This window comes from Streptomyces sp. NPDC047028 (genome assembly GCF_040644095.1).
GTDB lineage: Bacteria > Actinomycetota > Actinomycetes > Streptomycetales > Streptomycetaceae > Streptomyces.
The window spans coordinates 1-115,343 of record NZ_JBEYVS010000029.1 but is presented as its reverse complement, the minus strand read 5'-3'; the positions used below and the strand labels follow the sequence as shown (position 1 = coordinate 115,343).

87 protein-coding genes and 3 pseudogenes (1 of these 90 running past the window's edge) are annotated in these 115,343 nt (G+C 71.5%); 52 read left to right on the top strand and 38 right to left on the bottom strand.

Annotation, left to right across the window (positions count from 1 at the left end; genetic code table 11):
* From scpA to ABZ854_RS24925, 3 genes are all read right to left on the bottom strand, one after another.
* On the bottom strand, positions 1-986 hold the start of the coding sequence (gene scpA, locus ABZ854_RS24935; RefSeq protein WP_361214567.1) for a methylmalonyl-CoA mutase. The gene continues 1,189 nt to the left of window position 1, outside the view; 986 of the gene's 2,175 nt are visible here — the first part of the coding sequence; it begins with the start codon at positions 984-986; its stop codon lies off the left edge, out of view.
* Positions 986-2,803, bottom strand: coding sequence for a methylmalonyl-CoA mutase family protein (locus ABZ854_RS24930; protein ID WP_361214565.1), 1,818 nt, complete (start codon positions 2,801-2,803; stop codon positions 986-988). The genes scpA and ABZ854_RS24930 overlap by 1 nt, the downstream gene beginning before the upstream one ends.
* Positions 2,804-2,930: 127 nt before the next feature.
* The gene (locus ABZ854_RS24925) at positions 2,931-4,679 is read right to left on the bottom strand and encodes a hypothetical protein (protein WP_361214563.1); all 1,749 of its coding nucleotides are present in this window, start codon (positions 4,677-4,679) and stop codon (positions 2,931-2,933) included.
* A gap of 182 nt (positions 4,680-4,861) precedes the next feature.
* On the opposite strand from ABZ854_RS24925, the gene ABZ854_RS24920 reads away from it, so the two are divergent.
* From ABZ854_RS24920 to ABZ854_RS24900, 5 genes and pseudogenes are all read left to right on the top strand, one after another.
* The gene (locus ABZ854_RS24920; RefSeq protein WP_361214561.1) at positions 4,862-5,281 is read left to right on the top strand and encodes a cell division protein SepF; all 420 of its coding nucleotides are present in this window, start codon (positions 4,862-4,864) and stop codon (positions 5,279-5,281) included.
* 120 nt (positions 5,282-5,401) lie between these two features.
* Positions 5,402-6,589, top strand: a complete 1,188-nt coding sequence (locus ABZ854_RS24915; protein ID WP_361214559.1) for an ATP-binding protein — start codon at positions 5,402-5,404, stop codon at positions 6,587-6,589.
* Positions 6,586-6,918 (top strand): nucleotide pyrophosphohydrolase, encoded by a 333-nt coding sequence (locus ABZ854_RS24910; protein ID WP_361214557.1) that lies wholly within the window; start codon positions 6,586-6,588, stop codon positions 6,916-6,918. The genes ABZ854_RS24915 and ABZ854_RS24910 overlap by 4 nt, the downstream gene beginning before the upstream one ends.
* A gap of 166 nt (positions 6,919-7,084) precedes the next feature.
* Positions 7,085-7,561 carry a DUF6099 family protein gene (locus ABZ854_RS24905; protein ID WP_361214555.1) on the top strand — a complete coding sequence of 159 codons (477 nt, stop codon included), beginning with the start codon at positions 7,085-7,087 and terminating at the stop codon, positions 7,559-7,561.
* 77 nt (positions 7,562-7,638) lie between these two features.
* Positions 7,639-7,821 (top strand): annotated as a pseudogene (locus ABZ854_RS24900) (HEAT repeat domain-containing protein); the annotation flags it as partial.
* Between the two features lie 142 nt (positions 7,822-7,963).
* Here the strand turns inward: ABZ854_RS24900 and ABZ854_RS24895 are convergent.
* Positions 7,964-8,125 carry a hypothetical protein gene (locus tag ABZ854_RS24895; protein WP_361214553.1) on the bottom strand — a complete coding sequence of 54 codons (162 nt, stop codon included), beginning with the start codon at positions 8,123-8,125 and terminating at the stop codon, positions 7,964-7,966.
* 238 nt (positions 8,126-8,363) lie between these two features.
* On the opposite strand from ABZ854_RS24895, the gene ABZ854_RS24890 reads away from it, so the two are divergent.
* From ABZ854_RS24890 to ABZ854_RS24865, 6 genes are all read left to right on the top strand, one after another.
* Positions 8,364-9,287 (top strand): LLM class F420-dependent oxidoreductase, encoded by a 924-nt coding sequence (locus ABZ854_RS24890; RefSeq protein WP_361214551.1) that lies wholly within the window; start codon positions 8,364-8,366, stop codon positions 9,285-9,287.
* A 144-nt stretch (positions 9,288-9,431) separates the two neighbouring features.
* On the top strand, positions 9,432-10,373 hold the full coding sequence (locus ABZ854_RS24885; RefSeq protein WP_361214549.1) for a hypothetical protein: 942 nt from the start codon (positions 9,432-9,434) through the stop codon (positions 10,371-10,373).
* Positions 10,374-10,447: 74 nt separating this feature from the next.
* Positions 10,448-11,926 (top strand): 3' terminal RNA ribose 2'-O-methyltransferase Hen1, encoded by a 1,479-nt coding sequence (locus tag ABZ854_RS24880; RefSeq protein ID WP_361214547.1) that lies wholly within the window; start codon positions 10,448-10,450, stop codon positions 11,924-11,926.
* Positions 11,923-14,502, top strand: a complete 2,580-nt coding sequence (locus ABZ854_RS24875) for a polynucleotide kinase-phosphatase (RefSeq protein WP_361214545.1) — start codon at positions 11,923-11,925, stop codon at positions 14,500-14,502. Before ABZ854_RS24880 ends, ABZ854_RS24875 begins: the two co-directional genes overlap by 4 nt.
* A gap of 202 nt (positions 14,503-14,704) precedes the next feature.
* Positions 14,705-16,561, top strand: coding sequence for a RiPP maturation radical SAM C-methyltransferase (locus ABZ854_RS24870; RefSeq protein ID WP_361214543.1), 1,857 nt, complete (start codon positions 14,705-14,707; stop codon positions 16,559-16,561).
* Positions 16,558-17,097: a DUF5825 family protein gene (locus ABZ854_RS24865; RefSeq protein ID WP_361214541.1), complete on the top strand. Its 540-nt coding sequence runs from the start codon at positions 16,558-16,560 to the stop codon at positions 17,095-17,097. Before ABZ854_RS24870 ends, ABZ854_RS24865 begins: the two co-directional genes overlap by 4 nt.
* 89 nt (positions 17,098-17,186) lie before the next feature.
* Here the strand turns inward: ABZ854_RS24865 and ABZ854_RS24860 are convergent, their stop codons facing one another.
* Together ABZ854_RS24860 and ABZ854_RS24855 are read right to left on the bottom strand one after the other, a co-directional pair.
* On the bottom strand, positions 17,187-18,080 hold the full coding sequence (locus ABZ854_RS24860; protein WP_361214539.1) for a hypothetical protein: 894 nt from the start codon (positions 18,078-18,080) through the stop codon (positions 17,187-17,189).
* A complete protein-coding gene (locus ABZ854_RS24855; RefSeq protein ID WP_361214538.1) occupies positions 18,077-19,192 on the bottom strand; it encodes an SPFH domain-containing protein in 1,116 nt (371 codons plus the stop codon). The genes ABZ854_RS24860 and ABZ854_RS24855 overlap by 4 nt, the downstream gene beginning before the upstream one ends.
* Before the next feature lie 129 nt (positions 19,193-19,321).
* Here ABZ854_RS24855 and ABZ854_RS24850 point away from each other — a divergent pair, with 129 nt between their 5' ends.
* The 3 genes from ABZ854_RS24850 to ABZ854_RS24840 all read left to right on the top strand — a co-directional run bounded on the left by ABZ854_RS24850 (position 19,322) and on the right by ABZ854_RS24840 (position 23,240).
* Positions 19,322-20,545: an arginine deiminase gene (locus ABZ854_RS24850; protein WP_361214536.1), complete on the top strand. Its 1,224-nt coding sequence runs from the start codon at positions 19,322-19,324 to the stop codon at positions 20,543-20,545.
* A gap of 99 nt (positions 20,546-20,644) precedes the next feature.
* Positions 20,645-21,661 carry an ornithine carbamoyltransferase gene (gene argF, locus ABZ854_RS24845; RefSeq protein ID WP_361214534.1) on the top strand — a complete coding sequence of 339 codons (1,017 nt, stop codon included), beginning with the start codon at positions 20,645-20,647 and terminating at the stop codon, positions 21,659-21,661.
* 130 nt (positions 21,662-21,791) lie between these two features.
* A complete protein-coding gene (locus tag ABZ854_RS24840; RefSeq protein ID WP_361214532.1) occupies positions 21,792-23,240 on the top strand; it encodes an amino acid permease in 1,449 nt (482 codons plus the stop codon).
* Here the strand turns inward: ABZ854_RS24840 and ABZ854_RS24835 are convergent.
* Positions 23,200-23,652 (bottom strand): ATP-binding protein, encoded by a 453-nt coding sequence (locus ABZ854_RS24835; RefSeq protein WP_361214530.1) that lies wholly within the window; start codon positions 23,650-23,652, stop codon positions 23,200-23,202. The two genes, ABZ854_RS24840 and ABZ854_RS24835, sit on opposite strands and share 41 nt — an antisense overlap.
* Positions 23,653-23,984: 332 nt before the next feature.
* Between ABZ854_RS24835 and ABZ854_RS24830 the strand changes: the two genes are divergently transcribed.
* A complete protein-coding gene (locus ABZ854_RS24830) occupies positions 23,985-24,812 on the top strand; it encodes an enoyl-CoA hydratase family protein (protein WP_361214529.1) in 828 nt (275 codons plus the stop codon).
* Positions 24,813-24,870: 58 nt separating this feature from the next.
* A complete protein-coding gene (locus ABZ854_RS24825) occupies positions 24,871-27,207 on the top strand; it encodes a bifunctional salicylyl-CoA 5-hydroxylase/oxidoreductase (protein ID WP_361214527.1) in 2,337 nt (778 codons plus the stop codon).
* On the opposite strand, the gene ABZ854_RS24820 is transcribed toward ABZ854_RS24825, so the two are convergent.
* Complete coding sequence (locus ABZ854_RS24820; RefSeq protein WP_361214525.1) at positions 27,193-28,026, bottom strand: PaaX family transcriptional regulator C-terminal domain-containing protein; 834 nt, start codon at positions 28,024-28,026, stop codon at positions 27,193-27,195. The genes ABZ854_RS24825 and ABZ854_RS24820 overlap by 15 nt on opposite strands.
* Positions 28,027-28,041: 15 nt before the next feature.
* Positions 28,042-29,634, bottom strand: coding sequence for an AMP-binding protein (locus ABZ854_RS24815; RefSeq protein ID WP_361214523.1), 1,593 nt, complete (start codon positions 29,632-29,634; stop codon positions 28,042-28,044).
* A 163-nt stretch (positions 29,635-29,797) separates the two neighbouring features.
* On the opposite strand from ABZ854_RS24815, the gene ABZ854_RS24810 reads away from it, so the two are divergent.
* From ABZ854_RS24810 to ABZ854_RS24800, 3 genes are all read left to right on the top strand, one after another.
* Entirely contained in the window at positions 29,798-30,934 is a 1,137-nt protein-coding gene (locus ABZ854_RS24810; RefSeq protein WP_361214522.1) for an acyl-CoA dehydrogenase family protein, read from the top strand.
* Positions 30,931-31,329 (top strand): RidA family protein, encoded by a 399-nt coding sequence (locus tag ABZ854_RS24805; protein WP_361214520.1) that lies wholly within the window; start codon positions 30,931-30,933, stop codon positions 31,327-31,329. The genes ABZ854_RS24810 and ABZ854_RS24805 overlap by 4 nt, the downstream gene beginning before the upstream one ends.
* A gap of 134 nt (positions 31,330-31,463) precedes the next feature.
* Positions 31,464-31,904, top strand: coding sequence for a DUF6299 family protein (locus tag ABZ854_RS24800; protein WP_361214517.1), 441 nt, complete (start codon positions 31,464-31,466; stop codon positions 31,902-31,904).
* Positions 31,905-31,965: 61 nt separating this feature from the next.
* Here ABZ854_RS24800 and ABZ854_RS24795 read toward each other — a convergent pair whose 3' ends face one another.
* From ABZ854_RS24795 to ABZ854_RS24780, 4 genes and pseudogenes are all read right to left on the bottom strand, one after another.
* Complete coding sequence (locus tag ABZ854_RS24795; protein WP_361214515.1) at positions 31,966-32,151, bottom strand: acyl-CoA carboxylase epsilon subunit; 186 nt, start codon at positions 32,149-32,151, stop codon at positions 31,966-31,968.
* Positions 32,152-32,171: 20 nt separating this feature from the next.
* Positions 32,172-33,716, bottom strand: coding sequence for an acyl-CoA carboxylase subunit beta (locus tag ABZ854_RS24790; RefSeq protein WP_361214513.1), 1,545 nt, complete (start codon positions 33,714-33,716; stop codon positions 32,172-32,174).
* A 127-nt stretch (positions 33,717-33,843) separates the two neighbouring features.
* Positions 33,844-34,641, bottom strand: coding sequence for a BTAD domain-containing putative transcriptional regulator (locus tag ABZ854_RS24785; protein WP_361214511.1), 798 nt, complete (start codon positions 34,639-34,641; stop codon positions 33,844-33,846).
* 229 nt (positions 34,642-34,870) lie between these two features.
* Positions 34,871-34,965 (bottom strand): annotated as a pseudogene (locus ABZ854_RS24780).
* A 188-nt stretch (positions 34,966-35,153) separates the two neighbouring features.
* Between ABZ854_RS24780 and ABZ854_RS24775 the strand changes: the two are divergent.
* The 6 genes from ABZ854_RS24775 (at position 35,154) to fabI (ending at position 40,341) form a co-directional block, all read left to right on the top strand.
* Positions 35,154-36,161 carry a DUF2156 domain-containing protein gene (locus ABZ854_RS24775; protein WP_361214509.1) on the top strand — a complete coding sequence of 336 codons (1,008 nt, stop codon included), beginning with the start codon at positions 35,154-35,156 and terminating at the stop codon, positions 36,159-36,161.
* 40 nt (positions 36,162-36,201) lie between these two features.
* The gene (locus tag ABZ854_RS24770) at positions 36,202-36,351 is read left to right on the top strand and encodes a hypothetical protein (protein WP_361214507.1); all 150 of its coding nucleotides are present in this window, start codon (positions 36,202-36,204) and stop codon (positions 36,349-36,351) included.
* Between the two features lie 289 nt (positions 36,352-36,640).
* On the top strand, positions 36,641-37,744 hold the full coding sequence (locus tag ABZ854_RS24765) for an acyl-CoA desaturase (protein ID WP_361214505.1): 1,104 nt from the start codon (positions 36,641-36,643) through the stop codon (positions 37,742-37,744).
* Positions 37,745-37,857: 113 nt separating this feature from the next.
* Positions 37,858-39,219, top strand: coding sequence for an MFS transporter (locus ABZ854_RS24760; protein ID WP_361214503.1), 1,362 nt, complete (start codon positions 37,858-37,860; stop codon positions 39,217-39,219).
* A 28-nt stretch (positions 39,220-39,247) separates the two neighbouring features.
* On the top strand, positions 39,248-39,577 hold the full coding sequence (fdxA, locus tag ABZ854_RS24755; RefSeq protein ID WP_361214501.1) for a ferredoxin: 330 nt from the start codon (positions 39,248-39,250) through the stop codon (positions 39,575-39,577).
* A complete protein-coding gene (gene fabI, locus ABZ854_RS24750; RefSeq protein ID WP_361214499.1) occupies positions 39,574-40,341 on the top strand; it encodes an enoyl-ACP reductase FabI in 768 nt (255 codons plus the stop codon). The genes fdxA and fabI overlap by 4 nt, the downstream gene beginning before the upstream one ends.
* A gap of 55 nt (positions 40,342-40,396) precedes the next feature.
* Here fabI and serS read toward each other — a convergent pair whose 3' ends face one another.
* From serS to ABZ854_RS24690, 12 genes are all read right to left on the bottom strand, one after another.
* Positions 40,397-41,674 carry a serine--tRNA ligase gene (gene serS / locus ABZ854_RS24745; protein WP_361214497.1) on the bottom strand — a complete coding sequence of 426 codons (1,278 nt, stop codon included), beginning with the start codon at positions 41,672-41,674 and terminating at the stop codon, positions 40,397-40,399.
* Entirely contained in the window at positions 41,667-43,148 is a 1,482-nt protein-coding gene (locus tag ABZ854_RS24740; protein ID WP_361214495.1) for an APC family permease, read from the bottom strand. Before ABZ854_RS24740 ends, serS begins: the two co-directional genes overlap by 8 nt.
* A gap of 166 nt (positions 43,149-43,314) precedes the next feature.
* Positions 43,315-44,535: a beta-ketoacyl-[acyl-carrier-protein] synthase family protein gene (locus ABZ854_RS24735; RefSeq protein ID WP_361214493.1), complete on the bottom strand. Its 1,221-nt coding sequence runs from the start codon at positions 44,533-44,535 to the stop codon at positions 43,315-43,317.
* Positions 44,535-44,765: a phosphopantetheine-binding protein gene (locus ABZ854_RS24730; RefSeq protein ID WP_361214491.1), complete on the bottom strand. Its 231-nt coding sequence runs from the start codon at positions 44,763-44,765 to the stop codon at positions 44,535-44,537. Before ABZ854_RS24730 ends, ABZ854_RS24735 begins: the two co-directional genes overlap by 1 nt.
* Before the next feature lie 77 nt (positions 44,766-44,842).
* The gene (locus ABZ854_RS24725) at positions 44,843-45,850 is read right to left on the bottom strand and encodes a beta-ketoacyl-ACP synthase III (protein ID WP_361214490.1); all 1,008 of its coding nucleotides are present in this window, start codon (positions 45,848-45,850) and stop codon (positions 44,843-44,845) included.
* Complete coding sequence (locus ABZ854_RS24720; protein WP_361214488.1) at positions 45,847-46,827, bottom strand: VlmB-like protein; 981 nt, start codon at positions 46,825-46,827, stop codon at positions 45,847-45,849. The genes ABZ854_RS24725 and ABZ854_RS24720 overlap by 4 nt, the downstream gene beginning before the upstream one ends.
* Entirely contained in the window at positions 46,824-47,369 is a 546-nt protein-coding gene (locus ABZ854_RS24715) for a flavin reductase family protein (RefSeq protein WP_361214486.1), read from the bottom strand. The genes ABZ854_RS24720 and ABZ854_RS24715 overlap by 4 nt, the downstream gene beginning before the upstream one ends.
* Complete coding sequence (locus ABZ854_RS24710; protein ID WP_361214484.1) at positions 47,366-47,911, bottom strand: hypothetical protein; 546 nt, start codon at positions 47,909-47,911, stop codon at positions 47,366-47,368. Before ABZ854_RS24710 ends, ABZ854_RS24715 begins: the two co-directional genes overlap by 4 nt.
* A gap of 22 nt (positions 47,912-47,933) precedes the next feature.
* Positions 47,934-48,416, bottom strand: coding sequence for an SRPBCC family protein (locus tag ABZ854_RS24705; RefSeq protein WP_361214482.1), 483 nt, complete (start codon positions 48,414-48,416; stop codon positions 47,934-47,936).
* A 2-nt stretch (positions 48,417-48,418) separates the two neighbouring features.
* The gene (locus ABZ854_RS24700; protein ID WP_361214480.1) at positions 48,419-49,714 is read right to left on the bottom strand and encodes an aminotransferase class III-fold pyridoxal phosphate-dependent enzyme; all 1,296 of its coding nucleotides are present in this window, start codon (positions 49,712-49,714) and stop codon (positions 48,419-48,421) included.
* A 156-nt stretch (positions 49,715-49,870) separates the two neighbouring features.
* On the bottom strand, positions 49,871-51,013 hold the full coding sequence (locus tag ABZ854_RS24695) for an acyl-CoA dehydrogenase family protein (protein WP_361214478.1): 1,143 nt from the start codon (positions 51,011-51,013) through the stop codon (positions 49,871-49,873).
* Between the two features lie 32 nt (positions 51,014-51,045).
* Complete coding sequence (locus ABZ854_RS24690; RefSeq protein ID WP_361214476.1) at positions 51,046-52,677, bottom strand: aldehyde dehydrogenase; 1,632 nt, start codon at positions 52,675-52,677, stop codon at positions 51,046-51,048.
* Between the two features lie 152 nt (positions 52,678-52,829).
* Here ABZ854_RS24690 and ABZ854_RS24685 point away from each other — a divergent pair, with 152 nt between their 5' ends.
* From ABZ854_RS24685 to ABZ854_RS24640, 10 genes are all read left to right on the top strand, one after another.
* On the top strand, positions 52,830-53,141 hold the full coding sequence (locus tag ABZ854_RS24685) for an acyl carrier protein (protein WP_361214475.1): 312 nt from the start codon (positions 52,830-52,832) through the stop codon (positions 53,139-53,141).
* 13 nt (positions 53,142-53,154) lie between these two features.
* The gene (locus ABZ854_RS24680; protein ID WP_361214473.1) at positions 53,155-58,866 is read left to right on the top strand and encodes an SDR family NAD(P)-dependent oxidoreductase; all 5,712 of its coding nucleotides are present in this window, start codon (positions 53,155-53,157) and stop codon (positions 58,864-58,866) included.
* A gap of 26 nt (positions 58,867-58,892) precedes the next feature.
* The gene (locus tag ABZ854_RS24675) at positions 58,893-60,473 is read left to right on the top strand and encodes a fatty acid--CoA ligase (protein ID WP_361214471.1); all 1,581 of its coding nucleotides are present in this window, start codon (positions 58,893-58,895) and stop codon (positions 60,471-60,473) included.
* A gap of 17 nt (positions 60,474-60,490) precedes the next feature.
* Positions 60,491-61,609, top strand: coding sequence for an LLM class flavin-dependent oxidoreductase (locus ABZ854_RS24670; protein WP_361214469.1), 1,119 nt, complete (start codon positions 60,491-60,493; stop codon positions 61,607-61,609).
* A gap of 29 nt (positions 61,610-61,638) precedes the next feature.
* On the top strand, positions 61,639-62,406 hold the full coding sequence (locus tag ABZ854_RS24665; RefSeq protein WP_361214573.1) for a thioesterase domain-containing protein: 768 nt from the start codon (positions 61,639-61,641) through the stop codon (positions 62,404-62,406).
* A gap of 193 nt (positions 62,407-62,599) precedes the next feature.
* A complete protein-coding gene (locus ABZ854_RS24660; RefSeq protein ID WP_361214467.1) occupies positions 62,600-64,075 on the top strand; it encodes an MFS transporter in 1,476 nt (491 codons plus the stop codon).
* 165 nt (positions 64,076-64,240) lie between these two features.
* On the top strand, positions 64,241-65,431 hold the full coding sequence (locus ABZ854_RS24655) for a cytochrome P450 (RefSeq protein WP_361214465.1): 1,191 nt from the start codon (positions 64,241-64,243) through the stop codon (positions 65,429-65,431).
* A gap of 240 nt (positions 65,432-65,671) precedes the next feature.
* Positions 65,672-66,622, top strand: a complete 951-nt coding sequence (locus tag ABZ854_RS24650; protein ID WP_361214464.1) for a diacylglycerol kinase family protein — start codon at positions 65,672-65,674, stop codon at positions 66,620-66,622.
* 73 nt (positions 66,623-66,695) lie between these two features.
* The gene (locus tag ABZ854_RS24645) at positions 66,696-67,064 is read left to right on the top strand and encodes a nuclear transport factor 2 family protein (protein ID WP_361214462.1); all 369 of its coding nucleotides are present in this window, start codon (positions 66,696-66,698) and stop codon (positions 67,062-67,064) included.
* A gap of 97 nt (positions 67,065-67,161) precedes the next feature.
* On the top strand, positions 67,162-68,730 hold the full coding sequence (locus ABZ854_RS24640) for an MmgE/PrpD family protein (RefSeq protein WP_361214460.1): 1,569 nt from the start codon (positions 67,162-67,164) through the stop codon (positions 68,728-68,730).
* A gap of 23 nt (positions 68,731-68,753) precedes the next feature.
* Here ABZ854_RS24640 and ABZ854_RS24635 read toward each other — a convergent pair whose 3' ends face one another.
* Positions 68,754-69,197, bottom strand: a complete 444-nt coding sequence (locus ABZ854_RS24635) for a hypothetical protein (protein ID WP_361214458.1) — start codon at positions 69,195-69,197, stop codon at positions 68,754-68,756.
* Between the two features lie 239 nt (positions 69,198-69,436).
* Here ABZ854_RS24635 and ABZ854_RS24630 point away from each other — a divergent pair, with 239 nt between their 5' ends.
* The 3 genes from ABZ854_RS24630 to ABZ854_RS24620 all read left to right on the top strand — a co-directional run bounded on the left by ABZ854_RS24630 (position 69,437) and on the right by ABZ854_RS24620 (position 74,854).
* Positions 69,437-71,329, top strand: coding sequence for a galactose oxidase early set domain-containing protein (locus tag ABZ854_RS24630; RefSeq protein ID WP_361214456.1), 1,893 nt, complete (start codon positions 69,437-69,439; stop codon positions 71,327-71,329).
* Between the two features lie 110 nt (positions 71,330-71,439).
* Complete coding sequence (locus tag ABZ854_RS24625; RefSeq protein WP_361214454.1) at positions 71,440-73,722, top strand: Dyp-type peroxidase; 2,283 nt, start codon at positions 71,440-71,442, stop codon at positions 73,720-73,722.
* Between the two features lie 175 nt (positions 73,723-73,897).
* The gene (locus ABZ854_RS24620; protein ID WP_361214452.1) at positions 73,898-74,854 is read left to right on the top strand and encodes a hypothetical protein; all 957 of its coding nucleotides are present in this window, start codon (positions 73,898-73,900) and stop codon (positions 74,852-74,854) included.
* A gap of 239 nt (positions 74,855-75,093) precedes the next feature.
* Here the strand turns inward: ABZ854_RS24620 and ABZ854_RS24615 are convergent, their stop codons facing one another.
* From ABZ854_RS24615 to ABZ854_RS24595, 5 genes are all read right to left on the bottom strand, one after another.
* Positions 75,094-75,597 carry a nucleoside deaminase gene (locus ABZ854_RS24615; RefSeq protein ID WP_361214450.1) on the bottom strand — a complete coding sequence of 168 codons (504 nt, stop codon included), beginning with the start codon at positions 75,595-75,597 and terminating at the stop codon, positions 75,094-75,096.
* Positions 75,598-75,841: 244 nt separating this feature from the next.
* Positions 75,842-76,654, bottom strand: coding sequence for a xanthine dehydrogenase accessory protein XdhC (gene xdhC / locus ABZ854_RS24610; RefSeq protein WP_361214571.1), 813 nt, complete (start codon positions 76,652-76,654; stop codon positions 75,842-75,844).
* Between the two features lies 1 nt (position 76,655).
* On the bottom strand, positions 76,656-79,040 hold the full coding sequence (gene xdhB / locus ABZ854_RS24605; protein WP_361214448.1) for a xanthine dehydrogenase molybdopterin binding subunit: 2,385 nt from the start codon (positions 79,038-79,040) through the stop codon (positions 76,656-76,658).
* Complete coding sequence (locus ABZ854_RS24600; RefSeq protein ID WP_361214446.1) at positions 79,037-80,512, bottom strand: FAD binding domain-containing protein; 1,476 nt, start codon at positions 80,510-80,512, stop codon at positions 79,037-79,039. Before ABZ854_RS24600 ends, xdhB begins: the two co-directional genes overlap by 4 nt.
* Before the next feature lie 558 nt (positions 80,513-81,070).
* Complete coding sequence (locus ABZ854_RS24595; RefSeq protein WP_361214444.1) at positions 81,071-81,685, bottom strand: TetR/AcrR family transcriptional regulator; 615 nt, start codon at positions 81,683-81,685, stop codon at positions 81,071-81,073.
* Positions 81,686-81,736: 51 nt separating this feature from the next.
* Between ABZ854_RS24595 and ABZ854_RS24590 the strand changes: the two genes are divergently transcribed.
* Together ABZ854_RS24590 and ABZ854_RS24585 are read left to right on the top strand one after the other, a co-directional pair.
* Positions 81,737-82,729: a DUF2867 domain-containing protein gene (locus tag ABZ854_RS24590; RefSeq protein ID WP_361214442.1), complete on the top strand. Its 993-nt coding sequence runs from the start codon at positions 81,737-81,739 to the stop codon at positions 82,727-82,729.
* Positions 82,711-83,541, top strand: coding sequence for an SDR family oxidoreductase (locus ABZ854_RS24585; protein ID WP_361214440.1), 831 nt, complete (start codon positions 82,711-82,713; stop codon positions 83,539-83,541). Before ABZ854_RS24590 ends, ABZ854_RS24585 begins: the two co-directional genes overlap by 19 nt.
* A gap of 96 nt (positions 83,542-83,637) precedes the next feature.
* Here ABZ854_RS24585 and ABZ854_RS24580 read toward each other — a convergent pair whose 3' ends face one another.
* Positions 83,638-85,167 carry a UDP-N-acetylglucosamine 1-carboxyvinyltransferase gene (locus tag ABZ854_RS24580; protein ID WP_361214438.1) on the bottom strand — a complete coding sequence of 510 codons (1,530 nt, stop codon included), beginning with the start codon at positions 85,165-85,167 and terminating at the stop codon, positions 83,638-83,640.
* 429 nt (positions 85,168-85,596) lie between these two features.
* On the opposite strand from ABZ854_RS24580, the gene acnA reads away from it, so the two are divergent.
* Both acnA and ABZ854_RS24570 read left to right on the top strand, forming a co-directional pair.
* Entirely contained in the window at positions 85,597-88,314 is a 2,718-nt protein-coding gene (gene acnA, locus ABZ854_RS24575; RefSeq protein ID WP_361214436.1) for an aconitate hydratase AcnA, read from the top strand.
* 434 nt (positions 88,315-88,748) lie between these two features.
* Positions 88,749-92,018, top strand: a complete 3,270-nt coding sequence (locus tag ABZ854_RS24570; protein WP_361214434.1) for a GH92 family glycosyl hydrolase — start codon at positions 88,749-88,751, stop codon at positions 92,016-92,018.
* A 76-nt stretch (positions 92,019-92,094) separates the two neighbouring features.
* On the opposite strand, the gene ABZ854_RS24565 is transcribed toward ABZ854_RS24570, so the two are convergent.
* Positions 92,095-95,898: a GH92 family glycosyl hydrolase gene (locus ABZ854_RS24565; protein WP_361214432.1), complete on the bottom strand. Its 3,804-nt coding sequence runs from the start codon at positions 95,896-95,898 to the stop codon at positions 92,095-92,097.
* 382 nt (positions 95,899-96,280) lie between these two features.
* Here ABZ854_RS24565 and ngcE point away from each other — a divergent pair, with 382 nt between their 5' ends.
* The 9 genes from ngcE (at position 96,281) to ABZ854_RS24520 (ending at position 108,699) form a co-directional block, all read left to right on the top strand.
* Complete coding sequence (ngcE, locus tag ABZ854_RS24560; RefSeq protein WP_361214430.1) at positions 96,281-97,726, top strand: N-acetylglucosamine/diacetylchitobiose ABC transporter substrate-binding protein; 1,446 nt, start codon at positions 96,281-96,283, stop codon at positions 97,724-97,726.
* A gap of 60 nt (positions 97,727-97,786) precedes the next feature.
* Positions 97,787-98,713, top strand: coding sequence for a sugar ABC transporter permease (locus ABZ854_RS24555; RefSeq protein ID WP_361214428.1), 927 nt, complete (start codon positions 97,787-97,789; stop codon positions 98,711-98,713).
* 4 nt (positions 98,714-98,717) lie between these two features.
* Positions 98,718-99,641: a carbohydrate ABC transporter permease gene (locus tag ABZ854_RS24550; RefSeq protein ID WP_361214427.1), complete on the top strand. Its 924-nt coding sequence runs from the start codon at positions 98,718-98,720 to the stop codon at positions 99,639-99,641.
* 431 nt (positions 99,642-100,072) lie between these two features.
* Positions 100,073-101,284 (top strand): ROK family transcriptional regulator, encoded by a 1,212-nt coding sequence (locus ABZ854_RS24545; RefSeq protein ID WP_361214425.1) that lies wholly within the window; start codon positions 100,073-100,075, stop codon positions 101,282-101,284.
* A gap of 134 nt (positions 101,285-101,418) precedes the next feature.
* Positions 101,419-102,513 carry a sugar ABC transporter substrate-binding protein gene (locus ABZ854_RS24540; protein WP_361214569.1) on the top strand — a complete coding sequence of 365 codons (1,095 nt, stop codon included), beginning with the start codon at positions 101,419-101,421 and terminating at the stop codon, positions 102,511-102,513.
* Between the two features lie 258 nt (positions 102,514-102,771).
* On the top strand, positions 102,772-103,563 hold the full coding sequence (locus tag ABZ854_RS24535; RefSeq protein WP_361214423.1) for an ATP-binding cassette domain-containing protein: 792 nt from the start codon (positions 102,772-102,774) through the stop codon (positions 103,561-103,563).
* Positions 103,560-104,852 (top strand): sugar ABC transporter permease, encoded by a 1,293-nt coding sequence (locus ABZ854_RS24530; protein WP_361214421.1) that lies wholly within the window; start codon positions 103,560-103,562, stop codon positions 104,850-104,852. Before ABZ854_RS24535 ends, ABZ854_RS24530 begins: the two co-directional genes overlap by 4 nt.
* A gap of 217 nt (positions 104,853-105,069) precedes the next feature.
* Entirely contained in the window at positions 105,070-107,025 is a 1,956-nt protein-coding gene (gene dxs / locus ABZ854_RS24525) for a 1-deoxy-D-xylulose-5-phosphate synthase (RefSeq protein ID WP_361214419.1), read from the top strand.
* Positions 107,026-107,175: 150 nt separating this feature from the next.
* Positions 107,176-108,699, top strand: a complete 1,524-nt coding sequence (locus ABZ854_RS24520; RefSeq protein ID WP_361214417.1) for an amino acid permease — start codon at positions 107,176-107,178, stop codon at positions 108,697-108,699.
* Between the two features lie 42 nt (positions 108,700-108,741).
* Here ABZ854_RS24520 and ABZ854_RS24515 read toward each other — a convergent pair whose 3' ends face one another.
* On the bottom strand, positions 108,742-109,140 hold the full coding sequence (locus ABZ854_RS24515; protein WP_361214415.1) for an NTP pyrophosphohydrolase: 399 nt from the start codon (positions 109,138-109,140) through the stop codon (positions 108,742-108,744).
* Positions 109,141-109,192: 52 nt separating this feature from the next.
* Positions 109,193-109,396 (bottom strand): annotated as a pseudogene (locus ABZ854_RS24510) (LytR family transcriptional regulator); the annotation flags it as partial.
* A 12-nt stretch (positions 109,397-109,408) separates the two neighbouring features.
* Here ABZ854_RS24510 and ABZ854_RS24505 point away from each other — a divergent pair.
* Entirely contained in the window at positions 109,409-109,957 is a 549-nt protein-coding gene (locus tag ABZ854_RS24505) for an Ig-like domain-containing protein (protein ID WP_361214413.1), read from the top strand.
* A 70-nt stretch (positions 109,958-110,027) separates the two neighbouring features.
* Here the strand turns inward: ABZ854_RS24505 and ABZ854_RS24500 are convergent, their stop codons facing one another.
* From ABZ854_RS24500 to ABZ854_RS24490, 3 genes are all read right to left on the bottom strand, one after another.
* Positions 110,028-112,154, bottom strand: a complete 2,127-nt coding sequence (locus ABZ854_RS24500; protein WP_361214411.1) for a 3-hydroxyacyl-CoA dehydrogenase NAD-binding domain-containing protein — start codon at positions 112,152-112,154, stop codon at positions 110,028-110,030.
* The gene (locus tag ABZ854_RS24495) at positions 112,151-113,371 is read right to left on the bottom strand and encodes an acetyl-CoA C-acyltransferase (protein WP_361214409.1); all 1,221 of its coding nucleotides are present in this window, start codon (positions 113,369-113,371) and stop codon (positions 112,151-112,153) included. The genes ABZ854_RS24500 and ABZ854_RS24495 overlap by 4 nt, the downstream gene beginning before the upstream one ends.
* 531 nt (positions 113,372-113,902) lie before the next feature.
* Positions 113,903-115,189, bottom strand: a complete 1,287-nt coding sequence (locus ABZ854_RS24490) for a ribonuclease D (RefSeq protein WP_361214408.1) — start codon at positions 115,187-115,189, stop codon at positions 113,903-113,905.
* Positions 115,190-115,343 lie beyond the last annotated feature (154 nt).

Genomic DNA, 115,343 nt, shown 5'->3' with positions numbered 1-115,343 from the left:
GAATGGGTGCGCAGCGACAGCGACTTGGTGTTCTTCGGCTCGAACTGCGCGACCAGCTTGGCCCACAGCAGCCGCGCCGCGCGGAGCTTGGCGACCTCCATGAAGAAGTTCATGCCGATCGCCCAGAAGAACGACAGCCGGGGCGCGAACGCGTCCACGTCCAGGCCCGCTTCACGGCCCGCGCGGATGTACTCGACGCCGTCCGCGAGGGTGTACGCCAGCTCCAGGTCGGCCGTCGCCCCGGCCTCCTGGATGTGGTAGCCGGAGATGGAGATGGAGTTGTAGCGGGGCATCCGCCGCGAGGTGTACGCGAAGATGTCGGAGATGATCCGCATCGACGGCTTCGGCGGATAGATGTAGGTGTTGCGGACCATGAACTCCTTCAGAATGTCGTTCTGAATGGTCCCGGCCAGCTTCTCGGGCGGTACGCCCTGCTCCTCCGCCGCCACGATGTACAGGGCGAGGATCGGCAGCACGGCGCCGTTCATCGTCATCGACACGGTCATCCGGTCCAGCGGAATCCCGTCGAACAGCTGCCGCATGTCGAGGATCGAGTCGATGGCCACGCCCGCCATGCCGACGTCACCGGTCACCCGCGGGTGGTCGCTGTCGTAGCCCCGGTGGGTGGGCAGGTCGAAGGCGACCGACAGGCCCTTCTGGCCGGCCGCGAGGTTGCGCCGGTAGAACGCGTTGGACTCCTCGGCGGTGGAGAAGCCCGCGTACTGGCGGATCGTCCAGGGCTGGTTGACGTACATCGTCGGGTACGGGCCGCGCAGGTACGGCGCCATGCCCGGGTACGTGCCGAGGAAGTCCAGGCCCTCCAGGTCACGGCCGGTGTAGAGCGGCTTGACCCCGATGCCCTCCGGGGTCTCCCACAGCGGCTCCTCGCTCCCGGTCGCCTTCGTCACGGCCGTACGCCACTCGTCGGCGCCGCCGTCCGCGACGGGGGTCCCCAGCTCGATGCCGGAGAAGTCGGGGATTCCCATCAGGACACTCCCATGCGGTCGAGGGTCGCGGACAGCACGGCCACGGCGTCGCAGCCCGCGAAGACGTAACTGTCGACACCCGGGTGGTCGGCGGGGCGGCCGGCGAGGACCACGTGCCGGGCGCCGGCCGCGCGCAGGGACTCGGCGGCCTTCCCGGCCTGTTCGGCGTAGACCGCGTCGCTGGAGCACAGCACGGCCTCGGTGGCCCCGCTGTCCTCGAACCGGCCCTCGGTGACCGGCTCGACGCCGCCCGCCTGGAACAGGTTCGCCGCGAACGTGGCACGCGCGGTGTGGTCGGCGGCCGTACCGAGCGCGGCCAGGAAGATCCGGGGCCGGGCGCCGGTCGCCGCGAGGTGGGCGTCGGAGCGGGCGCGCAGCTCCTCGAACGCCTCGTCGCGGCGCACCCGGGGCAGCCCGCCCGACGGCGGCTCGGGCGCCGCCGCACGCTCCACCGGCTTCTCCGCCAGCAGCGGGAACTCGCTGACCCCGGTGATGGGTTCGCGGCGCTTGGCGAGCCGCTTGGAGCGCTCCGCCCACGTCGTCGCGAGATCCGTGCGCAGCCGGCCGGAACGCAGGACCGCGGCCTGCCCGCCGTCCCGCTCGATCGTCCGGAAGAACCGCCAGGCGGCCTCGGCGAGTTCGTCGGTCAGCTTCTCCACGTACCAGGAGCCGCCCGCCGGGTCGATCACCCGGGCCAGGTGGGACTCCTCGACGAGGATCGTGGACGTGTTGCGGGCGATCCGCCGCGCGAACGCGTCCGGCAGGCCGAGCGCGTGGTCGAACGGCAGCACGGTCACCGCGTCGGCGCCGCCGACCCCGGCGGCCAGCGTCGCCACCGTCGTGCGCAGCATGTTCACCCACGGGTCGCGGCGGCTCATCATCACCGGCGAGGTCACCGCGTGCTGCACCTGGGCGCCGGCCTCGGGCGAACCGCACACCTCGGCGACCCGCGCCCACAGCCGGCGTGCGGCGCGCAGCTTGGCGACGGTCAGGAACTGGTCGGCGGTGGCCGCGTACCGGAACTCCAGCTGCGCGCAGGCCGCCTCGACGCTCAGGCCCGCCTCGGTCAGCTCCCGCAGGTAGGCCACACCGGTGGCGAGGGAGGCGCCCAGCTCCTGCGCGGCCGAGCCACCCGCCTCGTGGTACGGCAGCGCGTCCACCGTCAGCGCCCGCAGGCCCGGCCACGCCCCGGTGCAGCGGGCGGCCAGTGCGGCGTACGGTGCGAAGTCCAGGGCGGTGCCGGTGCGGGCCTCGTACCCGAGCGGGTCGCCACCCAGGTTGCCGCGGGCCGCCTCGGCGCCGACGCCCCGCTCCTCGTACAGCCCGAGCAGCGCCTCGGCGGCGGCCGCGGTGTCACGGCCGGCGTCCAGGACGACGGGCGCCAGGTCGAGGTAGACGCCGTCCAGGGCCGGGCCCAGCGAGGACACCGGGAGGACGCCCTCGCCGAGGACCAGCCAGAGCGAGGTGACGCCGTTCTCCAGGTCGGCCAGCACCCCGCCGGCCGCGTCGTCGGTGAGCGCCGCGTGCCGCTGCCGTACGTCCCAGCCGCCCGCGGTGTTGCCCTCGGGGCGGGAGCCGCGGACGAACGGCGCGAAGCCGGGCAGACCGGGGTCGGGCGCGTCGTCGCGCGCGGTGTAGAGGGGGCTGGTGCGCAGCCCGTCCTCCAGCGTCGTGGACAGGGCGTCCTCAGCTGCCGTCCCCGAGACTTCCTTGCCCGACTTGCGCAGCACACCCTCGACCAGGCGGTGCCACTGCTCGTGTGTCGCGTCAGGGAACTCGGCGGCCAGTGAGAGCCCGTCGTCAGGCAGGACCGTCATGGCTCGGATGCTAGGCCAGCGGGCTTTAGTGACAGCAGGACGAGGGCTGTGACGTTTCCCTCTTTACGGCTGTGAGCTGCGCCTCCCGCGCTTCCGAGGCACCTTGCGCAAGCCCCGCGAATGCCCCTCAGCCGGTCAGTTCGGACCGCTCCACGTCCTCGGTGGACAGGGTCTGCGGGGACGCCGTGAACGCGCGCAGGCGCAGCCGGGTCCGGTGCCCGGGCAGGACGAACCGTCCTGCGGGCGCCCGGAGTTCGACGGTGGCCGTGCTGTGCGCGGGCAGGGTGGCCGGGCCGCGCACCCGCGTCCAGTACCGGCGGGTGCCCTGGCCTGTGGTGAGCATGTAGTGCGGGGTGAGCGGGGCGCCGCCCGTGTTGGTCACCTTCAGGGTCAGCGCGGACAGGGCGTTCGCCGAGGGCCGCCGTACCGCCGTGACCGCCATCCGCAGCGGCGGTCCGCCGGTCACCGCCAGGACCGCGCTCAGCAGCGCCGGGGCCACCAGCAGGCCCGCCGCGGCGCACAGCGCGTGCCGCCGGCGCGGGCCCCGCAGGAACCGGGGGCGCGGCTGCCAGGCCCGCGCGAACTCCGGCAGCGGCGCGGTCACGGCCGACGCCAGCCACAGCGGCGTCATCATGAGGTAGTAGCCGTCCTGGGAGCGGGTCGCCACGTAGAAGGCGCACCACGGGAGCACGGTCGCCGCCGGGCCCAGCCGCCGGACGAACAGCGTGAACAGGGCCAGCAGCCCCGCCGCGAGGAGCATGCTCGCGTGGCCGTACCAGTCCAGCCGGTCGCTGCCGTGGGTGAAGTACAGGGAGACGTCGACCAGGCCCTGGCCGTGCAGCACCGCGCCCTGCGTCAGGGGCAGCACGATCCCGCCGAGCCAGGCCCGGGTCTCGTGCACGATGAAGTAGGTGTTCAGCAGCAGCCACGCGGTGACGGCGACGCCGAGGACGCGCAGTACCACCAGGCCGGCCCGCCGAGCGCCCAGTTCGCCCCGCCGTACCGCGTATACGCCCGCCAGCAGGAACGGCGTCACGAACCACGGCAGTTGCTGTGCCGCACAGGCGGCGCCCAGACAGGCGGCGCGGGCGATGCCCGGGGTGCCGAGCCGGCCGCCGGCGCCCAGCCGCGGCCAGCGCACCACCACCGGGATCATCAGGGCGAGGCCGAGGATCGCCGGATAGCCCTGGCGGCCGTACATGGGCAGGAAACCGAAGCCGAGGCAGAGCATGGTCGCCGCCGACCGCCAGGGCACGGGCAGCATCCGCCACAGCACGACAGTGCCGGCGAGCAGCGCGAGGGTCGCCGCCGCCGTCGCCGGGATGCCGCCGGACCCCACCCACAGCAGAGGGGCCGTCAGCAGCGGGGCGAGCGGGGGGTAGCCGTACGTGAAGTCGTAGCCGCCGCCGGCCAGCGGGGTGAGGGCGACGTGTTCGTGGTGGAACAGCCAGGGCCAGGCCTGTCCGTACACCGGGTGTCCGGCGACCAGCTCCCGCGCGGCCTGCGCGGTGAGGGCCGCCTCGTCGTTGCCCGCGTGGTTCATCGCCCAGGTGCACGCGGTCAGCACGATCGCGGTCACCAGCACGAGCAGGTCCACCCGGGCCAGGGACCGCGCCCGGCGGACCGTCAGGGCGAGGATCGCGCCGCCGAGGACGGAGAGGTAGCAGAGTGAGATGACACCGGCGAGGACCGGCCGGTGCGACGCCGCCTGGGTCCACACCGAGCGGGTGCCGATGAAGAGGCTGACATCGGCGAGGAGGGTCAGGACGCGGTGGCACTGCGCGGGCCCCGCCGGTGCCTCCGTGGTCGGCCTGGGTGCGGCGGACACCGCCGACCGCGTCCGCCGACCGGGTGCCACCAGCTGTTTCTCTGCCATGTGCACAAGCACAGGACCCTAGTGGGGGCCGGTGAACGGCACGCTGACCGCCATGAAAAGTTGGGTGTGAGACAGGTAAGAAGCAGGCCAATGCACACAAGTGACCCCGGCGGGGCCGTCGCGCTGCGTGTCGCAGTTCGGCCGAACGGGTGACTTGGCGTAAGAATTGGCCGGATGCAGGCATGGAACGCGAGTCAGGTCGGGGGGAGCCGGTGAGCCGTTACGACGTCACCGATGAACAGTGGGAGGGGCTCGCCCAGGTGGTGCCGCTGCGGGGCCGGGACGCGTGGCCGTCCGCGGTCGGGCACCGCTCGCTGCCGGACGCCGAGACCGAGACGCGCCGCCGGTTCGTGGTCCTGCGGGTCAACGTCTTCGCCGACGCCCGCGAGGTCGCCGAGACCCTCATGGCGGGCGCGCCCGTCCTGCTCGACCTCACCGGAGCGGAGACCGAGACCGCCAAGCGCGTCCTCGACTTCAGCACGGGGGTGGTCTTCGGTCTGGCCAGCGGGATGCACCGGGTCGACCGGAACGTGTTCCTCCTCACCCCGCCGGGCACGGAGGTCGGTGGACTCATGGAGGGGGCGGGGGTCTCGGAGGGCTGAGGGACGTCCCGGTGAGGGAGTTCGCGTTCGGACCGCGTCACTCCGGTTCGTCCCTCGATCGTAGGAAGGTGCCGGAGCCAAAACGGTTCGCCGAGTGTGCCGAGTCCTACGGTCCGGGACATGGCCGTCCCCTCCGCGCTCCCGTCCCCCTCCGACTCCACCGCGCCCCCGGGGCCGTTGCCCCCTACCCCCGTCGATGTACGGCCCCGGCTCACCGAGCTGCGGTTGTCCGCCTTCGCCGGGCACCGGCGGACCGGACTGCCGCTGGGGCCCGTGACGTTGATCGCCGGGCGGAGCGGGTCGGGCAAGTCGAGCGCGCTCGCGGCGTACGAGGCGCTGGCCCGGCTCGGCGGCGGGACCCCGCTCGGCGAGGTGTTCCCGGACCCGCTCGCGTGCGTGCCGGAGCGGGCCCGGCCCGACCGCGAGGGGCGGCGCGGATTCCGGATCGGCTGTACGGCCGACGGCGCCGAGGGGCCGGTCCGTCTCGACGTCGCCGTACAGGCCGAACCCCATCTGCGGATCGTGGGCGAGCGGTTGACGGCCGACGGCGTCGTCCTGCTGGAGACCGCCCTGCGCGACCCCGGACGCCGGACCGTGCAGGCCGCCTGGCACACCGCCGGCTCCGCGCCGGTGACCCGCGCCCCGCTGCCCGACGACCGCCTCGGCACCGCCCTGCTGCCGCTGCGCGTCGCCGGCAAGACCGACGGACAGCGGCGTGTCCTCGCCGCCGCCGAGCAGATGGTCGTCGCGCTGCGCTCGGTCTTCCCCTGCGACCCGCGCCCCGAGTGCATGCGCCGCCCCGTCCCCACCGGCTCCGGGCGCCTGCTGACGGGCTGCGACAACCTCGCCGACGTCCTGTGGCGCACCCGCGCCGAATGCGGACGGCGCCACGCCCTGCTGGTGGAGGCGGTGCGGGCGGGTTGCGCGGGGCGGGTGACCGACCTGGTCGCCGAGCCGCTGCCCGACGGCACGGTCCGCGCGCTGCTCGACCGGGGCGACGGCTTCCGTACCGGGATCGGGCTGCTGGGCGACGGTGAACTCCGGTACCTGGCCCTGGCGTTGGTGCTGCTGACCGGACCCGGTGTGCTGGCCGTGGACACCCCCGGCGAGGTGCCCGACGCGCTGCGCTCCCTCACCCTCCTCACCGACAACTTCGATCGCGCCCTCGATCCCGGCCAGCGCCGCGCGCTGCTGCAGGTCGCGGTCCGGATGGCCGCGCGGGGGCACATCCGCTGCGTGGGCGCGGTGAGCGACGCGACCTGGGCGGCGGGGGAGGAGGGAGTCACAGTGGTACACCTGGGTCCGTGACCGCACATCCCGATCTGCCCGAACTCCAGCGTCGGCTCGCCCGGTTCGCCGCCGCGCGGAACTGGCAGCCGTACCACACCCCCAAGAACCTGGTCGCCGCGCTCAGCGTGGAGGCCTCCGAACTGGTCGAGATCTTCCAGTGGCTGACGCCCGAGGAATCCGCCCGGGTGATGGACGACCCGGACACGGCGCACCGGGTCCGGGACGAGGTCGCCGACGTGCTCGCCTACCTCCTCCAGTTCTGCGAGGTGCTCGACGTCGATCCGCTGGCCGCGCTGAGCGCCAAGATCGACCGCAACGAGCGGCGGTTCCCCACCGCGGAATCCTGACCTCCGTTATTACTCTCCGGAGTTGACTTCCTTCCCGAATCCGAATTGTTGTCCACAGATTTCCCCCTACCTCTGGCTTTTCGCCCCATCGACCTTCACTCTGGGTAGTGGAACAGTGGAGTTCAGTGACCGCGCGGGGAAGCGCGGCGGGCGGACGGGGGCGCGCATGGACGCGGTACGGCTCATCGCGGCGAGCAGGAGAGCCCTGGCCCAGGGCGCCGACGGCGCGGAGATCATGACGGAGGTCTGGCAGGCCCAGGCCCTGGCCCAGGCGATCGGCAGCCGCCTCGCCGTGTCCGGCCCGCCGGAACTGCGCGGCGAGGCACTGGGCCTGACCGAACTGGCGGGCCGGGGCTGCGGAGTCCTCGACCCCCCGCGCCTCGACCCCGGCGACCTGCGCGCCGCCCGGCTGACCGAACTGGCCGACCCCCGCCACACCCTCCTCGCCCTCGGCAGCCTGCTCGGCGAGGTCGGCATAGCCCTGGTCGGCCTCGCCAGCGCAGCGGCGGACGAGGCGACGTACTGGCAGTGCATGGAGGCCATCGACGCGGCCGACGAATCCCGCGACCGCGTCCTGGAGATGCTGCGCAAACTGGAGGCCAGAGAGGAACGCTTACCGGAACCGGAACCTGAGGCGGGCTGACCAGGACCGAGATCGGGACGGGACCGGCGGCTGCTGTCCGGCCGGAGCACCAGGGGGAACCGGCGGGGCTGACCCCGGTGGCCAGGGAGAGCCTGCTCCTCCTCCGGGACCCGGACGCCGACATCCGGCGGCACGCCGCCGCGTCCCTCTCCGGGTCCCGCGACCGGACGGCTGCTGTCATGGACGCCCTCATCTCCCTGTCGGACGAGGAGGACCGGCATCTGCGGCTGGAGGCCGCCTATGCGCTCGCCGTCCGCGACGACCCGCGCAGCGAGGCGGCCTACGAACGCGTCGGTCCGCTCGGTCCCGCCTTCGAGCTCGGCCACCGCGTGACCGCTCACTGGCACTACGAGGTCCGCAACCTGCCGCGGAATCGCCTCTCCGCGACGGCAGCCCGGATTCCTAGTCGCCGGCCGAGCCGCTCAGGCGCCCCCGGGACTCCGCTTCCTGATGGAGGTCGGAGAGGTCCGCGTTCAGCGCCGCCATCAGTTCCTCCATCTGTTCCAGCAGCCCCTTCGGGCGGCTGGAGGGGGCGTCCGATCGGGGGACTGGCTCTTCGGACATGACGGCCTCCTCGGCCCTGGGCCCGGGAGGGCCGGCACGGTGGCGCGCGGCGGTGTCGACCGTCCGGCGCGGGTGCCGGACGGTCCGGCTCCGACGGGCCAAACGATCACCGCCGGGGCGGGTCACTGGCCCGCACGGCACCCCGCGCCCGGAGCGGGCGAAGTTCACCCGACCGTGAACGGCCGCGGCGGGCCGGACCGACGCGGTTGACGGGGGCGACGCCGTGCAGGATGGATGTATGGACCTTCGAATCTTCACCGAGCCCCAGCAGGGGGCCACCTACGACACCTTGCTCACCGTGGCGAAGGCCACCGAGGACCTGGGCTTCGACGCGTTCTTCCGCTCCGACCACTATCTGCGCATGGGCGGCTCGGACGGCCTGCCCGGCCCCACGGACGCCTGGATCACCCTGGCCGGCCTGGCCCGCGAGACCAAGCGGATCCGCCTCGGCACGCTGATGACGGCCGGCACTTTCCGGCTGCCCGGCGTGCTCGCCATCCAGGTCGCGCAGGTCGACCAGATGTCCGGCGGCCGGGTCGAACTGGGCCTGGGCGCGGGCTGGTTCGAGGAGGAGCACACGGCGTACGGCATCCCGTTCCCCAAGGAGAAGTTCGCCCGGCTGGAGGAGCAGCTGGCGATCGTCACCGGGCTGTGGAGCACCCCGCTCGGCAAGACGTTCGACTTCCACGGCACGTACTACGACCTCACCGACTCGCCCGCGCTGCCCAAGCCGGCCCAGCGGAAGGTCCCCGTGCTCGTCGGCGGCCACGGCGCGACCCGCACCCCGCGTCTCGCGGCCAGCTACGCCGACGAGTTCAACATCCCCTTCGCCGGCGTCGAGGACTCGGCACGGCAGTTCGGCCGGGTCCGGGCCGCCGCCGAGGAGGCCGGCCGCCCGGCGGACGAGCTGACCTACTCCAACGCCCTGGTGGCCTGCGTCGGCAGGGACGACCGCGAGGTCGCCCGGCGGGCTGCCGCCATCGGCCGCGAGGTGGACGAACTGAAGGCCAACGGCCTGGCGGGCTCCCCGGCCGAGGTGGTCGAAAAGCTCGGCCGCTACGCCGCGATCGGCTCCCGCCGCGTCTACCTCCAGATGCTCGACCTCTCCGACCTCGACCACCTGGACCTGATTGCCTCCCAGGTCCAGTCGCAGCTGTCGTAGCGCGGTCCGGGGCGGGGACCGCCGCACCCCGCCCCGGGCGAGAGTGCCGCCCGGGCCGGGAATGTGATCTAACTGTGAACCCGCTGTGCCGGAATTGTGGGTTCCGTCACAGCGCGCGTGATCCACGACTGGTCGGATGGCCGGGTGCGCAAAATCCTGCCCCTCACCCTCACCGGCCTGCTGGCCCTGTCCGCATGCCAGTTCACCTCGGACGGTGACGACGCCGGCACCGGTGTCCACGCCCTCAACGACATGAAGGCGCTGCCGCTGCACGCCTACCTGCCCGACCCCGCGTCGACCGGCGGCCAGGACGTCGGCACGGCGCAGTGGATCCTCGCCAGGCAGTGCATGATCCGGCTCGGCTTCACCGGCTTCCGGGCGTTCGACGTCAAGTCCGTCGAGTCGACCTACCCCGTCCGCCAGGGCAGCCTCGTCAACGAGGACGGGCTCGGTGACGACAGCCCCTACGGCGTCGACGATCCCGCCGTGGCCGCCGAGCACGGCTACCACAACGGCGGCGTGGACACCGGCGCCGAACCCCGGGAGTGGCCCGCCGACCAGTACACCGCCCTCACCGGCAGCTTCGAGTCCGGCGAGAGCCACCGTACGCACGGCAGGCCCATACCCGAGGGCGGCTGCCTGGGTGCCGCCACCCGGAAGATCTACGGCTCCGAGCCCCGGCCGATGAACGTGGGCGGGCTGAAGCTCTCCGGCTACTACTCGCTCGCCACGGAGCTCTGGATCCAGGCGCGCAAGGAGGCCGGGAAGGACCCCGCCTGGAAGAAGGCCGACCGCGCCTGGTCGCGCTGCATGAAGGACAAGGGCTTCCACTACCCCGACCCGGACAAGGCGTCCGTCGACTACCACTGGTTCACCACGCACCAGGCCTCCGGCAAGGAGAAGAAGACCGCCGTCGCCGACGCCCGCTGCAAGCTCGGCACCGACTACATCCAGACCGCCCACCGCATCGAGGTCCGCACGCAGAACGCGGCCATCGCCCGGCACAAGAAAGCGCTGGAGGACGGCCGCGCGGCGGACCAGCAGGCGATCGGCAACGCCCGCAGGATCATCGCCGAGCAGTCCTGAGCCCGGCCGCCCCGGCCCGGCGCAGCGGAAAACAGGGTGGTCGGCGGGGCGTCCGCCAGGGAAGAATCGGCCGCATGTTCGTGACGATCTCCACCACAGGCACGGCGGTGAACCCGGCCGCCGACCTGGGGTACCTGCTGCACAAGCACCCCGACAAGGTGCAGACCTTCTCCACCTCGCACGGTCCCGCGCACGTCTTCTACCCCGAGGCGGGTCCCGAGCGGTGCACGGCCGCGCTGCTGCTGGAGGTCGATACGGTGGCACTGGTCCGGCGGGGCAAGGGCAAGGGCCGCGGCGGGGCACCCGACGCGGCACTCGCCCAGTACGTCAACGACCGGCCCTACGCCGCCTCCTCGCTGCTGGCCGTCGCGGTGAGCAACGTCTTCTCCAGCGCGATGCGGGGCGTCTGCAAGGCCCGCCCGGAGCTGGCGGCGGCCCCGCTGCCGCTGCGCGTCGAGGTGCCCGTGCTGCCCGCGCGCGGCGGCGCCGCCCTCGTACGCAGGCTGTTCGAGCCGCTCGGCTGGACGGTGGACGTCACACCCGTCCCGCTGGACACCGCGTTCCCGGAGTGGGGCGACTCGCGCTACGTCCGGCTGGTCCTGGAAGCCGGCACGCTGACCCTCGCCGAGGCACTGCGCCACCTGTACGTGCTGCTGCCCGTCCTCGACGACGCCAAGCACTACTGGGTCTCCGCCGACGAGGTCGACAAGCTGCTCCGCGCGGGCGAGGGCTGGCTGCCCGGCCACCCGGAGCAGAAGCTGATCACCAGCCGGTACCTGTCCCGCCGCTGGTCGCTGACCCGGCAGGCCATGGAGCGCCTCGAACTGGTGCGGCTCGCCGAGGCCGACGACAGCGAGGTCGAGTCCATCGACAACGCCGTCGAGGAGGACACCGAGGCCGAGGAGAAGCCCACCCCGCTCGCCGTACAGCGCAGGGAGGCCATTCTCGACGCCCTCCGCGAGTCCGGCGCCGCCCGCGTCCTGGACCTCGGCTGCGGCCAGGGCCAGCTGGTGCAGGCGCTGCTGAAGGACGTGCGGTACACCGAGATCGTCGGCGTGGACGTCTCCGTGCGCGCCCTCACCATCGCCTCCCGCCGGCTGAAGCTGGACCGCATGGGGGAGCGGCAGGCCTCCCGCGTCACCCTCTTCCAGGGCTCGCTCGCCTACACCGACAAGCGCCTGAAGAGCTACGACGCCGCCGTGCTCAGCGAGGTGATCGAGCACCTCGACCTGCCCCGGCTGCCCGCCCTGGAGTACGCCGTCTTCGGCGCGGCGCGTCCGCGCACGGTCGTCGTGACCACACCGAACGTCGAGTACAACGTCCGCTGGGAGACCCTCCCCGCCGGGCACGTCCGGCACGGCGACCACCGCTTCGAGTGGACCCGCGAGGAGTTCCGCACCTGGGCGGCGACCGTGGCCGAACGGCACGGCTACGGAGTCGCGTTCCGGCCCGTGGGCCCCGACGACCCCGAGGTCGGACCGCCCACCCAGATGGCCGTGTTCACCCTGGAGACCGCACACGACGAGAAGGAGAAGGAGGCGAAGGCGGCATGACCGAGGCAAGCGAGACCGACGAAACCACCCAGCGCACGGAGACGGCGGCCGGCCGGGTGCTGCCCGTCACCGACCTCTCCCTCGTCGTCCTCGTCGGCGCCTCCGGCTCCGGCAAGTCCACCTTCGCCCGACGGCACTTCAAGCCGACCGAGGTGATCTCCTCCGACTTCTGCCGCGGCCTCGTCTCCGACGACGAGAACGACCAGAGCGCCACCCGGGACGCCTTCGACGTCCTGCACTACATCGCCGGCAAGCGGCTTGCCGCCGGCCGCCGCACCGTCGTAGACGCCACCGGCGTGCAGCAGGACAGCCGGCGCCAGCTGATCGAGCTGGCACGCGAGCACGACGTGCTGCCCATCGCCATCGTGCTCGACGTGCCCGAGGAGGTGTGCGCCGAACGCAACGCGGCCCGCACCGACCGCGCCGACATGCCCCGCCGGGTCATCCAGCGGCACACGCGTGAACTCCGCCGCTCGCTAAGGCACCTGGAGCGCGAGGGCTTCCGCAAGGTGCACGTCCTGCGCGGCGTCGAGGAGGTCGAGGGGGCCACCCTCGTCACCGAGAAGCGGTTCAACGACCTGACCCACCTCACCGGCCCCTTCGACATCATCGGCGACATCCACGGCTGCGCCGCCGAACTGGAGGCCCTGCTCGCCAAGCTGGGCTACGTGGGCGGCGTTCACCCCGAGGGCCGTACCGCCGTGTTCGTCGGCGACCTCGTCGACCGCGGCCCGGACACCCCCGGCGTGCTGCGCCGGGTGATGGCCATGGTGAAGGCCGGTGCGGCGCTGTGCGTGCCAGGCAACCACGAGAACAAGTACGGCCGTTACCTCAAGGGCCGAAACGTCCAGCACACCCACGGGCTCGCCGAGACCATCGCCCAGATGGAGGGCGAGACCGAGGAGTTCAAGACGGAGGTCCGCCGCTTCCTGGAGGGCCTGGTCAGCCACTACGTGCTCGACGGCGGCAGACTGGTCGTCTGCCACGCCGGCCTGCCCGAGAAGTACCACGGCCGCACCTCGGGCCGCGTCCGCAGCCACGCCCTGTACGGCGAGACCACCGGCGAGACCGACGAGTTCGGCCTGCCGGTGCGCTACCCGTGGGCCGAGGACTACCGGGGCCGCGCGGCCGTCGTCTACGGCCACACCCCGGTGCCGGAGGCCACCTGGCTGAACAACACCATCTGCCTGGACACCGGTGCCGTCTTCGGCGGCAAGCTGACCGCGCTGCGCTGGCCGGAGCGCGAACTGGTCGACGTACCGGCCGAGAAGGTCTGGTACGAGCCGGCCAGGCCGCTGCGTACCGAGGCGCCCGGCGGCCACGACGGACGGCCGCTGGACCTGGCCGACGTGTACGGCCGCCGGGCCGTGGAGACCCGGCACGCCGGCCGCGTCGCGGTCCGCGAGGAGAACGCGGCGGCGGCCCTGGAGGTCATGAGCCGCTTCGCCACGGACCCCCGCCTGCTGCCGTACCTGCCGCCGACCATGGCGCCCACGGCCACCTCGCATGTGAACGGCTATCTGGAGCACCCGGTGGAGGCGTTCGCGCAGTACTCCGAGGACGGTGTCGAGCGGGTCGTGTGCGAGGAGAAGCACATGGGCTCGCGGGCGGTGGCGCTGGTGTGCCGGGACGCGGAGGCCGCGAGCAGGCGTTTCGGCGTCGACGCGGGCCCCACCGGCTCCCTCTACACCCGTACCGGGCGACCGTTCTTCGACGACGCTCAGGTCACCGAGGAGATCCTCGGCCGGCTGCGCGCGGCGATCGGCGAGGCCGGACTGTGGGACGAACTGGACACGGACTGGCTGCTGCTGGACGCCGAGCTGATGCCGTGGTCGCTGAAGGCGTCCGGTCTGCTCCGCAGCCAGTACGCGGCCGTGGGCGCCGCCTCCGGCGCGGTGTTCCCGGACGTGCTCACCGCCCTGGAGGGCGCCACCGCACGGGGTGTCGACGTGGCCGCGCTGCTGACCCGGCAGCGGGAACGCGCCGCCGACGCCGCCGCGTTCACCGACGCCTACCGCCGCTACTGCTGGACCACCGACGGCCTCGACGGCGTCCGGCTGGCCCCCTTCCAGATCCTGGCCGCCCAGGGCCGCAGCCTCGCCGGTCTCCCGCACGACGAGCAACTGGCCCTGATCGACCGGCTGGTGGAACACGACGGCACCGGCCTGCTGCAGACCACCCGCCGCCTGTACGTCGACACCGGCGACCCGGAGTCCGTCCGGGCGGGCGTCGACTGGTGGCTGGAGATGACCGGCCGCGGCGGCGAGGGCATGGTCGTCAAGCCGGTCGGCGCGCTGGTCCGCAGCCCGCAGGGGCGGATCGTGCAGCCCGGCATCAAGTGCCGGGGCCGCGAGTACCTCCGCATCATCTACGGCCCCGAGTACACGCGTCCGGACAACCTTGCCCGGCTGCGCCAGCGGTTCCTGAACCACAAGCGGTCGCTGGCGATCCGTGAGTACGCGCTCGGCCTGGAGGCCCTGGACCGGCTGGCCGACGGCGAGCCGCTGTGGCGGGTGCACGAGGCCGTCTTCGGGGTGCTCGCCCTGGAGTCTGAGCCCGTGGACCCGCGTCTTTAGGTCAGGCCCCCGGCCGGCAGGTCGGCACAGAACGCCCTTGTGCCGCACACCGTCCGTCCATATGGTGGACGGCCGTGCGGCACAAGGGTGTTCACGTGGTGAGGGGAGCAGGGGACGTGGAGATCAAGAAGGTCGTGGTCCGGGAGGACCGCAGCACCAGCCGCCGGCCGGCGATCCTGGAGAAGCGGCCGACCCGCTGAACATGCGCATTCACCTGGTCACGATGCCCTGGCATCCCCTCGACCTCCCCTCCCTCCAACTCGGCCTGCTGCACCGCGTCGTGTGCGACGCCCGCCCCGCGGACGAGGTCACCGAGTTCCACGGCTCCCTGCGCTGGGCGGAGTTCCTGCTGGAGCGCTCGGCCGGCCGGCTGCGGCCCGGCGACTGCGTGGCCGTCGGCAGCGACGCGATCTTCCACGGCCTCGGGGACTGGGTCTTCTCCGGAGCTCTGTACGACGACCCCCGCTGGGGCCTCGCCCGGCTCCGCGCGTACGCGGCCGACCGCGGCGTCCCCGTCGACACCGCCGTCGCCATGCGCCCCTACGCCGAGGACTTCGTCGCGGAGTGCGCCACCGAGGTGCTGGCCGCCGAACCGGACGTCGTCGGATTCACCACCACGTTCATGCAGAACGTCCCCTCCCTGGCCCTCGCCCGCGAACTCAAGCGAAGACGGCCGGAGTTGACGGTCGTGTTCGGCGGCGCCAACTGCGACGGCCCCATGGGCCACGCCCTGCACCGCAACCATCCCTTCGTGGACCACGTGGTGCGCGGCGAGGGCGAGTACGCCTTACCCGCGCTGCTGCACCACCTCGACGCCGGCACCGCGCCCGCGGACGTGCCCGGCCTGTGCTGGTGGGACGGCCCCGTGTCCCGAGCCAACCCCGAGACGCGCCGGACCGTGGCGCCCGCCGACATCCCCGCACCCGACTACGACCAGTGGCAGACGGCCCTGGACACCTCCCCGGTCCGGGAGTACGTCCATCCCAAACTGGTCGTCGAGGGCGCCCGCGGCTGCTGGTGGGGAGAGAAGCACCACTGCACGTTCTGCGGGCTCAACGGCTCCGCCATGGCGTTCCGCGCCAAGCCCGGCGAGCGGCTCTGGCAGGAGATCGACCGCCTCGTCCGCCGCCACCACATCCTCGACATCGTCACCGTCGACAACATCATCGACATGGCCTACTTCCGCGACTTCCTGCCCCGCGTCGTCGACAGCGGCTGGGACCTGCGGCTGCACTACGAGGTCAAGTCCAACCTCACCCCCGACCAGCTCCGCCTCCTCTCCGACTCGGGCACCGTGCACATCCAGCCCGGCATCGAGAGCCTGGGCAGCAGGGTCCTGGACCTCATGGACAAGGGCGTCACCGGCGCCCGCAACGTCCGCACCCTGCGCGAGTGCGAGAACCACGCGCTGACCTGCTCCTGGAACCTCCTCTACGGCTTCCCCGGCGAACGGGCCGAGGACTACACACCGGTCATCGACCAGCTCCCCGCACTGGTCCACCTCCAGCCGCCGAGCGGTGCCCACCGCATCCAACTGGAGCGGTTCAGCCCCCACTTCACCGACCCCGGCCTGGGCTTCGGCAAACGCCGGCCCGCCGAGATGTACCAGCACGTCTACGACCTCCCCGAGAACGAACTCGGAGACCTGGTCTACCTGTTCGACACCGAGGACGCGGGGATCTCCGGCGAGGTCGAGCAACGGCTCACCGAGGCCGTGGCCGACTGGCGGGCCGGTCACGCGCACTCCCGGCTGCTGTACGAGGACGCCGGCACCGACCTGCTGGTCCACGACACCCGGCACGGCCGCACCCCCGCTACCCACCGCTTCACCGGCTGGCACGCCGACGCCTTCCGCCACCTGGACGCCGGCCGCACCACCCCCGCCCTGCACCGACTGCTCACCACCGACGGCCACCAGGTCCCGTTCGACACCCTCGACGCCTGGCTCCACCACGCCCTGACCCTCGGCCTGCTTTTCCGGGACGGACACACCTATGTCTCCCTCCCCACATGGGGCGAACCGGTGAGGCTGCTTGAGAGCACGGAGGCGCTCGCATGACCGAGCTCCCCACGACCGTCGCCCACCGCCTCACCGGCCGCCGCGTCGAGATCACCGACCCACTGGACCTGACGGGCGCGGGCCGCGAGACCTGCGAGGCCGTCCGCTTCCTGCGCGAGTGCCAGGGCCGAGCGCTGAAGGTGAACTGGCGGGCGGCGGGCCACCCCTCGTACGACACGACGCTGCTGCACCACCTCCAGCCGCCGGGCGAACTCCCGGGCTGCCAGTTCGAGTTGACATCATGGCAGTCGGCGTACTCCTACGGCCTCCTCTACTACCGACGCGGCCCGGAGTTCTGCACGCTCATGGACCGTCGCGCTTCCGGCACGGCGGCCCGCCTCACCCTGGACCACCCGGTCCTCCTCGCGACGTTCCGCCGCCTCCAGAAGCCGTTGTCTCTCGACGAGTTGAACACGGATGAGCGCCAGGCGGCGGACCTGCTGACCGCAGAGCGACTGGTTCTGGTGAGCGGTGAGTGGGTCGTGGCCCTGCCCCCGAGAGCTCGGCGCTGGCCGGTCCCGTGCACAGAAATCTGACGGCGCATCTGAACGTCCGATGCGTGGACGCGCCCCAAAGGGGCGCGGGGAACTGCGCGACCAGCCCCCACCGGCCCGCAGTGTCCCCACTACCCGACCAGCCTCAGACACTCGGAAGAAACTCCCACTCGAACCGTCTGCCCCCAGCGGAGCTGAATCGCATCACTCTCGACCCCATCGCCGAAGGCAACGAGCCGATCCGACTCCACCGTCACCGTCAGCCCGGTGCCGGCGGACAGCTCACCGGAGACCAGGGAGGTGCCCGTCGCCGGCGACGGCCACGCCTCCCGGACGAACCACACCAACCTCTCCTCCGTGGGCGACGGCAGCGCGAGCGCTCCGCCCCGCTCCTGCCACACCGACCGCAGCCACCCGGTCGCACCCGTGCCCGTGCCCACCAGCACCCCGGAGGAGGCCTGGGCCTCGACGGCACCCCCGGACTCGTCGAGGCCCAGGCGGTAGCGGGCGGTCTGGTGGCCGGGCATGCCCAGGTAGATTTCGTTGAGGGCGACCAGCCGCTGGGTGTCGTCGGCGACGGCCTCGACCATGGTGAGTTCGTCCACGGCGGTGCCGGGCAGCGCCGCCAGCAGGGCAGCCGCGTCGCGCGGGCGGTGCCGTACCAGCACGCCGGGGTTGCGGCCGGGATCGGTGTCGATGCCGATCACCGGCTGGCCGGTGAGGTACTTGGCGGTGTTGGCGACCAGCCCGTCCTGGCCGACGACCACGACGACGTCCTCCGGGGCGAACAGGAAGCGGTCCAGGTCGGCCCGTTCCACCCGGGCCTGCCGCCAGGCGGGCGGCACCGCGGAGGTCACCTCGGCCAGGGCCCGGCGGGTCCGGCGGTGGCGGTCGGCGACCTCCTCGATGTCGCGGCCCCGGGAGGCGAGGAAGAAGGCGGCCTGCCCGTGCGTGCCGTGCCGGGCCACCAGTTCCTCGTACTCCGTGGTGCGCCGGACCAGCACGGCGCGCGGCGCGAGGGTCATTGCGCTGCTCCGGTGGCACCGAGCCGGGTGAGCAGCCCCGTCAGCACGTCCGGTGAGACGGTCACGCTGTCGATGCGTGGGAGGTTCTCCGCCAGCCGTGTGGCGGTGGACGCGTGCAGCGTCGCGGCGCCGTCGATCCCGGCGTCGGCGTGCACCCGCAACCAGGCGGCCTGCGCCTCGGCCCGCGCCGCTCCCACTTCACGCGCCCCCTCGGCCTCGGCCCGCGAGACCCGCACGGCGCGCTCGGCCTCCGCCTCGGCCAGCTTCCGGGACCGCGCGGCCTCCGCCTCGGCGAGCTTCACGGACCGTGCCGCCTCCGCCTCGGCGAGTGTCACCGACCGGGCCGCCTCCGCCTCCGCGCGTACCGCGTCGGCCGCCGCCTGTTCCTCGGCCTCGCGGCGGGCGTTGGTGCCCCGCTGCTCGACCAGGTGTTCCTCGCGGCGGGCGAGTTCGATGCGGCTGGCCAGTTCGTTCTCGGCGATGGTCCGCTCCCGCTCGACGGCCACCGCGCGCCGCTCGTAGGTCGCCCGGTCGGCCTCCTGCTGGATCTGCTCGCGGGCCGGGGTGCGCAGCGCCCGCTCCACCTCGGGTTCCGGCCGCAGCGCCATGACCCGGACGGCGACGACCTCAATGCCGGTGGCGGGCAGCCGCGGTTCCGTGCCCAGCCCCGCGGCGACCCGTTCGCGGACCACGGTGACGCCGTCGGCCAGGGCCGCCGACAGGGGCGTACGGGCCAGGACGTCCAGCGCGTGCTGCTGGGCCGTCTCGGTGAGCAGGGTGCCGAGCTGCTCCAGCGGGGTGCCGCGCCAGCCGCCCGTGTCCGGGTCGACGGAGAAGTCCAGGCGGGCGGCGGCGACGGCCGGATCGGCGATCCGGTAGGTGACCGTGGCCTGCACCGACACGTCCTGGAAGTCGGCGGTGCGGGCGTGGAAGGTCATCGCCAGTTCCCGGTCGTCGACCGGCACCTCGGAGAGGGCGGCGGTCAGCGGGCGGAACCAGAAGCTGAGCCCGGGGCCGTCGTGGACCAGCGTGCCGGAGCGGTGGTGGCGGATGTGTGCCGTGGGCGCGCCCCGCAGGTGGCGCCAGCCCAGGCGCCGGGTGATGTCGGCCATGGGAACCTCGCTTTTCGTCACTGAGACGATAAGTGCTCGCGCCACTTCTCGTCAACAGGACGAAAACAGGTGACGGCGGAAACGCGCGAGGAGAGAGTGAACGCGCGTCCGGGCGGCCAGGATGGAGGCATGGCATACCACGTCGACTCCGAGGCCGGGCGGTTGCGCCGGGTGATACTCCACCGGCCCGACCTGGAGCTCAAAAGGCTCACCCCCAGCAACAAGGACGCGCTGCTGTTCGACGACGTGCTCTGGGTGCGCCGGGCGCGCGCCGAGCACGACGGGTTCGCCGACGTCCTGCGGGACCGGGGCGTCGCCGTCCATCTCTTCGGCGACCTGCTCCACGAGACCCTGGCGATCCCGGAGGCCCGCGCGCTCGTCCTGGACCGGGTCTTCGACGAGAAGGAGTACGGCCCGCTCGCCACCGACCACCTGCGCGCCGCCTTCGACGGGTTCGACCCGCGCGAGCTGGCCGAGGCCCTGGTCGGCGGCATGACCAAGCGGGAGTTCCTGGACGCGCACGCCGAACCGGCCTCCGTCCGGTTCCACGTCATGGACCTGGACGACTTCCTGCTGCGCCCGCTGCCCAACCACCTCTTCACCCGCGACACCTCGGCGTGGATCTACGACGGCGTCTCGATCAACGCGATGCGCATGCCGGCCCGGCAGCGCGAGACCGTGCACTTCGAGGCCATCTACCGGCACCACCCGCTGTTCCGTGAGGAGACGTTCCATGTCTGGTCCCGGGGGCAGGCCGACTACCCGTCGACCATCGAGGGCGGCGACGTCCTGGTGATCGGTAACGGCGCCGTCCTCATCGGCATGAGCGAGCGCACCACCCCGCAGGCCGTGGAGATGCTGGCGTACAAGCTGTTCGCGTCCGGCTCGGCGCGGACGATCGTGGCGCTCGACATGCCCAAGCGGCGGGCGTTCATGCACCTGGACACCGTGATGACCATGGTGGACGGCGACACCTTCACCCAGTACGCCGGCCTCGGCATGCTCCGCTCGTACACGATCGAGCCGGGGGTCGGCGACCGGGAGCTGAAGGTCACCGACCATCCCCCGGAGCACATGCACCGCGCGATCGCCGCCGCCCTGGGCCTCGGCGAGATCCGCGTCCTGACCGCCACGCAGGACGTGCACGCGGCCGAGCGGGAGCAGTGGGACGACGGCTGCAACGTCCTCGCGGTAGAGCCGGGTGTCGTGGTCGCCTACGAACGCAACTCCACCACCAACACGCACCTGCGCAAGCAGGGCATCGAGGTGATCGAGATCCCGGGCAGCGAACTGGGCCGGGGGAGGGGTGGCCCGCGCTGCATGAGCTGCCCCGTCGAGCGTGAGGCGGTGTGAGACGGCCGACTCCGCGGACACCACGACAGGCTGTATATAAATGCTGAACATCGTATAGAATTCCAGAGTCCGTGCTACCCGTACCTCTGGAGCGCCCCCATGGCGACAGTCCCGACCGCCCTCGCCGGCCGCCACTTCCTCAAGGAGCTGGACTTCACCGAGGAGGAGTTCCGCGGCCTGGTCGAGCTGGCCGCGGAGCTGAAGGCCGCCAAGAAGACGGGGAGCGAGACCCAGTACCTGCGCGGCCGGAACATCGCCCTGATCTTCGAGAAGACCTCGACGCGCACCCGCTGTGCGTTCGAGGTCGCCGCCGCCGACCAGGGTGCCTCCACGACCTGCCTGGACCCCTCAGGGTCGCAGATCGGGCACAAGGAGTCCGTGAAGGACACCGGTCGCGTCCTCGGCCGGATGTTCGACGCCATCGAGTACCGGGGCGACAGCCAGGCCGGTGTCGAGGAACTGGCCGCGCACGCGGGCGTGCCCGTCTACAACGGGCTCACCGACGACTGGCACCCCACCCAGATGCTCGCCGACGTGCTCACCATGACCGAGCACAGCGCCAAGCCGCTGACGGACATCGCCTTCGCCTACCTCGGTGACGCCCGCTTCAACATGGGCAACTCCTACCTGGTCACCGGCGCCCTGCTCGGCATGGACGTACGGATCGTCGCGCCCAAGGAGTACTGGCCCGCCGAGGAGATCGTGACCCGCGCCCGCGAGCTGGCCGAGGGCAGCGGCGCCACGATCACGCTCACCGAGGACGTCACCGACGGCGTCCGCGGCGCCGACTTCGTCGCCACCGACGTCTGGGTCTCCATGGGCGAGCCCAAGGAGGTCTGGGACGAGCGCATCGCCGCCCTCGCGCCGTACGCCGTGACCATGGACGTCCTGCGGGCCACCGGCAACCCGGACGTGAAGTTCCTGCACTGCCTGCCGGCCTTCCACGACCTCGGCACCAAGGTCGGCCGCGAGATCCACGCCCGTCACGGGCTGGACTCCCTGGAGGTCACCGACGAGGTCTTCGAGTCGGCGCACTCCGTCGTCTTCGACGAGGCCGAGAACCGGCTGCACACCATCAAGGCGGTCCTGGTCGCCACCCTGGCCCGCCCCGCGTAGCCCCCACCGGCGAGACGTTCGCAGCCCCCATCGGCACGTATCCTGACCGGCGGCCCGGTACCACCCCTTCCGGCCGCCGCCCGCGACCCCACCACGGTCGCCCGCACCACCAGAAACGAGCACCACCCGCATGCCCGCTCCCCGCATCAAGTCCCCCGGCGCGCTCATCGCCGAGTCCGGCGCCGACCGCGAGGGCCACGGCCTGAAGCGCACGATGGGCCTCTTCCAGCTCATCTGCTTCGGCGTCGGCGCCATCGTCGGCACCGGCATCTTCGTCGGCCTCTCCGACTCCGTCGCCCAGGCCGGCCCCGCCGTGGTCGTCTCCTTCGTGCTCGCCGCGATCACCTGCGTGTTCACCGCCTTCTCCTTCGCCGAGCTGGGCGGCGCGATCCCGGTCTCCGGGTCCTCGTACTCCTTCGCCTACGCCGGTCTCGGCGAGTCCACCGCCTTCCTGGTCGGCTGGTGCCTGCTGCTGGAGTACGGCGTCTCCATCTCGGCCGTCGCGGTCGGCTGGAGCCAGTACGTCAACGAACTCCTGCACAGCCTGACCGGATGGCAGCTCCCGGCGGCCCTGTCCGCCGGCCCCGGCGACGGCGGGATCCTCAACCTGCCCGCCGTGATCGTCATCGCCATGGGCGCTCTCCTGCTGGTGCGCGGCGTGCGCGAGAGCGCCCGGGCGACCGCCGCCATGGCCGCGGTCAAGCTCGTCATCCTGCTGGTCTTCTGCGCCATCGGCTACAGCGCCTTCAAGGACGGCAACCTCACCCCGTTCTCCCCGGCCGGCCTCGGCGGCATCGGCGCGGGCACCACGGCCGCGTTCTTCTCCTACATCGGCTTCGACGCCATCACCACCGCCGGTGAGGAGGCGAAGAACCCCCGCCGGGACATCCCGGTCGCGATCATGGTCTGCATGGGCATCGTGACCCTGCTGTACTGCGCGGTCGCACTCGCCGCGATCGGCGCCGTCGGCGGCGATCAGGTCGCGGGCCGCCCCGCCGCCCTGTCCTACGTCGTGAACGAGGTCACCGGCTCCGCGGTCGGCGGCGGTGTCATCGCCTTCGGCGCGGTCGTCGCCATCGCCTCCGTCGTCCTCGCCGTGATGTACGGCCAGACGCGCATCCTGATGTCGATGTCCCGCGACGGACTGATCCCGCGCGTCTTCGAGAAGGTGAACCCGAGGACCTCCACCCCGGTGGCCGGCACGCTGATCGTCGCGGTCGTCTTCGCGCTCCCGGCGGCCTTCGCCTCCCTGGACGCCGTGATGAACCTGTGCACCATCGGCACGCTCGCCATCATGGCCGTGGTCAACATCGCGGTGCTCGCGCTGCGCCGACGGGAGCCGGGCCTCGCCCGCAGCTTCCGGGTACCGCTGTACCCGGTCGTGCCGCTGCTCGGCGTCGGCTTCTGCCTGTACCTGATGTACGAGACCGGCTGGCGGACCTGGCTCCAGTTCGCGGGCTTCCTCGCGGCCGGCCTGCTCGTCTACGCCGCCTACGGGCGCCGGCACTCCACGCTGGCCCGGACGCCGGACCCCGAGGTCACAGCGGACGCCGCTGAGCGGGAACCGCAGGCAGTGTGAACCACACCGCCTTGCCCCGCGGGGTGGGGCGGTGTCCGCACGAGGAGCTGAGGGCGCGGATCAGCAGCAGACCGCGCCCGCCCTCCGCCCACACGTCCGGCTCCTCGATCACCGGGCGTGTGAGATGGCCGGGCGGCGCCGGGTCCGGGTCGTGCACCTCGACCTGGCAGCCGCTCGACCGCAGCTCCACCACCAGCTCTATCGGGCCGCGCCCGGCGGTGTGCTCCACCGCGTTGGCCACCAGTTCCGCCGTCAGCAGCTCCGCCGTGTCGCTGTCGGCCGCGTGCTCACCCTCCGAGAGGGCCGTCCGCACCAGGGCACGCGCCGTCGGCACGGCCGCGGTGGTGTGCGGCAGCGCGATGCGCCAGGAGGCCGGTTCGGCGGGGCGTTCGTGCAAGGCGAGTCCGTTCATGGAGCAGGCTGTCCTGCTTTCGACTGTGGAAATGGTACGGGCCCGCCCGCACAGTCCGTCGCCCGGGCACCGTACCGAGGCCCTCCGGCCCCGGTACCGGGCGGCTTACCCGCGTGAACGCCCCGCCTCGCCCGCCCGGCCCCACTGTTACGGCGCTGTCGACGATCAGTGACGCCCGTGACCGGAACCGGCCGCACCGGACACTCCACGCGAGGCTTGCTTGTCGCGCTATCCTGACGACAGTCACGAACAAGTGATAACTTCATGGGTAGAGCACCGTGAGGCACCACCCCCCTGCACGTGACGCACCGCCGCCCGGGAGGCCGCACGTCATGAGTCCCTTCACCGGCTCCGCCGCCCGCACCCCCGAGTGGGAGCACCTGCGGGTCAAGCTCGACGACGGCGTCGCCACCGTCACCCTCGCCCGCCCCGACAAGCTCAACGCCCTCACCTTCGGCGCCTACGCCGACCTGCGCGATCTTCTCGCCGAACTGTCCCGCGAGCGGTCCGTGCGCGCCCTGGTGCTGGCCGGCGAGGGCCGCGGCTTCTGCTCGGGCGGCGACGTCGACGAGATCATCGGCGCCACCCTGTCCATGGACACCGCGCAGCTGCTCGACTTCAACCGGATGACCGGCCAGGTCGTCCGGGCGGTCCGCGAGTGTCCTTTCCCGGTGATCGCCGCTCTCCATGGCGTCGCGGCCGGCGCCGGTGCCGTCCTCGCCCTCGCTTCCGACTTCCGCGTCGCCGACCCGAGCACCCGCTTCGCCTTCCTCTTCACCCGCGTCGGCCTCTCCGGCGGCGACATGGGGGCCGCCTACCTGCTGCCCCGCGTCGTCGGCCTGGGCCACGCCACCCGCCTCCTCATGCTCGGCGACCAGGTCCGCGCCCCCGAGGCCGAGCGCATCGGCCTGATCAGCGAACTGACCGAGGAGGGCCGTGCCGACGAGGCCGCCTCGACCCTGGCCCGCCGCCTCGCCGACGGCCCCGCCCTGGCCCACGCCCAGACCAAGGCCCTCCTCACCTCCGAACTCGACATGCCCCTGGCCGCCTCCATCGAACTGGACGCCTCCACCCAGGCCCTCCTGATGACAGGCGAGGACTACAAGGAGTTCCACGCCTCCTTCACAGAAAAGCGCCCGCCAAAGTGGCAGGGGAGGTGACCTGATCTTGATCCCGACCTCGGACCAACCCACCCCAGGGGCGCGGGGCAGTGTCGATATGCGGCTCCGCCGCGGGGCGCGACAAGCCACAACGAACCCGCACCCGCAAACGACGCCCAACCACCCCCCACGCATAGCGATCCTCGGCGGAGGCCCCGGCGGCCTCTACACCGCCGCGCTGCTGAAACGCCTCAACCCGGCCAGAGACATCACCGTGTGGGAACGCAACCCCCCGGACAGAACCTTCGGCTTCGGAGTCGTCCTCTCCGACGAAACCCTGGGCGGCATCGAACACGCCGACCCGCAGGTGTACACGGCCCTACAACAGCACTTCACCCGCTGGGACGACATCGACATGATCCACCGGGACACCCGCCAAACCTCCGGAGGACACGGCTTCGCCGCCCTCGGCAGACGCCGTCTCCTCCAGATCCTGCACGCCCGCTGCCAAGCACTCGGCGTCCACCTGAACTTCTCCACCGAAGCGCCGCCGCCAGGCGACCTCGCGGCCACCCACGACCTCGTCGTCGCGGCCGACGGCGTCCGCAGCGCCACCCGCGAGACCTACGCCGACGTCTTCCGCCCCCACGTCACCGAACACCGCTGCCGCTACATCTGGCTGGCCACCGACTTCGCCTTCGACGCCTTCCGCTTCGAGATCGCCGAGACCGAGCACGGCGTGATGCAGCTCCACGCCTACCCCTATGCGCCCGACGCCTCCACCGTGATCGTCGAGATGCGCGAAGAAGTCTGGCGGGCGGCGGGATTCGACGAGCTGAGCGCCCAGCAGTCCATCGACCACTGCGCCAAGATCTTCGCCGAGGCGCTCCGCGGCCGCCCCCTGCGTTCCAACAACTCCGCCTGGACCACGTTCCGTACGGTGGTCAACGAGCACTGGTCGCACGGCAACGTCGTCCTCCTCGGCGACGCCGCGCACACCGCGCACTTCTCCATCGGCTCCGGTACCAAACTCGCCGTCGAGGACGCCCTCGCGCTCGCCGCCTGCCTGGAGGAACAACCGAGCACAGCGGACGCACTCAAGGCCTACGAAGCGGAGCGCAAACCCGTCGTCGCCTCCACCCAGCGGGCCGCCCGCGCGAGCCTGGAGTGGTTCGAGAACCTCAGCCTGTATCTCGACCAGCCGGCCCGCCAGTTCGCGTTCAACCTGCTCACCCGCAGCCGCCGGGTCACCCACGACAACCTCCGCCTGCGTGACGCCCGCTTCACCGGGGCCGTGGAGCGCGAGTTCGGCTGTCCGCCGGGCACGCCCCCGATGTTCACCCCGTTCCGGCTGCGCGGCCTGACCCTGCGCAACCGGGTCGTCGTCTCCCCGATGGACATGTACTCCGCGACCGACGGCATGCCCGGCGACTTCCACCTCGTCCACCTCGGCGCCCGCGCCCTGGGCGGCGCCGCTCTGGTGATGACCGAGATGGTGTGCGTGAGCGAGGAGGGCCGGATCACCCCCGGCTGCACCGGCCTCTACACCGGCCGGCAGGGCGAGGCCTGGCGGCGGATCACCGACTTCGTGCACACGCAGGCGCCGGGCACGGCGATCGGGGTGCAGCTCGGGCACTCCGGCCGCAAGGGATCGACGAGGCTCATGTGGGAGGGCATGGATGAACCGCTGCCCGAGGGCAACTGGCCGCTGGTGGCCGCCTCCCCGCTGCCGTACAAGGCGGGCAGTCAGACCCCGCGCGAACTGACCCGCGCCCAACTGACGGACCTTCGCGAGCAGTTCGCGTCGGCCGCCGGGCGCGCCGCGCGGGCCGGCTTCGACCTGCTCGAACTGCACTGCGCGCACGGCTACCTGCTCTCCGGCTTCCTCTCCCCGCTGACCAACCGGCGTACCGACGCCTACGGCGGCTCCCTGGAGAAGCGGCTGCGGTTCCCGCTCGAAGTCTTCGACGCCGTACGCGAGGTGTGGCCCGCCGAACGGCCCATGACGGTACGGATCTCCGCCACCGACTGGGCCGAGGGCGGTACCGGCGCCGAGGACGCCGTGGAGATCGCCCGCGCCTTCGCCGCGCACGGCGCCGACGCGATCGACGTGTCCACCGGGCAGGTGGTGGCGGAGGAGCGCCCGGAGTTCGGGCGGTCGTACCAGACGCCGTTCGCCGACCGGATCCGGCAGGAGGCGGGCGTCCCGGTGATCGCCGTCGGCGCGATCTCCTCCTGGGACGACGTCAACTCCCTGATCCTGGCCGGGCGGACCGACCTGTGCGCGCTGGCCAGGCCGCACCTGTACGACCCGAACTGGACCCTGCACGCCGCCGCCGAACAGGGCTACGACGGCCCCGGGGTCGTCTGGCCGGTGCCCTACCGGGCGGGCAGCCGCCGTCCGCAGACGGGCCGCACCGACGCCCCCAAGCCCCGCCTCTCACTGGACCTGTGAGGCTCCCGGCGGCCCGACGAACTCCGCCCCGGCCGCCCGCAGCCGCTCGTGCAGTTCGTGGAACACCGCTGCCGAGCGGGTGCCCGGCCAGTCTGCCGGGAGGAGGCCGGCCGGGAGCCCGGGGTCGGCGTAGGGCAGGTGGCGCCAGGAGTCGAGGGCCAGGAGATAGTCCCGGTAGGCCTCCTCGGGCGGGGTGTCCGGGCGCTGCCGCCAGGTGTGCAGGACCGGCGCGTGCGCGTCCAGGAAGCGTTCGTGCTCCTTGGCGATCGCGGCCAGGTCCCACCAGCGGGTGACCGCCTCGGGGGTGGGCGCGAAGCCCAGGTGGTCGCCGCGGAAGAAGTCGACGTACGGGTCCAGGCCCAGCCGGCGCAACGTGTGTCGGGTCTCCTCGTACAGGCGGGCCGGGGCGATCCACACCCCGGGGGCCGCCGTGCCGAAGCCCAGGCCGGACAGCCGGGAGCGCAGCACGTGCCGCTTCTGCCGCTCCGACTCGGGGACGGAGAACACCGCGAGCACCCAGCCCTCGTCCGCCACGGGCGCGGTGGCGTAGATGCGGCGGTCGCCGTCCTGGAGCAACTGGCGGGCCTCGGCGGGGAGTTCGTAACCCGCCGCGCCCCCGGCGGTGCGGGCGGGCCGCAGCAGGCCGCGCCGTTTGAGCCGGGACACCGAGGAGCGCACGGAGGGCGCGTCCACGCCGACCGCGGCCAGCAGCCGGATCAGCTCGGCGACGGGTACCGGGCCGGGCATGAAGCGGCCGTACGCGCCGTAGAGCGTGACGATGAGGGACCTGGGGGCGTGCTGGTCGGTCACGCTGATCATTTTAGGTCGTCGGGGTCACTGCTGATCACCCGCGGTCCGCAGCCGGAACCGCTGCAGCTTGCCGGTCGCCGTGCGGGGGAGGGCGTCAAGGAAGACGAACTCGCGCGGGCACTTGTACGGGGCCAGCTCGGCCTTGAGGAAGGCACGCAACGCCTCGGTGTCCCGCGGCGCGCCGTCCCGGAGGACCGTGTAGGCGACGACGATCTGGCCGCGGGCCTCGTCGGGGCGGCCGACGACGGCCGTCTCGACCACGTCCGGGTGGCGCATGAGCGCGTCCTCGACCTCCGGTCCGGCGATGTTGTACCCGGAAGAGATGATCATGTCGTCGGCGCGGGCCACGTAGTGGAAGTAGCCGTCTCCGTCACGCACGTAGGTGTCGCCGGTGATGTTCCAGCCGTCGCGAACGTACGCCCGCTGGCGGGGGTCGGCGAGGTAGCGGCAGCCGACCGGGCCGCGGACGGCCAGCAGGCCCGGCTCGCCGTCGGGCACGGGTGCGCCGTGCGCGTCCTGGACGCGGGCCTGCCAGCCCGGCACGGGCACGCCGGTCGCTCCGGGTCTGATGTCGTCGTCGGCGGCGGAGACGAAGATGTGCAGCAGTTCGGTGGCGCCGATGCCGTTGATGACGCGCAGTCCGGTGCGCTCCCGCCAGGCGTGCCAGGTGGCGGCGGGCAGGTTCTCGCCGGCCGAGACGCAGCGCCGCAGGGACGAGGTGTCGTACCCGTCCAGCTCGTCGAGCATCGCGCGGTAGGCGGTCGGCGCGGTGAACAGCACCGACACCCGGTGCTCGGCGACGGCGGGCAGCAGTTGCCTGGGGCCGGACTGCTCCAGCAGCAGGGCGCTCGCGCCGGCCCGCATCGGGAAGACGACCAGTCCGCCGAGGCCGAAGGTGAAGCCGAGCGGGGGGCTGCCGGCGAAGACGTCGTCCGCGCGCGGGCGCAGGACGTGCCGGGAGAAGGTGTCGGCGATCGCGAGGACGTCCCGGTGGAAGTGCATGCACCCCTTCGGGCGGCCCGTCGTGCCGGAGGTGAACGCGATCAGGGCCACGTCGTCGGCGGCGGTGGCGACGGCCGGGAACGGGGTGCCGGGTGCGGGGCGGCGCAGCAGGTCGTCCGGCGCGTCACCGCCGTACGTCGTCAGGACGAGACCCGGCACCTCGGCCTTCACCAGGTCGTCGACGGCCCGGATGTCGCACAGCGCGTGCCGGACCCGGGCGATCTCGCACATCGTGGCCAGCTCGTGCGGGCGCTGCCGGTCCAGCACGGTGACCGCGACCGCGCCCGCCTTCAGCACCGCCAGCCAGCAGGCGGCGAGCCACGGGCTGGTGGGGCCGCGCAGCAGGACCCGGTTGCCCGGGACCACGCCGAGATCGCCGGTCAGGACGTGGGCGATACGGTCCACCCGGGCGCGCAGTTCGCCGTACGTCCAGGCCGGCCCGGACGCGGTGCGGAACACCGGGCGGTCCGGATCGCCGCCGTCGAGGAGTTCGGCGGCGCAGTTCAGCCGCTCGGGGTAGTGCAGCTCCGGCAGCTCGAAGAGCAGCCGGGGCCATTCCTCCGGCGGGGGCAGATGGTCGCGCGCGAAGGTGTCGACGTGGGCCGAGACGTGCATGGCGGTTCGCCCCCTTGCCGTTACGGCGTAGAAACGGGCGTCCTGACGACGGGCTCTGGCGGGCTCGCGCATCGAGCGTATCGTGTTCGTGACGGCAGTCAACGGTGCGCGATAAGGTTGCGGTGAGGGGACCGCCGGGTCCGCCTCGGAGGGAGGACCGGCCGTGCCCGCATTCTCACTCGAACCGGAGCAGGCCGCCTGGTGTGCCGAGCTGCGCGCCCTGGCCGCCGACCGGCTGGCCCCGCTCGCCGACAAGGGGGAACCGGGCCGCGTCAACCGGCCGCTCCTCGCCGAACTCGGCCGGCTCGGCCTGCTCGCCCGCCTGTTCAGCTCCGGCGCGCTGGAGCTGTGCCTGATGCGGGAGTCCCTCGCCCAGGCCTGCACCGAGGCCGAGACCGCCCTCGCCCTCCAGGGCCTGGGCGCCCATCCGGTGCACGCCCAGGGCAGCCCCGCCCAGCGCGAGCACTGGCTGCCCCGGGTGGCCGACGGCAGCGCGGTGGCCGCGTTCGCGCTGAGCGAGCCGGACGCCGGATCGGACGCGGCGGCCCTGGCCCTCGCCGCGGAGCCCGACGGCACCGGCGGCTGGCGGCTCACCGGCGCCAAACGGTGGATCTCCAACGCCCCCGAGGCCGACTTCTACACCGTCTTCGCCCGCACCACCCCGGACGCCGGGGCCCGGGGCGTGACCGCCTTCCTCGTCCCCGCCGACCGGCCCGGCCTCACCGGCAGCGCGCTGGAGATGATCTCCCCGCACCCGATCGGCGCCCTCGACTTCGACGGCGTCCCCGTCACACGGGACGACCTGCTCGGCGAGGCCGACCGGGGCTTCGCCGTCGCCATGGGCACCCTCAACCTCTTCCGGCCCAGCGTCGGCGCCTTCGCGGTCGGCATGGCCCAGGCCGCCCTCGACGCGACCCTCGCCCACACCCGCGCCCGCGAGGCCTTCGGCGGCCCCCTCAGCCGGCTCCAGACGGTCTCCCACCAGGTCGCCGAGATGGCCCTGCGCACCGAGGCCGCCCGCCTCATGGTCTACGCGGCCGCCACCGCCCACGACGAGGGCGCGGCCGACGTCCCCAAGCGTGCCGCGATGGCGAAGCTGCTCGCCACCGAGACCGCGCAGTACGTCGTCGACGCCGCCGTCCAACTGCACGGCGCCCGCGCCCTCCAGCACGGCCACCTCCTCGAACACCTCTACCGCGAGGTGCGCGCCCCGCGGATCTACGAGGGCGCGAGCGAGGTCCAACGCGGCATCATCGCCAAGGAGTTGTACGCCACCACCCGTGAAGGAGCAGCCCGGTGACGACCGAGCGCGTCAACCCGCCCGACCTGTCCCCGCCCACCGGCTTCTCGCACGCCGTCGTCGCGGCCGGCACCCGTGTGGTGTTCCTCGCCGGGCAGACCGCCCTCGACACCGACGGCAAGATCACCGGCGGGACGCTCCCCGAGCAGTTCGAGAAGGCGCTCACCAACCTCCTCACCGCCCTCAGAGCGGCCGGCGGCACCCCCGGCGACCTCGCCCGCGTCACCGTCTACGCCACCGACATCGCCGACTACCGCGCGCACGCGCCCGAACTCGGCCGCCTGTGGCGCACGTTGGCGGGCCGTGACTATCCGGCGATGGCCGTCGTGCAGGTCGTACGCCTGTGGGACGACACGGCGCTGGTGGAACTCGACGGCTTCGCCGTCCTGCCGTAGCGCGCGCGGCCAGGATCGGGCGGGGGCCGCCGGCCGCGCGTGACGCGCCACCGATGGGGTGACGGTCACGCCCGTCTGCCCGCCCACCCGGTACCAGTGGAGGCCCCCACTGTCAGGATTCCGGGAGGCACCCCATGCCCGTACGCCCCGCCCTCGTCACGGCCCTCGGCGCCGCGCTGCTCTGCGGCGCGGCCACCGCACCGGCGATCGCAGGCCCGAAGGCCCCGAAGGAGAAGGAGAGCGTGACCGTCGACCACACCGGCCGGATCGGCGCCGACGGCACCGTCATCCTGTCCGGCACCTACCGGTGCACCGACAGCAGCGGGCCGGTGTACATCAGCTCCGCGGTCAGCCAGAGCGACCCCCGCATCAGGTACGGCATCGGCGGCACCAGCGCCACCTGCGACGGCGCCAAGCACAAGTGGCAGAACTCCAGCGTGGTCTCCGCCGACGACCTCAAGGCGGGCGCCGCCCACGTGGAGGCCACCATCCTGGAGATGCGCCCGGCGGGACTCGTGCCGCTGCCGGTGTTCCACGCGGTCGAGGAGCAGGACGTCACCCTCGCCGGCAAGTGAACCCGCGCGGCCCGGCACACCCTCCGGGTGCCGGGCCGCTCCGCGTCCTGCGCCGCGTCGGTCAGGCCCGCTGCCAGCTGTGCGGGGCGTGGAAGCCGCGCGGACGCCAGGACGTGGTGCCCGGGGTGGACGGCTCGGGTCCGGCCATCGCGGTGCGGCTGAGGAGCAGCACCGCCAGGGCGGCCAGCTCCTCCTCGGTGGCCTCGCCCTTCTCGACACGGATCGGGGCGGTGAGGGACAGGGACATGGGGACCTCCGTCACATGGGTCACTGCGGGGGATTGCCGTGCTTGCGGGCCGGGCGCTCGGCGTGCTTCGTGCGCAGCATCGCCAGCGCGTCGATGAGGACGGCACGGGTCTCGGCCGGGTCGATCACGTCGTCGACCAGACCGCGCTCGGCCGCGTAGTACGGGTGCATCAGCTCGGCCTTGTACTCCTTGACCAGCTCGGCCCGCCTGGCCTCGGGATCGTCGGCCTCCGCGATCTGCCGGCGGAAGATGACGTTCGCCGCGCCCTCGGCGCCCATCACGGCGATCTCGTTGGTCGGCCACGCGTAGGTCAGGTCGGCGCCGATCGACTGGGAGTCCATGACGATGTACGCGCCGCCGTACGCCTTGCGCAGGATCAGCGAGATGCGGGGCACGGTCGCGTCGCAGTAGGCGTACAGCAGCTTCGCGCCGTGCCGGATGATGCCGCCGTGCTCCTGGCCGACGCCCGGCAGGAACCCGGGCACGTCGAGCAGCGTGACCAGCGGGATGCTGAACGCGTCGCACATCTGCACGAACCGCGCGGCCTTCTCGCTGGCCTCGATGTCCAGCACCCCGGCCAGCGTCTGCGGCTGGTTGGCGACGATCCCGACGACCTGTCCGTCGAGCCGGGCCAGCGCGCAGATGACGTTCCGCGCCCAGCGCTGGTGCACCTCCAGGTACTCGCCGTCGTCGACGATCTCCTCGATGACCTTGACCATGTCGTACGGCCGGTTGCCGTCCGCCGGCACCAGATCGGCCAGCGCCTCGCAGCGCCGGTCGGCCGGGTCGTCACAGGGCACCGGGGGCGGGTTCTCCCGGTTGTTGCGGGGGAGCAGCGAGAGCAGGTACCGCACCTCCTCCAGACAGGTCTCCTCGTCGTCGTACGCGAAGTGGCAGACGCCCGAGGTCTCGGCGTGCACGTCGGCGCCGCCGAGCCCGTTCTGCGTGATCTCCTCGCCGGTGACCGCCTTGACGACGTCCGGGCCGGTGATGAACATCTGCGAGGTCTCGCGGACCATGAACACGAAGTCGGTGAGGGCGGGACTGTAGGCCGCGCCGCCCGCGCACGGACCGAGCATCACGCTGATCTGCGGGATCACCCCGGACGCGGCCGTGTTGCGCCGGAAGATGCCGCCGTACCCGGCGAGCGCGGTCACCCCCTCCTGGATGCGGGCGCCGGCGCCGTCGTTCAGGGAGACCAGCGGCGCGCCGGCCGCGAGGGCCATGTCCATGAGCTTGTGGATCTTGGCGGCGTGGGCCTCGCCCAGCGCCCCGCCGAAGATGCGGAAGTCGTGCGCGTACACGAAGACGGTACGGCCCTCGACCGTGCCCCAGCCGGTGACGACACCGTCGGTGTACGGCTTCTTCGCCTCCAGGCCGAACCCGGTCGCCCGGTGCCGGCGCAACGGCTCGACCTCCCGGAAGGAACCCTCGTCGAGCAGCAGACCGATCCGTTCGCGGACGGTGAGCTTGCCCTTGGCCTTCTGGGCGGCGGTCGCCTTCTCACTGGGGCCGGCGAGCACGCGTTCGCGTATTCCGGCCAGTTCCGCGACGTGGGGCCTCATGTCTCTCCCTGGGGCGAGGGGACTGGTTCCGCTGTCACCGGCGGGTGCCCGTCGGACCCGATGATCGTGGCAACGAGGGCTGACCGAGAGCTGACGGACCGCTTACGCGCGTCAACCCCGCCGGTCATCAGGCGGGTTGGAGGAGCGAGGGGATACGGGTGTCGCCGGTCAGGGCCGGGTCGTGGGAGAGGATCGCGCTCTCCACCTTGCGCAGCGCGGGGGAGGGCTGGATGCCCAGCTCGTCGTCGAGATGGCGGCGCATCCGGCGGAACACGTCCAGCGCGTCCGCCTGCCGGCCCGACCCGTACAGCGCGATCATCAGCTGCTCGCAGAACCGCTCCCGCAGCGGATGGCTGGTGTGCGCGTCGCTCAACTCCGCGAGCACGGAGGAATGGTGGCCGAGCCGCAGCTCGGCGTCGAACCGCAGCTCCATCGCCCGCATCCGGTACTCCTCGTAGCGGGCGCCCGCCAGCTGGCACAGGGTCCCGCCGGGGAAACCGCCGAAGACCGGACCGCGCCAGAGCGCCAGCGCCCCGCCGAGCAGCCGGGCCGTGTCCGCCGCGTCGTGCGGACCGGACGACTCCGCCTGCCGTACCGCACGGATGAACTCGGCGGCGTCCAACTCGCCCTCGCCCACCCCCAGCCGGTAGCCGGACGGGTGGATCGTCACCCTGGACGCCGGCCGGTCCGGCTCCAGCTCGCGGAGCCTGCGGCGTAACCGGCTCACATGGGCCTGCAGGGCGTTGGCCTGGTGGCCGGGCCCGCTCTCCCCCCACATCTCCTCGACCAGGGCCTCCCCGGACACCGGCTGACCCTCACTGACCAGCAGCGTCTGCACCAGCGTGCGCTGCAGATCGCCGGAAATCTCCGCCGGGCCGGACGCGGTACGTATCTGCAGGGCCCCGAGAACGGAGAACCTCAGCATGTCTCCCCCTTATGACAATTCTTGGCGAGGTGATTCTTCCTGGGGTGCGATTCTTCGGGTGGTTCGTCTGGGTGGTGTCGTGTGGAAAGACAAAGACAACGTTTCCCGGAACGTGCCGCGCCCCGGCGGGCCACGACTCCTGGACGGCCCGCCGGGGCGGTTTGCTCCGCCGGGACGGGGGGCGGCCGGCGGTTCCTGGGCGACCGGTCGAAATTCCCGACCGAGTAGGCGGAGAGGGCAGGATTCGAACCTGCGTGGGCCCCATAGGGGCCCGACCTGGAGGCGTGCTCAAGGTCCCCGATAAGCCACTCCGGGCACCTCTCCCCGATCCCGGCTCCGGGATTTCCGTGCCGTTCACAACCACCACATTGGCGGCGCCCGCTGACGGAATGCTGACACGCTTCTGACGCCGGTAATGAATTGCCAACTGCCCTTTTCCCGGACGTCCTGACGGTGCTGTACTCGCCTCGACGGAACTCTTGAATGCACACCCTCCCGAAAGGGGAACGGGAATGACCGCGACCACCACCGAAACCGTCCAGGGCAACCCGGTTCTCGACGCCGTACGCACCCACACCGCCAGTGAGAACCCGAGTTCGTTCCTGGCCCTCAACAGCGGAAACAGTACGTTCACCGTCCCCGGCGCGGACGGTGTCGTCGTCTACCGCCGCACCGGCCGCTACGCCGTGCAGTTCGGCGGCCCCTTCGCCGCCGGACCGGACTACGACACCCTCCTCGACGGATTCCGCCAGTACGTCCGCGACGAGGGCCTGAGCCTCGTCGGCGTCCAGCTCCAGCGCGCCGACGCCGAGCGGTACGCCGCAGGCGGCTGCACCGTCAACCAGGTCGGCGCCTCCTGGGCGGTGAGCCTCGCCGACTTCACCCTGCGCGGCACCAAGTTCATGCAGCTGCGCAACAAGATCTCCCGCGCCCACCGCAACGGCCTGCAGATCCAGGAGGTCGACGCCACCGAGTGGCAGGACGCCATCGCCACCATCGACGAGGCGTGGCTCGGCTCCAAGGGCGGTGCCCACCAACTGGAGTTCCTCGTCGGCCAGATCGGCGGCCCGGTCCAGGCCCACCGCCGGCTCTTCCTCGGCACCATCGACGGCGCCCCGGTCGCCTACATCTCGTACTCGCCGGTCTACGGCAGCCGGGCCGGCTGGATGCACGACCTCAGCCGGCGCATCCCCGAGGGCTCCCCGGGCCTGATGGAGGCCATCAACGCGCACGCCATCGAGGTGTTCCGCGCCGAGGGCGTCGCCTGGCTGCACTTCGGCTTCACCCCGTTCACCGGCCTCGACGCGAGCCATGAACTCGACGGCCACAGCCCCGCGTTCCAGTGGCTGATGCACGCCCTGTGGGCCGAGGGCGCCGCCCTGTACCCGGCGCAGACGCAGCTGTCGTACAAGCAGAAGTGGGCCCCGGACGTGCTCATCCCCGAGTACGTCGCCTTCGACGGCCCGCAGGCCTCGCTGCCCGCCTTCGCCCACATCTTCCGTGCCTGCAACGCCTTCTGAGCCCCCATCGGCACCACCTCACCCGACAGGAGAACCCGACATGAGCCAGTCCACCGAAGAACTCCAGCACGCCATGATCGAGCAGCTCATGGCCGTCATCGGCGCCCCCGACGACGTGTCCGTGGCCGAGGCCGCCGACGCGGTGGTCCGCGCCCTGGACGAGCGGATGACCGCCGAGGCCGCGGCCTGAGCGCGCCCCTGGCTGGATCAGACCGGCATCAGTGGCACATCAGCGTCCCAGGGAACGCTGGACGCGTCCGCCCGGCGGCCCGGGCTCGGGAGCACCGCACGGTGCTCCCGCCCCCACCCGGGTCCGGCGGGCGGACCCCGCACTGTGCTCCCGACCCGGCACCGCCGGGCGTCCCCTGCCCGTGACGGTGACCGCGGACGGGAGCCGACGTCGACTCGCGGCGCCCGCAGGTCTGCGGGGCAGCGGCGCCGCCGCCCGATCCGGGCACTTCTCCCAAGGAGAGCAACGCATGCAGCGTCCGCACATACAACAGGCCGGTGCCGTGGCCGCCGACGCGGGAACACGCCCCGGTGCCTCGGCGACCTTCGCCGAACTGCTCAAACGCGTCAAGGCCGAGGGCCTCCTCGACCTCGACCCCCGCTACTACGTCGGCCGCCTCGCGCTGAACACCGTCCTGCTGCTGGTCGGGTTCGCCGCGTTCTTCGAGCTGGGCGACTCCTGGTGGCAGCTGCTGACCGCCCTGTGGATGGGCCTGTGCGGCGGCCAGTCGGCGTTCATGTGGCACGACGCCGGCCACAAGGCGATGTTCCGCAGCAAGAAGGCCGCCTCCGCGGTCGGCTACATCCACGCCAACCTGGTCAACGGGGTCAGCTACGGCTGGTGGGTCAACCACCACAACCGGCACCACAGCAACCCCAACCACCTGGACATGGACCCGGACATCGGCCGGCGCACCGCCATCTTCGACATCAAGCAGTACCCCACCCGCAAGGGCACCCAGAAGTTCGTCGTCCGCTACCAGAGCGTGCTGTTCTTCGTGCTGCTGGTGCTGGAGGGCTTCAAGATGCTGAAGACGGCGGTGCTGTCCATCGCCCAGGGCAAGACCAAGCGGCCCGCGCTGGAGACGTTCCTGATCCTGCTGCGCGCCGGCGTCTACCTCGGCCTCGTCTTCACCTTCCTGTCCCCGGCCCTCGCGGTCGCCTTCGTCCTCGTCCAGCACGCGGCCCTCGGCGTCTACTTCGGCATGATCTTCGCCCCCAACCACAAGGGGATGCAGATCCGCGACGGCGAGGAGGAGACGCTGGACTGGCTGGAGCGGCAGGTCCTCACCTCCCGCAACATCCGGCCCAACCGGCTGGTCGACTTCCTCTACGGCGGCCTCAACTACCAGGTCGAGCACCATCTGTTCCCGGCGATGCCGCAGAAGTCGCTGCCGCGGGCTCGGGAGTTGACGATGCGGTACTGCGCGGAGCGGGGGGTGCCGTACCACGAGGTGGGCTTCTGGGCGTCGTACCGCGAGGTTGCCTCGTTCTTGCACGAGGTGAGTGCGCCTGTGCGGCGCGGCGATGTCGAGGAGCAGATTCGGCGGCGTCGGGCTGTCGAGGCGGCTTGAGATCTTGCGCCGTTGGGGTGCGGGGTGCGTTGTCGGCTGCCGGTGCGTTGTGGCTGGTCGCGCAGTTCCCCGCGCCCCTTTGGGGCGCGTTGCCATCTAAGGAGTCACATCCCATGTCTCAGATCACCGCCTCTGTTGGCGGTGTCACTGTTCCCGGGTCTGTTGGGGCCCGGTTGGATCGGATGCCGATCACGCCGTTGCATCGCAGGTTGACCGCGGTCATCGGGGTGGGGCTGTTCTTCGACACCTTCGAGAACAATCTGTCCGGCACCATCGGCAAGGTGCTGCAGAGCGACTTCGCGTTCGGGGCGACCTCGCTCAAGCTGGTCCTGGCGTCCGCGTTCGTCGGTCAGTTCGTCGGGTCGCTGACGCTCGGCCGGATCGCCGACCGGTTCGGCCGGCGGCGGGCCTTTCTGATCAACCTCGGTATCTACTCGGTGTGTTCGCTGCTCGGCGCCGTCTCGCCGAACGCCGCCTGGCTGATCGTGGCCCGGTTCCTCGCCGGTGTCGGGATCGGTGCCGAACAGGCCCTGTCCGACTGCTACCTGGCCGACGTGCTCCCGGCGAGGAAGCGCGGCCGGTTCATCTCCTGGGCGTACACGCTCGCCTTCTGCGGGGTGCCCGCGGTCGGCTTCGCCGCGCTGTGGCTGGTGCCGCTCAGCCCGCTGGGCGTGGCCGGCTGGCGCTGGCTGTTCGTGCTCGGCGCCCTCGGCTCGGCCGTGGTGTGGGTCCTGCGCCGGCAGCTGATCGAGTCGCCCCGCTGGCTGGCCACCGCCGGCCGGACCGCGGAGGCGGAGCGGCTGGTCGAGCGCATGGAGGCCGAGGCCGCCGGCCGCGGACTGCCGCTGGAGCGGCCCGCCGCCGAGGTGCCGGTACCGGAATCCCGGCTGCGGGACGTCTTCGGCCCGGGCATGCTGCGCCGGACCCTCGTGCTGTGGCTGTTCTGCGTGCTGTCGGTCGTCGGCTACTACGGCTTCGGCGCGCTCGCCCCGCAGATCGTCGCCGCCAAGGGCTACGGCATCGTCGCCGGCCTCGGCTTCACCGCGCTGTCCTTCCTCGGCTACCCGGTCGGCTCCGCCCTCGCCCTGCCCATCGTGGACCGGGTCGAACGGCGCACCCTGGTGGCGCTGTCCGCCACGGCGATGCTGCTGGCCGGACTCGGTTTCGGCTACGCGGACTCGGCCGCCCTGATCGTCGTCTGCGGCTTCGCCTACACCCTGTTCAGCAACGTGTTCTCCAGCGTCTCCCACGTCTACCTGTCCGAGCAGTACCCCACCGCGATCCGCGCCACCGCCTCCGGCGCGGCCTACTCGCTGTCCAAACTCAGCGCCGCCGCCCTGCCGTTCGCCCTGATCCCGGTCCTGGACGCGCACGGCGCGGGCGCCCTGTTGGCCGTCATCGCCGCCGCCATGGGCCTGCTCGCGGTCACCGTGCTGACCCTGGGCGAGCGCACCACCGGCATGCCGGTCAAGTGAACCCAACCGATCATCAGAGGAGTTGAGCATGGCCTACGTCATCGGCCTGCCCTGCGTCGACGTCAAGGACCGCTCCTGCATCGACGAGTGCCCTGTGGACTGCATCTACGAGGGCCGCCGCGCCCTGTACATCCATCCCGAGGAATGCGTGGACTGCGGCGCCTGCGAACCGGTGTGCCCGGTCGACGCGATCTACTTCGAGGACGACACGCCCGAGGAGTGGGGCGGCGACCACGCGGCCTCCAACGCCGCTTTCTTCGCCGGGCTCGGCTCGCCCGGCGGGGGCAGCTCGCTGGGCCCCCAGGACCACGACTCGCCGCTGGTGAACGCGGTGCCGAAGGGGGTGTCGGTCGGATGAGCGGCATCCTCGCCGGCAAGCGGATCCTGGTGACCGGCATGGTCACCGACGCCTCCATCGCCTTCCACACCGCGCGCATCGCCCAGGAGGAGGGCGCCGAGGTCCTCCTCACCGGTTTCGGCCGGCTCTCCCTGATCGAGCGGTTCGCGGGCAAGCTGCCGAAGCCGGCCCCGGTGATCGAGCTGGACGTCACCGACCAGGGCCACCTGGACTCCCTAGCCGCCCGGATCGGCGAGCACACCGACTCCCTCGACGGTCTCGTGCACTCCATCGCCTACGGCCCCCAGGGCGCCTTCTCCTTCCTGGACGGCACCTGGGACGACGTCTCCACCGCCGTGCACGTCTCGGCGTACTCCCTGAAGTCGCTCACCACGGCCTGCCTGCCGCTGCTGGAGCGGCGCGGCGGCTCGGTCGTCGGCCTCACCTTCGACGCGGCCGTCGCCTGGCCGCACTACGACTGGATGGGCGTCGCCAAGGCCGCCCTGGAGTCCACCAGCCGCTACCTGGCCCGCGACCTCGGCGGCCGCGGCATCCGCTGCAACCTGGTCGCCGCCGGCCCGCTGCGCTCGATGGCCGCCAAGTCCATCCCCGGCTTCGCCGACCTGGCCGACGTCTGGACCACCCACCGGGCACCGGCCGGCTGGGACCTCACCGACCCGGACCCGGCCGCCCGCGCGGTCGTCGCCCTGCTGTCGGACTTCTTCCCGCGCACCACCGGCGAGATCGTCCACGTGGACGGCGGAGTGCACATGATGGGCGCGTGACACCCACACGGAAAGGGGGCGGGAGTCGAACTCCCGCCCCCTTCGCGTGCGTCCGTCACTCGGTCGTGCCGCCCGGCAGGATCCGCCGGAAGCCGGTGTACGGCACCAGCGCCTCGGGCAGCACCACCGAACCGTCGTCCCGCACGCCCTGCTCCAGCAGCGCCGCCACGGTCCGGCCGATGGGCAGCGCCGAGCCGTTCAGCGTGGCCGCGGGCCGCTTGCGCCCGTCGGCCCCCTTCACCCGGATGTCCGCGCGGCGTGCCTGGAACGTGCCGCAGTCGGACACCGACGAGATCTCCCGGTAGGCGTCACCGCCCGGCAGCCACACCTCGATGTCGTACGTCATCCGCGCCGAGAAGCCCATGTCGCCGGCGGGCAACAGCACGGTACGGAAGGCGAGTTCGAGCCTGCTCAGGCACTCCTCGGCGTGCGAGACCATCAGCTCCAGCTGCTCCTGCGCCTCGTCCGCCGCGCAGATCCGCACCAGCTCCACCTTCTCGAACTGGTGCAGCCTGAGCACACCCCGGGTGTCCCGGCCGTACGCGCCCGCCTCCGCGCGGAAGCAGGGAGTTCGGGCGGTGAAGGCGTACGGCAGCGTGCGCGCGTCCAGCATCTGCCCGGCCACCAGGTTGGTCAGCGGCACCTCCGCGGTCGGGATCAGGAACAGCTCCCGGTCGCCGACCTGTGTGCGGAACAGGTCCTCCTCGAACTTGGGGAGCTGCCCCGTGCCGGTCATCGTGTCCCGGCCGACCAGGAACGGCACCGACTGCTCGGTGTAGCCGTGCTCGCGGGTGTGCAGGTCGAGGAAGAAGTCACCGAGGGCCCGCTCCAGCCGGGCGCCCGCGCCGTGCGCCACGCTGAACCGGGCGCCGGACAGCCGGGCGGCGGCGGGGGAGTCGAGGATGCCGAGGGCCTCGCCGATCTCCGCGTGGTGACGGGCGCCGGCCGCCGGCCGCGGGGCGGGACCCCCGCGCCGTATCTCCACCGCCTCCTTCTCCGAGTCACCGTCGGGGACCGAGTCCAGCGGCAGGTTGGGGATGCTCAGCAGTTCACTCGTCAGCTCGGCGGCCGCAGTCCGGGCGGCGCTCTCCGCCTGCTGCACCTCGGCGCGCAGCGCCCGCGCCGCCTCCTTCTCCGCCTCCGACGGCGGCCCGGAGCGGCGGGCCTTGGAGACCCGGTTCAGCTCCGTGCGCAGCCGGGTGACCTCCCCTTGCGTGGCCGAGCGGGCGCGCAGGGCGGCGGCCAGGGCGTCCAGGTCGAGGGTGTAGCGGCGGCGGGCGAGCCGCCGTACGGCCTCGGGTCCTGCCTCGATCAGCTCGTTGGCGTCATGCATGGCGGTCTCCTGACAGGGCGGGGGCGGTGCGGGGTTCGGGAACGGCGGTGGCGGTGTGACGGGCGCCGAGCTGCCGGTAGCGCGCCGAGTCGGCCGTGCGCAGCCGGGCCGCGTACGCCAGTCCGCCGAGCGCGACCAGCGGCAGCAGCCAGGGCAGCTCGGCGATCACCTTCGACGGGGAGCCGGTGAGCATGTCGAAGTTGCCGACCACCAGCCAGACGGACGCGGCCAGCCCCAGGAAGCCCAGCAGGGGCGCGGCGACCTCCCGCCACCAGTGGCCCTTGCCTCCGGCGCCGCGCAGCCGCAGCCCCAGCACGGACAGCGCGGCGAGCGCCTGGAGGGCGACGATGCCCAGCGTGCCGAGGCCGAGCATGCTGGTGGTGAGGTCGGCGTACGGGTCGAGCCCGGCGAGCGCGAACCCGGCCAGCACCACCGCGGTCAGCGCGCTCTGCGCGAGGCTCGCCCGGTGCGGGGAGCGGTACCGGGGGTGCTCGGCGGCCAGCCCGGCCGGCAGCAGCCCGTCCTCGCCGAGGACCTGGGCGTAGCGGTTGGCCGCGCTGTGCAGGGCCAGCGTCGCCGCGAACAGGCTGGTGCACAGCAGGATCTGCAGCCCGGTGCTGCCCACCGTGCCGAGGAAGTCGTCGCCGAGCACGAAGAACAGGTCACCCATCTGCTTGCCCGCCACCTCGCGCACCCGGTCACCGCCGATCGCGCCGACCGCCAGCCAGCTGGTGAGGGCGTAGAACCCGGCGATCAGCACGACAGCCGCGTACGTGGCCCGGGGCACACTGCGCTTCGGGTCCCGCGCCTCCTTGCCGTAGAGCGCGGCCGACTCGAAGCCGATGAACGACACGAACGCGAACATCAGCGAGACACCGGCGCCGTGCCCGGCCGCCGTGTGCGGCGAGAACGACTGGGTGGGCAGCGCGTGCAGCCCGTGCCGGACCAGGATCGCCACGTCCAGCGCGGCCAGCACGCCGATCTCACCGAGCATCAGCAGCGCCAGCACCCGTGCGCTCAGCGCGATCTCCCGGTAGCCGAGCACGGCCGTCAGTACCAGCCCGACTGCCGCGCACCATTCCCAGGACACCGTCAACCCGTGGGCCGCCAGCACCAGTTGGGTGAAGTATCCGAGGGCGCCGGCCAGTCCGACGGTCGCGCAGTTGTAGGACAGCAGCGCCACGTACCCGGCGGCGACGGCGGGCGGCCGCCCCAGCCCGTCGGCGACGGACGCGTAGAACCCGCCCGAGCCCCCGGTACGCCGCGCACTGACGGCGTACCCCACCGAGAAACACAGCAGAGTCACCCCGGCGAACAGAAACGCGGCCGGCACGCCGGCCCCGTCCCCGAACGCGAAGGCGAGCGGCACCGTACCCACCATCGCCGACAACGGCGCGGCGGCGGCCACAATAAGAAACAGAATATGCCCGGTACCGAGCCGCCCGACCGCAGGCGGAGAACCACTGGTGGACATACGAACTCCAGAAGAGGGGAGAGGGACGGGGACAGCCGCCCGCAGAACTTCTCCACGGACGGCTGCTGAAGCGTGCCCCAAAGGGGCGCGGGGCTGTGCCCGATGTGCGGCTCCGCCGCGTGCGCGCGACAAGCCACATACGGCCCGCGGTCGCCCAAATACCGAACTAGGCAGGTGCGATGGCGAGCGCAGTATTCTGACCGCCGAATCCAAGGGAGTTGCTCAACGCCAAATCAATCGGCATAGAAGTAACCCCTTGAGCCAACTTGATCTCCATCCGAGGATCAGGGATAACCAAGTTGGCCACCGGCGGAACAACCTCGTGCTCCACACTCAGCACAGCGAACGCCGCCTCGACCGCGCCCGCCGCGCCCAGCAGATGCCCGGTGACCCCCTTCGTGGACGTCACCAGCGGATCACCCCGCAGCGTCCGCTGAATCATCCGCGCCTCGGACAGATCGTTCAGCGGAGTCGACGTACCGTGCGCGTTGACGTGCTGGACGTCATCGGGATCGGCGCCCGCGTCAGCGAGAGCCGCCCGCACGGCCGCCTCGATTCCCGCGCCGTCGGGATGCGGCGACGTCATGTGGTGCGCGTCGGCCGTCGCGCCGTACCCGATGATGCGCCCGTGCACATGCGCACCCCGGGCCCGCGCGTCGGAGACCCGCTCCATCACGAGGATCCCGGCGCCTTCCCCGGCGACGAATCCGTCCCGGTCGGCGTCGAACGGGCGGGACGCGGACGCCGGATCGTCGTGCCGTTTCGACAGCGCGCCCATCTGGGCGAAGCCGGCCATGACCAGTGGGGTGATCATGGCCTCGCTGCCGCCCGCGAGCACGACGTCGCAGCGGCCGAGGGCCAGCAGGTCCCGGGCGGTGCCGATGGCGGTCGCGCCCGACGCGCAGGCGGTGGCCACCACCAGGTTGGGTCCGGTCGCCCCGAACTCGATGGCCGTCTGACCGGCCAGCATGTTCGGCAGCTGCATGGGCAGCAGCAGCGGCGACACCTGGCCGGCGCCCCGGTCGCGGAGCACATGGTGCTGCTCCTCGACCGTGCCCGGCCCGCCGTCGGCGCAGCCCAGCACCACACCCACCCGCGCACCGTCCCAGGTCTGCGGGTCGAGGCCCGCGTCGGCCACCGCCTCGTGCGCGGCGACCAGCGCGAACTGCACGAACCGGTCCAGGCGGTGCGCCCTGCGCGCACTCAGCAGCGACTCGGGATCGAAGCCGGGAACCCGGCAGGAGATCTGTACCGTGTTGTCCGCCAGCACCGGATCGAGGGCGGCGGCCGGCCTGCCGTCGCAGACCGCCGCCCAGCTCGGTCCGACCCCGATCCCGCCGGGGGTGACGAGACCGAGCCCGGTGACGGCGATGTCCATGCCGGCCATCAGACCTTCGCGCTCCGCTCCTCCATGAGCCGGACCATGTCGGCCACGGTCTCGGACTCCAGGAGGTCGTCGTCGCTGATGTCCAGGTCCAGCTCGGACTTCAGCAGCAGCGACAGCTCCACGACGGCCAGCGAGTCCAGCTCGATGTCCTCGCGGGTGGCGTCCGGGGTGATGGACTCGGGCGACACCTTGAGTTTGTTGGACAGGATTTCCTTGAGCTGCTCCAGCATGTCGGTTCCTTTCGAAGGTGTACGCGCCCCGCGTACCGCTGAATCGATATGAGTGGCTGATGGCGCATCGGGACCGGTCAGGTGATCTGCAGCTCCGGCCAGACGAGGGTGGCGGCGCCCCAGGACAGGCCTCCGCCGAACGCGGTGAGCAGCACCCGGTGGCCGGCGGCGAGCCGCCCCTCGCCGGTGGCGTCGGCGAGCAGCAGCGGAATGGAGGCGGCGCCGGTGTTGCCGACCCGGTCGATGTTGCTCAGGCGCCGCTCGGCGGGGATGCCGAGCCGGTCCGAGACGGCGTCCAGGATGCGGGCGTTGGCCTGGTGGGCCGCGAACCGGTCGACGTCGTCGAGGCGCCAGCCGGCCCGCTCGGCGGCCTCCGCGGACGCGGCGGTCATGCGTTCCACCGCGTGCCGGTAGGTCTCCCGGCCGACCATCTGGAAGTACCGCTCCTCCGGGTCGACGGGCCGGTCCGAGGACCGCTGCCGGGAGCCGCCCGCCGGCACCTCGATGAGATGGCTGAGCTCGCCGTCGCTGCCGAGCACCAGCGGGCCGATCGCGCCGGGTTCGTCGGCCGAGCCGGCGCGCAGCACCACCGCGCCCGCCCCGTCCGCGAAGATCACCGCGGTGGTGCGGTCCTCCGGGTTGATGATCGTGGTGAAGGCGTCGGCGGCTATCAGCAGCACGTCGTCCGCGATGCCGGCCGCGATCAGTCCGGCGGCCGAGGCCAGTCCGTACAGGAATCCGGAGCAGACGGCCGCCACGTCGAAGGCGGGCACCTGTCCGAGCCCCAGCCGGGCCGCGACCTGCGGTGCGGTCGCCGGGCAGGGCTGGTCCGGGGTGGTGGTGGCGAGCACGACCGCGCCGACCTGCTCGGTGCCCGCCGACTTCAGCGCCCTGAGGCCCGCCTCGACGGCGAGGTCGCCGGTGGACGTGCCGGGCGTGATGTAGCACCGCTCGGCGATCCCGGTCCGCGACCGGATCCAGGCGTCGGAGGTGTCGAGCCGCCGGGACAGGTCGTCGTTGGTCACCACGTTCGGCGGGACGTACGACCCGACGCCGGTGACCACCGCGGCCCGCCCGCCGCTCATGCGCCGGCCTCCGAGGCCAGGACCTCCACGGGGAGGCCCATGTAGGCCATGCGGACCTCGGCCATCTCGTCGGTCCACCGCTCGGCCATGTCGTAGCGCTGCTCGGCGGTGGTGTCGAGCATCCGTACGCCCGGCCAGATCTCGTAGTCCCCGATCCTGTCCGCGTGTTCGGCCATGCCCTGCTGGAACAGCTCCTCGCGGTGGATGACGAACTCCCGGTCCGGGATCTCGTCCCACAGCTTCACGCCGGAGCGCAGGATCTGAAGCAGCCGCGGCTTGTACTCCGGGTGCTTGATGACGTGGTCGCGCAGAATGGTGCTGGCCACGGTGAGGTGGCGGATCTCGTCGATGGCGGTGCCGCGGGAGATCTCGCCGGTCGCCGCGGAGAGCGGGGTCCACTTGCGCTCGCTCAGCTCGGCGGCCGGGGCGAGCACGCCCTCGATGATGATGGCGAACACGGCGACCCCGCCGGGGAAGTCGGCCTGGTCGCGGACGATGTCCAGGGTGAAGTCCACCACCGGGTCCAGGACCCGCTTCCGGTAGTCCCGGGCCATCTCCTCGATGCCCCCCAGCAGCGTGTCCGAGGGGATGCCCAGGTCCACCAGGTGCTGCCGGAAGACCCGGGCGTGCCGGGCCTCGTCGATCAGCTGGGTGGCGTAGAACTCCATCTCGGGGATGCCGGGCGCGATCGACACGTAGTGGCCGAGCAGCCGGGTGGCCAGCTCCTCCGCCAGCGCCCGGAAGCCGAACTCCAGCACCAGGGCCTCGCGCAGCGGGCCGGGGGCCTTCAGGAAGTCCGGGGTGAGCGCGTTCTCGTGGTGGCCGGTCACCCCGCGGTCGCGCAGGGTGCCCTGGGCGACCGAGGTGATCCAGTAGGCGAGGTCGCACTCCTCGGGGCCGAGGGTGAGTTCCTTCGCGCCGTCCAGCAGACCGGGCGCCTTGTCCCAGTCCGCCTCGGGTGCCACGGGTGCGGTCATGATGCGACGGCCTCCTTAGCCGGACGCAGGGAGCCGGCGTACAGCCCGCCGGCGTAACTGAACAGCGGCAGCCCGGGGTCCGCCGTGGCGCGTACGACGTGACCGAGCAGCAGTTCGCTGTCGCCCGCCGCCTGCGCGGAGTGGAAGCGGCAGACGTAGTGGGCGAGCGCGCCCGCGATGAGCGGGGCGTGCGCGTACCGGTCCGCCGTCCAGGCGAGGCCCGCGAAGGCCGCGTCCCCGTCGGGCCGGGAGCTGTCGGCGAAGTGCCGTGCCACGTCGGCCTGGTCGGCGCCGAGCACGTTGATCGCGAAGCGGCCCTCGGCGGCGGCCAGCCGGGCGAACGACGAGCCGGCCCGCAGCACCACCCCGACCAGCAGCGGCTCGCGCGAGACCAGGGTGACGGTGCTCGCGGTGGTGCCGTGCATCCGCTCCTCGGGGCCCGTGGTCAGCACCGACACCGGGGACGCCAGGTGGTACAGCGCCCGCCGCCGCTCGGCCGGGTCCTGCCGTACGGGACGCCGTACGCCGGTCGCCGTGGTCATCGCACGGCCTCCGTCTCCTGCACCGGCCGCGGTACGGTCGTACGCGCCGGGACGTGCCCGACCGGCACCGGCTCCGTCGCGTGCCCGACCGGCTTGGGGTGCGGCAGGCCCAGGTCGTCCAGCAGCCGCAGGTAGCCCTCCTGGCGCACCGGCTCGAAGGGCAGCGCGAACGACTTCATGAAGTTGCCGAACAGGCCCCGGTCGCCGAACAGGTGGAACGGCAGCACCAGCAGCGCCCACTCCGGCTTGACCAGCCAGCACCACAGCGCGGCGACAGCGCCCTGAGTGATCAGGCTGTGCATGACGTTGTAGAGGACGTAGTACGCCTTGGGGATCGGCCGGCCGCCGCTCCTGCGGAACGCGATCGCGCCCGGGATGTAGCCGATCAGGTCGATGTAGAGGAACAGTCCGAGCGCCGGCAGCCAGCGGATGTCGCCGAAGTGGTAGACGATCAGTCCGGTGGTGACGGCGAGGCCCACCAGGTACTCGGCGCGGTGCAGCGAGTACGTGCGCGGTGTCTCGAACGGGTTCGCCTGGTCCATGGGTCAGCTCCTCGCCCCGGTCCTAGGCGCCGACCGCGGCGGGCCGGCCCAGTTCGATGCCGCCCCGCACGCGCACCGCCGGGTACAGGCCGGTCAGCGCCCAGGCGACGGTCTCCTTGATGACCCGCTCGGCGATCGGGTCGAGGATGCCCTCCAGGCTCGGGATGCCGAAGTCGAAGTCGGCGTCGAAGCGGACGGCCACGTCGGCGCCGTCCTGCCGGATCGACCAGGTCCCCTCGAAGGAGTCGAAGTCGCCGTCGGACTGCTCGAAGCGGATCTCGCCCGCCTCCGGGTCCACCGTGTCGTCCTCGGTCCAGCGCAGCAGACCGCTGCGGAAGTGCAGCTCCCAGCTGGAGGAGGCCTTCGGGTCGGGGTAGGAGGCGTGCACGGTGGTCGCGTTGACGTGGGGCGCCAGCTCCGGGTAGCGCTCCCAGCGGCGCACGGCGTGCAGGACCGTTTCCGCCTGCTCCGCGGGTATCAGGGCATCGAGTTCGACGTGCCGCACGATCAGTTACCGCCTTCCGGCATTGTGGCCGCGCCCTTGATCAGGTCGCGAGTGGCCAGGTCGAAGGAGTTGACGAGGAAGTCCACGTCGGTGTCGGTCAGCACGGCGGGCGGTGTGAACCGCACCACCGAGCTGCCGTTCATGGAGTGGTTGGCGACCACACCGTGGTTGAACAGCTCGATCAGCAGCTCGCCGGCGAGGCCCGCCTCGACCAGCTCCACACCAATGAGCAGGCCCCGGCCGCGCACCTCCACGACCAGCTCGGGGATGTTGCGGTGGGCGACCTCCGCGATCCGCGGCAGCAGCCGCGCACCGATGTCCATCGCCCGGGTGACCAGGCGCTCCTCCTTGACGGCCCGCACCGCGCCCTGCACCGCGGCCATCAGCACCGGCTGCCCGGAGAACGTGGCGGTGTGGACGTAGGGGTCCTTGTCGAAGGGGCGGAACGCCTTGCGGGTGGCGACGGCCGCCGACACCGGCATCACACCGCCGCCGAGCGCCTTCCCGGCGAGCAGGACGTCCGGTACGACGCCTTCCACGTCGGCGCCCCACCACTCGCCGAGCCGGCCGAATCCGGACTGCACCTCGTCCAGGATCAGGAACCCGTCGTACTCGCGGACCAGTTCCTCGACCCGCTTCAGATAGCCCTTGGGCGGGATGATCACACCGCCCTCGCCCTGCACCGGCTCCAGGATCACGCAGACCTCACCGGGGTGGGCCCGCAGCTCGGCCTCCAGCGCGTCCGCGTCACCGAACGGCAGGTGCAGGAAGTCCGGGACGAGCGGCCGGAACGGCGCCTGGTACACGTCCTTCGCGGTCGCCGACAGCGCCCCCAGCGTCTTGCCGTGGTAGCCGCCGCGCATCGAGATCGTCCGCTTGTACCCGTTGGCACGGGCCAGCTTCAGCCCCGTCTCCACCGCCTCCGCACCCGAGAGCGCGAAGTGCACCCGGTCGAGCCCGGCCGGCAGCACCGACACCAGCGCCTCCGCGGCCCGCGCCACCGTCGGCTCCAGCAGGATCCGGGTCGCCGTCGGGTGGGTGCGCAGCTGGCGCTCCACCTCCTCCATCACGATCGGATGCCGGGCGCCCATGATGAACACCCCGTAACCACCCGCGTTCAGGAACCGCTCACCGTCACTCGTGGTGAGCCAGGCGCCCTCCGACGCCGTCTCCATATGACTACCGAACAACTCGGCGAGCGTGGCCCGGCCCTTGCTCAGATGGGCCCGGTACAACCCGAGAATCTCCGCCTCACTATCGGCGCCAAGCGCCGCCGGGGCGTCCTGAATGACGGTCACGTGTAGCTCACTCCAAGAAGGTGGGATGTTGAGACGCCGGTTGGGGAGACGCCCCTGAAAGGGGCGCGGGGCTGTGTCTGCTTGCGGCTGCCGCCGCGTGGGCGTGATCAGCCACGACGGCCCCGCAGTCGCCCACCCGGCTCAGCCGGCCGAGCTCTACGCCAGTACCAGTGGCCCCCCGCCGAAATAGGTCAGCAGAGGCTCAGCCGCAGCAATCCGAGAGGGCGGATGAAAGGCCAGCGCACGCACAGCCGCAGCGACCTGCGTACTCGCACTGCTCTGAATGAAGTCCAGCCCGCCCAGCAACTCCAGCGACCGGGCCACGATGTCCGGCAGCGCGTTCTGCACCGCATAACGCGCGACCAGCACCCGCGCCACCGACGCCTCGTCGCCCGGCTCCGGCCCCGTTCCGCGGGCCACGCCCTCCAGCAGGGCCAGCGCGGCCTCCATGTCGACGGCGAGCGCGGCCCGCTCCTCCGCGCTGCCCCGCTTGCGCTCCAGCACGTGCTCCACGAGCGCGGCGGCCCCGCCGGCGTACCCGGCGGAGATCAGCATCTCGAACCAGACGAACCCGGCCGACTGCAGATCGTCCAGGCGGGTGGGGTCGTCCGCGCCGGCCCGCACGACCATCTCGGCCGGCACGAACACGTCCTCCAGGCGGACCTCGTCGCTCTCCGCGCCGGCCAGCAGGTCGTTGCCCCAGAACGGGTGCACGGTGAGGCCGGGCGCGTCGGAGGGCACCAGGGCCAGCGCCAGTTCCGGCTCGCCGCCGTCCTCGCCGTGGATCGCGATGGACGCGGTCAGCAGGCTCATCGAACGGGACAGGCTGCACGGCTTCTTCGCGCCGGACAGCAGGAACCCGCCCTCGACCGGGCGCGCGGTCACGGCCGGCTTCAGCACGTTCTGCGCGGTACGGCCCTCCGCCCAGCCGGACGCCATCACCATCTGCTCCGGCACGATCCGGTGCAGCAGCGCGGTCTGCCCGCCGGTGAGCCGGCCCGACTTGACCGCCAGCGAGTACAGCATGGCGGCGGTGAAGTGGTGCATGGACACGGCGGCGACCAGCGACGGCGACACCGCGCCGAGCGCCAGCTGCACGTGCAGCGCCTCCAGCGGGGCGGCGCCGTGGCCGCCGTAGACCTCGGGGATCAGCAGGCCCACCCCGCCGTGGATGCGGAACAGGTCGATCACCGGGCTGCCGGGCCGCTCCCGCTGGACGTACGGGATCTGGTCCAGCTCCTTGAGGAGTCCGGGATGGAACCGCTCGCAGACGGTCCGGGCAGCATCGAGGGAACGCACGGGAAACCTCCGGAAGACTTCGAGAGCGGGGCTCAGGCGCCGAACACGGCGTCGTACGGGCTCACGTCGCGGGCGATGCTGACTCCCTGCACGTGGGACGTCTTGAGCATCGGGTAGTTGGCCTCGCCGAAGGCGCCGCCGGTGCGGCCGGTGCCGCCGTGGCTCGGCAGGTACGGCAGGAAGCCGATGTGGGAGTCGTTGACCTTCAGCAGGCCGCCGTTGACCGTGCGGCGCACGAAGGTCTCGATGACGTGGTCGGAGCGTGACCACAGCGAGTTGCGCAGCCCGTAGTCGTTGCTGTTGACGAACTGCAGGAACGCCTCCAGCAGGGCGTCGTCGTTGTCGCGTTCGGCGACCACGATCGGGACCAGCGGGAAGAACGTCTCCTCGCGGACCACGTCGTACGTGCGCGCCCGGTCCAGGCCGTCCACGCGGACCACCGTCGGCTGCAGGAACACACCCGTCTCCGACACGGTGCCGTCCAGCTCGGTGCGGTTGCCGCCGGTGACCAGCTCGGCCCCGTTGTCCAGGGCCTGCCGCAGCAGCCGGAAGAACCGCTCGCTGCGCCGGACCGGCGACAGCAGCACGTCCTCCTCCTCGGGCAGGCCCGGCCGGATGCCCTTGACCTGCTCGCGGACCTCCGCGATCAGCGCCTCGGCGATCTCCGGGTGGACGAGGACGTAGTTGGGCACCATGCAGATCTGCCCGGAGCCGTAGAACGCCTCCGTGATGGCCTCGGCCGCCCACTTCACGTCGGCGTCCTTCCACACCACGATGCCGTCGTTGCCGGCGAGTTCGAGGATCGGCTTCTTGCCGTGGGAGACGCACTGCTGCTCGAAGCGCAGGCCCTCCTGGCTGCCGCCGATGTAGAAGATGTCGTTGATCAGCGGGTCCGCGATCCAGCGGTCCATCGTCTGCTTAGGGTTGGAGCACACCGCGTTCAGCACCCCGGCCGGCGCGTCGGCCTCCTCCAGCAGCGGGGCCACGATCTCCCGCAGCAGCCACATCGTGGACAGCGCGATCGACCGCGGCGCCCGCACCACCACCGCGTTGCCGGCCATCAGCGCCAGCACGCACAGCGCGGCCGACGGCAGCGGGGCGTTCTGCGGCGGGTTGAACGCGACGACCCCGTCCGGCTGGCGGTGCAGGATCAGCTTGCGGCCGTTGTACTCCTTCTCCACCCGCATCTGCTTCAGATACCAGCGCAGCGACCCGGGGGCGTAGATCTGCAGCAGGCAGCTCAGCTCCCAGCGGGCCAGCTTCACCGGGTGCGACTCGGCGACCAGCATCCGCAGGAACTCGTCCTGGTGCTTGATCAGTTCCTCCCGGAACCGGGTGCCCAGCCGCATCCGCCGCTCCAGCGGTACGGCCGCCCAGTCCGGGGCCGCCGCGGCTGCCGCCTGCGAGGCCAGGTCGATGGCGGAATCGTCCGCGATCGCGCAGCGCCCGACCACGTACGGGTGCCGGGCCGCCTCGGACTCCGGGTCCTGTTCGAGGGTGCGCTTCAGGCTGACGCTCGTGAAAACGTCTTCCAGCAGGGAACGCCCGCTGACGGTGTACACCCACCCGTCACCGGCGACGTCCTTGCCCGCGATGTAGAGGTCGTAGCTCTTGAATCCGGAAGGTGCCTCGGCACTCTCCTCCTGCGCTGCTTCGCGAAGCATCTTCAGCCTTTCAGATATGGCGAGTGGATTTCTTGAAGCAATGCGAGCCTGACAGCGGAATCTGACCCCGCGCTGACACCGGACTGATTCAGCCATCGGGCCGGTCAGGACCCGTCAGCGGGGCGTCAGCCGGCGCTGCTTGCATGAGGCGCATGCCACCTGTCGACAGCACGATCCAGCGGTTGCGCGAACTGCCGCGCCCCGAACTCGCCGAAGAGATCGAGACAATCGCCCTGGAGAAATTCCGGGCCGTGCTCCTCATGGACGAGTCCGAGGATCTCCCCCTCGACGTCAGCTATTTCGATCTCGGCCTCACCTCGCTGCGGCTGACCGAGATACGGCAGAGCCTGGAGCAGCTCCTGGACCTGTCGATCAACGTCAGCGTGCTCTTCAACGAGCCGACGATCCTCCACCTCGTGGACCACCTGACGCAGGCCATCACCGACCAGAGCCAGAACGCCTAGAAGGAGTCGCTCCATGCCGCGCACGGAATCAGAGCAGGCGCCCGAGCCGGTCGCGATCGTCGGAATCGGTCTGCGGTTCCCCGGCGGCAGCGGCTCACCCGACGAGTTCGACACCTTCCTCAAGGAGGGCCGCAGCGGCATCAGCCCGCTGCCCAGGGACCGCTGGGACGTCGAGGCGTTCACCCCCGAGGGAGACGACGACAAGGGCAAGATTCGCGCCTCGGCGGGCGGATTCCTGGACCGCATCGACCTGTTCGACGCCGGCTTCTTCAACATCTCCCCGAAGGAAGCCCGCTACATGGACCCCCAGCAGCGGCTGCTGCTGGAGACCGCCTGGCAGGCCCTGGAGCACACCGGCATCGACCCGGCGCCGCTGCGCCGCGGCAACGGCGGCGTCTACATCGGCGCCAGCTCCATCGACTACGCCCTCGAACTGGACGCGCTGCCCTACGAGGAACTCGACGGCCACCTCGCGTCCGGCATCACCATGTTCCCGCTGTCCGGCCGGCTCTCCTACTTCCTCGGCTGGCGCGGACCCAGCATGAGCGTCGACACCGCCTGCTCCTCCTCGCTGGTCGCCCTGCACCTGGCCGTGCAGGCGCTGCGCGCCGGCGAGAGCGACATCGCGCTGTGCGGCGGCGTCAACGCCCTGCACCACCCGCGCATCCCGGTGATGTTCTCCAACGCCCAGATGCTCGCCCCCGACGGCCACTGCAAGACGTTCGACGAGGCCGCCGACGGCTACGCGCGCGCCGAGGGCTGCGGCATCGTCGTCCTCAAGCGCCTCTCCGACGCCGAGCGCGACGGCGACCGCATCCTCGCCCTCGTCCGTGGCACCGCCGTCGGCCAGGACGGCGACAGCGCCGGCCTCACCGTCCCCAACGGGCCCGCCCAGGAGAAGGTCATCCGCAGCGCGCTCGCCGCCGCCCACCTCGCGCCCGAGGACATCAGCTACGTCGAGGCGCACGGCACCGGCACCCCGCTCGGCGACCCCATCGAGTTCGGCGCCATCGGCGACGTGTTCATCGACTCCCACACCAAGGACCGTCCGGTGCTGGTCGGTTCGGTGAAGACCAACCTCGGTCACATGGAGCCCGCCTCCGGCATCGTCGGCGTCATCAAGACCGTGCTCCAGCTGCGCTCCGGCACGATCTACCCGCACATCAACCTCAACACCCCCTCCGGGCGCATCCCCTGGGACCTGTACCCGGTGCGGGTGCCGACCGCGTGCGAGCCGTGGGACGCCGAGGTCCGCCGTGCCGTCGTCAACAGCTTCGGGTTCGCCGGAACCATCGGCGCGGTGGTGCTGGAGCAGGCGCCGGCCCCGGTCGAGCGGCCGGCCGAGGGGGCGCGGCCGGAGGAGACCGGCGCTGCCCCCCTGTTCACCCTGTCCGCGAAGAACGCCGCCGCCCTACGCGAACTGGCCGGTGCGTACCGGACGTTGCTCGACGAACGGCCCGAGCTGACCGTCTCCGCGCTCTGCCACAGCGCCAACACCACCCGCGGCCACCACCCCTACCGGATCGCCGCCCCCGTCGCCGACCGCGCCGCGCTCACCAAGCTCCTCGACCGTGCCGCCGAGGCCGAGCACGAGGGCCCCACCGGCATCCGCAAGACCGCCTTCATGTTCACCGGCCAGGGCTCCCAGTACGCCGGCATGGGCGCCGCCCTCTACGCGGCCCTTCCCGTCTTCCGCGAGCACGTCGACGCGTGCGACCGGCTGTTCGCCACCCACCTCGGCCGCTCCGTGCGCGAGCTGCTCCTCGGCAGCGCCGCCGACCCCGAGGCGATCGACCGCACCGAGTACACCCAGCCCGCCCTGTTCACCCTGGAGTACGCCCTCGCCCAGCAGTGGCTGGCCTGGGGCGCCAAGCCCAACGTGCTCATCGGGCACAGCATCGGCGAGGTCGTCGCCGCCGCCGTCGCCGGCCTGTTCAGCCTGCCCGACGCCGTCACCCTCGTCGCCGCCCGCGCCCGGCTGATGCAGGCCGTCAGCACCGAGGGCGGGATGGCCGCCGTCGCCGCGCCCGTCGAAGACGTCGAACCCCTCCTCGCCGGCCACGACGACCTCGCCCTCGCCGGGATCAACGCACCCGACCAGACCGTCATCTCCGGCGCCACCGCCGCGCTGGAGGAGGTCCTCGCCGTCCTCGACGGCCGGGGCGTCCGCGTCGACCGGCTCAAGGTCTCCCACGCCTTCCACTCGCCCCTGATGGCCGAGGTCTACGACGACTTCCGCGCCGCGCTGGACGGCATCACCTTCCACGAGCCGAAAATCAGCCTGATCTCCAACGTCACCGGGCGCCTCGCCCGGTTCCGCGAGATCGGCACCCCCGACTACTGGGTGCGGCACATCGGTGAACCCGTCCGCTTCCTCGACGGCATCCGCGCCGTCGCCAAGCGCGGCCGGCACGCCCTCATCGAGATCGGCCCCCAGGCCGGCCTCACCGCCCTCGCCCGCCGGGGCGTCACCGTCGAGGACCACGTGTGGCTGGCCAGCCTGCGCCGCCGCGACACCACGACGGCCACCACCCTCACCGCGCTCGCCGACTACTACACGGCCGGACTGCCTGTCTCCTGGGACGGCTACCACGCAGGACAGCCGGTGCCCGCACGCGTCGACCTGCCGACGTACGCCTTCCAGCGCAAGCGCTACTGGCTGCCCTCCGTCACCCCCCGCCGCTCCACCGCGAACGGCGCCGCACGGCACCTGCTGCTCGGCGTGGAGGAGCGGTTCGCCAGCGGCGTACGGGAGTTCAACGCCGAGTTCACCACCGAGGAACTCGGCGCGCTCGCCGACCTCACCGACGGCGGCCGCACCACCCTCCCGGCCGGCGCCTACGTCGACCTGCTGCTCGCCGCCCAGGACGCCGTGCAGGGCCACGCCCGCAACGCCGTCCGCGACCTCAGGCTCCTCGCCCCCCTCGACCTGGCACCCGAGACCACCACCGCGCTCACCACCCGCTGGCGACCGCGCCGCGCGGGCGGCGCCGACGTCGAGGTGTTCACCGTCGTCGGCGGCGAGGAGAACCTGCACGCCACCGCCGTCGTCGCCGCCGACCCCGAACCCCTCGTCCCCGTCTCCGAGCTGGCCGAACTGGACGCCACCCTCCCCCCGGCCGGACAGCGGATCGACGACGAGGACATCTACACCGACCTCGCCTCCGTCGGCCGCGCCCACGGCCCCCGCATGCGCCTCCTCCTCAACGCCGCCCGCCACGCCGACGGACTGGTCACAGGCGAGCTGTCCGGCCGCGACGCCACCGCCGTCGAGCACGTGCCGGCCGAGCTGCTGGAGGCAGCCGTGCAGGCGCTGGTCGTCCTCGACCCCGAGGGCCCGGTGTTCGTACCGCGCGAGATCGCCGCCGTACGGCACTTCCGTAAGCCGCGCGGCGAGAACCTCCGCGTCCTCGCCCGGGTCCGCGGCGACCTGGACGCCCGCCTCGCCGACGTCCTGCTGCTGGAGAACGGCGACCCCGTCGCCGAACTGCTCGGCGTGCGCATGGCCCGGCCCGAGGGCCGCACCGGCCGCCGCCAGTTCCTGCACCGCCCCGAATGGGTGCGCCGCGCCCTGCCCGCGAAGGACGCCGCCCCGGCCCGGCACGTCGTCCTCCTCGACCCGGCCGCCGTGCGCGCTGCCGAACTCGCCGGCGAACCCGGTCTGAAGGTCACCTGGCTGCCCGACCTCACCGACTTCAAGGCCGCCCTGGAGGACCCCACCGTCACCGACGTCTGCCGCGTCTGGCGGCAGCACCCCGAACCGATGTCCGCCGACCGGCTGCGCGCCGAGTGCGAGGACAACTACCGCGAACTCCTCGCCCTGACGGCCGCGTTGGACACCGTGGACAGCGCCCGGCCGCCCCGGCTCTGGCTGGTCACCGAGGGCGCCCAGTGGCTCCCCGGCGACCCGGCCGGCGACGGCGGCCACCTCGCCGCCGCCACCCTGTGGGGCTTCGGCCGCGTCCTGCTCACCGAGTACCCGCAACTGCGAGCCACCCTCGTCGACCTCGCCCCCGGCAGCGGCCTCGCGCCCCTCGCCGAGGAATGGCGCACCGAACCGGCCGGCGAGTACCAGGTCGCCCACCGGCCCGGCCGCCGCTACGTGCGCCGGCTGCTCGCCGGTGACGCCCCCCTCACCTGGACCGGAGGCTTCGAGCTGCGCGCCGCCGACTCCGGCGACCTCTCCGACCTCGCCCTCGCCCCGGCCGCCGGACGCGCACCGGAGACGGACGAGGTCCAGGTCCGCGTGCACACCGTCGGCCTCACCGCCGAGGACGCCCGCACCGCCCTCGACACCGGCCGCGCCGAACGCGCCGAGGAGGACGGCGCCGAGGAGGAACCGCCGCCGCTGCTCGGCCAGTCCGCCCGCGGCACCGTCATCGCCGCCGCCGACGGCACCGGATTCGCACCCGGCGACGAGGTCCTCGTCCGCCACGACGGCACGTTCCGCTCCACGCTCACCGTGCCCGCCGTCGCCGTCGTCCACGCCACCGGCTCCGACGACACCGCCCCGCACTTCCGCCTCGACGAGACCGGCGAGGCACTGCGCACCGCCCTCTCCGACCCGGCCGGCCGCGCCTGGGTGACCCTGCCCGAGGACCCGGCCGAGGAGCGGACCCCCGAGGACGACGGCCCGGTGGGCCTGCGCGCCGACCGCACCTACCTGGTCACCGGCGGCCTCGGCGGTCTCGGCCTGGTCACGGCCCGCAAGCTGGTCGCCCTCGGCGCCCGCCACCTCACCCTGGTCAGCCGCAGCGGCCGGCCCACCGAGGAGGCCGCACCGGTCCTCGCCGACCTCGCCGCCGACGCCGAGATCGCCGTCGTACGCGCCGACGTCTCCCGCGCGGAGGACGTCCGGCGCCTGGTGCGGCAGATCGCGGACGGACCGTACCCGGTCGGCGGGATCGTGCACGCCGCCGGTTCCTACGACAAGAAGCTGATCTCCGAACTGACCTGGGAGTCCGTGGACGCCCAGCTCGCCGCGAAGGCCTACGGCGGCTGGCTCCTGCACGAGGCCGCCGAGGAGAGCTTCCCGGAGCTGGACTTCTTCGTCACCTACTCCTCCATCGCCTCCGTCCTCGGCGGCGCCACCCAGGGCCACTACGCCGCCGCCAGCGCCGGACTCGACGCCCTCGCCGAGTGGCGCGGCCGGCGCGGGGTGCCCGGCCTCTCGGTCAACTGGGGCGCCTGGGCCCGGGTCGGCATGTCCGCCCGGCTGGAGGAGCACCTCAGCCAGGAGATCGAACGCAGCGGCGTCCGCTTCTTCTCCCCGACCCGCGCCCTGGACACCCTGGCCAGGCTGTGGGGCAGGCCCCGCACCCAGCGGATCGTCGGCGAGTTCGACTGGGACCGCTACGTGTCCGGCAGCGTCACCGGAGACCTGTTCTACGACCGGCTCGCCCGGCAGACCCCCGACGACGACGGCACCGGCCTGGACCTCACGGCGCTGGCCGCGCTGCCCGACGCCGAGCGCCTCGCCGCCGTCACCGCGGTCGTCGCCGAGCGGGTCGCCGCCGTCCTGCATTTGGAGGAGGGCGACGAACTGGACCAGAACACCGAGTTCGTCTCGCTGGGCCTGGACTCCCTCATGGCCCAGCAGGTCAGGTCCGGTCTGGAGCAGGCCTTCCGGCTGCCCCTGCCGGCCTCCCTCACCCTCGACCACCCCACGGTCCGCGCACTGGCCCAGTTCGTCGACGGCCGGTTCGCCCCGGCACCGGCGGCGTGACAGCCCCAAGGGACGGGAGAACCCCGATGAACGGCATACCGAGGGAGCGCTGGACGCTCCACCACACCGCCCGGGCCCACGCCGGAAGCCGCCCGGACCACCCCGCGATCGTCTGCGACGGCCGCGTCACCACCTACGACAAGCTGCACCGCGACAGCAACCGCGCCGCCCACGCCCTGCACACCAGCGGCGTCCGGCGCGGCGACCGGATCGCCTACCTGGGCCGCGAGTCCGAGCACTACTACCTCGTGATGATCGCCTGCGCCAAGGCCGGCGCGGTCCTCGTCCCGGTCAACTGGCGGCTCACCCCGCACGAGGTCGACCACATCCTGCGCGACTCCGGGGCGACCCTGATCTTCGTCGACGACGAGTTCTGGGACACCGTCGCCACCGTCCGCCACCAACTGCGCGGACTGCACAAGGTGATCCGGGTCGACGGCACCGACGCCGACGGCGAACCCGCCCGCGGCGCCGGCCTGCCCGCCTGGGCCGCCGACCAGCCCGACACCGACCTCGCGCCAGGCACCGGCCCCGACGACGCGGTCATCCAGATCTACACCAGCGGCACCACCGGCCTGCCCAAGGGCGCGGTCCTCGCCCACCGCAGCTTCTTCACCCTGCCGCACGCCGGCCGCGTGCACGGCGTCGACTGGATCGACTGGCTCCCCGACGACGTCAGCCTGATCTCCCTGCCCGGCTTCGGCGTAGCCGGCATCGGCTGGTTCCTGCACACCTTCAACGCCGGCGGCACCAACGTGATCATGCCGCAGTTCGACCCGCAGGAGGCCGTCCGCCTGATCCGCGCCCATGGGGTGACCACCACCTTCGCCGCCCCGGCCATGTTGCAGGCGATGGCCGCCGAACGCGGAGCCACCCCGGAGGCGTTCGCCTCCCTGCGCAAGATCGCCTACGGCGCCGCCCCCATGTCCGAGACGCTGCTCAAACAGTGCCTGGAGACCTACGGCTGCGAGTTCGCCCAGATCTACGCCAGCACCGAGACCGGCAGCGTCGCCGTCTGCCTGCCGCCCGAGGACCACCACCCCGGCAGTGACAAGCTCACCTCGGTGGGCCGACCCTGCCCCGGGAACGAGATCAAGGTCGTGGACCCGGCCGGCGAGACGCTGCCGGCCGGCGCCATCGGCCAGATCTGCGTCCGCGCCCCGTCCCGGATGCTCGGCTACTGGAACCTGCCCGACGCCACCGCCCGCACCCTGGTGGGGGAGTGGCTGCACATGGGCGACGCCGGCTACCTCGACGAGGACGGCTACCTCCACCTCTGCGACCGCATCAACGACACGATCATCGTCGCCGGCCAGAACATCTACCCGGCCGAGGTCGAGAAGGCCCTCGCGGCCCACCCCGCGGTCGCCGACGCGGCGGTCGTCGGCCTCCCCGACGACCGCTGGGGCGAGAGCGTCCACGCGGTCGTGGTCCTCCGCCCCGGCACCAGGGCGACCCCCCGAGAACTCCTCCTCTCCCTCCGCGGCCGCATAGCCGACTACAAGATCCCCGGCACCTACCACTTCACGGACTCCCTGCCCCGCAACCCCTCGGGCAAGGTCCTCCGCCGCGCAGTCCGAGAACACCTGACAACCCCGGTCGCCTGAACCCCGAAAGGAAACCCATGCCTTCCAACTCCCCGGGGAACAGCGCTCCTTCAGGGGCGCGGGGCGAGAGATTTTCCGGCTCCGCCGGGCGGGCGCGAGCAACTGCCACGCACCCGCACCCCGCGCACGACGCGCACCCCCCTCTCCAGATCGGCATCCTCCTCCCCACGAGAGAACAGGCCATCAACGGCACCTATGCCGCAGCCCCGTTGCTGGACTTCGCAAAGGCGGCGGAAATGCTGGGTTTCGACTCCCTCTGGGCCGGAGACTCCCTCACAGCCCGCCCTCGCCTGGACCCCCTGATCGTCCTCTCGGCGGCAGCCGCGGCAACCAAGCACATCAAGGTCGGCACCGCCGCCCTCACCCCCGCCCTCCGCCACCCCCTCATCGGCGCCAACATGGCCGCAAGCCTCAGCCACGTCGCCGCCGGCCGCCTCATCCTCGGCCTCGGCTCCGGCTTCCCGATGCCCGAGACCGAGGAGGAGTTCGCCTCCGTGGGCGCCTCCTTCCAGGGCAGGGTGGGCCGCCTGGACGAGATCACCGCTCTGTGGCGCACGGCCTGGCGCTCCGGCGAGGAGGGCGAACCCGCCGAGTTCGAGGGGAAGTTCTGGCAGGCGGAGAACCTGGACCGGCTGCCCGCCCCCGCGGTCCCCGGCGGCCCCCCGCTCTGGCTGGCCGGCAGCGACACCCCCAAGGTGCTGGCCCGCGCGGCGACCCGCTACGACGGCTGGCTGCCCTTCCTCCCGGACGTCGACGCCTACGCCCGCGCCCGCCGCCGTATCGCCGAACTCGCCGAAGAGGCCGGCCGCGGCGCCCACGCCGTCACACCCGCGCTGTACGCCACGGTCACGGTGGGCGCCGACGAGGCGGCCGCCCGGGCCGAGCTGGAGCACTACATCAGCCACTACTACGGCCGCTCCCTGGACCAGATGCGGACCATCCAGGCCTACGCCTGGGGCAGCGCCGAGAAGTGCGCCGAGTGGCTCGGCGGCTACGTCCGCGCCGGCGCCCGGCACCTCGTCGTACGGATCGGATCCCTGGATCCCGAGCCGCAGTTGAAGGAGATCGCCGAGGTGCTGCTGCCCGCGGTACGCGCCCTCGGCCAGTCCACCACCGTTGGGAGTACGCAGTCGTGACCACCGCCATCACCGCCGTCGGAAGCCAGATGTCCGCAGCGGGACAGTGGTTCCAGCCCGTGGAGCCCTCGCCCGACGCCTCGATCCGGCTCTTCCTGCTGCCCCACGCGGGCAGCGGCGCCATCATCTACCGCGACTGGGAGCGCCTGCTGCCGCCGGACATCGCCCCGCAGGCGGTCACCCTGCCCGGCAGGCACAACCGCCGTGAGGAGGAGACGTACGAGGACTTCTGGCCGCTGCTGGACGCCCTGCACGACGCGGTCCTGAACGAACTGGACGACCGCCCCTTCGCGTTCTTCGGTCACTGCCTCGGCGCGCAGCTGGCGTTCCGGCTGGCGATCAAGATGGAGGAGGAGGGCGGACCGGTGCCGCTCATGGTCGGCATGTCCGGCTGGTCGCCCATCGGCTTCTTCAAGCCGACCGAGGAGCAGAGCCGGATGCCCGAGCCCGAACTCGTCGAGTGGATCAAGAAGTTGGGCTCGTTCCCGGCCGAGATCTACGACAACCCCGAGATGCTCGCGCTCGTGGTGCCGGCCCTGCGCGCCGACCTCAGGGTGGCGGGGGACTACGACGACGACGGCGCCGGCGTCAGCTGCCCGCTCGCCTCCTACGGCGGCCGCAGCGACCCGCTCCAGGAGACCCCGGACGCCATGACCCACTGGGCCGGGCGCACACCCACCTACCTCGGCCACAACGAGTACGAGGGCGGCCACTTCTACATCGACACCCACGCCCAGGCCGTCACCGCGCACTTCGCGCACCGCCTCCAGCGGCTGGCCGCCGAGGCCGCCCGCTGACGGCCGAAGGCGCCCGACGGCGGCCGACGCCCGCCCACCGACCCGCCGGTCCGTGTCAGCGCCGTGTCAGCGGGGTGCGGGACAGTGGTGCGAAAACCGTCCCAGCGCTTGCTGTTCCGTGCCCCGCCGCGCCCGCGGACACCCCACCGGCACGCCCCCCACAGCACGAAAGAACGACCTAGGAGGGTCGTACATGACCACCGAAGCGGAACTGACCGGCAGCGCGGCCGCCGCCGCACCGCCACCGGACATCGAGGAGGCCGAGGGCAAGCCTGCCTGGGGTGCGCTCCTGGTGGTGCTCGCCGGCCTCTTCATCGCCAACGTCGACTTCTTCATCGTCAACGTCGCCATCCCGTCGCTGCAGAGCGACATGCACGCCACCAGCGCCGAGATCCAGCTCGTCGCGGCGACCTTCAACATCGGCCTGTCCGCCATGCTCATCACCGGCGGCCGGCTCGGTGACCTCTACGGCCGCCGCAAGGTCTTCGCCATCGGCCTGGCCCTGTTCACCCTGTCCTCGGTCGTCTGCGGCATCGCCCCCAACATGGGCGAGCTCATCGTGGCCCGCGCGGTGCAGGGTGCCGCGGCGGCGCTCGTCATCCCGCAGGTGCTGGGCATCCTGACCACCGCCTACACGGGCAAGGCGCGGGTCGCCGCGTTCAACGCCTACGGCATCACCATGGGTGCCTCGGCCGTCTTCGGGCAGCTGATCGGCGGTCTGCTGATCAAGGCCGACATCTTCGGCTGGGACTGGCGGACCATCTTCCTGATCAACGCCCCGATCGGTGTCGTCGTCCTGCTGCTCAGCCCCAAGCTGGTGCCCGAGTCCAAGGCCGAGGGGCACACCGGGCTCGACTGGACCGGTGTGGTCCTGGTGACCGCCGGCCTCACGGCCGTCGTGCTGCCGCTGGTCGAGGGCCGCGAACAGGGCTGGCCAACCTGGACCTGGGAATGCCTGGTCCTCGCGGTGCCGCTGCTCGCCGTGTTCTGGTACACGCAGCGCCGCAAGGCGGCCCGCGACAAGTCGCCGCTGGTCCACCCAAGTCTGTTCGAGGACCGCGCGTTCGGCGTCGGCGTGGTCTCCCTGCTGGTGTTCTTCGCCGCGATGGCCTCCTTCTTCCTGGTCCTCGCGCTGTACCTCCAGGAGGGCCGCGGGCTGTCCGCGCTCCAGTCCGGTCTGCTGTTCATGCCTCTCGGCCTGGGCTTCTTCATCGGCTGCGCGCAGGCGCCGAAGGCCGCGGCCAAGCTGGGCAGGCAGGTCCTGACCGTCGGCGCGATCCTTCAAGCGGTCGGCAACATCGCCCTGGCCGTGACCGCGTACGAACTGGACAGCACCGGCGCCGTCGCCTGGTGCATCCCTGCCATGGTGGTCGCCGGGTTCGGCATGGGCTTCGTCGTCGCCCCGCTGGCCTCCCTGGTCCTGGAGGGGGTGGCCCCGCACCACGCGGCCGCCGCGTCCGGGGTGTTCTCCACCGCCCAGGAGATGGGCAACGCGATCGGCGTCGCGGTCATCGGTGTCGTCTTCTTCGGCGTGGCCGGACAGCACGGCACCGGGCACACCTACGCCCACGCCTTCGGCGAGAGCCTGCTGGTGCAGGCCGGGATCTGTGTGCTGGTGGCGCTGCTGGTGCAGTTCCTGCCCAAGGCCAAGCAGGCCGAGGCCGCCTGACGCGGCACCTGGCTCGACGCTCCGACGGGGTCCGGCGATTTCCGCCGGCCCCCGTTCCGCTGTCTCACAACGTGTCAGTGACTCATCAGATTCCTGTCAGGCCCGCTCATCAGGATGTCCCCAACGCTGGAAGAGCGCTGGAAACCAGCCAACGGAGGGACTCAGATGTCCACAATTGATCAGCTGCCGGCCTGGCCCATGCCCCGCTCCTGCCCGTACGCGCCTCCGGACGAGTACGCCGGCCTGCGCGAGGAGCCCCCGTTGAAGGTACGGATACGCGGCGGCGAGGCCTGGCTGGTGACCCGGCACGCGGACGTCCGCCAGGTCCTCAACGACCACCGGTTCAGCGCCGACGACCAGCAGCCCGGCTTCCCCATCCGCATCCAGCTGCCGCCCGAGCCCGGCATCATGTCCTTCAGCCGTATGGACGACCCCGAACACGGCCGGCAGCGCCGCATGGCGATGACCGAGTTCACCGCCCGCCGCACCCGCGCCCTGCGCCCCGAGGTGGAAGCCCTCGTCGAGGGCCTGCTGGACGAGCTGGAGCGCGGCCCGAACCCGGTCGACCTGGTCAAGGCCTACGCGATCCGGCTGCCCTCCCTGGTGATCGCCCGCATGCTGGGCGTGCCGGAGCAGGACGAGGCCGCGTTCACCGAGCAGAGCCAGGTCATCCTCTCCCAGGAGGCCAGTCCCCAGGTGACCTACGCGGCGTTCGTGGAGATGTCGCAGTACCTCGACCGGCTCGCCGCCGAACGCACCGCCCACCCGCGGGAGGACCTGATCAGCCGGCTCGCCACCCGCTACGTCGCGAGCGGTGAGCTGACCCACCAGGAACTCGTGGCCATGGCCCGCTTCTTCCTCGTCGCCGGCCACGAGACCACCGCCCACCAGATCAGCCTCAGCGTCCTCAGCCTGCTGCGCGACCCGGAGCAGCTCGCCGCACTCCGCGCCGACCCGTCCGGGTACAAGAACGCGGTCGAGGAACTCCTGCGCTACTGGTCCATCTCGCAGGACAACCAGGTGCGGGCCGCCGTGGAGGACGTGGACCTGGGCGGCGCGCTGATCCGCAAGGGCGACGGCGTGATCGTCGCGATCCCCGCGGCCAACCACGACGAGTCCGTCTACCCCGGCGCCGCCCGCGTCGACATCCGCCGCGACGCCTCCGGCCACCTCGCCTTCGGCTACGGCCCCCACCTGTGCCCCGGCGCCTCGCTGGCCCGCATGGAGCTGGAGGTGTGCCTGAGCGCGCTCTTCGCCCGCTTCCCCACGCTGCGCCTGGCGGTGCCGGCCGACGACGTCCGCTTCCGCGAGCACACCATCGTGTACGGCCTGGAGGAACTCCCCGTCACCTGGTGACGGCCCCGGACACACCCCTGTGCGGGCCGCACCTCGCCGCCGATCAGCGGCCGGGGCCTCCCTGATCGCCCCGGGCCCCCCGCACCACACCGGTGTCAGCCGCGTGTCAGCGCCGGGTCAGCCGGGCTTGGCAGAGTCGTCCGTGTCGCACGCTCCGCCCCGTCCGGCCCGCCGGCCGGGGTGGCCGATGCCGTCCGAAAGTCCGCCGCCCGTGCGTCCGACGTGAGGAGAACGCCCGCCATGGCAGACACCGCCGCCCCGGGCCCCACCAGGGCCCTGATCCTGGCCAACCCGGCCTCCGGCAGTCACAGTCCCGAACTCGTCAGCGACGTGAGGGAGTTGTGCGCGTCATTCCTGGAGCGCACCGAGGTCCACCTGACCACGGCACCCGGCGATGCCACCGGTGCCGTACGGCGGGCCCTGGAGCGGACGGAGGGCGCACCGGACCTGGTCGTGGCCATCGGCGGGGACGGCACCGTCCGCGAGGCGGTCCAGGGGCTCGTCCCGGCCGCCGGCCGGGCGGCCCTGGCCGTCGTACCCGGCGGCACAGGCAACTCCGGCTACAAGATGCTCTGGGGCGAGCGCCCGTGGAGCGAGTCCCTCAAGGCGATCCTCGCCGACCACGGCATCGGCGGCAGCGCCCGGCTGCGCCGGCTCGACCTGGCCCGCCTCGCCGAGACCCGCAACTACGTTTACCTCGGGGCCTGTTCGGGGGTGATCGCCGACGCGCTGATCACCGCACGGGACCTGCCGCTGAAGGGGCGGGAGCGCTACGCCCGCGCCTACGCGGACACCGCCGCCGGCTACCCGCCGTATCCGGGCCGGGTCGTCGTCGACGGCCGGGTGGTGCACGAGGGCCCGACCGTCCTTGCCAACGTGGGCGGCGGACCGTACCGAGGCGGCCGGTTCCTGGTGCTGCCCGACTCGCTGCTCGACGACGGACTGCTAGACGTCTGCGTCATCGGCGGCGAAGTCCCGGCCGAGGACGTGCCCGGACTGACCCTGAACGCCGAGCACATGAACCATCCCGCCACCGTCTACGCCCGCGGCCGCACCATCACCGTAGAGCGGACCGACGGCGGCCGGCTCCCGCTGGAGCACGACGGCGAGTACCAGCCCGGCATCGGCGGCTCGGCCACCTTCGAGGTGCTCCCCGGGGCCCTCCCGGTGTGGGCCCCGGCCACCGCCTGACGCCCGCGCCGTCCGCCATTCCAAGCCACCTGTCAGCAATGCACGACACGCAGCACACGAGGAGAAGGCCCGCATGAGCGACCTGACCACCACCGTCACCCAGTACCTCGACATCTGGAACGAGGCGGACGCCGAGAAGCGTGCCGCGGCCATCGCCGAGCTGTTCACCGCCGACGCGCCGTACATCGACCCGATGGCCGCGGTCGAGGGCCCCGAGGGCTTCGCCGCCGTGGTGGCCGGCGCCCGCGACCAGTTCAAGGGCCTGTCCTTCGAACTGCACGGCGCCGTCGACGCCCACCACAACCAGGCCCGCTTCCAGTGGGGCCTGGTGACCGCGCCGGGCACCGAGCCCATCGCCATCGGGTTCGACGTCCTGGTCACCGACGAGCACGGCAAGATCAAGGCCGTCTACGGCTTCCTGGACAAGGTCCCGGCCGCCTGATCCCCACACACACCGCGGGAGCACCGGGGCGACGGTGCTCCCGCGGTCGTGTGCCCCCGGTCGACGGCACGCGCCGAGAAGGCAGGAAGGAAACGCCATGACCGCTGTCCTCGGCGAGAGCGTCGCCCGGGCACTGTGCGCCGGCTGGGCCGACCAGGCGGCCGCCCTGCCCCGACCACGGAAGGGCCGCGCGCCCCTCGACACCCCGCTGCGCGAACTCTCCCACTGGGCCGCGACCCTGCGCCCCCAGGACATCCCCTGCCGAGTGCTGAAGCTCGCCGCCAGTCAGGTGCTCTCCCAGATCGCCTCCATCCGGGCCGGCCTCCAGCACCCGCTGGGCCGCAAGCTGGTGGCCGCCTTCGGGCACCCCATGCAACGCGACCCGCGCCAGGCCGCCGGGGTCTTCGCCGCCCTCGGGTCCTGGCTCAACCTGGACGACACCGCGTACGCCGGACACCTGTCCAACTCCACGGTCGCCGTCCCCCTCGCCTTCGCCTACGCCCGGCAGCTGGACGGGCTGTCGCTGCTCACCGCGGTCGTCGCGGCCAACGAGTGCGCCGCCCGCATCACCGCCTCCGCGACCCTCGGGCCGCTGCGCGGCCAGAGCGCCGTGCACACCCACCTGGCCGGCGCGGTGGCCGGCCGGCTGCACTGCGACCGGGCCCCGGCCGCCCTGTACGAGAACGCCTTCGGGCTGGCCTTCGCCATGCCCAACTGGCCGCTGATGCGGGCCTTCCTGGCCAGCGACGCCCGGCTGTTCAACACCTTCACCCCGGTGCGCACCGCGATGGACGCCTGCGACGCGGCGCACGCCGGGCTGCGCGGCGCGCCGGACATCATCGAGCACGGCGACGGCTTCCTGGCCCGGTTCGCGACCGTGCCACTGCCGCAGGCGGTCGCCAAGGGGCTCGGCCGGCGCTGGCACACCGACACCCTGTCGTTCAAGATGCACCCCGGCGGCCCCGGCATCGACGCGGCCGTGGACTGCGCCGCCGAGATCCACCGCGAACTCGGCGCCCTGCGGCCCCGGGACGTCGCCGAGGTCGTCGTGGAGGCCTCCCTCTACACGCTGTTCGCGGGGGAGCGGGCCGCCCGCTACGTCACCGGCCCCGGCTCCCCGCTCGGCGCGCTGGTCCTGGACGTGCCCTACCCGGTCGCCACCACCCTGCTCACCGGCGAGTTCTCGGTGGACGACTTCTCCTCCCCGCACCTGGACGACCCCGACCGCTGGGCGCTGGCCCAGCGGATCAGGCTGGAGCACGACACCGAGATGACCCGCGAACTGTTCCTGTCCGACGCCCCGTTCGGCGAGGCGGTGCGGGAGGCGGGGGAGCAGGCCGTGCCCTGGCTGCGCGGGTTCGGCGGGGACGAACTCGTCGACCTGATCGGGGCGTTGCAGTCGGACGACCGGGACTTCTCCCGGTCCACCAAGGCGACCGGTGCCCGGGTCACCGTCCGGCTGACGGACGGTCGTACGGTCTCCCGGTCCCGGCTGATCCCGGTCGGCGCGGCCGGCCCGGAGACCCGGGCCGCCCACGCCGATCTGGTGCGGGAGAAGTTCCTGTCGGTCGGCGGCGCACCGCAGGTCGCCGACACGGTCGGCGGCCTGCACCGGATGCGCCCCCGCGCGGTGCGCCGCTGGATCGAGACGGCGTTCCTGGACTGAGCCTCCCGCCCCGGCGGACGGTGTCAGGCGCCGTGCGTCATCACGTCGTCCGAGCAGCTGACGTGGATGGTCAGGTCGGCCGGCCCCGCGTCGTGCCACTTCCTGCCGTCCTGCTTCCCGCCGTGCGGCTTCGGCCCCTGCTGCGCACGCCACCAGGTCGACTTGTGCACGGCGACGATCCAGCCGGTGGCGTGGTCGTTCGGGCGGTTCTCCAGGACGTCGGCGGCCTCCTCGGACAGCCGGGTGCCAGGCCGGGAGGCGGTCAGCTCGTACCCGCCGCCGTACGCGTGCTGCATGGCGGGGCACATCACCTCGTGCGGGGTGCCGTCGGCACCGCCGGGGACGACCTTGCCGTTGATCTCGCGGGGCGGCTGCGGCGGGTCGGCGACGGCGACGGCCGGGGCGGCGGCGCAGCCGAGCAGGGCCAGGGCCGCCGCGGCGGCGAGTGAGGCGCGTGGTGCGGTCATGCTGGGGCTCCTCGAAGGGGGGAGGGGACGGGTCCGACCATTGGAGCCGCCCTTCCCCACCTCCTCGTATCGAACACGCAGCGTTACCGCCTATCGGGGTAAAACGGTCAATCTTTCGAGAAAGCGCCTCTAAATCGCTACATTGTGTGATTCACTGCGGGTATTCCGTCACTCTACGTGGTCGCCGGGTGCTGCCTTCCGCGCGCGCTCCGGCGCCCCGTGCTGCCCCGAGGAGTCCCATGACCCGCAGAGGGATCCCCCGCCCGAGGAGGTGGACGTTCGCCGCCGGCTGCGCCGCGCTCGTCCTCTCCGTCACCGCCCCCGCCGCGTTCGGCTCGTCCCCGCACGCCACCCGCGGCGTCGACCCCCTCCCGCACGGGGTACGCATCGGCCACGACCGGCTCGCCGAAGAGGTCCGCCCCGCCGAGGTGAAGGCCCTGGGCCGGGACCGCGCCGAGCAACTGGCCCGGGACCGCATCGGCCTGGCCGCCGTCGACCGCGGGTACCCGCAGCCGCTGCGCACCCGCAGCCTGAACGAGCACGCGAACTCGCAGGCCGCGTACAACGCCGCCTTCAGCGCCGCGCAGTCCGGCCGGTTCGCCGAGTACTTCTCCAGCCCCGACTTCGGTGACCACGTCGCCCTGCTGCCCACCGGCAAGGTGCTGCTGTTCTCCTTCGAGTCCGTCGAGGACAGCCCCAACAAGGAGACCGCGCCCACCGAGGTCATCGGCCGGGACAACGCCGGCCGCGCCTACGTCTGGGACCCCGCCCGCGGCACCGGCCCCGACGCCTTCAAGGCCGTACCGCCGCCGAATGTGATCATGGACGACGGCCTGGGTGAGTCCCGGGCGGCGCCGATCTTCTGCGCCGGGCACTCCTACCTGCCCAACGGCATGGTCGGCATCTTCGGCGGCAACCTCGGCGGCAACCACGGCACCGGCGCCCACCTCGCCCTGGTGTTCGACCCGTGGAAGGAGACCTGGTACCGGCAGCAGGACATGGCCGAGGGCCGCTGGTACCCGTCCGTCGTCACCGGCGCCGACGGCCGGCAGTTCATCACCTCCGGCCACGGCGACATCGGCTGGGGCAAGCTCTCGAAGAGCATCGAACGCTTCCCCGCCAAGAACACCCCGGTGTCGTACGACCGCTCGACCGCCCCGAACGGCCAGGCCCTGGACCGGTGGCCGATCGACGCCGAGTACTCCACCGACTACCCGCACCTGTTCTCCCTGCGGGACGGCAAGATCTACGGCTTCGGCCGCAACTACGACGAGCAGTTCGTCTTCGACCCCCGGAGCGAGAGCAGTCAGCCCCTGCGCAACCGCCCCGGCGGCGGCATGCGCAACTACGGCTCCGCCGTCGCCCTGCCCAACCCCACCCCCGGTCAGGGCCCCGACTCGGCGCTGATCCTGGGCGGCGACCGCAACGACCCGAAGACGTACAAGTTCTCCGACGGCCGCTGGACCGAGGACACCTCACGCGCCTTCGGCCGCACCCAGGACGACACGCTGATCTTCCCCGACGGGCGGCTCTTCACCGTCAACGGCGCCTTCGACATCCGCGACTACGGAAAGGGCCAGTACAACCCGAACGCGGACGACTTCTGGCGCAAGACCGAGATCCGCGGCACCGACGGCACCTGGCGGTCCGGCCCCGAACAGCGGCTGCCCCGCGGCTACCACTCCAACGCGGTGCTGCTGCCCGACGGCCGCATCATGATCACCGGCGACGAACTCCAGGAGATCGCCAACAACCCGAACATCACGTCCGGGATGAACGGCACCATCGAGATCTACGAGCCGCCGTACCTCCACCAGGGCGGCACCCGGCCCGTCCTGACCAGCGTGCCGCGCGGACCCGTCGGCTACGACGACACCTTCGACGTCGACTCCGACACCCCGGACCTGATCGACAAGGCCGTACTGATGGCGCCGGTCACCTCCACCCACTCCGTGGACACCAGCCAGCGCCGCATTGAGCTGGAGATCACCCAGACGGCCGGCAACACGCTGCGGCTGAGGACCCCGCAGTCCGCCAAGGACGCCCCTCCCGGCTACTACCTGCTCTTCCTCCTCGACAGCAGAGGCGTGCCGAGCATCGCCAAGTGGGTGCACCTGCGCCCCGGTTCCTGACCGACCGGCCTTCCCCTGCCGCCCGGCCCGGGCGGCCCCGCCCACGGGCCGCCCGGGACCCCTCCGGGCCACTCCCGCTGTCCCCGTCCCCCCACCACCAAGGGAGAACCATGGCAACCCCCCTGTCGCTGCGCGACAGCACCGAGATCCAGGGCGACATCCTCGCTGGGTTCAAGAAAGACCACATGACCCTGCTGTTCCTGCAGTTCGGAGACCCGGCGGCCGCCCGGAACTGGCTGACGGACCTGGCCCCGCGCCTGGCCACGACCGAGCAGGTCGCCGCCTTCAACGCCAAGTTCAGCGAGGCCCGCCGCAACTCCATGGGCGCCGACCCGGCCACCCTGAAGGCCACCTGGCTGGGCCTCAGCCTCACCTACCCCGGCATCGCCCATCTCACCGGCAAGCAGGACCTGCTGCCCGAGAACAAGGGCCGCGGCACCATCGGCGCGTTCGTGCAGGGCGCGGCCCGCCGCTCCGAGGTCCTCGGCGACGTCGACTGCAGCAAGTCCGCCCGCTGGATGTTCGGCGCCGGCCACAACCAGCCCGTGCACGCCGTGCTGACGATCGCCGCCGACGGCAAGGACGACCACGACGGCGAACTCAGGCGCCAGAGCGAGGCCGCCACCCGCGCCGGCCTCGTGATCGTCTACCCGCAGTCCGGCGCCACCCTGCCCGGTACCCGGCGCGGCCGCGAGCACTTCGGATTCAAGGACGGCGTCAGCGAACCGGCCGTCGACGGCATCGACGACGACCCCGAGGGCGGCCACCTCCTCCCCGCCGACCTCTTCGTGCTCGGCGCCGCGGGCGCCGCCCTGCCCGAGGGTGTGCCCGAGTGGATGCGCAACGGCTCCTTCCAGGTCGTACGGCGGCTCGCCCAGGACGTGCCCGGCTGGTGGGCGCAGGTCACCACCGAGTTGCAGAAGCTGAAGAACGCCAAGGCGGTGCCCGCGGACACCACGAGCGAATGGCTCGCCTCCCGGCTCGTCGGCCGCTGGCGCTGCGGCGCGTCCGTCGCCAACCACCCCGACGCCACCCGCGATCCGAACATCGACCCCGACAACGCCATCAGCTACGCGCACGATCCCGACGGCCTCACCACCCCGCTCTTCTCCCACCTGCGCAAGACCAACCCGCGCGACGGGCTGATCGACGACGGACAACTCGTCGACGAGAAGGAGTTCCTCGACCGGCGGCGCATCATCCGCCGCGGCATCCCCTACGGCGCTCCGTTCGACCCCTCCTCCGAGAACGGCGGGCCCGACGAACCCCGCGGCCTGGTGTTCATCTGCTACCAGGCCGACCTGGTGCGGCAGTTCGAGTTCATGCAGCGGAACTGGATCAACACGTCGAACTTCCCGCGTGACCGCGATCCGATGCCCGGCCCGGACCCCATGGTCAGCGGCGAGCTGAGCAAGATCGGTGACGGGGACGTGGCCTTCGAGACCGCCCCCGAGGGCGAACGTACGACCACCAAGCTGCACTTCCAGCCCTTCGTGCACACCGAGGGCTCCCTCTACGCCTTCACCCCGTCACTGACCACGCTTCAGAAGCTCGGCGAGGGCCGGCTGGACGGCGCGGAGGTGTCGGGCAGGGGACAGCACACCAACGAGGGCGGCCGGCGGGCCGAGTCGGAGCCGGTCGACGAGATCCTGCCCTGGCCGGACGTGCCCGGCCGGTACTGGGCCTTCTCCGGCGGCACGGTTCGCGTCCTCAGCGCCGGCGACGACCGGCCGGACCAGCTCACCACCGGCTCGGACGACGCCACCGGCACCGTCCTGGGCTCCGGCGCCGCCCTCGCCACCTGGCCGGCGCTGGCCGGGGTCGAACGGGTCGACGCACTCTGGCCCGTCCCCGACGAACAGGACCTCAACGGCGAGAGCAGCTACTGGCTCTTCCACACCGTGAACGGCACCCAGGTCCACCGGCGGATCAACATCGCGCACGACGCCCGGCACAGCAGCCGGCGCGTCGGCGACGACCGGCCGCTCACCACCTGGAACTCCTTCGGCGGGGACGTCCGCGTCACCCACGTCGACGCGGTCCTGCCCGTGCCCGACCTCCAGCGGACCGGCGGCAGGTCCCAGTACTGGCTCTTCCACACCACCCCGCAGGGCCAGCGCTACCGGCTCGTCTCCGTCGCCGACGGCAGCGAGCACGCCGACGGCATGGACCGAGGTGACCGCGACCTCACCAAGTGGGTCTCCTTCCGGGGCGTCACCCGCGCCGACACCTTCGTGACCGTGCCGGGCAGGTTCCGCACCGGCGGGAAGACCTGGTGCTGGCTCTTCCACGAGCGGCAGTACCGGGTCGTCTCCATCGCCGACGGTGCGGGGCACCCCGACACCCTGGTCCGCGAGGACCGGCCCAACACCCCCTGGTTCCGCCGGGGCTGACGTCCGCCTCCCCCGGCCGTGGCCCCGGAGTCGTACGCGATGCCGGGGCCACGTACCGCACAGCCCGCGAGCAGGCGTCTCGCGGTACGAGAGGGTAACCCGGAATGAGACGGGTAACCCATAACGATCGTTCTTCATCCCTTGTGCGAGCCGGTGTCCCCTCTAGCCTCCGGACATGGCATTTCTTTCCGGCCGTCGCAGAAAAGTGCGGCTCGCCCCCGAACTCGACGACCAGGACCTCGGCAAGCTCCTGAAGTCCCTCCTGGCGACGACGAAGACCGGCATGATCGCGACGACGGACCTGTGCGTGGCCCAGATATCCCGGCTCCTGGCACAGGACGCGGACGACTGGGACCGCCGCAGCCACCGCATGTCCGTGCTGGCGGACTACCTCTCCGCCACCCAGCTCGCGCGGGCCTGGGCCACCCGGGAACCCCGCAACGCGAGCGCACTCGTCCTGCACACCTGGACCCAGGTGGCACACGGCCGCACCCAGGGCGGCATGGAGGACGCGTCCGGCGCCGTCGACGCCTGCCTGCGGGCCGCCGACATCGCCCCCGAGGACCCCACCCCCTGGGTGGCCCTGCTCGGCGTGGCACGCCTCGAACGCTGGGAGCAGCCCCAGGTGTTCGGCGTCTGGAACGAGATCCTCGCCCGCGACCGCTGGAACCGCGAGGCGTACCTCAACATGCTGAGCTATCTCACCCCGGAGGAGGCGGGCTCCCGTATCCAGGTCCTGGACTTCGTGGACGCCCTGCGCGCCCGCATGCCGGCCAACGCACCCTGCGCGGGCATCGAGTTGACCGCGCAGGTCCTGCACTACCACGCGGTGCTCGCCCGAGGCGGATTCGAGGCGCTGGTGGCCCGCAACCACTGGTCCCAGACCGCTGCCGCGGCGGCCCTCGACCGGGCCGCGCACGGCTGGGCCCAGCCCGGCTTCCTCCGCCACGCCGGCGCGACGGCCGACCTCAACCTCCTCGCCTACGCCCTGATGGCCGCCGACCGCCGCCACGAGGCCCGACCGGTCTTCGAGACCCTGGGCGGCATCGTCACCGCCTGGCCCTGGCAGACGGCGGGCGACCCGGTGACCGAGTTCGAACAGGCACAACGAAGGGCGGGGGCGGGCGTCTGACCCGCCGACAAGGACGGCCCCGGCCGGGTTCAGCCCGTCCAGGCCCACAGCAGGCGCTCCCGTTCCGCTGCCATGGCCATGGCTTGCCCACTTCCCCCGACGACTTCCGCCGCCGTGTCACACATCGAACGATCAGGTCGTTCTCCGTAACGTGCGAAGGGGCCGGGAAGTTCCGGCCCAGCCCCTCACGCACAGTGACACCCGCAGATCAGCCGCACATCGCGCTCAGGAGCCGATGCTCAGTAGTCGATGCGGTCCGACTTGGCCAGCCACGCGTCGAACGGCGCAGTGCGGTTCGGCAGGTCCAGGTGCTCGACCCGCGTGGGCCACATCGACTGGGGCTTCTTGTCGAACAGGTCGTAGAACTTGCGGTCGTCGAAACCGGCCACCGCGGCGTCGTGCCGGTCGGCGGCGTACACGATCGCGTCGACCCGCGCCCACAGCGCCGAGGACAGACACATCGGACACGGCTCGCACGACGTGATCAGGACACAGCCCTCCAGCGAGAAGGTGTCCAGTTCCTTGCAGGCGGCCCGCATCGCGCTGACCTCGGCGTGCGCCGTCGGGTCCAGGGTCGCGGTGACCTGGTTGTTCCCCAGCGCGACGACCTCGCCGTCCTTGGCGATCAGGGCGCCGAACGGACCGCCGCCGTTCTTCACGCTGTTCGTGGCCACTCTGATCGCCTCTTCCATCCAGGCGTGCTGCAGTTCCTGGAGGCTGGTCTCTTGGGTGTGCGCGGTCACGGTCACTCCTTCTCGGAATACGGTGGGGATCTCCCCGGATGCTCTGCCGTGCGGGACACCGCTCGCGGGGCGACAAGTGGGGCACCACGGCCTCGCGGGTGCCCGCAGCTTCGCTGCTCGACTCGTTGCTTGTGTGAGGAGTACACAGGTAAACGAGGGGTGTCAGCTAGGGGTGGAAAAACTGAAAACCCCGCAGGCTGGAACCGGGGATTCGTAGACTTCTACAAAGGCCGGGCGGCAGCGCTCAGCGGCCGGCCTGTTCGAAGGTCCGCAGCAGGTCCGCCGCGACGCTCACCGCGATCGTGGCGGGCTCCTTGCCGGTGATGCCGTCCAGCCCGATCGGGGTCTTGATCCGGTCGATGGCGGCGTCGTCGTGGCCGCCCTCGGTGGCCAGCCGGTGCCGGAACCGCGCCCACTTGGCGGCCGAGCCGATCAGCCCGATCGAGCCGAGCCCGTCGGTGCGCAGGGCGGCGTCCGCCAGCGCGGCGTCCTCCGCGTGGTCGTGCGTCATGATCAGGACGTGGGTGCCGGGCGCCAGCTCCTCCAGCACCTCCTCCGGGAGCAGCGGTGTGTGGTGCACCCGGACCTCGGCGACCGCGTCCGAGAGCAGTACCCCGAGCCGCTCGTCGGTGAGCATGTCGGGCCGGCTGTCGACCAGGTGCAGGTCGAGGTTGTGCCGGGCCAGGATGCGGGCCAGCTCCAGCCCGACGTGCCCGACGCCGAACACCGCGACCGCCGGCACCACCGGCAGCGGCTCCAGCAGGACGGAGACCGCCCCGCCGCAGCACTGCACCCCGTGCCGGTTGGTCACCTTGTCGTTGAGCTTGAACTCCATCAGCTCCGGCTCCGGACCGGGCGCGCCCATCAGCTCGCGGGCCCGGTCGATCGCGACGGCCTCGATGTTGCCGCCGCCGATGGAACCCCACGTCTCGGTCCGGCCCACCACGAGCTTGGCGCCGGCCTTGCGGGGCGCGTGACCGCGCACGGCCGCGACGGTCACGAGTACGCCGGGTTCCCGGCGGGCCCGCAACCGCGCGACCGCGGCGACCCAGGTCATGTCAGGCATGGCTCAGGGCATCGGCGGCGGGGACCCCGCCGCCCTCGTGGGCGCCGGCGCAGCGGGCCGCCTCGACCGCCCAGTACACGGCCTCCGGGGTCGCCGGGGAGGCCAGCTCCAGGCTGACACCGGCCGGCCCGAACGCCGCCGCGGCCTGCCGAAGCGCCTCCCGCACGGAGAACGCCAGCATCAGCGGCGGCTCACCGACCGCCTTGGAGCCGAACACCGCCCCCTCCTCGGTGGCGTTCTCCAGCAGCGTGACGTTGAACTCCTCGGGCATCTCCGAGAAGCTCGGCAGCTTGTACGTGCTCGCCGCCTGGGTCAGCAGCCGGCCTCGGTTCGGGCCGTCGCCGGTGTCCCAGCGCAGGTCCTCCAGGGTCAGCCAGCCCGCGCCCTGCACGAAACCGCCCTCGACCTGACCGATGTCGATCAGCGGGGAGAGGCTGTCGCCGACGTCGTGCACGATGTCCACCCGCCGGATGCGGTAGGCACCGGTGAAGCCGTCCACCTCCACCTCGGTCGCGGCGGCGCCGTGCGCGAAGTACTTGAACGGCGAGCCCTGGAAAGCCTGCGCGTCCCAGTGCAGACCCTCGGTACGGTAGAAGCCGGCCGCCGACAGCTGCACCCGCTGGAAGTACGCGGTGTGCACCAGGTCGTCCCAGGCCAGCTCTTTGTCGCTGCCCAGGGCGCGCGCGACACCTTCGACGATGCGCACGTCCGAGGCGCTCGCGCCCAGCTGCGTGCCGGCCACCTGCAGCAGCCGCTCGCGCAGCTGCTCACAGGCGTTCTTCACCGCGCCGCCGTTCAGGTCCGCGCCCGAACTGGCCGCCGTGGCGGAGGTGTTGGGCACCTTGTCGGTACGGGTCGGGGCGAGGCGCACCTTGTGCAGCGGGATGCCCAGCGTGGTCGCGGCCACCTGCAGCATCTTGGTGTGCAGGCCCTGGCCCATCTCGGCGCCGCCGTGGTTGATCAGGACCGAGCCGTCCTTGTAGATCAGCACCAGCGCGCCGCCCTGGTTGAAGGCGGTGAGGTTGAACGAGATGCCGAACTTGACGCCGGTGATAGCCAGCGCCCGCTTGGTGTGCGGGTGCGCGGCGTTGAAGGCGGCGATCTCGCGCTTGCGGTCGGCGATGCCCGCGTCGTCCTGCACCTGCCGCCAGATGGCGGAGATCCGCTCGGGCTGCGTGACCGGCTGGCCGTACGGTGTCGTCTGGCCCTGGTCCGGCTGGTAGAAGTTGCGCTCCCGCAGCTCCATCGGATCCAGGCCGAGCAGCGGCGCGCAGCGGCCCAGGATGTCCTCCATCACCAGCATGCCCTGCGGGCCGCCGAAGCCGCGGAACGCGGTGTTGGAGACGGTGTTGGTCTTGGCGATCCGGCCGGCGACACGCGCGTTGGGGATCCAGTACGTGTTGTCGATGTGGCACAGCGCGCGGGCCAGCACCGGCTCGGACAGGTCCAGGCTCCAGCCGCCGTCGGCGACCAGGGTGGCGTCCAGCGCCTGGATACGGCCCTCCGCGTCGAAGCCGATCTTCCACTGGGCGTGGAACCCGTGCCGCTTGCCGGACATCGTCAGGTCCTGGGTCCGGTTGAGCCGGAACCGGACCGGGCGGCCGGTCAGCTTGGCGCCGAGCGCGGCGATGGCCGCGAACCCGTGCGGCTGCATCTCCTTGCCGCCGAAGCCGCCGCCCATCCGCAGGCACTGCACCGTCACCTCGTGCGAGGGCACGCCCAGGATGTGCGCGACGATCTCCTGGGTCTCCGACGGGTGCTGGGTGCTGCTCTGGATGAACACCTGCCCGTTCTCGTCGATCTGGGCCAGCGAGGCGTGCGTCTCCAGGTAGAAGTGCTCCTGCCCGGAGAACTGGAACTCGCCGCTGAACACGTGCGCGGAGTCGGCGAAGCCGGCGTCGACGTCGCCGGTCACCATCATCGGCCGGGCGCCGTGGTAGCTGTCCGCCGCGATGGCGTCCTGCAGTGTGACCAGGGAGGGCAGCTCGTCCAGCTCCACCTCCACGGCCGCCGCACCGAGCCGGGCCGCCTCGACGGTCTCGCCGAGCACCCAGGCGACGGCGTGGCCGTGGAACATGACCTCGTCGGGGAACAGCGGCTCGTCGTGCTTCATGCCGGCGTCGTTGACGCCGGGCACGTCGGCCTTGGTCAGCACGCGCACCACACCGGGCACGGTCAGCGCCGGCTCGGTGCGCAGCGCGGTGATCCGGCCGTGGGCCTTCATCACCTGCACCGGGTAGGCGTGCAGGACGTCCTTGGTGCGGTACACCAGGTCGTCCGTGTAGAGCGCGGTGCCGGTGACGTGCAGGCCGGCGCTCTCGTGCGGCATCGCCACACCGACGACGGGCTTCTCGGGACGCTCGGACAGATGGCTCATGACGACACCGCCTCAGGGGTCTGTGCGTACAGCTTCAGCAGGCTCTGGCCGAGCATCGCGGCGCGGTAGCCGGCGCTGGCACGGTGGTCGTTCATCGGGGTGCCCTGGGCCCGCAGCACCTCGGCCGCGGCCTCGACGGTCTCGGTCACCCACGGCTTGCCCTCCAGCGCCGCCTCGGCGGCCAGGGCGCGGATCGGGGTGGCGGCCACGCCGCCCAGTCCGATACGGGCCTTGCGGACGACGCCGTCCTCGATGTCCAGCGCGAACGCGACCGCGACGCTGGAGATGTCGTCGAAGCGCCGCTTGGCGATCTTGTGGAAGGCGGTGACCGGGGCCAGCGGCAGCGGGATGCGCACCGCGCGGATCAGCTCACCGGGGCGGCGCACGCTCTGCCGGTACCCGGTGAAGTAGTCGGCCAGCGGGACCACGCGCTCACCGTCGGCGTCGGCGAGGACCAGCGACGCCTCCAGGGCGAGCAGCACCGGCGGGCTGTCACCGATGGGGGAGCCGGTACCCAGGTTGCCGCCGAGGGTGGCGCTGTTGCGGATGAGCCGGGAGGCGAACTGCGGGAACAGCTCCGCCAGCAGCGGCACGCTGCCGTCCAGGCGCCGCTCGATCTCGGTGAGCGTCTGTGCCGCGCCGATCTCGATGTGGTCCGGCTCCACGCGCAGCTCGCGCAGTTCGGGCAGCCGGTCGACGGCGATCACACAACTCGCCCTCCGTGCCCGGATGTTGACTTCCACGCCCCAGTCGGTGCTGCCGGCGACCAGGACGGCGTCGGGCCGCTCGCGCAGCAGCACCGTCGCCTCGGCCAGGCTGTCCGGCCGTACGAACACGCTGTCATCCTGGGCGTATTCGGTGGCGACCGGCTCGGGCGCGGCCTCCTCACGGCGCAGCGCCAGCGGGTCGTCCTCGGTGGGCTCCCCTACGGCGAAGGCGGCGTCGCGGATCGGGCGGTACCCGGTGCAGCGGCACAGGTTGCCGCTCAGCGAGTGCAGGTCGAACCCGTTCGGACCGTGCTCGGCGTCACCGCCGTCGGCCGGCTCGGCGCCCTCGCCGGCGTGCGCGCACCGGCCGGGCCGGTAGTACTCGGCGGCCATGCTGCAGACGAACCCCGGCGTGCAGTAGCCGCACTGGGAGCCGCCGCGGACCGCCATCTCCTCCTGCACCGGGTGCAGGGTGGGCGCCGTACCGGCCTCACCGGGGGTGGCGAGGCCCTCGGCGGTGACGATCTCCTGACCGTCGAGGGAGGCCACCGGAACCAGGCAGGCGTTGATCGCCACCCAGTCGGTGGGCTTGTTCACCCCGGGCCGGGCCACGAGGACCGAACAGGCCCCGCACTCGCCCTCGGCACAGCCTTCCTTGGTCCCGGTGAGGCCACGCTCACGCAGGAAGTCGAGAACCGTCGTATGGGGTGCGGCCGGGGCGATCGGCGCCGTCTTCCCATTGACCGTGATCCGCGCCGCTACCATGGCACATCCTCATTTCGGAGCGCGGGCGTACAAATGATGCTGGTCGCCATTTCAGGGGCTTTCTTATTCGGTGGCGAGGCTGAAGCGTTGAGAACCCGGGCAGGAATCGGCACGGAACGGCGAGCTGCCGACGGGTGAAAGAGATCAGAAAAGACCGGGGCCCCTCATCGGGCGCTCCGGGAAAGGCTGTTCAGCAGCCGTGTGCGACACGACCCGGGACCCAGACGGTCCGCTGCGCGAGGCGATGCAGGTCGGAGATGATCGACATCCGACTTCGCCTCCTTCCGGGCAGCTCTCGAGTCGGTTCGTTTGAAAATACGATGGCCCGGCCCCACCGGTCAAGGTCCGTCCGGAGCCGGCACCGGTCCCCGGCACCCGCATCCCCTCACCCTCCCACCGGCCAGGACGCCCCCGCCCGGCGCGGGACCCGACCGGGCGACCCGGCACGCACGCCACGCGATTTCCTCGGATCGGACAGCATCTGCGAGGAACAGTGGATCGATCGCATCGCATGTGCGATGCACCGGGTAAAGGCACACCCCCGCATTCCTCCCGAGATCACCAATCGGCGGGTGGAGGCGTAGGACGCGTCATCAGAGCCTCGAGTGCCTCGCCGAGGTAGGCGCGGAATTCCCCGCCCTCCTCAGGGGGCAGGACCGAGGGCACCGCGTGTCCGAGTTGGGCGTGGCCGAGATAGACGGTGTAGGCGATCAGCCCCCGGCGGCGGGCCTCCGGTTCGGGGAAGCCGAGGCCGGCGAAGAGCCGGCCGAGGTAGGCCACCCTGCGCTCGGTCACCCGCCGCATGGCCGCCGCCACCTGGGGGTGCGTCGCGGTGGCGAGCAGGGCGACCTCGAGCGGGTCGGCCGTCGCCGACGCGACGGCTTCGGCGAAGAGCCGGCGGATCCGCTCCGCGGGGTCCGGTTCGGCTTCGGCCTCGCTGATGGTGCCCTCGGTACTGATCTGCTCCCACCGGTCGAGAGCCGCCTCGACCAGCGCGTCCCGGTTGGCGAAGTGCCAGTAGAAGCTGCCCTTGGTGGTGCCGAGCCGGGCCGCGAGGGGTTCGACGGCGACGGCCGCGACACCGCCCTCACGGATCGCGGCGAGTGCGGCGTCCGCCCAGTCCTGAGCGGTCAACCGGGCTTTCCCGTCCTGTCGTTGCTGCCGTTGCGCCATGACCGTACGCTACCGTATGGTCGACCATACGGTAGCGTATGGAGGTAGCTGATGACTGCGATACGCAATGTCCACGAGCGGATGATCGAGGCCCCCGCCGAGGCCGTCGGCACGCTGCTCGACGGCCTCTCCGCCGCGGACGATCCGCTCTTCCCGACCCCGGCGTGGCCGCGCATGCGCCTCGACGGACCGCTCGCCGTGGGCGCGGCGGGCGGGCACGGCCGGATCCGCTACCACGTCACCGCGTACGAACCCGGGCGTCGAGTCCGTTTCGACACCCCGCCGGGCGGCGGCCTCGACGGATACCACGAGTTCACGGTCGCGCCGATCGACGCGGAAAGCTGCCGGGTACGCCATGTCCTCGCATGCCAGGCACGCGGCCTCGTCCGGCTCTCCTGGACATGCGTCATACGGCCCCTGCACGACACCATGATCGAAGAGATCTTCGACAACATCGAGCGCGCGGCGGCCGACGGCGCCACCCGCCCCACACGCTGGTCACCGTGGGTACGCCTGCTCCACAGACTCGGCTGGGTCCGGCCCGAAACCGTCCCCACACCACCGGCGGCCCGGCTCATCCGCACGGGCCTCGACCGTACCGACTACGAGGACGCGTACCGGATGGAACTCCTGCCCGGCCTGCCACGCGACCCGGCGGCCTGGACGGGCATCCTGCGCAACACCTTCCCCGTCCTCGCCCGGTCGGGCGGCGAACTGCTCCTTGACGTGAACACCGGCGCTCTGACGGCCCGAGCCTCGATCCTCGTCGACGACCGCCACGTCACCCTCAGCACGGCCGTCCAGGCCGACGGCCCGCGCGCACGCCTCTACTGGGCCGTGGTCAAACGCGTCCACCCCTTCATGGCCCGCACCATGCTCCGCCGCACACACCGCACCATGGCCCTGACGGCACCCCCGGCCGGCGAACGCACCCGGACCACTGGCTCGAAGTCGTCAGCGAAGGATCACCGGGGCCTAGTCTCGCAGGCGCAGGCGCAGGCGATCGGGGAGGAGCGGGGAAAACGATGGTCGACGAGCGAGTAGTCATCGTGACCGGTGGAGGTTCGGGCATCGGGGAGGCCACCGCCCGGTTGCTCCGCGAAGGCGGGCACCAGGTGGTCGTCTCCGGTCGGCGGAGCGAGCCGTTGCGGCGCCTCGAACAGGAGATCGGCGTACTCGCCCATCCGTCGGATGTCGGGGACCCGGGGGCCGCCGACGGCCTCGTCCGAGCGGCGCTGGCCGCCCACGGACGGATCGACGGGGTGGTGCTCAACGCGGGCATCGGCCGGGGCGGCACCGTGGGTGACCTGTCCCTGGACGACTGGGAGATGGTGATGCGCACCAATGTCACCGGCCCTCTGCTGCTCCTGCGCGCGGCGATCCCCCACCTGCTGGAGTCGAGCGGAGCGGTGGTCGCCGTCGCTTCCGTCTCCGCGCTGCGTAACGGCACGAGCAACGTTCCGTACGCCACGTCCAAGGCGGCCCTGCTGCAACTGTGCCGTTCGGTCGCCGTCGACTACGGGCGACAGGGAGTACGAGCCAACATCGTGTGTCCGAGCTGGGTGCGCAGCGAGATGGCCGACCGTCGCATGGCGCGCTTCGCCGAGGAGGCGGACCTGGGCGGAGGCGGCGTCCGGGCCGCCTACGAGGAGGTGACCCGGCCGCTGCCACTGGGGCGACCGGGTGAGCCGCGTGAGATCGCCGAGGCCGTCGCCTGGCTGTTGTCGCCGGCGGCGTCGTACGTGAATGGTGCCGTTCTGACCGTGGACGGCGGAGTGACGGCCCTGGACCCCGGAACGCTGGCCTTCGACTTCCACGTCGAGCGACGCGCCGGCGAAGCCCCCGACATCCCGTGACCGCCGCCCGACCGCGGCGGCCCGCTCCAGCCGCGTCCTCGCGGCGGATCGGGTCCGCCGGGCAGCGGCCCGGGAACCGGGTGACCCGAAGGGGCGTCAGATGTCCCGGAAGATCTCGATCTGCGCCCCGATCGAGTTCAGGCGCTCCGCCAGGTCCTCGTAGCCCCGGTTGATGACATACACGTTGCGCAGGACGGACGTGCCCTCCGCCGCCATCATCGCCAGCAGGACGACCACGGCGGGGCGGAGTGCCGGCGGGCACATCATCTCGGCCGCGCGCCAGCGGGTCGGGCCCTCGACCAGGACGCGGTGCGGGTCCAGCAACTGCAGGCGGCCGCCGAGGCGGTTGAGGTCGGTCAGGTAGATCGCCCGGTTGTCGTAGACCCAGTCGTGGATCAGCGTCTTGCCCTGGGCCACCGCCGCGATCGCCGCGAAGAACGGGACGTTGTCGATGTTCAGGCCCGGGAAGGGCATGGGGTGGATCTTGTCGATCGGGGCTTCCAGCTTGGAGGGGCGGACCGTGAGGTCGACCAGCCGGGTGCGGCCGTTGTCGGCGACGTACTCCGGGGTGCGGTCGTGGTCCAGGCCCATCTCCTCCAGGACCGCCAGTTCGATCTCCAGGAACTCGATGGGGACGCGACGCACCGTCAGCTCCGACTCCGTCACCACGGCCGCCGCGAGCAGGCTCATCGCCTCGACCGGGTCCTCGGAGGGGGAGTAGTCGACGTCGGCGTCGATGTTCGGCACGCCGTGCACGGTGAGCGTCGTGGTGCCGATGCCCTCGACGCGGACACCGAGCGCCTCCAGGAAGAAGCACAGGTCCTGGACCATGTAGTTGGAGGAGGCGTTGCGGATGACGGTCACGCCGTCGTGGCGGGCGGCCGCCAGCAGCGCGTTCTCCGTCACCGTGTCGCCCCGCTCGGTCAGCACGATCGGGCGGTCCGGGCGGACCGAGCGGTCCACCACCGCGTGGTACTGGCCCTCGGTCGCCGCGACCTCCAGGCCGAAGCGGCGCAGCGCGATCATGTGCGGCTCGATGGTCCGCGTGCCCAGGTCGCAGCCGCCGGCGTACGGCAGCTTGAAGTGGTCCACGAGGTGCAGCAGGGGGCCGAGGAACATGATGATCGAGCGGGTGCGGACCGCCGCCTCCGCGTCGATCGCCGGCATGTCCAGCTCGGCCGGCGGCACCAGCTCCAGGTCGACCCCGCCGTTGATCCAGCGGGTGCGGACACCGATGGAGGACAGTACCTCCAGAAGGCGGTACACCTCCTCGATACGGGCCACCCGGCGCAGGACCGTACGGCCCTTGTTCAGCAGCGAGGCGCACAGCAGCGCGACGCACGCGTTCTTGCTGGTCTTGACGTCGATGGCGCCGGACAGCCGACGGCCGCCGACGACCCGCAGATGCATCGGGCCCGCGTAGCCCAGCGACACGATCTCGCTGTCCAGGGCTTCACCGATTCGGGCGATCATCTCAAGACTGATGTTCTGGTTGCCGCGCTCGATGCGATTGACCGCGCTCTGGCTGGTGCCGAGTGCCTCCGCGAGCTGCGCCTGTGTCCAGCCCCGGTGTTGCCGGGCGTCACGGATGAGCCTGCCGATGCGTACGAGGTAGTCGTCTGCCATGGGGTTGAGGCTATCTCAGATATGAGATGGTGCTCGTTGGGGGGTCCGTTCGGGTGACGCGGTGTCACCGGGTAAGGGATTCACGGGGAATATCCGAAATATTCCTCATTTCGTCCACCGTCACCCGCTGTTGCGAGTTTCCTCGCCGCCGTGCCGAAACTGTCCCTTCGGGGGTTCCTGGAGCACCTCGCCATCACCCCCCCGCTGTGGTCCATGCCACCGCCGAAACCGCACCCCCGGGCCCGGCCGGGCATGACCATTCAGCCCCCATGTACTAGAGTTATCTCGACATCGAGATATCTGCCGAGGCGCACCGTAGCCGCCCGCCGGGTAAGGGTAGCCTAACTTAGCCTTACCTTACTGGTTCGGCCAGGCCCGCGTGGCGGCACGATGGACGGTGGTAGGCGCACATCAATGAAGGAGACTGTCGTGTCGGCGAACAGCTTCGACGCCCGCAGCACGCTGCAGGTGGGCGGCGAGTCGTACGAGATCTTCCGGCTGGACAAGGTGGAGGGCTCGGCCCGGCTGCCGTACAGCCTCAAGGTCCTGCTGGAGAACCTGCTCCGCACGGAGGACGGCGCGAACATCACCGCCGACCACATCCGCGCCCTCGGCGGCTGGGACTCGCAGGCGCAGCCCAGCCAGGAGATCCAGTTCACGCCGGCCCGCGTGATCATGCAGGACTTCACCGGCGTGCCCTGCGTCGTGGACCTCGCGACCATGCGCGAGGCCGTGAAGGAGCTGGGCGGCGACCCGGCGAAGATCAACCCGCTCGCCCCGGCCGAGCTGGTCATCGACCACTCCGTCATCGCCGACAAGTTCGGCACCAACGACGCCTTCAAGCAGAACGTCGAGCTGGAGTACGGCCGCAACCGCGAGCGCTACCAGTTCCTGCGCTGGGGCCAGACCGCCTTCGACGAGTTCAAGGTCGTCCCGCCCGGCACCGGCATCGTCCACCAGGTCAACATCGAGCACCTGGCCCGCGTCGTCATGATCCGCGACGGCAAGGCGTACCCCGACACCCTGGTCGGCACCGATTCGCACACCACCATGGTCAACGGCCTCGGCGTCCTCGGCTGGGGCGTCGGCGGCATCGAGGCCGAGGCCGCGATGCTCGGCCAGCCGGTCTCCATGCTGATCCCGCGCGTCGTCGGCTTCAAGCTCACCGGCGAGCTGCCCACCGGCACCACCGCCACCGACCTGGTGCTCACCATCACCGAGATGCTGCGCAAGCACGGCGTCGTCGGCAAGTTCGTCGAGTTCTACGGCGAGGGCGTGGCCGCGACCTCCCTGGCCAACCGCGCCACCATCGGCAACATGTCGCCGGAGTTCGGCTCCACCGCCGCGATCTTCCCGGTCGACGACGAGACGCTGAAGTACCTGCGTCTGACCGGCCGCTCCGAGCAGCAGGTCGCCCTGGTCGAGGCGTACGCCAAGGAGCAGGGCCTCTGGCTGGACCCGAAGGCCGAGCCCGACTTCTCCGAGAAGCTGGAGCTGGACCTGTCGACGGTCGTCCCGTCGATCGCCGGCCCGAAGCGTCCGCAGGACCGCATCGTCCTCGCGAACGCCGCCGAGCAGTTCAAGCTGGACGTCCGCAACTACGTCGACGAGGCCGACGAGGCGGGCAAGGAGTCCTTCCCGGCCTCCGACGCCCCGGCCAACCACCCGAACGGCGCCCCGTCCAACCCGGTCCAGGTCACCGCCCCCGACGGCACGACCTACGAGCTGGACCACGGTGCGGTGACGGTCGCGGCCATCACCTCCTGCACCAACACCTCCAACCCGTACGTCATGATCGGCGCCGCCCTGGTCGCCAAGAAGGCGGTCGAGAAGGGCCTCACCCGCAAGCCGTGGGTCAAGTCCACCCTCGCCCCGGGCTCGAAGGTCGTCACCGACTACTTCGAGAAGGCCGGCCTCACGCCGTACCTGGACAAGCTCGGCTTCAACCTGGTCGGTTACGGCTGCACCACCTGCATCGGCAACTCCGGCCCGCTGCCGGAGGAGGTCTCCAAGGCCGTCAACGACCACGACCTCGCCGTCACCTCGGTCCTCTCCGGCAACCGGAACTTCGAGGGCCGCATCAACCCCGACGTCAAGATGAACTACCTGGCCTCCCCGCCGCTGGTCGTCGCGTACGCCATCGCGGGCTCCATGAAGGTGGACATCACGCGTGAGGCCCTGGGCACCGACCAGGACGGCAACCCGGTCTACCTGAAGGACATCTGGCCCACCGAGGCCGAGGTCAACGACGTCGTGGCCGGCGCCATCGGCGAGGACATGTTCAGCAAGTCCTACTCCGACGTCTTCGCGGGCGACGCCCAGTGGCAGGCGCTGCCGATCCCGACCGGCGACACCTTCGAGTGGGACGGCGAGTCCACCTACGTCCGCAAGCCCCCGTACTTCGAGGGCATGGGCATGGAGCCGGCCCCGGTCGAGGACATCTCCGGCGCCCGCGTGCTCGCCAAGCTGGGCGACTCGGTCACCACCGACCACATCTCCCCGGCCGGCGCGATCAAGGCCGACACCCCAGCCGGCAAGTACCTGACGGAGCACGGCGTCGAGCGCCGCGACTTCAACAGCTACGGCTCGCGCCGCGGCAACCACGAGATCATGATCCGTGGCACGTTCGCCAACATCCGCCTGCGCAACCAGATCGCGCCGGGCACCGAGGGCGGCTACACCCGCGACTTCACGCAGGACGGCGGCCCGGTCTCCTTCATCTACGACGCCTCGCGCAACTACATCGAGCAGGGCATCCCGCTGGTCGTCCTGGCCGGCAAGGAGTACGGCTCCGGTTCGTCCCGCGACTGGGCGGCCAAGGGCACCGCGCTGCTCGGTGTGAAGGCCGCCATCGCCGAGTCGTACGAGCGCATCCACCGCTCGAACCTGATCGGCATGGGCGTGCTCCCGCTGCAGTTCCCGGAGGGCGCCACGGCCGACTCCCTCGGCCTGACCGGTGAGGAGACCTTCTCCATCTCCGGCGTCACCGAGCTGAACGAGGGCCGCACGCCGAGCACGGTCAAGGTCACCACCGACACGGGCGTCGAGTTCGACGCGGTCGTCCGCATCGACACCCCCGGTGAGGCCGACTACTACCGCAACGGCGGCATCCTGCAGTACGTGCTGCGCAGCCTGATCCGCAAGTAGGCGATACGGCACGGCAGTCGTCGAGGGCCGCATCCCCGCCCGGGGGTGCGGCCCTCCGCCGTGGCCGTGCCATGCCCCCGGGTCTAGCCGCGGAAGTTGTACACCGGCGCGCCTTGCTGACAGGTCACTCGGGGCGGACCCGGCAGCCTCCTGGCCACCGGGTCCGCGAGCCGGGCAGGTGAAGGGGTTCGGCCACCTGACCGGGTCGTGCTGGCTTGTGGCCGCGAGCACCCGGAAGGCCTCGCGGAGCAGGGCGCGACAACGTTGTCTGACACTCTCGTTCCCGACTGTACCGCCTCAACCGACAACGATGTCAACCCAGTTGAAGGCCCCCCGCGCCGAGGTCTTCCGCCCCGCCGCCGGCCCGGGTTACTGTCCCTGCGGCTTGTGTGACCCGTGGTGCGCGACCCGTCCGAAGGAGGAAGGGCCGCGTCATGCGTTTTCGCCCCACGTCCCTGCTGCTGGCCGCGGTACTCGCGACCGGCGGCGCCACCCCCGCCCTCGCGGCGACGGCGGCACCACCACCGGAACTGGTCAAGGACCCGACGGCGTACGTCGATCCGCTGATCGGCACGAAGAACGGCGGCGACGTCTTCCCGGGCGCCGTCGTGCCCTTCGGCATGCTGTCCTGGAGCCCGGAGAACACCAGAGGCGACGCCACCCGTACGGCGGCGCCCGGTGGTTACCAGTACGACGCCACCCGGATCCGGGGCTTCAGCCTCACCCACATGTCCGGCACCGGCTGTGCCGGCGGCAGCGGCGACATCCCGTTCTTCCCGTACGCCGGCGCGGTCACCACCTCCCCGGCGAGCGACACCAAGGACACCGTCTACGCCTCCGACTTCCGGCACAGCGACGAGAAGGCCGAGCCCGGCCACTACCGGGTGGGCCTGGCATCCGGGGTCACCGCCGACCTCACCGCGACCGCGCGCACCGGCTCCGCCCGCTTCACCTTCCCCGAGGACAGGCCCGCCTCGCTGCTGATCCGCACCGCCAACTCCGAGGTGGGCTCGGCGAACTCGACCGTCAGCGTCGACCCGCGGACACGGACCGTCTCGGGTTCCGTCACCTCCGGGAACTTCTGCGGCTACCTCGACCCCGAGGGCCAACGCTCCTACTACACCCTGTACTTCACCGCCCGCTTCAACCGCGCCTTCACCGCTCACGGCACCTGGCAGGACGACACGCTCAGCCCCGGGTCGAGCACGGCGTCCGGCGGCACCGGAGGCTTCTCGCACGGCGGACGTCCCGTCGTCGGCAAGGGGGCCGGCGGCTACGTCCAGTTCGCGCCCGGCACCGGCCCCGTCGGCGTCAAGGTCGGCATCTCCTACGTCAGCGAGCGGGCCGCCGAGGCCAACCTCGAGGCCGAGAACCCGCAGGGCCGTTCCTTCGGCGCGGTCGAGACCGCGGCCCGCCGGGCCTGGCGCGAACGCCTGGGCGCGATCCGGGTCGGCGGCGGCACGGACGCCGAGCGCACCACCTTCTACACCGCCCTCTACCACGCGCTGCTGCACCCGAACGTGATCAGCGACGCCGACGGCCGCTACCGGGGCGGCGACGGCGAGGTGCACCGGGTGGGCCACGGCCACCGCGCCCAGTACGGCACCTTCTCCGGCTGGGACGTCTACCGCGACCAGGTCCAGCTGCTCACCCTCCTCGACCCGCGCACCGGCTCCGACATCGCACAGTCGCTGTACGAGCTGGCGCGGCAGAACGGCGGCACCTGGGACCGCTGGCTGCACGGCGCGAGCGGCACGCACGTCATGAACGGCGATCCCTCACCGACCGCACTGGCCGGCATCCGCTCCTTCGGCGGCACCGGCTTCGACCTGAAGGGCGCCCTGCACTCGTTGGTGAAGGCGGCGACCGTGCCGACGGCGGCGGACCTGTCCTCGGCCGGCAAGCCCGTGCTGTCGGCGGGCCAGCGGCCCTCGCTCGACAAGTATCTGAAGCTGCACTACATGCCGAGCGTCTCCAACGCCTGGGGCGGCGCCGCCGAGACCCTGGAGATGTCCACCGCGGACTTCTCCCTGTCCCAACTCGCCGCCGCGGCGGGGGAGAAGGGGACGGCGGACACCTTCGCGCGGCGCGCCCAGTGGTGGCAGAACAACTTCGACATCGCGGCCGACCCGGGCGGCGGGTACATCGCCAACCGCAAGGCCGACGGCAGCTGGGTGACCGGCTTCACCCCGGACACCGGCAACGGCTTCGTCGAGGGCACGGCGGCCCAGTACACCTGGATGGTCCAGCACAACCCGGCCGGCCTGTTCGCGGCGATGGGCGGCACCGGCAAGGCGCTCGCCCGCCTCGACACCTTCTTCCACAACGCCGACGGCAGCTGGGCGTTCAGCGGCAGCGGCGGCACCAAGTCCGGGATGGACAACGAGCCGTCCATCAACGTGCCCTACCTGTACGACTACGCGGGCGCCCCCTACAAGACGCAGGAGACGGTTCGCGCGGCGATGGGCACGCTGTGGTCCACCGAGCCCGGCGGCATCCCCGGCAACGACGACCTCGGCGCCATGTCCGCCTGGTACGTCTTCTCCGCGCTCGGCATGTACCCGCAGGTGCCCTCCCGGGCCGAACTGGTCCTGGCCTCACCGCTGTTCGAGCGGGTGGAGATCCACCGTCCGCAGGGCAACGACATCTCGATCCGCGCCGAGGGAGCGGCGGCCGACGCACCCTACATCCACTCCCTGCGCGTCAACGGCCGTAGCAGCGACCGGCCGTGGCTGCCGGCCTCCTTCGTCCGCGACGGCGGCCGGCTCGACTACACGCTGTCGGCCACCCCCGACCGCACCTGGGGCACGGACGCCCCGCCGCCGTCCTTCCGGCAGGGCGAGCAGCCGTACCAGATCGGTGTCGGCCCCACGTCCGCCACGCTCGCACCCGGCGACAGCACCAAGATCGCCATCCGCGCGCTGTCCATGAGCGGCGGCACCGGGCCCGAGGTGCGCTTCCACGTCCGGACCCCGGCCGGGGTCACCGCCACGCCCGCCGAGGGCACGGTGTCCGACGGCTCGCAGCAGATCACCCTCACCGCCGCCGCGGACGCCCCCCAGGGCTTCTACGACGCCGAGGTGAGCGTGACCTCCGGCGACAGCTCCTACCAGCAGCCCGTGTCGCTGACCGTGGCCGCCCCGGGCACCCTCCTCGCCGCCTACGACAACACCGGGATCTCCGACGACGGCGGCGAGCACGACGAGGCGGACTTCGACGGCGGCGGCTGGAGCTACTCCCGCCAGGCCCTCGCCGCGGCCGGCCTCACCGCGGGCGGCCACGGTACGGTCGACGGGATCGGCTTCACCTGGCCGGACTCGCCCGCCGGCCGCCCGGACAACGCCTCCGCGACCGGCCAGACCATCCGACTGAGCAGGCCCGCGAGCGCGTTGTCCTTCATCGGCAGCGCGGTCAACGGCAACCAGCAGGCCAAGGCGACCGTCGCCTACACCGACGGCACCACCGCCACCGCCGACCTATCCTTCACCGACTGGACCGTCGGCGGCGGAGGCGGCACCGTCCAGTACGGCAACGAGGTCGTCGCCAGGACCGCGTACCGCAATGTCGCGGGCGCCGACAAGGACCCGGTGGCCACCTACGTCTTCGCCACCGTGCCGTTCACCGCACCGGCCGGCAAGAGCATCGCGAGCGTACGCCTCCCGGCCGACGGCGACCTGCACGTCTTCACCCTCGCCACCGACTGACCCGGACGCGCACCCGATCCGGACACGAGAGGGGGGCGGGCCCGAACCGGGCCCGCCCCCCTTCGCCGTCGTCCGGTCAGCCCAGCAGCTCCACCTCCGCCAGCGTGGCCGAACCGTCCAGCACCAGGCGGTACTTGGCGTACGAGCCCGGGTGCGCGATGGTGAACGCCCTGGTCTGCCGGTCCCAGCGGAACGACTCACCGGAGCGCTGGTCCAGCGTGTGCCAGTTCGTGCCGTCCGTGGAGCCCTGCACCGTCCAGCCCGTCGGCGCCTCGGTGTGGTCGGCCGACGAGGTCAGCGTGTACTGCACGGGCTTCGCCGTGCCGGCCACCGGCAGGTCCACCGAGGTCACCGTGGCGTCGGTGGCCGACGTGTTGTCGAACAGGGCGCCCGGACCGCTCAGCAGGTCCGCGCGCGGGGCGGGCACCTTGTCGTCCCGGGTGATGGAGACGGGCGCCGCGTCCTTGCCCGTGCCCCACGACGACGGCCTGGGGCCCATGGAGAACTCGATGGTGCCGCCCTTGGCCAGCAGCGAGTGGGGGAGTGAGGTCTTGGTCCACCGGTGCCCGTCGACCTTCACGCCCTGCACGTAGATGTTCTTCGCGCTGTTGCGCGGCGCCTTGACGACCAGGTCGTGGCCGTTCTCCAGGTGTACGGTCGCCTTCTTGAACAGCGGGGAGCCGATCGCGTACTCGCCGCTGCCCATGACCAGCGGGTAGAAGCCGAGCGAGGAGAACAGGTACCAGGCCGACTGCTCGCCGTTGTCCTCGTCGCCGTGGTAGCCCTGGCCTATCTCGCTGCCGACGTACAGCCGGGAGAGCACCTCGCGGACCTTCGCCTGCGCCTTCCAGGGCTCGCCGGCCGCGTCGTACATGTAGATGACGTGGTGCGCGACCTGGTTGGAGTGGCCGTACTGGCCCATCCGCACGTCCCGCGCCTCGGTCATCTCGTGGATGACGCCGCCGTAGGAGCCGACGTACTCCGGGGAGGCCGTCTCCGGGGTGGAGAAGTACTCGTCGAGCTTGTCGCCGAGGCCCTTGCGGCCGCCGTACAGGTTGGCCAGGCCCCGGCTGTCCTGCGGGGCGGTGAAGGCGTAGCCCCAGCCGTCGGTCTCCGTGTAGTCGTAGCCCCACACGCGCGGGTCGTACTTCGCGGAGTCCACGCGCCAGTCGCCCTTGGCGTCGCGGCCCTGGAAGAAGCCCGCCTTGGGGTCGAACAGCTTGACGTAGTCCTGCGCCCGGTTGAGGAAGTACTCGGACTCCTCCTTGTAGTGCTTCTCGCCGGTCTTCTTGTAGAGCGCCGCGCCCATCTGCGCGATGCCGTAGTCGTTGACGTATCCCTCCATCGCCCACGACAGGCCCTCGCCGGTGGCGGTGCTGGTGTAGCCGAGGAACGGCGAGGTGCTCATGCCCTTGCGGCCGACGCCGGACGACGGGGGCACGACGGTGGCGTTCTTCAGCGCCGCGTCGTACGCCGCCTTCGCGTCCATGTGCACGCCCTTGACGTAGGCGTCGGCGAACGCCACGTCGGAGGAGGTGCCGGTCATCAGGTCGGCGTAGCCGGGGGAGGACCAGCGGGAGGTCCAGCCGCCGTCCTTGTACTGCTGCACGAAACCGTCGACCATCTCACCGGCCTGGGACGGGGTGAACAGCGAGTACGCCGGCCAGGTGGTCCGGTAGGTGTCCCAGAAGCCGTTGTTGACGTACACCGTGCCGTCGACGATCTTCGCCCCGGTGTGCGTGGCCGTGTCCGGCCCGGTCATCGGGGAGAACGGCGAGGCGTACCGGTCCTTGCCGCCGGCCTTCTCGAAGCCGGAGTTGGGGTACAGGTACAGCCGGTACATGCTGGAGTACAGCGTCGTCAGCTGGTCCGGGGTCGCGCCCTGCACCTCGACCTTGCCCAGCAGGCGGTCCCAGGTCCGCTGAGCGCGGTGCTCGACGGTGTCGAAGGAGGTGCCGTCGGGGATCTCCTGGCGCAGGTTGTCCTTCGCCTGGTCGACGCTGATCAGGGAGGTGGCCAGGCGCAGGGTGACCGTGTGGTCAGAGCCCGTGTCGAAGCGCATCCAGCCCTTGACGCCGCTCGAGTCGCCGCCGGTCACCGGCTTGTCGAAGACGCCGTAGACGAACAGCCGGGTCGCGCCCGTGGACAGCCCGGACTTCACGTCCGAGTAGCCGGTGACGACGCCGTGCTCCTTGTCCAGGGTCAGTCCGGCCTGGTCGGTGACGTTGTCGAAGACGACGCTCGCGTTGTCGCCCGGGTAGGTGAAGCGCAGGGCCGCCGCGTGGTCGGTGGGCGCGATCTCCGCCTTCAGGCCGTTCTCGAACCGCACGCCGTAGTAGTACGGCCGCGCGGTCTCGTGTTCGTGCCGGAAGGCCAGGGCCCGCGCGTCCCGGTCGGTGTCCGGGGCGCCGGCGGCGGCCGACGGCATCAGCTGGAACGTCTGCCGGTCACCCATCCAGGGGCTCGGCTCGTGGCTCGCGCTGAACGCCTGGATCGTCGGCAGGTTGTCGTCGTTGTCGGCGCGCGCGTACTCGTACAGCCAGCTCAGCGAGGACGCGTTGGTCACCGGCGTCCAGAAGTTGAAGCCGTGCGGCAGCGCCGTCGCCGGGAAGTTGTTGCCGCGCGAGAAACTGCCGCTGGAGTTGGTGCCGCGCGTGGTCAGCACGTAGTCCGACAGGTGCGCCTTGGGCCGCTCGGGCGCCATCCGCTTCAGGGCCACGTCGTCGAGCCAGCCGCGGAACTTCGCCGGCCCCTTGGGGGAGTCGTACGCCAGCAGGATCCGGTCGACGGTCTTGCCCGCCGCCACCGAGCCGATCCGCGAGACCACGTCGTTCCACTGGTTGACGTACAGCACCTTCGCGTCGCCCTGGCCACGCGGCGACAGCGGGAACCCGTGCTGGTCGGTCGCGCCGAGGTCGCTGAGGTAGGTGCCGTCGGTGAAGGCCAGGTCGACGGAGACGTTGGTGGCGTCGTAGTCGCGGTCGCCGTCGGCCATCGCCGGATAGATCCGGTACGACAGGCCGGTGTCGCGGTGGACCTTCACGTTGACGTCGAACACCTTGTTGTACGAGTACGCCCGGCCGGTGGCCGTGTGCCGTCCGGCGTAGCGCAGGGCACGCTTTCCGGTGAATCCGGCCCGCGCCTTGGCCGTCGGGGAGCCGCTCGGCCCGTGGTCGACGAGCGAGAGCATGTCCTCGGGCACGGGACTGTCCGTGCCGCCGGTGGAGAACTGCACGTCGGCGAGCTGCACGATGTTCGAGGCGCCGTTGTTCCCCGTGATGTCGAGCCGGAAGTGCTGGTACTCGGCCGGCTCGGCCAGGTCGTACGACTTCGTCTGGAACCGCTCGGCGAAGGTCTCGCCCGACCGGGTGTCGATGGTCTTCCAGTCCTTGCCGTCCGTCGAGCCCTGGAGGGTCCAGTCCTGCGGGTCGCGCTCGGCGTAGTCATTGGCCGAGGTGAGGGCGTACGTCTGGAGTTTGATGGGTTTGTCCAGGTCGAACTCGACCCAGCCGGTGGGCTGGAACGTCAGCCACTTGGTGGCGGACTCGCCGTCGACGAGGTTCTCCTTCACCTCGCCGCCGCCGGTGTTCTCGCCGCTCGCCCGCACGTCGGTCACATGGTCGGTGACATTGCCGGGGATGCCGGTGCTGTAGCCGCCGTCCACGCCGGAGGCGCGCTTGGTGCCGTCGGGTCCGGTGTCGACGGTGTTCAGCCAGTCCGGAGCCGGATCGCCCGTCTCGAACGAGGAGGCGAACTGCTGGCCGGCCGCCGGGGCCCGGGCGGGCAGGGCCACCGCCGCGCCCTGGGCCCCGACGGCCATGACAAAGGCGGCCGTGATGACGACCGCCGGACTTCCTCTGTGCCGCGTTCTCCGCTGCATCTACGGATTCCCTCCCTGACCCTCGTCAGACAACGTTGTCAATGTGGGGCGCAGGAACCAGTAGGGAGTCAAGTGCCCAGCGATGTCAAGGTGTTGGCTGAGGCATTCAGGGGCCTATGTCGCGACTTTTTCCGGCCGGGGGCGCACAGCGCGTTCATATGTCCGGGAGGTCTCAACTCGGAAAAGACCCGTCGCCAACCTTGCATTCGATCTTGCTCAGCTGGCGGGAAGTGGACTATACCTGTCGGCGTTTCCAGCGATTTCTTTCAGCGTGATGTCCCCGCAAGACCTGCACGATCTGCACGACCCAGCACTACCCGACCGCGGTGCCGGGGAGGATCCGGTTCACCGCCTGAGTCCTGGAGAAGGCGAGGACTTGAGCATGGGATCCACCTCGAACCACGGTGCCGAGGGCGTCGGCCGCCGTGATCTGATCAAGCGGTCCGCCGCGATCGGCCTGGTCGCGGCTCCTGGGATGAGCCTGCTGTCCGCCTGCGCGAGCGGCGGCGGCGACGGGCAGGACAAGGCGAAGGCGGGCAAGAAGACCGCCAAGAACCCGCTCGGCGTCAACGAGACCGCCAAGATGGAGTTCGTCCTGTTCGACGGCGGCTTCGGCAAGGAGTACGCCGAGGACGCCGTGAAGATCTACCAGAAGGACTTCCCGAAGGCCACGGTGAAGTTCTCCGCCACCCAGAAGATCCAGTCCACCCTCCAGCCCCGCTTCAACCAGGGCAACCCGCCGGACCTCATCGACAACTCCGGCGCCGAGCAGATGGACATGGGTGTCCTCGTCGGCAAGAAGCAGCTCGCGGACCTCACCCCGCTGCTCGACGCGCCGTCGTACGACGACCCGAAGAAGAAGGTCCGCGACACGCTGCGCCCCGGCATCGTCGAGATGGGCCAGTTCGACGGCGACCCGGTCTGGATCATGTACTACGCCTACACGGTGTACGGCGTCTGGTACTCGCAGAAGGCCCTGGACGACCTCGACGTGACGTACCCGGAGACCTGGGACGACATGCTCGCCGTCTGCGCGAAGGCCAAGAAGAAGGGCATCGCCGGCTGGACGTACGCGGGCAAGTACCCGTACTACATCCCCTTCTCGCTGTACCCGATGATCGCCAAGGTCGGCGGCCGCGAGGTGCTCGACGCCATCGACAACCTGGAGCCGAACGCCTGGAAGCACCCGGCCGTCAAGGCCTGTTTCGAGGCGTACTACGAGCTGTACAAGAAGGGCTACATCCTCAAGGGCACCCCCGGCCTGGACCACATCCAGTCCCAGGCCGCCTGGGCCAAGGGCAAGGCGCTGTTCATCCCGAACGGCTCCTGGGTGGAGAACGAGTCGGCGAACGTCATCCCCAAGGACTTCAACCTCGCGGTCTCCGCGCCCTCCGGCATCGACTCCTCCGACAAGATGCCCTTCGGCACCATCTGGGCCTCCGGCGGCGAGCCCTTCATCGTCCCGGCCAAGGCGGCGAACACCGAGGGCGGCATGGAGCAGCTGCGCATCATGCTCTCCGAGGCGTCCTCGAAGAACTTCACGTCCAAGGTGAAGTCGCTGACCGCGTACAACGGCGGCACCACCGGCATCACCCTCACCCCCGGCCTGAAGTCGGGCGTGGCGGCGCTGGACAAGGCCGGATCCAACGTGGTGAATCCGCGCCTGCAGGACTGGTACGTGCAGCTCCAGAAGGAGAAGATCGGGGTGGCCGGCCTCGGCGAGATGATGGCCGGGCGCGCCACTCCGGCCGAGACCATCAAGAAGATCCAGGGCTACGCGGACGAGGCCGCGAAGGACACGTCGATCAAGCACTACAAGCACCAGTGACCCTCGTCTGAGGGCCCGTCACCAGCGGCAGCACCTGACCTAAGATCGGGGTCGGCAGTAATGCAGCACGGCAAGTACCGGTTCATCGTGGGGTTCCTCGTGGTTCCCCTCGGGCTGTACGCGCTCTTCGTCGTATGGCCCTTCATCCAGTCCATCTACTACTCGTTCACGGACTGGACGGGCCTGAGCCCCGATTTCAAGATGGTCGGCGTCGACAACTACAAGAGGATGTTCGACGACGACATCTTCTGGAAGTCGCTGGAGCACAGCCTCGTCTTCGCCCTCGTGCTGCCGCTGGTGACACTGAGTCTGGCGCTGTTCCTCGCCTTCATGATCAATGTGGGTGGGCGGCGCAGGAAGGGCGGACCCGTGATCTCCGGGGTCCGCGGTTCCTCGTTCTACAAGATCGTGTACTTCTTCCCGCAGGTGCTGTCGATCGCGATCGTCGCGGTGCTGTTCGAGAACGCGTACAACCCCGACAGCGGCGCCATCAACTCGTTCCTGCGCGGGATCGGCCTGGACAGCCTCCAGCCGCTCTGGCTCGGCTCCCCGAACCTGGCGCTGTGGTGCGTGATGGCGGTGCTGGTGTGGTCCACGGTCGGCTTCTTCGTGGTCCTGTTCTCGGCCGGCATGGCGTCCATCCCGGCCGACCTGTACGAGGCGGCGCTGCTGGACGGCGCGAGCCGCTTCACCACGTTCTTCCGCATCACCCTGCCGCTGCTGTGGGACACCGTGCAGTCCGGCTGGGTCTACATGGGCATCCTCGCCCTCGGCGCCGAGTCGTTCGCGGTCGTGCAGATCATGACGACCGGGCCGGGCGGCCCCGACTACTCGACCACCGTGCTGGTCCTGTACGTGTACCAGAAGGCGTTCCGGGACGGTCAGGCCGCCTACGCCACGACCATCGGCGTCGCCCTGCTCGTCGTCACGCTCGCGTTCGCCGCGATCGTGATGCGCCTGGGCCGTCGCGAGCGGCTGGAGTACTGAAGCGATGAAGACGACCGAGACCCCCGCCCCGCTGCCGGCCGAGTCCGGGGCGCCCGTGGCCGAGGTGGACGTGGCACGGCGGCAGCCCGAGACGCCGAAGAAGGAGGGGGGCGTCCTCAACGTCTTCTCCCACGGCATGCTGGTCCTCTGGGCGATCATGGTGATCATGCCGCTGCTGTGGGCGGTGATGTCCTCCTTCAAGGACGACAGCTCCATCGTCGGCTCGCCCTGGTCGCTGCCCGACAAGCTGCACTTCGACAACTGGTCGCGGGCCTGGACCGAGGCCCACATGAGCGACTACTTCCTCAACACCGTCCTGGTGGTCGGGGGCTCGCTCATCGGCACACTGGTCCTCGGCTCGATGGCGGCCTACGTCCTGGCCCGCTTCGACTTCCCCGGGAACCGATTCATCTACTACCTGTTCATCGGTGGCATGAGCTTCCCGATCATGCTGGCGCTGGTCCCGCTGTTCTACGTCGTGAACAACATGGGGCTGCTCAACACCATCCACGGCCTGATCCTGGTCTACATCGCCTACTCACTGCCGTTCACGGTCTTCTTCCTCACCGCGTTCTTCCGCACCCTGCCCACCTCGGTGGCGGAGGCGGCCTTCGTGGACGGCGCCTCCCACTCGCGGACCTTCTTCCAGATCATGCTGCCGATGGCCAAGCCGGGCCTGATCAGCGTGGGCATCTTCAACTTCCTGGGCCAGTGGAACCAGTACATGCTGCCCACGGTCCTGAACACCGACCCCGACAAGCGGGTCCTCACCCAGGGCCTGGTCCAGCTGGCGGTCAGCCAGGGCTACAAGGGTGACTGGTCGGGCCTCTTCGCCGGCCTGGTGATGGCGATGCTGCCGGTCCTGGCGGCGTACATCATCTTCCAGCGGCAGGTGGTCGCCGGGCTCACCGCGGGGGCGTTGAAGTAGGCGGATCCGGCCACCCACCCCTCTCTTTCTTCGGCGCGCGGCCGGTCCGGCCGCGCGCCGGTCCGCGTGCGCGCCCTCCAGCGCGCACGTACAGTGACGACTCCGTCACGCTCAGTGCCCGGGACTGCGGCGGCTGAACGATCGACCACCGCCGGCCCGCCGCTTCCGCCCGCCCCCCCCGGCCCCGCACGGCGGCACCCGCAGGCTTCCAGGAGGCGCCCTGGGCTGCTCCGGGGTGCTCCGGTGTGGCCGCGGGGGTGACCGGCGCGACACGATCCGGGCGGAAGCGATTTCCGTCAAGGACTTGACTGCGGTAACCCGTTCAGCGGAGCTTGGAGTTCATAACTTGTAAGTGGCCCGGTCCGATCGCTGTGACCGGGGTCACGGGCGGCGCGGGTGCCGCCCGGCCGATGGCGGGAGTGGATGGGTCGATGGAGACTCCGGGGTCGCAGTCGTCGCTGCACCGAGCCAACCTGGAACGGGTCGTACGGGCCGTCCGGCTGGCCGGATCGCTCACGCAGGCGGAGATCGCGCGGACGACCGGGCTGTCCGCCGCGACGGTCTCCAACATCGTGCGGGAGCTGAAGGACGGCGGGACCGTCGAGGTCACCCCCACCTCCGCGGGCGGCCGCCGGGCCCGCAGCGTCAGCCTGAGCGGCGACGCAGGCATCGTGATCGGCGTCGACTTCGGCCACACCCACCTGCGGGTCGCGATCGGCAACCTCGCCCACCAGGTGCTGGCCGAGGAGTCCGAGCCACTGGACGTGGACGCCTCCTCCGCGCAGGGCTTCGACCGGGCAGAGGAGCTGGTCAGCCGTCTGATCGCGGCGACCGGCGTCGACCGGTCGAAGATCGCGGGCGTGGGCCTCGGCGTGCCCGGACCGATCGACCTGGAGTCGGGCACCCTGGGCTCCACCGCCATCCTGCCGGGCTGGGGCGGCACCCGGCCCGCCCAGGAGCTGCGCGACCGCCTGGGCGTGCCCGTGCACGTCGACAACGACGCCAACCTCGGCGCCCTGGGGGAGCTGGTCTGGGGCAGCGGCAAGGGCGTGCGGGACCTCGCCTACATCAAGGTCGCCAGCGGTGTCGGAGCCGGCCTGGTGATCAACGGCAAGATCTACCGCGGTCCGGGTGGCACAGCGGGAGAAATCGGTCATATTACTCTTGATGAGTCCGGCCCGGTCTGCCGTTGCGGAAACCGTGGCTGCCTGGAGACCTTCGCGGCGGCGCGCCACGTGCTCCCGCTGCTGCAGTCCAGTCACGGCACCGACCTGACGATGGAAGGCGTCGTACGGCTGGCCAGGGACGGCGACCCGGGCTGCCGTCGGGTGATCGCCGACGTCGGCCGCCATATCGGCAGTGGAGTGGCCAATCTCTGCAATCTGCTGAACCCGAGCCGGGTGGTCCTCGGTGGTGATCTCGCCGAGGCCGGAGAGCTCGTCCTCGGGCCGATCAGGGAGTCTGTCGGCCGCTACGCCATCCCCAGCGCGGCGCGCCAACTGTCGGTTCTCCCGGGGGCACTTGGGGGCCGTGCGGAGGTGCTCGGAGCGCTCGCTCTCGCGCTCAGCGAGATGGGTGATTCGACCCTTCTGGACGGCTCTGTCGCAGGCGCGCTGCCTGCGGCCACCCCTGTCTTCACTTAGAGGACGGATGGCACCGTTGTCATCTCGTTAAGGATTTACTTCTTGACGTCGCACGCGTGGCCGAGTTGACTTCCAGCCACCTCGGCCGCAACGTTCGCGGCCTCGTCAGGGAGGTTTTCCAAGTGAACGCACGTATGCGCCGTGCCGCGGTCGCCGTAGCCGCTGGTGCCATGGCCGTCTCGCTGGCCGCTTGTGGCAGTGCCAAGGAGTCCAAGGGCAGCTCGTCCACCTCGTCGGCGAAGAAGGGCGACGACATCAAGGTCGGCCTGCTCCTGCCGGAGAACCAGACCGCCCGCTACGAGAAGTTCGACCGCCCGCTGATCGAGAAGAAGGTCGCGGAGCTGACGAACAACAAGGGCAAGATCGTCTACGCGAACGCCAAGCAGGACGCCAGCCTGCAGAACCAGCAGGTCGACACCATGATCACCAACAAGGTGGACGTGCTGATCGTCGACGCGGTGGACGCAGCGGCCATCAAGAACTCGGTGCAGAAGGCCAAGGACGCCGGCATCCCGGTCGTCGCCTACGACCGCCTGGCGCAGGGCCCGATCGACGCCTACACGTCGTTCGACAACGAGACCGTCGGCAAGACCCAGGGCGAGGCGCTGCTGAAGGCGCTCGGCTCCAAGGCCAAGTCCGGCAAGATCGTCATGATGAACGGTTCCTCCACCGACCCGAACGCCGCGCAGTTCAAGAAGGGCGCCCACGAGGTGCTCGACGGCAAGGTGAACATCGGCAAGGAGTACGACACCAAGGAGTGGAAGCCGGAGAACGCCAACGCCAACATGGAGGGCGCCATCTCCGCCCTCGGCAAGAAGAACATCATCGGCGTCTACTCCGCCAACGACGGCATGGCGGGCGGCATCATCACCGCCCTGAAGGCCGCCGGCATCAAGGTGCCGGTGACCGGCCAGGACGCCGAGCTGGCCGGCGTGCAGCGCATCGTCACCGGTGACCAGTACATGAGCGTCTACAAGCCGTACGCCCCCGAGGCCGACGCCGCCGCCGAGATGGCCGTGGACCTGGCCCAGGGCAAGTCGCTCGACTCCGTCGCCAAGGACAAGGTCGACAGCCCCACCACCAAGGGTGTCCCGTCCGTGCTGGTGCCGGTCACCGCGCTGACCCAGGCCAACATCAAGGACACTGTTGTCAAGGACGGCGTCTACACGGTCGCCGACATCTGCACCGCCCAGTACAAGGCGGCCTGCGACAAGATCGGTCTGAAGTAGTCGGTCCGAAGCAGTCGGTCTGAAGCAGTCCGTCTGAGGCAAGCGGCGTCACGTCCCTTCCCCCGTACGGGCCTTCGTCCCTGAAGGCCCGTAGGGGACCGGACCGACCGCCCCCCGGCTCCCTCCGGTGCCCCGCCCACCACACAGCCCCGCAAGCTCGGCGCGGGGCGCCGGACGGAATCCCCCCCTCCGGGTTGCTCCCAACCCACCCACCCAGAATCCCTGCACAACCTCCCGCCGGGTCAGGCGGCGAAGGAGTTGGTTCACGTGTCCGCTACGCCCGTGCTGGCGTTGCGCGGGGTCTCCAAGCGGTTCGGTGCCGTTCAGGCGCTCACCGACGTAGAGCTTGAGGTCCACGCCGGTGAGGTGGTCGCCCTGGTGGGCGACAACGGTGCCGGAAAGTCCACGCTGGTCAAGACGATCGCCGGCGTGCACCCCATCGATGAGGGCGCCATCGAATGGGACGGCAAGACCGTCCAGGTCAACAGGCCGCACGACGCCCAGAGCCTGGGCATCGCGACGGTGTACCAGGACCTCGCGCTGTGCGACAACATCGACGTCGTCGGCAACCTCTACCTGGGCCGGGAGCTCCGCAGGCGCGGCGTCCTGGACGAGGTGGAGATGGAGCGCCGCTCCCGTGAGCTGCTGGACCAGCTCTCGATCCGCATCCCGAGCGTCCGTATCCCGATCGCCTCGCTCTCCGGCGGCCAGCGCCAGGTCGTGGCCATCGCCCGTTCCATGCTCGGCGAGCCCCGCCTGGTGATCCTGGACGAGCCGACCGCCGCCCTCGGCGTCGAGCAGACCGCACAGGTGCTCGACCTGGTGGAGCGGCTGCGGGAGCGCGGCCACGCCGTGATCCTCATCAGCCACAACATGGCCGACGTCAAGGCCGTCGCCGACAAGGTGGCCGTGCTGCGTCTGGGCCGCAACAACGGCGTCTTCGAGGTCAAGTCGACCTCGCAGGAAGAGATCATCTCCGCCATCACCGGCGCCACGGACAACGCCGTGACCCGTCGTGCGGCCCGCACCAATGGGGAGATCAAGAAGTGAGCATCGACAAGACCTCCACGCCCCCTGGGGACAACGCCGTGGAGAACACCGAGGCCGCCCGCGGCTCCGACGTGGCCGTCGACCCCCGGCTGCTGGTGCGCGAACAGGGCCTGGCCGGGTACGTCAGCGAGTTCAAGCGCAAGATGAAGGCCGGTGACCTCGGCTCCCTCCCGGTCGTCGTCGGCCTGGTGATCATCTGGCTGATCTTCTGGCGCCTGAACTCCAACTTCATGACGGCGGGCAACCTGTCCGACATCGCGGTGGCCATGGTCGGCACCGGCATGATCGCCGTCGGCATCGTGTTCGTCCTGCTGCTCGGCGAGATCGACCTGTCGGTCGGCTCCCTCTCCGGTGTCGCGGGCGCCACCTTCGCGGTGCTGAACATCACCCACGGTATGAACGAGGTGCTGGCCTTCGTGCTGGCCATCCTCACCGGAACGGTCGCCGGCGCGATCCAGGGCTTCTTCTTCGCGAAGATCGGTGTGCCGGCCTTCGCCGTCACCCTGGCGGGCCTGCTGTTCTGGAACGGCTTCATGCTGAAGATCCTGGGTTCCAACGGCACCATCAACCTCAACAGCGACGGCCTGGTCGCCAAGCTGACCAGCTACTACTTCTCCGACGTGGCCGCCGCCTACGGTCTGGCCATCGGTGTCACGGTGCTGTACTTCCTCAGCGCCTACTTCGGCAACAAGCGCCGCGAGGCCGCCGGGGTGCCGTCCAAGCCGCTCAGCGAGACCATTCTGCGTACGGTGCTGCTGGCCGTCGTCTCCTTCGCCGTGGCGTTCGTCTTCAACCAGAACAAGGGCCTGCCGCTGGCGGTGCTGATCTTCGTCGCGGTGCTGTTCCTCGCGGACTTCGTGCTGCGCCGTACCGCGTACGGCCGGAAGATCTTCGCGCTCGGCGGCAGCGTCGAGGCCTCGCGCCGCGCCGGTATCAACGTGGCCATGGTCCGGATCTCGGTCTTCTCGATCGCCGGTACGTTCGCGGCCATCGGGGGTCTGTTCATCGCCTCCAAGATCGCCTCCGCGAACCAGGGCGCCGGTGGCGGTGACCTGCTGATGAACGCGATCGCGGCGGCCGTGATCGGTGGTACGTCGCTGTTCGGCGGCCGGGGCCGGTCCTGGGACGCGCTGCTCGGTGTGCTGGTCATCGTGTCCATCCAGTACGGGCTCGCGCTGGAGGGCATCGCCTCGCCGGTGCAGTACATGATCACTGGTGGGGTGCTGCTGGCCACTGTCGTGATCGACGCGGTCACCCGGAAGACGCAGAAGTCCGCCGGCCGCGCTTAGCGGTGCCGGTTCGCCGTAGGGGCGTGGGGTGCGCTGCGCGTGCCGGTCCGTGGGGGCTGGTCGCGCCCACGCGGCGGAGCCGCACAATGTCACAGCCCCGCGCCCCTACGGGGCTCGGTTCGGTTGCCCGGTGCCTTTGAAGGTGCCGGGCACGCGGCTGTCTTAGACTCGACTGGCCCGCCGAAAGCTCGATCAGCTCTACTGCAAGGAGGCACGGGTGCCGCTGCTGACCCGCATCAGGGGACCGCGCGATCTGGACCGGCTCAGCCTGGAGGAGCTGGACCTGCTGGCGGAGGAGATCCGGACCTTCCTCGTCGACGCGGTATCCAAGACCGGCGGCCACCTCGGCCCCAACCTCGGTGTGGTGGAGCTGACCCTCGCCCTGCACCGGGTCTTCCAGTCGCCCAAGGACAAGGTGCTGTGGGACACCGGGCACCAGTCCTACGTGCACAAGCTGCTCACCGGCCGGCAGGACTTCTCGAAGCTGAAGATGAAGGGCGGCCTGTCCGGCTACCCCTCGCAAGGGGAGTCCGAGCACGACGTCATCGAGAACAGCCACGCCTCCACGGTCCTCGGCTGGGCCGACGGCATCGCCAAGGCCAACCAGCTCAAGAAGCGGGACAGCCACGTCGTCGCCGTCATCGGTGACGGCGCGCTGACCGGCGGCATGGCCTGGGAGGCGCTGAACAACATCGCCGACGCCAAGGACCGCCCCCTCGTCATCGTCGTCAACGACAACGAGCGGTCGTACGCGCCGACCATCGGCGGCCTCGCCAACCACCTCGCGACCCTGCGCACCACCGACGGCTACGAGCGCTTCCTCGCCCGCGGCAAGGACCTCCTGGGCCGCACGCCCGTCGTCGGCAAGCCGCTGTACGAGACCCTGCACGGCGCCAAGAAGGGCCTGAAGGACTTCATCGCCCCGCAGGGCATGTTCGAGGACCTCGGCCTGAAGTACGTCGGCCCGATCGACGGCCACGACATCGAGGCGCTGGAGTCGGCGCTCGCGCGGGCCAAGCGCTTCGGCGGGCCGGTCATCGTGCACTGCCTCACCGAGAAGGGCCGCGGCTACCAGCCCGCCCTCCAGGACGAGGCCGACCGCTTCCACGGCATCGGCCCCATCCACCCCGACACCGGCCTGCCCATCAAGGCCGCCGGCGCCGACTGGACCTCCGTCTTCGGCGACGAGATGGTCCGGCTCGGCAAGGAGCGCGACGACATCGTGGCCATCACGGCCGCCATGCTCCAGCCGGTCGGCCTGAAGAAGTTCGCCGACGCCTTCCCCGACCGGATCTACGACGTCGGGATCGCCGAGCAGCACGGCGCCGTCTCCGCGGCCGGCCTCGCGCACGGCGGACTCCACCCGGTCTTCGCCGTCTACGCCACCTTCCTCAACCGCGCCTTCGACCAGGTCCTGATGGACGTGGCCCTGCACAGGTGCGGGGTGACCTTCGTGCTGGACCGGGCCGGGGTCACCGGCACCGACGGCGCCTCCCACAACGGCATGTGGGACATGTCGATCCTCCAGGTGGTGCCCGGCCTGCGGCTGGCCGCCCCACGCGACGCCGACCAGGTGCGCGCCCAGCTCCGCGAGGCCGTCGCCGTCGAGGACGCGCCGACCGTGGTCCGCTTCTCCAAGGGCGCCGTCGGCCCCGCCGTACCGGCCGTGGGCCGCGTCGGGGGCATGGACGTGCTGCGCGAGCCGGGCACCGACCGGCCCGACGTGCTCCTGGTCTCCGTGGGCGCCCTCGCCCCGATGTGCCTGGAGGTGGCCGGACTGCTCGACAAGCAGGGCATCTCCACCACCGTCGTCGACCCGCGCTGGGTCAAGCCCGTCGACGAGGCCATGGCCCCGCTGGCGGAGCGGCACCGGGTCGTCGTCACCGTCGAGGACAACAGCAGGGCCGGCGGCGTCGGCTCCGCGATCGCCCAGGCGCTGCGCGACGCGGGCGTGGACGTACCGCTGCGCGACTTCGGCATCCCGCCCCGCTTCCTCGACCATGCCTCCCGCTCCGAGGTCATGGCCGAGATCGGGCTGACCGCCCCCGACATCGCCCGCCAGGTCACCGGTCTGGTCTCCAAGCTGGACGGCCTCCCGCACTCCCGGCTGCGCGCGAACGGCGCCGCCCCCGCCTCCCGCCCGTCCGCCGAGGTGGAGCCCGCACGGGACTAGGACGCGCGCAAAAGTGACACCGGGCCGGTTCCGCCGCCTCTTCCAGGTGGCGGAACCGGCCCGTTTGCGTGAACCTGCCTGTGCCGGGGCATGCATACGCACCCCGACCCTCTCGATCATGTCGAGGACGACAAGCGTGGGAGGCAGGACGTGAGCAATGCCCTGTTCAGGACGAAGAACGTCGAGCAGTCCATCCAGGACACCGAGGAGCCCGAGCACGCACTCAGGAAGTCCCTTTCCGCGCTCGACCTGACCGTCTTCGGCGTCGGTGTCGTCATCGGCACCGGCATCTTCGTCCTCACCGGCACGGCGGCCAAGAACACCGCCGGGCCGGCCGTGTCCCTGTCCTTCGTCGTGGCCGGTGTCGTCTGCGCGCTCGCCGCGCTCTGCTACGCCGAGTTCGCCGCGACGCTCCCGGTGGCGGGCTCCGCGTACACCTTCTCCTACGCCTCCCTCGGCGAGTTCCCCGCCTGGATCATCGGCTGGGACCTGGTCCTGGAACTCGCGCTCGGCACGGCGGTGGTGGCCGTCGGCTGGTCCGGGTACATCCACTCCCTGCTCGACAACGCGGGCTGGCACCTGCCCGACTACCTCAGCGGCCGGGACGGCGCCTCCGGGTTCGGCTTCGACATCCTCGCCGCCGCCCTCGTCCTCGTGCTCACCGCGATCCTCGTCCTCGGCATGAAGCTCTCCGCGCGGGTCACCTCGATCGTCGTCGCCATCAAGGTGGCCGTCGTGCTCGTCGTGATCATCGCGGGCGCCTTCTTCATCCACAGCGGGAACTACGACCCGTTCATCCCCAAGGAGCAGCCGGTCCCGGCGGGCGGCAGCCTCAAGGCGCCACTCATTCAGCTCATCTTCGGCTGGGCGCCGTCCAACTTCGGCGTCATGGGCATCTTCACGGCCGCGTCCGTGGTCTTCTTCGCGTTCATCGGCTTCGACGTCGTCGCCACCGCCGCCGAGGAGACCCGCGTGCCCCAGCGGGACGTGCCGCGCGGCATCCTCGGCTCCCTGATCATCTGCACCGTGCTGTACGTGGCGGTGTCGGTCGTGGTGACCGGCATGGAGAAGTACACGAAGCTGTCCGTGGACGCGCCGCTCGCCGACGCCTTCAAGGCGACCGGACACCCCTGGTTCGCGGGTCTGATCAGCTTCGGCGCGGCCGTCGGCCTCACCACCGTGTGCATGATCCTGCTCCTCGGCCAGTCCCGGGTGTTCTTCGCGATGAGCCGGGACGGCCTGCTGCCCCGCTTCTTCTCACACACCCACCCGCGCTTCCGAACCCCGTACCGGCCGACCATCCTGCTCGGCGTCGTCATCGCGATCGTGGCCGGCTTCACCAGCCTCAGCGTGCTCGCCGAACTGGTGAACATCGGCACGCTTTTCGCGTTCGTCGTCGTCGCCATCAGCGTGATCATCCTGCGGCGCACCCGGCCCGACCTGGAACGCTCCTTCCGCACCCCGCTGGTGCCGTTCCTGCCGATCCTCTCGGTGCTCGCCTCGCTGTGGCTGATGCTGAACCTGCCGGCCGAGACCTGGGTGCGCTTCGGCATCTGGATGGCGGCCGGCTTCGTCATCTACTTCTTCTACAGCCGCTCCCACAGCCGCCTCGCCGAACGCGAACGCGCCACGGCCGCCGGCCCCACCCGCCCCCCGAACGACCCGGCACCGTAACCGGCCGGCCCCGCCCCGGGCGGCGTACCTCTTTCGGACGAGTCAGCCGCGCACGGTTCTCGGGCCCGTCACCTCGGCCCCCAGTTCCGTGACCCGGCGACGCAGTTCGCGGTCCGCCGTGACGACCAGACAGGGGCGGCCGGGAGCCCTCCGTACCAGTTCCACCACGAGATCGTCGCCGCTTCCGGGGGCGGCCTCGACCCGCACGCCCGGCACCGGCGCCACACCGCGGGCCGCACCCTCCACGACGAGGACGAGGTCCACCGGGTCCGCCCGGCCCGGCAGCCCGTCCGCCGCCAGTCGGTCACGCAGCCGTTCCGCCGCGCCCCGGCGGTCCCGCCACCAGCCGTCGGGCACCGACCCGACGACATTCGCGGCGTCGACGATCACCAGCAGGGGCGGGTGCCCGTCCGGCACGTCCGCGGGGTCCTTGGCATCCATGGCTTCAGGGTCGCACGGTGGGCGGGAGCACCGGTGTGTGCCCGACGGCCGGTCAGGAACTCCCGCCGGTGGCCGGGGACCTCTTCGCGGCCTGAGGGATACGGGAGTCGGTGCGGATCTCCTTCCACAGCTGCGAGTCCTGCGGCTCCGCCCCCACGACGCGGTTGGGGTCGATCTTGTCGTACGCCACCGGCAGCATGATGGTGTCCAAGTCGGCGGGGTCCACCCCGTTGAGGCTGCGCCCGAACTTCGCCAGTACGGCTATGTGATGAGGCAGCCCTTCGAACGCGTGGCGGGCATCGACCGGCTCGCCGGCATCAGTCTGCTGCCCGCCGGCGATCGGTACGCCACCTCCGTGGAGGCGGGCGCGTTCCGCGTCGCGCGGTTCACGGCCACGGTCCACCACGACGTGCCGTCCGGCGCTGTCCTCATCCCGCAGGTGCGGGCGGGCATCATCGCCGGGGGCGGGTCGAGGCTGACCAGCAGCACGCACTCGGTGAAGCAGTATGGTTACCGGGTCACCCCACTGCCCCGGCAGGGCCGCGTACTGAAGGTGGCGCCCGGCCACCGCGGAGTGCTCCACGGACTCACCGAGGGCCTGGGGGAGCGGGTCCGTCTCGTCGGCGTGGGGCCGGCGCTGCGCGGTGTCACCGCGGTCGAGCCCGACGGCGCCGTCGTCTACACCCCGCTGCCCGGCCAGGGCGGATACGACCGCTTCGCCTACACCCTCGACGACGGGGACGGCCGCCTGACCAGGGGACAGGTCACCGTCTACATCGGCGATCTGTACGCCGCGCCCGGCGTGCTCGCCGGCTGAGACGCACGGCCACCGGCAGACGGAAAGGGGGCCCCGCTGCCGCGGGGCCCCCTTCACGCGCGTGCGCGCGCTACGCCGGAACCGACGCCACGCCCGGCTGGAGGAACTTCTTGCCGTTGACGCGTTCCGAGACGCCCTCGCGGTCCAGGTACGGGGTGATGCCGCCCAGGTGGAAGGGCCAGCCGGCGCCGGTGATCAGGCACAGGTCGATGTCCTGGGCCTCGGCGACGACGCCCTCGTCGAGCATGAGCCCGATCTCCTGCGTCACCGCGTCCAGCACCCGCGCCCGCACCTGCTCCTCGGTCAGGACGGTGTCGCCCTGCTTCAGCAGTGCGGCGACCTCCGGGTCCAGCTCGGGCTTGCCGCTGTCGTAGACGTAGAAGCCGCGCTTGCCGGCCTTGACGACGGCCGCCAGGTTGGGGGAGACCGTGAAGCGGTCCGGGAAGGCCCGGTTGAGGGTCTCCGAGACGTGCAGACCGATCGCGGGGCCGACCAGCTCCAGCAGGACCAGCGGGGACATCGGCAGGCCGAGCGGCTCGATCGCCTTCTCCGCCACCTCGACCGGCGTGCCCTCGTCGATGACGTTCTGGATCTCGCCCATGAAGCGGGTCAGGATGCGGTTCACGACGAACGCCGGGGCGTCCTTCACCAGGACCGCGGTCTTCTTCAGCTTCTTGGCCACGGCGAACGCGGTCGCCAGCGAGGCGTCGTCGGTCTGCTCGCCGCGGACGATCTCCAGCAGCGGCAGGATCGCGACCGGGTTGAAGAAGTGGAAGCCGACGACCCGCTCGGGGTGCTTCAGCTTCGACGCCATCTCCGACACCGACAGCGAGGAGGTGTTGGTGGCGAGGATCGCGTGTGCCGGGGCGACCGCCTCGACCTCCGCGAACACCTGCTGCTTGACACCGATCTCCTCGAACACGGCCTCGATGACGAAGTCGGCGTCCGAGAAGCCCTCGGCCTTGTCCAGGACGCCGGTCACCAGCGCCTTGAGGCGGTTGGCCTTGTCCTGGTTGACACGGCCCTTGCCGAGCAGCTTGTCGATCTCGGCGTGGACGTAGCCCACACCCTTGTCGACCCGCTCCTGGTCGATGTCCGTGAGGACGACCGGGACCTCCAGGCGGCGCAGGAAGAGGAGGGCGAGCTGGGAGGCCATCAGGCCCGCGCCGACGACGCCGACCTTGGTGACCGGGCGGGCCAGGTTCTTGTCCGGGGCGCCGGCGGGACGCTTGCCGCGCTTCTGCACCAGGTTGAACGAGTAGATGCCGGCCCGCAGTTCACCGCCCATGATGAGGTCGGCGAGCGCCTGGTCCTCGGCGTCGAAGCCCTTCTGCAGGTCGCCGTCCTTGGCGGCGGCGATGATGTCCAGGGCGCGGTAGGCGGCCGGGGCCGCGCCGTGCACCTTGGAGTCCGCGACGAGGCGGCCCTTGGCGACGGCCTGGTCCCAGCCCTCGCCGCGGTCGATCGCCGGACGCTCGACCTTGACGTCGCCGCCCAGGACCTGCGCGGTCCACAGCAGCGACTGCTCCAGGAAGTCGGCGCCCTCGAACAGCGCGTCGGCGATGCCGAGTTCGAAGACCTGCTTGCCCTTGAGCTGCTTGTTCTGGTTGAGGCTGTTCTCGATGATGACCGAGACGGCCTTCTCGGCGCCGATCAGGTTCGGCAGCAGCGCGCAGCCGCCCCAGCCGGGCACCAGGCCGAGGAAGACCTCGGGCAGCGAGAACGCCGGGATCGCCTTGGAGACGGTCCGGTAGGAGCAGTGCAGGCCGACCTCGACGCCGCCGCCCATCGCCGCGCCGTTGTAGTAGGCGAAGCTCGGGACGGCAAGGCCGGACAGGCGCTTGAAGACCTCGTGGCCGCCCTTGCCGATGGCCAGCGCGTCCTCGTGCTTCTTCAGCAGCTCGACGCCCTTGAGGTCGGCGCCGACCGCGAAGATGAACGGCTTGCCGGTGATGCCGACGCCGACGATTTGGCCGTCCGCGGCCTCCTTCTCGACCTGGTCGATCGCGGTGTTGAGGTTCGCGAGCGACTGCGGGCCGAAGGTGGTCGGCTTGGTGTGGTCGAAGCCGTTGTCCAGCGTGATGAGCGCGAAGCGCCCGGCGCCGAACGGCAGGTCGAAGTGGCGTACGTGCGCGGCGGTGACGACCTCGTCCGCGAACAGCTCGGCCGCGCCCTTCAGGAGTTCAGCGGTGCTCACTTGTTGCCTCCGGCGAAGTGCGGGTTCTCCCAGATGACGGTCGCGCCCATGCCGAAGCCGACGCACATGGTGGTGATGCCGTAGCGGACCTCGGGCTGCTCCTCGAACTGACGGGCGAGCTGGGTCATCAGGCGGACACCGGAGGAGGCCAGCGGGTGACCGAAGGCGATGGCGCCGCCGTACTGGTTCACGCGCGCGTCGTCGTCCGCGATGCCGTAGTGGTCGAGCAGCGACAGGACCTGGACGGCGAAGGCCTCGTTGATCTCGAACAGGCCGATGTCGGAGATGCTCAGGCCCGCCTTGGCGAGGGCCTTCTCCGTGGCGGGGATCGGGCCGTAGCCCATGACCTCCGGCTCGACGCCCGCGAAGGCGTACGACACCAGGCGCATCTTGACCGGCAGCTCGTTCTCGCGGGCGAAGTCCTCGCTCGCGATGATCGACGCGGTGGCGCCGTCGTTCAGGCCGGCCGCGTTGCCCGCGGTGACCCGGCCGTGCACGCGGAACGGCGTCTTCAGGCCGGAGAGGCTCTCCAGGGTGGTGCCCGGGCGCATCGGCTCGTCGGCGGTGACCAGACCCCAGCCGGTCTCGCCGCCCTCGGGGCTGGTGCGGCGCACCGAGATCGGGACCAGGTCCTGCTGGATCTTGCCGTTGGCGTACGCCTTGGCGGCCTTCTCCTGCGAGCGCACCGCGTACTCGTCGGCGCGCAGCTTGGTGATGTGCGGGTAGCGGTCGTGCAGGTTCTCCGCGGTCATGCCCATGAACAGGGCGGACTCGTCGACCAGCTTCTCGCTCACGAAGCGGGGGTTGGGGTCCACGCCCTCGCCCATCGGGTGGCGGCCCATGTGCTCGACGCCACCGGCGATGACGGCGTCGTAGGCGCCGAAGGCGATCGAACCGGCGGTGGCCGTGACGGCGGTCAGGGCGCCGGCGCACATGCGGTCGATCGAGTAGCCGGGGACGGACTGCGGCAGGCCCGCGAGGATGCCGGCCGTGCGGCCGAGGGTCAGCCCCTGGTCGCCGATCTGTGTGGTCGCGGCGATGGCGACCTCGTCGATCTTCTTCGGGTCCAGGCCCGGGTTGCGGCGCAGCAGCTCCCGGATCGCCTTGACGACGAGGTCGTCGGCGCGGGTCTCATGGTAGATGCCCTTCGGGCCCGCCTTGCCGAACGGGGTGCGGACGCCGTCGACGAAGACGACGTCCCTGAGGGTACGAGGCACGATGGCTCTCCTCCAGAGTGCGGGACGCTGAGCGCTTGCTTACGACCATGCTACTTGCGAGTAACGTGACTGCACAGTCCTACCCGGGGGAGCGGCGAACATCACACCGGCGGGCGTCCCTGAACCGGCACCCGGCGCTGGTGGCCGTGCCCACCCGTTCCGCCCTGCGGAACGCCTGCCCGCGGCGGTGGGGACACGCTGACGGCGGCGGGCGGCGTGCGGCCGGCTTGAAGGCTGGGCGGAGCCTCGGGCCCGGATCTTGGCGTGATCTCGACGTCCCCGGCCGACTGCAGCGCCCCGACCAGGGGCGCGGGGAACTGCGCGACCAGCCACGAACGGCCCGCAGTCCGCACACACGGGACGCACCACGGCGGCGCGCGGCCGCAGGACGGCCCGCAGTCGCCGCACACGGGACGCACCACGGCGGCGCGCGACGCGGGACGGCCTGCAGTCGCCGCATACGGGTCGGATCACGGCGGCGTGGGGCCACGGGCGGCCCGCAGTCGACGCACAGGAGATGTACTACGACGGCTACGCGCGGCCCGCGCTCAGTGCGGTGATCAGGACCGGGGTCACCTGTGCCACCTGCCACGCACGCGCCCCGTACCCGGCGAGTGCCGCGGACACGGACTCGGCGTCCACCGCCGGAGGCTCCCAGCAGAGGCGCCGTACCGTGTCCGGAGACACCAGGTTCTCCTGCGGCATCCCGAGCTGCTCGGCCAGCGCCGAGACCCCGGCCCGAGCCGCGGACAGCCGGGCCGCGGCGTCGGGGTCCTTGTCGGCCCACGCGCGCGGCGGCGGCGGACCGGTCACCGCCTGCCCCGGCTGCGGCAGCGCCGCGTCCGGCAGGGCCTTCGCCCGGTCGACGGCCGCCTGCCACTGCTCCTGCTGGCGCCGCCCCATCCGGTGCCCGAACCCGTTCAGCGCCGCCAGCGCGTGCACGTTCGCGGGCAGAGCGAGCGCCGCCTCCACGATCGCGGCGTCGCTCAGCACCTTGCCCGGCGACACGTCACGGCGCTGCGCGATGCGGTCCCGGGTCTGCCACAGCTCCCGTACGACGGCCAGCTGCCGGCGCCGCCGCACCTTGTGCATCCCGGACGTACGGCGCCAGGGGTCCTTCCTCGGCTCGGCCGGCGGCGCGGCCGCGATCGCGGCGAACTCCTGCAGGGCCCAGTCCAGCTTGCCCTGCCGGTCCAGCTCCTTCTCCAGGGCGTCGCGCAGGTCGACCAGCAGCTCCACGTCGAGCGCCGCGTAGCGCAGCCAGGGTTCGGGCAGCGGGCGGGTGGACCAGTCGACGGCGGAGTGGCCCTTCTCCAGGACGAAGCCCAGCACGTTCTCGACCATCGCCCCGAGCCCGACCCGGGGGAACCCGGCGAGCCGCCCCGCCAGCTCGGTGTCGAACAGGCGGGTCGGCACCATGCCTATCTCGCGCAGGCAGGGCAGGTCCTGGGTGGCCGCGTGCAGCACCCATTCCACGCCGGTCAGCGCCTCGCCGAGCCCGGACAGGTCGGGACAGGCGACCGGGTCGATCAGTGCCGTACCGGCACCCTCCCGGCGCAGCTGCACCAGGTACGCGCGCTGGCCGTACCGGTATCCGGAGGCCCGCTCGGCGTCGACCGCGACGGGGCCCGAGCCGGCGGCGAAGGCGGCGACCGCCTTGGCGAGCGCGGCGTCGTCGGCGATCACGGGCGGAATGCCCTCGCGGGGTTCCAGCAGCGGTGTCGGCGCCCCCGTCACAGAAGGTCCGGCGTCGTCCGGAGGGGTGCCCCCGGCGGTACGCAGGGCACTGTCTGCTGCGGTGTCTTGGGCGTCGGTCACCTGTCAAGAGTATCGGTGTGCGGACCGCGCCCGTCGACGGAACGTTCCGTCGACGGGCGCCGGAGGGTCGTCAAAAGAAAGGAATTGCACACGTAGGTACTCCAGTAACTAATGTTCGGAGAGCGGTTGGGGGGGTGTGGGTGTGACTGTGTGG

What these genes read in the sequence shown, in the direction of transcription:
- ABZ854_RS24550 (WP_361214427.1), top strand. Translation starts at nt 98,718, where the DNA reads ATGAAGACGACCGAGACCCCCGCCCCGCTGCCGGCCGAGTCCGGGGCG.
- ABZ854_RS24790 (WP_361214513.1), bottom strand. Translation starts at nt 33,716, where the DNA reads ATGAGGCCCCACGTCGCGGAACTGGCCGGAATACGCGAACGCGTGCTC.
- ngcE (WP_361214430.1), top strand. Translation starts at nt 96,281, where the DNA reads ATGGGATCCACCTCGAACCACGGTGCCGAGGGCGTCGGCCGCCGTGAT.
- ABZ854_RS24815 (WP_361214523.1), bottom strand. Translation starts at nt 29,634, where the DNA reads ATGCACGTCTCGGCCCACGTCGACACCTTCGCGCGCGACCATCTGCCC.
- ABZ854_RS24795 (WP_361214515.1), bottom strand. Translation starts at nt 32,151, where the DNA reads ATGTCCCTGTCCCTCACCGCCCCGATCCGTGTCGAGAAGGGCGAGGCC.
- ABZ854_RS24660 (WP_361214467.1), top strand. Translation starts at nt 62,600, where the DNA reads ATGACCACCGAAGCGGAACTGACCGGCAGCGCGGCCGCCGCCGCACCG.
- ABZ854_RS24645 (WP_361214462.1), top strand. Translation starts at nt 66,696, where the DNA reads ATGAGCGACCTGACCACCACCGTCACCCAGTACCTCGACATCTGGAAC.
- ABZ854_RS24640 (WP_361214460.1), top strand. Translation starts at nt 67,162, where the DNA reads ATGACCGCTGTCCTCGGCGAGAGCGTCGCCCGGGCACTGTGCGCCGGC.
- ABZ854_RS24895 (WP_361214553.1), bottom strand. Translation starts at nt 8,125, where the DNA reads ATGTCCGAAGAGCCAGTCCCCCGATCGGACGCCCCCTCCAGCCGCCCG.
- serS (WP_361214497.1), bottom strand. Translation starts at nt 41,674, where the DNA reads ATGCATGACGCCAACGAGCTGATCGAGGCAGGACCCGAGGCCGTACGG.
- ABZ854_RS24680 (WP_361214473.1), top strand. Translation starts at nt 53,155, where the DNA reads ATGCCGCGCACGGAATCAGAGCAGGCGCCCGAGCCGGTCGCGATCGTC.
- ABZ854_RS24775 (WP_361214509.1), top strand. Translation starts at nt 35,154, where the DNA reads ATGACCGCGACCACCACCGAAACCGTCCAGGGCAACCCGGTTCTCGAC.
- ABZ854_RS24825 (WP_361214527.1), top strand. Translation starts at nt 24,871, where the DNA reads ATGCGGCTCCGCCGCGGGGCGCGACAAGCCACAACGAACCCGCACCCG.
- ABZ854_RS24665 (WP_361214573.1), top strand. Translation starts at nt 61,639, where the DNA reads ATGTCCGCAGCGGGACAGTGGTTCCAGCCCGTGGAGCCCTCGCCCGAC.
- ABZ854_RS24715 (WP_361214486.1), bottom strand. Translation starts at nt 47,369, where the DNA reads ATGACCACGGCGACCGGCGTACGGCGTCCCGTACGGCAGGACCCGGCC.
- ABZ854_RS24675 (WP_361214471.1), top strand. Translation starts at nt 58,893, where the DNA reads ATGAACGGCATACCGAGGGAGCGCTGGACGCTCCACCACACCGCCCGG.
- ABZ854_RS24580 (WP_361214438.1), bottom strand. Translation starts at nt 85,167, where the DNA reads ATGGCAGACGACTACCTCGTACGCATCGGCAGGCTCATCCGTGACGCC.
- ABZ854_RS24915 (WP_361214559.1), top strand. Translation starts at nt 5,402, where the DNA reads ATGGCCGTCCCCTCCGCGCTCCCGTCCCCCTCCGACTCCACCGCGCCC.
- ABZ854_RS24785 (WP_361214511.1), bottom strand. Translation starts at nt 34,641, where the DNA reads ATGCTGAGGTTCTCCGTTCTCGGGGCCCTGCAGATACGTACCGCGTCC.
- ABZ854_RS24765 (WP_361214505.1), top strand. Translation starts at nt 36,641, where the DNA reads ATGCAGCGTCCGCACATACAACAGGCCGGTGCCGTGGCCGCCGACGCG.
- ABZ854_RS24880 (WP_361214547.1), top strand. Translation starts at nt 10,448, where the DNA reads ATGTTCGTGACGATCTCCACCACAGGCACGGCGGTGAACCCGGCCGCC.
- ABZ854_RS24505 (WP_361214413.1), top strand. Translation starts at nt 109,409, where the DNA reads ATGAGGCAGCCCTTCGAACGCGTGGCGGGCATCGACCGGCTCGCCGGC.
- ABZ854_RS24590 (WP_361214442.1), top strand. Translation starts at nt 81,737, where the DNA reads ATGACTGCGATACGCAATGTCCACGAGCGGATGATCGAGGCCCCCGCC.
- ABZ854_RS24545 (WP_361214425.1), top strand. Translation starts at nt 100,073, where the DNA reads ATGGAGACTCCGGGGTCGCAGTCGTCGCTGCACCGAGCCAACCTGGAA.
- ABZ854_RS24875 (WP_361214545.1), top strand. Translation starts at nt 11,923, where the DNA reads ATGACCGAGGCAAGCGAGACCGACGAAACCACCCAGCGCACGGAGACG.
- xdhC (WP_361214571.1), bottom strand. Translation starts at nt 76,654, where the DNA reads ATGACCTGGGTCGCCGCGGTCGCGCGGTTGCGGGCCCGCCGGGAACCC.
- ABZ854_RS24890 (WP_361214551.1), top strand. Translation starts at nt 8,364, where the DNA reads ATGGACCTTCGAATCTTCACCGAGCCCCAGCAGGGGGCCACCTACGAC.
- ABZ854_RS24830 (WP_361214529.1), top strand. Translation starts at nt 23,985, where the DNA reads ATGAGTCCCTTCACCGGCTCCGCCGCCCGCACCCCCGAGTGGGAGCAC.
- ABZ854_RS24600 (WP_361214446.1), bottom strand. Translation starts at nt 80,512, where the DNA reads ATGGTAGCGGCGCGGATCACGGTCAATGGGAAGACGGCGCCGATCGCC.
- ABZ854_RS24920 (WP_361214561.1), top strand. Translation starts at nt 4,862, where the DNA reads ATGGAACGCGAGTCAGGTCGGGGGGAGCCGGTGAGCCGTTACGACGTC.
- ABZ854_RS24635 (WP_361214458.1), bottom strand. Translation starts at nt 69,197, where the DNA reads ATGACCGCACCACGCGCCTCACTCGCCGCCGCGGCGGCCCTGGCCCTG.
- ABZ854_RS24930 (WP_361214565.1), bottom strand. Translation starts at nt 2,803, where the DNA reads ATGACGGTCCTGCCTGACGACGGGCTCTCACTGGCCGCCGAGTTCCCT.
- ABZ854_RS24835 (WP_361214530.1), bottom strand. Translation starts at nt 23,652, where the DNA reads ATGAACGGACTCGCCTTGCACGAACGCCCCGCCGAACCGGCCTCCTGG.
- ABZ854_RS24800 (WP_361214517.1), top strand. Translation starts at nt 31,464, where the DNA reads ATGCCCGTACGCCCCGCCCTCGTCACGGCCCTCGGCGCCGCGCTGCTC.
- ABZ854_RS24620 (WP_361214452.1), top strand. Translation starts at nt 73,898, where the DNA reads ATGGCATTTCTTTCCGGCCGTCGCAGAAAAGTGCGGCTCGCCCCCGAA.
- ABZ854_RS24735 (WP_361214493.1), bottom strand. Translation starts at nt 44,535, where the DNA reads ATGGCCGGCATGGACATCGCCGTCACCGGGCTCGGTCTCGTCACCCCC.
- ABZ854_RS24850 (WP_361214536.1), top strand. Translation starts at nt 19,322, where the DNA reads ATGGCATACCACGTCGACTCCGAGGCCGGGCGGTTGCGCCGGGTGATA.
- ABZ854_RS24925 (WP_361214563.1), bottom strand. Translation starts at nt 4,679, where the DNA reads ATGGCAGAGAAACAGCTGGTGGCACCCGGTCGGCGGACGCGGTCGGCG.
- ABZ854_RS24710 (WP_361214484.1), bottom strand. Translation starts at nt 47,911, where the DNA reads ATGGACCAGGCGAACCCGTTCGAGACACCGCGCACGTACTCGCTGCAC.
- ABZ854_RS24685 (WP_361214475.1), top strand. Translation starts at nt 52,830, where the DNA reads ATGCCACCTGTCGACAGCACGATCCAGCGGTTGCGCGAACTGCCGCGC.
- ABZ854_RS24670 (WP_361214469.1), top strand. Translation starts at nt 60,491, where the DNA reads ATGCCTTCCAACTCCCCGGGGAACAGCGCTCCTTCAGGGGCGCGGGGC.
- ABZ854_RS24555 (WP_361214428.1), top strand. Translation starts at nt 97,787, where the DNA reads ATGCAGCACGGCAAGTACCGGTTCATCGTGGGGTTCCTCGTGGTTCCC.
- ABZ854_RS24860 (WP_361214539.1), bottom strand. Translation starts at nt 18,080, where the DNA reads ATGACCCTCGCGCCGCGCGCCGTGCTGGTCCGGCGCACCACGGAGTAC.
- ABZ854_RS24595 (WP_361214444.1), bottom strand. Translation starts at nt 81,685, where the DNA reads ATGGCGCAACGGCAGCAACGACAGGACGGGAAAGCCCGGTTGACCGCT.
- ABZ854_RS24540 (WP_361214569.1), top strand. Translation starts at nt 101,419, where the DNA reads ATGCGCCGTGCCGCGGTCGCCGTAGCCGCTGGTGCCATGGCCGTCTCG.
- ABZ854_RS24650 (WP_361214464.1), top strand. Translation starts at nt 65,672, where the DNA reads ATGGCAGACACCGCCGCCCCGGGCCCCACCAGGGCCCTGATCCTGGCC.
- ABZ854_RS24625 (WP_361214454.1), top strand. Translation starts at nt 71,440, where the DNA reads ATGGCAACCCCCCTGTCGCTGCGCGACAGCACCGAGATCCAGGGCGAC.
- ABZ854_RS24585 (WP_361214440.1), top strand. Translation starts at nt 82,711, where the DNA reads ATGGTCGACGAGCGAGTAGTCATCGTGACCGGTGGAGGTTCGGGCATC.
- ABZ854_RS24720 (WP_361214488.1), bottom strand. Translation starts at nt 46,827, where the DNA reads ATGACCGCACCCGTGGCACCCGAGGCGGACTGGGACAAGGCGCCCGGT.
- ABZ854_RS24905 (WP_361214555.1), top strand. Translation starts at nt 7,085, where the DNA reads ATGGACGCGGTACGGCTCATCGCGGCGAGCAGGAGAGCCCTGGCCCAG.
- ABZ854_RS24730 (WP_361214491.1), bottom strand. Translation starts at nt 44,765, where the DNA reads ATGCTGGAGCAGCTCAAGGAAATCCTGTCCAACAAACTCAAGGTGTCG.
- ABZ854_RS24655 (WP_361214465.1), top strand. Translation starts at nt 64,241, where the DNA reads ATGTCCACAATTGATCAGCTGCCGGCCTGGCCCATGCCCCGCTCCTGC.
- ABZ854_RS24690 (WP_361214476.1), bottom strand. Translation starts at nt 52,677, where the DNA reads ATGCTTCGCGAAGCAGCGCAGGAGGAGAGTGCCGAGGCACCTTCCGGA.
- ABZ854_RS24840 (WP_361214532.1), top strand. Translation starts at nt 21,792, where the DNA reads ATGCCCGCTCCCCGCATCAAGTCCCCCGGCGCGCTCATCGCCGAGTCC.
- ABZ854_RS24770 (WP_361214507.1), top strand. Translation starts at nt 36,202, where the DNA reads ATGAGCCAGTCCACCGAAGAACTCCAGCACGCCATGATCGAGCAGCTC.
- fabI (WP_361214499.1), top strand. Translation starts at nt 39,574, where the DNA reads ATGAGCGGCATCCTCGCCGGCAAGCGGATCCTGGTGACCGGCATGGTC.
- argF (WP_361214534.1), top strand. Translation starts at nt 20,645, where the DNA reads ATGGCGACAGTCCCGACCGCCCTCGCCGGCCGCCACTTCCTCAAGGAG.
- xdhB (WP_361214448.1), bottom strand. Translation starts at nt 79,040, where the DNA reads ATGAGCCATCTGTCCGAGCGTCCCGAGAAGCCCGTCGTCGGTGTGGCG.
- ABZ854_RS24725 (WP_361214490.1), bottom strand. Translation starts at nt 45,850, where the DNA reads ATGAGCGGCGGGCGGGCCGCGGTGGTCACCGGCGTCGGGTCGTACGTC.
- ABZ854_RS24630 (WP_361214456.1), top strand. Translation starts at nt 69,437, where the DNA reads ATGACCCGCAGAGGGATCCCCCGCCCGAGGAGGTGGACGTTCGCCGCC.
- ABZ854_RS24740 (WP_361214495.1), bottom strand. Translation starts at nt 43,148, where the DNA reads ATGTCCACCAGTGGTTCTCCGCCTGCGGTCGGGCGGCTCGGTACCGGG.
- ABZ854_RS24565 (WP_361214432.1), bottom strand. Translation starts at nt 95,898, where the DNA reads ATGCAGCGGAGAACGCGGCACAGAGGAAGTCCGGCGGTCGTCATCACG.
- ABZ854_RS24855 (WP_361214538.1), bottom strand. Translation starts at nt 19,192, where the DNA reads ATGGCCGACATCACCCGGCGCCTGGGCTGGCGCCACCTGCGGGGCGCG.
- ABZ854_RS24865 (WP_361214541.1), top strand. Translation starts at nt 16,558, where the DNA reads ATGACCGAGCTCCCCACGACCGTCGCCCACCGCCTCACCGGCCGCCGC.
- ABZ854_RS24820 (WP_361214525.1), bottom strand. Translation starts at nt 28,026, where the DNA reads ATGATCAGCGTGACCGACCAGCACGCCCCCAGGTCCCTCATCGTCACG.
- ABZ854_RS24570 (WP_361214434.1), top strand. Translation starts at nt 88,749, where the DNA reads ATGCGTTTTCGCCCCACGTCCCTGCTGCTGGCCGCGGTACTCGCGACC.
- ABZ854_RS24760 (WP_361214503.1), top strand. Translation starts at nt 37,858, where the DNA reads ATGTCTCAGATCACCGCCTCTGTTGGCGGTGTCACTGTTCCCGGGTCT.
- ABZ854_RS24870 (WP_361214543.1), top strand. Translation starts at nt 14,705, where the DNA reads ATGCGCATTCACCTGGTCACGATGCCCTGGCATCCCCTCGACCTCCCC.
- ABZ854_RS24515 (WP_361214415.1), bottom strand. Translation starts at nt 109,140, where the DNA reads ATGGATGCCAAGGACCCCGCGGACGTGCCGGACGGGCACCCGCCCCTG.
- fdxA (WP_361214501.1), top strand. Translation starts at nt 39,248, where the DNA reads ATGGCCTACGTCATCGGCCTGCCCTGCGTCGACGTCAAGGACCGCTCC.